Origin of the sequence: Mesorhizobium sp. B1-1-6, from assembly GCF_006443035.1 — a bacterium.
GTDB lineage: Bacteria > Pseudomonadota > Alphaproteobacteria > Rhizobiales > Rhizobiaceae > Mesorhizobium.
In genome coordinates this window covers 168459-278676 of sequence record NZ_VFWR01000007.1, presented here as the reverse complement: position 1 = coordinate 278676, position 110218 = coordinate 168459, and the positions used below count along the sequence as shown (strand labels likewise).

Below are 110218 nucleotides of genomic sequence, written 5' to 3'. Positions count from 1 at the left end.
CTGCTTGGGCGAGGAATCCATGTTCTGGTCTTAGACTGAGCGGTAAGGGATGCGAACCCCCGCTGCATCGAAAAGCGATCGCCTCAGATGTCTGTGCCGAACAGTTGCTCGATTTCTCCACCGCTCATGCGATCGAAACGGTCGGACACCGAAAACTGACCAGCCATAAAGCCAACCCGTCGCGATTGTACCGGCACCGATTGATCCATAGGAATGACCTTGACCAATGACTTGCCAGCCTTGGCGATAATGAAAGGTTCGCCGTTGGCGGCTCGCTGAACGAGACGTGAAAGATTGGCCTTCGCATCGCTAATGTTTACGATCTGCGTCGAGTCGTCCACCCGGATCAGCCCGTCTTGTCGTCAGCCAATCCAAAGCCGCCGACGGGGTTGGTTTCCACCTGGAACTCGAAGCCGGCGATGAAGGGCCTCGCCTTGGCGATGGCCGCCTGGACTTCGGGAAGCTGCAGCGAGGCTTTGTGGCTTGCCCGGTCAGTCCACACTTCTGTGACCCAGATGGCATCGGCATCGGCCGGGTCGGTGGCAACGATATAGCTCAGGCAGCCGGGCAGGGCGCCGGTGCTGGCGCGCAGGACGTCCATGACAGCGTCGCGCTGGCCGCGGGCCGCCCGCATCTTGCCGATCAGACCGTACATCCCTTCGTCTCCCTTCAGCGTTTTCGACAAGAGTATACCGTTCGTCAGTATGCAGGTCGCGGCTCAAGGCATCAACTGGCCACCATTCACCTCGATCACCTGGCCGGTGATGTAGCCGCTCAACAGATCGGAGGAGAGGAACAGATAAGCACCGACGCAATCTTCAGCCGTGCCGGCGCGCCCCTGCGGAATGGTGGCAACCATGCCCCTGATCTGCTCTTCGGTCGAGTAGCGTTCGTGGAACGGCGTGAGAATGGTGCCGGGTGCCACCGCGTTGACGCGAATGCCGAAGCCGATCAGTTCCTTGGCCATGCCGCGTGTGACGTTGGAGACGAAAGCCTTGGCCGAGCCGTAAAGCCCGGCGCCACCGCCGGCGCCGTTGCGGGCGGCGATCGAGGAGGTGTTGACGATGAAGCCGCCTTGTCTCTTCAGCCACGGCATCGCCTTGCGCGAGGCGGTCAGCACCGAACGCGCGTTGAGATCCATCACCGCGTCGTAATGCGCCTCTGTCTGCTCGGCGTAGGGCACGCGGCCGAGCATGCCGCCGGCATTGTTGACCAGCCCGTCGAGACGGCCGAAATGTTGCGCACTATCCTCGACGACACGCTCGACATCGGCGGCCAGGGAAAAATCGCCCTGGACGAGAAACACCTCGCCGCCATTGTCGCGGATGGCCTTGCCAAGCTTCTCGGCGGCGTCACGGCTGGAATTGTAGTGCAGCGCGACCAGACATTTCTGCGCCGCATAGGCCAAGGCGAGTGCCGCGCCGATGCCGGTCGAGGCGCCGGTGACCAGCACCGCCTTGCCGGCGAGATCGGGAATGACAAGCCCGAGGGGGGTGGTTGTCGCTGGCACTGTCGTTTCTCCGGGATTTTCGCGGTTCTTAGCGGGTCTTGCTACCCTTGCATTCAGTCCATGCAGCTTCAAGGCCTGAGATAGGCATAACCCTGGCTTTGCAGTTCAGCGAGCTTGACGACGCCGCCGCTGTCGGCCGCATGAAAACCGTCGAGCAGGTCGGCGAGCGAAAAATCCATGCCGTGCATGGTGTTGGCGCAGGCATGCGGATCGAGCCCTTGCTGGACGAGACCGGTGAAACGACCGGAGATCGCCGCCGATACCCCCTTTGACTTGAAACCGGCAAGAGCCGGACCATGGACGACCAGCGCGATATCGACATTGCCGCCGGTGCCTTCGTAATGGTTCTTGATGTTGCCGAGAACAAAATTGACCTTGTCGAGGTCGCTGAGATGGTAGGCGACCTTCAATCTCGTAGGCCCAGTGGCCGCGGCTTGCGCCACCCGCAGCCCAATCAGCGTGCCGGCTCCGGCGAGAATCGCGCGGAACATGTCGCGTCGACGCATTACAGTCGTCCCCGTTGAAAGATGGCCGCGAATTGCGTGGCCGCAGTGCCGAGTGTAGCATAAATTGATGTCGCGTCCTGCCGATGCGGAGGGGTCACATGGCGTTCGAACAGAGACTGGCAAGCGTCCTGTCCGGAGCGGCCTTGTTGAGCCTGCTGGGCGCGACAGCTTTCGCCGACGGGGCGACCAAGCTCACCGAACTCAGTCCCAACGGTCAGGACGCCTGTTTCGGCCGCATCTACGATGCCAACCACCTCAACACGCATCCGGAGCAGAAGGTGGCCCGGATCTTCTTCTACTACGGCCATGATCCGGTCAGCAGGCCGAACGAGGAACCGGCCGCGAATGCCGACACGTCCTACAATGGCTTCGTCACCACCACGGTGCGTGGCGCCAAGGCTCCGGAATGGGCCGGCGGCTGGTGTAATCATCCATCCGAGGATGGCGCATCAAACCCGATCCATTGCGGCATGGAATGCGACCGTACGCTGGCGTCGCTGAAAGTCGACGACAAGGGCCGGCTGATTCTTTCGGACCTGCAGCCCGATATCTATCTCGATGCCGGTTCCGAGGAGGAACTCGGCACGACTGAATACAATAGGCAGGCGCTGGGCTCGCAGGACGACAATTTCCGCCTCGACCCGATGCCGGCAGCGACCTGCAAGGCGGAGTTCGCCCGCATCGACCCGATTGACCCGGCGATGGGTCCGCCGCTGCGCGACCGGCTGAAGCCCGACCAGGCCTTCTGCTACGGACGCGACTACGATGCCGCGCATTTCGGTTCGCATCCCGACCAACTGACGCAGTCGATCCGCGTGTTCCGTGGGCCGGTCGAACTGGCTTCATTCGCGGCGGGCGGCGACCTTGCCAATTGGCCTGACGGCGCCGACATCGCCGTTTCGGTCACGACGCGACAAAAGTCGGGCAAGGCCACGCAGGTCTATTCCTGCCAGGGCGAGGCCGACCAGTGGCGCTGCGCGGCGAGCTCGAAGATGAGCGATTTCTTCTGCGATATCACGCAGAAGGAGATTTTCCTCAAGCGCGGCGCCAATGGCATGATGATGCTGGCCAATCCCAACAACAGCCTGGCGATCGTCGATTTCTGTTCACAGGCAGCCGACGGCAAGACGAAGTCGGACGATAAGATCTACCGGCTGGAACCGATGCCGCAATCGGCTTGCGCGCCTTGAGCGGAGCCCTGTTTAGGTCAGCGCGAAGGGATATATCTTTGCTATATCTCATTTGAGGATAGCACGATGGACAAAGCAAAAGTGTTCTGGTCAGGCAGGTCCCAAGCCGTGCGCCTGCCGAAGGAGTTCCGTTTCGACACAGAGGAGGTCTCGATACGCCGTCACGGGCAAACCGTCATCTTGGAACCGCTTGCGCAGGACTGGGCGTGGCTCGACCAAGTGATTGGACCGCTTGATAATGATTTCGCAGAGGCAGCGCTGGAACGTCAGGACGGGCAGGATCGAGCTGCCTTGGAAGACGTCTTCAAGTGATCTACCTGCTCGACACCAATGCCGTCATCGCGGTCATGAAGGGCGATGAGGGTCTGCTTGCCTGCTGAAACGGCATAGGCCGCAGGACTTTGCCGTCTCGGCGATCGTCGTGCACGAACTGTACTATGGTGCTGAAAAGAGCCAGCGACGGGTCGAAAATTTGGCGCGTATCGAGGCTCTGCAGTTTCCTGTGCTCGAATTCGATCGGGAAGACGCGAGACATGCCGGAGAAATTCGGGCAACGCTTGCCACATTGGGAACTCCAATTGGTCCCTACGATGCGTTGATTGGTGGGCAGGCGCGCGCGCGATCTTACGCTGATGACCCGCAATATCCAGGACTTCGAGCGGATCAAAGCTCTGTCAGTCGAGACGTGGTGAACTGCCTCACGCGAACGGCACCGCCGTCGTGCCCTTCGGCAGCTTGGCCTCATCATCGGGCTCGACATGGATGGTGACGCGCACGGAAGGGATTTCCGCCTGCAGCGCATCCTCGATGCGGTCGCAGATGACATGGCTGGCGCCGACCGACATGTCGGCATCGACGACGAGATGGAATTCGATGAAGGTGGCGCGGCCGGCGATGCGTGTCTTGAGGTCGTGCACTTCGAGCGCGCCTTTGCAATTGGCCGAAATGATGTCGCGGATGCGCATATGCTCCTGGGTGTCGACGGCGCGGTCCATCAGCCCGTTCATCGACGAGCCGATAACATGCCAGCCCTGCCAAAGAATGTTGAGCGCGACGATCACGGCCAGCGCCGGATCGAGGATCTGCCATCCGGTCAGCACCGCGCCGACAAGGCCGGCGAAGACGCCGACCGAGGTCACGACGTCGGTCATGATGTGTTGGCCGTCGGCGACCAGTGCCGGCGATCTTGCGTTGCGCCCTGTACGGATCAGCGCCCAGGCCCAGAAGGCGTTGATGACCGTTGCTACACCGTTGACGGCAAGGCCTTCCCATGGCTGCTGGAGCGGGACGGGGTTGAGCCAGGATTGCCAGACCTCGTTCAGGATCAGGAGTGCCGCGACCACGATCAGCACGCCTTCCAGGACGGCCGAGAAATACTCGGCCTTGTGGTGGCCGAACGGATGGTCCTGGTCGGCTGGCTTGTAGCTGACCTGGATCGCCCAGAACGCGGCGGCCGAGGCGATGACGTTGACGATCGATTCCAGCGCGTCCGAATAAAGTGCGACGGAACCGGTGATGTACCAGGCGGCAAGCTTGAGTGCGAGCACCACGCAAGCGACGACGATCGACCAGAAGGCAAGCCTTGCGACCTTGCGCCTGGTCGCGGCCTTCGCCGCGACCGCCATCGTGTCCCGCGTTTCGACCATCGTCTCTAGGCGGCCTTGTCCTTGGCCTTGCGCGGCAGGTGGGCGACGATGTTCTCGATGATGCGCATGCCGGCATTGTGGCCGAGCGTCATGATCGATTCCGGATGGAATTGTACCGCGGCGATCGGCTCCTTGCGGTGCTCGAAGGCCATGATGACGCCGTCTTCGGTCTCGGCGGTGACCACGAAATCGTCGGGTAGCCGCACCGGATCGGCGAAGATCGAATGGTAACGGCCGACGGTGACTTCCTTGGGCAGACCGGAGAAGATGATGCCGGGCTTGGAGACGCGAATGCGCGACGGCTTGCCGTGCATCGGCACATGCAGCTGCCGCAATTCGCCGCCATAGGCCTCGGCCAGCGCCTGCAGGCCGAGGCAGACGCCGAAGATCGGCAGCTCGCGGGCGCGCGCTCGTCCGATGGTGGCGGCGCAGTCGAAATCCTTGGGCGTGCCGGGACCAGGCGACAGCACGACGAGATCCGGCTTCAGCCGGTCGAAAACTTCTTCCGGCACGGGGGTGCGCACGGTCGAGACATTGGCGCCGGTCTGGCGGAAGTAGTTGGCCAGCGTGTGGACGAAGCTGTCTTCATGGTCGACGAGCAGGATGTTGACGCCGTCGCCGACGCGCGCGGTGGTGCGCTCGGTGCTGGCGGCATTGCCCGTCTTGGCGTCGCGGATGGCGGAGAGCATGGCGGAGGCCTTCAGTTCGGTTTCGGCTTCTTCTTCCTCGGGAATGCTGTCGAACAGTAATGTGGCGCCGGCACGCACCTCGGCAATGCCGTCCTTGATGCGGATGGTGCGCAGTGTCAGGCCGGTGTTCATGTCGCCGTTGAAATTGACCATGCCGATGGCGCCGCCATACCAGGCGCGCGGGCTCTTCTCGTTCTGCTCGATGAAGCGCATGGCCCATAGTTTCGGCGCACCGGTAACGGTCACCGCCCAGGCGTGCGAGAGAAACGCGTCGAAGGCGTCCATGCCTTCGCGCAGCCTGCCCTCGATATGGTCAACCGTGTGGATAAGCCGCGAATACATCTCGATCTGGCGGCGGCCGATGACGCGCACCGAACCCGGCTCGCAGACGCGCGACTTGTCGTTGCGGTCGACATCCGAGCACATTGTGAGCTCGGATTCGTCCTTCTTGGAATTGAGCAGCTTCAGGATCTGCTCTGAATCGGAAATGGCGTCGTCGCCACGCTTGATCGTGCCCGAAATCGGGCAGGTCTCGACACGGCGGCCGTTGACGCGCACGAACATTTCGGGCGAAGCGCCGATCAGGTATTCGCCTTCACCCAGATTGATGAAGAAGGAATAGGGCGAGGGGTTGATTGACTTCAGCTTGCGCGAAATCTCGGAGGGTTGGGTCTCGCAGCGTTCGTAGAACATCTGCCCGGGTACGACCTCGAACAGGTCACCGCGCTTGAAGCTGTCCATCGCGCGGCGCACAAGAGTGGCGTATTCGCCGGGTTCATGGTCACCGCGCGGCGGGATACGGTCGGCAGTCTTGAACGGCTCGGCGATCTCGTCGCGCGGCAGGCCTTCGGTCGAAAAACCCTTGCCGGCGTAGTCATATCGATCGGTCCAGGCCTTGGCCGAATAATGATCGACGACCAGGATCTCGTCGGGCAGGAACAGCACGAGATCGCGCTGGCTTGGCTTGCGTTCGAGCTTGTAGTCGACCGGATCGAACTGGAAGGCGAGGTCGTAGCCGAAGGCGCCGTAAAGGCCGAGATTGGCGTCTTCGGCGGTCTTGAACAAGGCGGTAATGGCGCGCAGAACCGTGAAGACGGAAGGAACGCGGCTGCGTTCTTCTTCGGTGAAGACGCGGCCCGGCTTGGCGACGTCGAGGCGGATCAGCTTTTTCGACGCCTCGGCGATCGTGATCTCGGCGATATCGCCGAGCGTCTTGACGATGACCGGCAGAAGCACCTCGCCCCGCCGGTTCAGCGCCTCGATGCGCATGGACCGGCCACGCGCCGAGATCACCAAAGGCGGGTCGATGATGGCGGTGTCCCAACGCGTATAGCGGCCGGGATATTCATAGTTCGAAGAAAACACCGCGCCCCGGCGCGCATTCAGCCCGTCAACATAGGCGTCGATGGCGCCTTCATAGGGCCGGTCGTGGCGCTCGCGGGTGATGGTGATGCCACCCCCGGTCACAAAACTCTCTGCGCCGTTGTCCAGAACCTTCATCGTCATTGCCGTCTCCATCAGCTTCTTGGGCAACGGACCCGGGAATGGCTTGGAAAAAACAAATGGCCGCCCGGACATTCCGCTGCGGCCACCCTCTCTTTTCACGCGCACGCGTTCGAACAGGCCGCTGTCAGCAGGCCCACCACCAAACGGTCTTGATCGAACGCATGTTCATGGCGATTCCCATAGCGGCGATTGAGCGACCGCGCAACTGGATTCGGTGGAGGCTCAATCTTCCAGGGTGCCGGACCTTGCGTCGGCGCTCTTCCTGTCGCCCACCAGTTTCAACAGATCCTCGCCGGCGCGGATGATGCGGCGCGAGCGCCGGGTCAGGACGATGCCGGCCTGCGGCGCGAACACCTCGGTGCGGCCATCGGCTTCGCCCGGTGCGTGGACGATGACGGCAAGCCGCGTGTCCTTGGCCACGCGGTCGCCGGGCTCCACGTCGTAAAGCACGGCACCTGCCCGGGGCGCCGGCATCATGTCGATGTTTTCGAGCGGTGCGACAACCCCGGTGAAGGCACCGGGTGAGGGCAGGGCCGGGTCGGCGACCACGCCGCGCGCCACCAGCAGCCGGTAGAGCCCCGCGGCGTCTGACGCCGCGAACGCGCCATCGACATCGAGGATGCCGCGATATTCGACCGTCGTGACGACGCGCCGGTCGAGCTTCGCCACATCGGCGGGAACGTTCTGATAGGGCATGATCGAGGCGCCCTCGAAAGTGCCGTCCGTGTCTTCACTCCACAGCACCACCGCCTCGACGCCCATGGCGGCGGCGCAGTCGGCCATTGCCGGCCACAGGCTGGTGTGGACATACAGGTAGGAAAGACCCTCGTCGTCGCAATGCAGGTCAAGCACGATGTCGTGGCCGAGCGAAAGCTGCACCAGTCTCGTCTTCAGCCGCTGGTCGGGCGTGCCATGCGCGGTGTCGGGCAGGAGTGCCGTGTCGGGCGCGGCGAGCAGCGGGAAACCGCGGTTGAAGTTGGTGCGCGTGCCCAGATGAAAACGGCCCTGATGTTCGCCGAAATGATACTGGGCGCGGCCGATCGGATTGGCCCAGGGCACGATGGTGATGTCGCCCTTGATGCGCCCCTCCGCCTCGGCCCTGGCCAGCATCGGCATCAGCGCGTCAATGGCGACTACTCCGGGCAGTTCGCCGGCATGGAGCGCTGCCTGCAGATAGGCCGAAGGCGCGGATTCGTCGGTTCCAGAGAAGCGAAACAGCGGGAATTCGTAGGAAACCCCTTCGCTGTCGCCGGCTATGCGTTCGATCGATTTCTGCATGGGGTCTTGCTCCGTCGAGAGGCGAGAAGACATGCCTCTTCGACTGTGCGCTTGTCGATTGGTCCAGGCTGTCGCGCTATGGGCGCAAGCAGCTACTGCGCGGCAGGTTGAAGAGTGACGACCGGAGCGCGCTGGTCCAGTGCCCGCGAGGCAACGGCTACGGCGACCGCCAGCAGAGCGAGTGCCGCGCCCACCAGCGGCAGGTTGGCATAGGAAACGCCCCAGGAGAGCGCCACGCCGCCGATCCAGGCGCCGCTGGCGTTGCCGACATTGAAGGCGCCCTGGTTCAGCGTGGCGGCAAGGTTCGGTCCCTCGGAAGCGGCTTCCACGACACGGATCTGCAACGGCGGCACGACGACGAAGACGAGCATGCCCCACAGGAAGACGATGCCTATGGCGACACTGGCGATAGCGCCGAACTGCATGAAGCCGACAAACAGGACCGCCAGCAGCAGCAGCGTGCCGATGACCGTCGGCATCAGCTTCCAGTCGGCCAGCCGGCCGCCGATGATGTTGCCGATGGTCATGCCGGCGCCGAACAGCAAGAGCACCCAGGTGACCGCTGAAGTCGAGAGGCCGGACACGTCGGTGAGATAGGGCTTAATGTAGGTGAAGACGGCAAACAGGCTGGCTGAGGCGAGCGCCGCGATCAGCATGGCCAGCCACACCTGCAGCTTGCCGAGCACGCGCAATTCGCCGCGCAAGCCGTCGCCGCTTGGTTCAGTGACATCCGGCGGCACTAGCCAAGCGATCGCCGCGACCGAGATCAGCCCGATGCCGACCACCGCCAGGAAGGTGGCGCGCCAGCCGAAGGCTTCGCCAAGCGCCGTTCCGGCGGGAACGCCGAGGATGTTAGCCAGCGTCAGGCCGGCGAACATCAGCGCGATGGCGCTGGCACGCTTGTTGCGGGGCACCAGGCTGGCGGCGACGACCGAACCGATGCCGAAGAAGGCGCCGTGGCCGAAGGCGGTGAAGACGCGCGCGCCCATCAGCATCCAGTAATTGGGCGCGATGGCGCAGAGCAGGTTGCCGACGACGAACAGTGCGGCCAGTCCGACCAGCACCGGCTTGCGCGGCAGATGCGCGGTGGCCATCGCCACGATTGGCGCGCCGAAGACCACGCCCAGCGCATAGCCCGTGACCAGCAGCCCGGCCGCGGGAATGGTCACGCTAAGGTCGGCGGCGACCTCCGGCAGCAGACCCATGATGACGAATTCGGTGGTGCCGATGCAGAAGGACGCAATGGCAAGCGCAAGGATCGGCAAAGGCATGGGAGGTCCAGACTGAATCGGTTCAAATGGAAACTGCGCGAGCGCCCCATGGCGCACAAGCGCCATTGCCGCAATGCAGCAATGCAGAAAGCGGAGAGCAAAGAGGCACTGGCAGCGGTGCTTGTGCCGTGCCCTGCCGGGCTAGACGACCCTGACCGAACCCGGCCGAGCGGCCGAACCGACCGGCTGAGCCGGAGTTCAGACCAGCGGCTTCAACTCCTGGGCGATGGTAGGCAGCAGTTCCGAGACATTGGGGTGGATGTGCATGGCGCGCGCCAGCGTGTCCACAGGCGCCTTGGCATACATCAGGTCAAGCACGCAATGCACGGCTTCATCGCCGCCGGGGCCAAGCACGCAGCAGCCGAGGATTTCCCTTGTGTCGGCGTCGACGAGGATCTTCATGAAGCCTTGCGTCTCGCCTTTCTCGACGGCGCGGCCGACGCGGGTCATCGGTCGCTGGCCGACCAGCGCGCGGCGTCCCGACTTCTTCACTGACGCCTCGGTCATGCCGCAGCGGCCGAGCGGCGGGTCGATGTAGAGAGCGTAGGCCTCGATGCGGTCGCTGACCTTGCGCGGATCATTGTCGAGCAAATTGGCCGCGACGATCTCGTAATCGTTGTAGGACGTGTGGGTGAAGGCGCCCTTGCCATTGCAGTCGCCCATCGCCCAGATGCCGGGCACGCTGGTGCGCAACTGGTCGTCGACGGTGATGAAGCCGCGTTTGTCGACTTCGATGCCGGCCTTGTCGAGGCCGAGATCGTCGGTATTGGGCGTTCGCCCCAGAGCCAGGAGCACATGCGAGCCGACGGCCGGCGGCTTGCCGGCGGAGAAGGCAACGGCAATATCCTCGCCCTGCCTAGCAAAGCTTATGGCGTCGGCGCCGAGATGGACCGCGATGCCTTCGTTTTCGAGGATCGACAGGATGGCGTCGGACACATCCTCGTCTTCGCGGCCGATCAGCCGCGAGCCCTTTTCGACAATCGTGACCTCCGCGCCGAAGCGGCGGAACATCTGCGCGAATTCGAGCGAGATGTAGCTGCCGCCGACCACCACGAGGTGGCGCGGCAACACGTCGAGGTCCATCATCGAAGAGTTGGTGAGAAAGTCGATGTCGTGAATGCCGGGCAGATCCGGTACCGATGCGCGGCCGCCGGTGTTGAGAAAGATCTTGCCGGCGGTCAGGAGATCATCGCCGACGCGCACCATGTTGGCGGATTCGAAACGCGCATGGCCGCGATAGAGCGTGCATTTATCCATGTCGGCGATCCAGGTTTCCAGATTGCCGCGGGCGTCGTTCGACACCTTGTCCTTGCGCGCCTTGACCTTGGCATAGTCGACGCCGACCGGGCCGGAGAGGGTCACGCCATAGTCCGCGGCGCGCCGCGCCAGATGCGCGGCATAGGCGCTGGCGACCATGGTCTTGGTCGGCATGCAGCCGGTGTTGACGCAGGTGCCGCCGACCAGCTTGCGCTCGATCAGCGCCACGCTCGTGCCGGCCGCGGTCAGCCGGCCGGCCAGCGAAGGGCCGGCCTGGCCGGCACCGATGACGATGGCATCGAAGGTTTTCGCCGTCATGCCACCGCCGCCACGATCAAGAGGCCGCCAACGATCGCGACCGCGTCCTCGATGAAGGCCGCGGGCTGGTCCTTGCCGAAGGCGGCCGCCAGCCGGCCGCGCGCCTCCGCGCCGCCGAGCGTGCCGATAACGGCCCCTATGGCGCCGGCGATCAGGCAGACGATGGTGGCGCCGCCAGTGGCGCCGATCACGGCGCCGCTGAAGGCACCGAGCAGGATACGGGCGCCGAATTGCTGCGGCACCTTGCGGCTCGGCGTCGACGGCAACTGGTCGGTGACCAGCTCGACGATGGCCAGGATAGTGAAAATGCCGACAGCGGCCCAGTGGCTCATGAAGCTTGCCCAGGTGCCGGCAACCGGCAGCCAGCCGAGCCAGGCGCCCCAGGCGACGGCGGCCGGCGCGGTCATGGCGCGCAGGCCGGCAATGACCCCGATCAGAAGTGCAAGAATGTAAAGCATGTTGATCCCCCTCGATCCCGGGCCGGGACAGCCCTGAAAAGGCAGGCTACCATAGGTCCGGTATTTGGCCAGTACTTGCATAGGCGCTCTCTTACGCCGCAACCGTGCGTGGCAATGATGACGGAGGCACCGCATGGCTGAGAGCGAACGCGCAAAAATGGCGGCGGGCGAGTGGTATACGTGCATGGATGACGAACTGGAGGCGCTGCGCGGCGTGGCTGCGGGCGCCGTATTCGAGCACAATTCGCTTGCGCCCCGTCAGCGCGGCAACATCGGGCCGACCTTGCGGGATCTGCTCGGCGGCGCGGGCGAGGGCGCCCGCATCGAGGCGCCGTTCCACTGTGCCTATGGCTTCAACGTCTTCCTCGGCGACGGCGTCTTTCTCAATGCCGGCTGCATCATTCTCGACACGGCAAGCGTGCGCATCGGCAAGGGAACGCTGCTCGGCCCCAATGTGCAGATCTATTGCGCCGAGCATCACAGGGAGGTCGCCGGGCGGCAAGCCGGACTCGAAGTCGCGCGGCCTGTCGAGATCGGCGCCAACGCCTGGATCGGCGGCAGTGCCGTCATCCTCGGCGGCGTCAGCATCGGCGAGGGCGCCATCGTCGGCGCCGGCGCCGTGGTGACGCGCGACGTGCCCGCGAACATGACGGTGGTCGGCAATCCGGCGCGGGCGGTCAAACGCGGTTGAGTGCCCGGCGGGCGCTCAGTGCGAAAGCGCGTGCGGCGACCGGTCGCCCTGGTCGGCCCGCCTGGAAAATTCACGCCGGTATTGCGCCGGGGAGGTCCTGAGACGCGCCGAAAAATGCTGGCGTAGCGAAGCGGCGCTGCCGAAGCCGGCCTCGAAGGCCACGACGTCCATCGATTTTTCCGTCGCCTCGAGCAGACGCTGCGCCAGTTCAAGCCGTTGCTCGATCAGCCAATCGCCGAAACTGGTGCCGATCGATTTCTGGAAGCGGCGGGTGAAGGTGCGCCGGGTCAGGCCGGCGGCTTCGGCGACGCGGTCCAGGCTGTGCGCTTCGCCGAGTGTCGCACGCACCGCGTCGAGTGCTTGTGTGAACCTGTCGGTATCGGCGCTCCTCGCCAGCGGACGCTCGATGAACTGCGCCTGTCCGCCTTGCCGGTGCGGGGAGAGCACGATCTGCCGTGCGAGCCGCAGTGCTGCCTCGGCGCCGTAGCGGGCGCGAACGATATGGAGGCAGCAGTCGAGCCCGGCCGCGACGCCGGCCGACGTCACCACGTCGCCATTGTCGACATAGAGCACCTCGGCGTCCACCGCGATGTCGGGATGAAGCTTCTGAAGCCGCTCGGCATAGGCCCAATGCGTGGCCGCACGCCGACCGCCAAGCAGTCCGGCAGCAGCGACTGCGAATGTTCCCAGGCAAAGGCCGACGATCAGGGCACCACTGCGGTGGGCCCGCCGCAATGCCTGGGTCAGCGGTTCCGGCAGCGGGTCTTCGAGATCCCGCCAACTCGGCACGATGACGATGTCGGCGCCGTCGAGCCCCTCAAGCCCATGCGGCGCGGCGACGCTCAGCCCGGCCTCGGTGTGGACGGGACCGGCCTCGATCGCGCAGATGCGGAAGTCGAAGCGCGGCAGGCCGAACGATGTGCGATCTTCGCCGAACACCAGGCAAGGCACGGAGAGATGGAACGGGCTGATGCCGTCGAAGGCGAGGACGGCGACGACGGCGACGATCTGGTGGGTCATGTCTTCCGGGGATTTCTGCGCGGGGTTATGCGGATTGTCCCAATTCTTTCGAATGATGTCAATCGGGCCACTTTCGTCCGATGGTGGCGGACCTATGCTCGGGCATCACATCAAGCCTGAAAGGAATGCATCATGTCCGAACCAGCCAGCAAGACGCCGCGCCGCGCGCTCGTCGTCGTGGACGTCCAGAATGACTATGACGGCGGCAATCTCGCCATCCAGCATCCGCCGTTCCGCGACAGCGTCGTCAACGTGGCGCGCGCCATGGACGCGGCAGCCGCGGCCGGCATCAAGGTGGTGGTCGTCAAGCAGATGGCGCCGGAGACGTCACCAATCTTCGCCAAGGGCAGCCATGGCGCGGAATTGCATCCCGAGATATCGAGGCGGCCACGCGACCACTATGTCGAGAAGACGCTGCCTTCCGCCTTCACCGGCACCGATCTCGAAGAGTGGCTGCGCGCCAACGCTGTCGATACGATCGTGGTGGTCGGCTACATGACGCATAATTGCGACCTGTCGACCATCATCCACGCCGTGCATATGGGCTTTGCCGTCGAGTTCCTGTCCGACGCGACCGGCTCGGTGCCTTACGCCAATAGCGCCGGCTATGCCTCGGCCGAGGAGATCCACCGCGTGGTGACAATCATCCTGCAGTCGCGCTTCGCCGCCGTGCTCAAGACCGCCGAATGGATCGAGTGCCTGAAGACCGGCACCTTGCCGGAACGCGATACGATCTTCGGCTCCAACCAGCGGGCGCTGGCTCGCAACGCTGCGTAGTCGTCTGCGGAAATACAAAGGGCGCCGCATCGCTGCGGCGCCCTTTGCACTTTTTGGAATTGAGGATTTCTAGAACAGGCCTTCGATCTGGCCGGCTTCGTTGAGGAAGATCTTTTCCGACGACGGCGCCCTGGGCAGGCCGGGCATGGTCATGACCTCGCCGCAGATGATGACGACGAAGCCGGCACCCGCCGAAAGCCTGACCTCGCGCACCGGTACGGTGTGGCCGGTTGGCGCACCGCGCAGGTTCGGGTCGGTCGAGAAGGAATACTGCGTCTTGGCCATGCACACCGGCAAGTGGCCGTAGCCGGCCTGCTCCCAGGCGTGCAACTGGTCGCGCACCGACTTGTCGGCGATCGCTTCCGAGCCGCGATAGATGCGCTGGACGATGGTGTTGATCTTCTCGAACAGCGGCATGGCGTCGGGATAGAGCGGCGCGAACTGCGAGGCACCGGATTCGGCCAGCGCCACCACTTTCTTGGCGAGATCCTCGATGCCGGCCGAGCCGTTGGCCCAGTGCTTGCACAGGATCGCCTCTTCGCCCATCGAGGCGACATAATCCTTCATCGCCTGGATTTCGCCATCCGTGTCGGAGTAGAAGTGGTTGATGGCAACTACCGCCGGCACGCCGAACTGCCTGATGTTCTCGATGTGGCGGCCAAGATTGGCGCAGCCCTTCTTCACCGCCTCGATGTTTTCCTTGCCGAGGTCTTCCTTCTTGACGCCGCCATTCATTTTCATGGCGCGTACGGTGGCGACGATGACCGCCGCCGCCGGCTTCAGCCCGGCCTTGCGGCACTTGATGTCGAAGAATTTTTCCGCGCCGAGGTCGGCGCCGAAGCCGGCTTCCGTCACGACGTAGTCGGCAAGCTTGAGCGCCGTCGTGGTGGCGACCACCGAGTTGCAGCCATGCGCGATGTTGGCGAACGGGCCGCCATGCACGAAGGCCGGATTGTTCTCCAGCGTCTGCACCAGATTCGGCTGCATGGCGTCCTTGAGCAGCACGGCCATGGCGCCGTCGGCCTTGAGGTCGCGGGCATAGACAGGCGACTTGTCGCGGCGATAGGCGACGATGATGTCGCCCAGGCGCTTCTCCAGGTCCTTCAGGTCGGTGGCGAGGCACAGGATGGCCATGACCTCCGAGGCGACGGTGATGTCGAACCCGGCCTCGCGCGGATAGCCGTTGGCGACGCCGCCGAGCGAGCAGATGATCTCGCGCAGCGCCCGGTCGTTCATGTCCATGACGCGGCGCCAGGCGACGCGGCGGGTGTCGATGCCGAGCTCATTGCCCCAGTAGATGTGGTTGTCGATCAACGCCGACAGGAGGTTGTGCGCGGTGGTGATGGCATGGAAGTCACCGGTGAAATGGAGATTCATGTCCTCCATCGGCACGACCTGCGCGTAGCCGCCGCCGGCCGCACCGCCCTTGACGCCGAAATTCGGACCGAGCGAGGCTTCGCGGATGCAGATGATCGCTTTCTTGCCGATGCGGTTCAAGCCGTCGCCGAGGCCGACGGTGGTGGTCGTCTTGCCTTCGCCGGCCGGGGTCGGGTTGATGGCGGTGACCAGGATCAGCTTGCCGTCCTTGTTGCCTTTCACCGATTTGATGAATTCGGCGGAGACCTTCGCCTTGTCATGGCCATAGGGCAAAAGATGTTCGGTCGGGATGCCGATCTTGGCGCCGATCTCCTGGATCTGTTTTTTCTTCGCACCGCGGGCGATCTCGATGTCGGACTTCACTTCTGCCATGACGGCTTTCCTCTGGATTGGACGGTGGAGGGGACGGGTTGATCACTGGTGCATGTTCGATACGCCGCGCGGGCAAGGGCATGTTCTAGCCCTCTCGCTGCCGTGGCGTCAACTTTCATGCAACTATGTTTCCTATGAAGAAAATTCCTCTGCGGCGGGCCGACCTGCCTCCGGTTCTTTCTGGCTCCGCTTGCCGCGCCGTATAGAAGCCAGAGCGGTGACGCGTCCGCCGTCTCAAAACAGCCGCGCAATGCACGGAATGCGACAGACACGGCGGCGCGAATCCGCCATCGCCGGCCTAAAGCGCATCGCGCTTCAGGCATTTGTTTCCATGCATATCGTTCTTCCCAGGCCGGACCACTTTTGGGTGACATGCATTGGGCCGACCGGCCCTACTGCGTCAGCACGTTGCTGATTTCGACCATGTTGGAACGCACCCTGAGCACATAGAAACCCATGGTCGTCAGATGCGTGGGCAGCAGCCAGCCGTCCTCGCGGCCATTGGCGATGATGAAGGGCTGGATGCGCAGCGCTGAGACGAACTGCGCGTCCATCGTATCCCACAGGCTCTGCAGGTGCTTTTCCTTGATGACGTCCTCGAAGTCGGCCTGCGCGCCCTTCATCAGTCCGTAATAGGCGTAGAGCTGGCCATAGGCGAACCAGTAGCGGTCGTCGGCGCGGAAATCGAACCAGCCATTGTTATGGTTTTCGGCGCGTTCCTTGAGGATGGCCGAGGTCGAGCCGATATCGCTGGCGATACGGTCGATATATTGCTTCAGATTGTCGGCGCGGGCATCGAAGGTGGCCTGGCAGGTGGCGAGGCGGGCGTTGAAGGAGCGCAGCTTGCGCACGGCGTCGCGATAATAGCTCGGGGTCGGCGTCTTCGGGCCGAACGGGCTTACACCGAAATACCAGGTGTACTCGTCGAACTGCAGATTGCCGCGCGCATCCTGCAGGTCGGCGTCGATCTGCGATGTCGTGCGCACACGGCCGAGATTGTCGGCGAGCTCGGTCGCGGTGCGGCGCACCGCCTGGTTGATGCCGCGCTGGAACGAGGCCTTGTTGTCCATCCACGGCGTGTTGTCCCAGCTGATGCCGAACAGGCCGAGCTTGTAGAGGATCATCGACGAGATCCAGGCATTCTGGTTGACGTTGAAGTCGGTCAAATCGGCGGCAATCTGGGCGATGCCGGAGTTGCCGCAGGTCCTGGCAGTGTCGGCACCGGCACCGGCGGCTACCTGTTCGCCCGCCGAGATGTTGCGCTTCTCGAACGTGTAGGTGTCGGGATAGTTCGGGTTGAAATTGTTCCACCACTGTGTGGCGTAGAAGAAATTGGCATAGAGGCCGAGCAGCACGAGCAAGGCGAGGCCGAGCACGGCCTTGAGGATCCAACCGCGCTGCGTATACCAGCGCCCGGCCCAGATGAACGGCCACAAGATGACGCCGATCAGAAGCCCGATGCCGCGGCCGATCCATTGGAAAATCCTGACGAAGAAGTTCACGATCGGATCGAGCATGCTGTGTCACCCCCTCAAAGCATAATGTCAAAAAGTTGCGGACTTTTTGGATAACATCATGCGCCAAAACAACAAGTTAGAACGAAATGACGGCCGGTTTCGTTCTAGTCAGTCAGGCCGTAAAGGCGCGTGCGGAACGCCACCTTGTCCTTCAGATATGTGGTTTTCAGAACGTCCACAACATGCGATCGCCAGGCGTCGCTGAAGCCCTCATAGTCCTTGTAGAAGCCCTGTTTGTTGAAGACGTAGCGCGAGACGAAGTCCGACGGCACGAAATCCGAGATCAGCCGGTTGGTCAGCCAGGCGTCGGGATGGTCGGGCTTGGCGCGGACCACCAGGAAGCGCTCCTGCGGGAACACATCCTCGATCTTGAGATGGCCGAGCTGGGCAATCTCGCGCTTGGCGGCATTGAGGAAGGGGAAGTTGCCGTCCTTGGCGATCACGTCGGCATGGCTCTGGATCCAGGTCTGCAGCCAGACCTTGTCGACATCGGTCAGATTGCGATCCGGCTCGGCGTCGCGGATCAGCGCACGCACCACCATCTCGGCGCGGTGCTCGAGATAGCCCGAGGCTTCGATCCAGGAGGCGCGCGGCAGTTCGATGCGGCCGGTGGCGGCGAGAAACTTGAACACCTTGTCGGCGTCCTTGATCGAGAGATAGCTTACCTGCCACGGCCGCGAGCGGCGGAAACCGGGGGCCGCCGGATCGCTGATGACGGTCGTCATGTCGGGGTCGACGAACACGTAAAGCCCGCCAAAATGACTGGTCCAGTAGGCGTTGTGGCGGAAGATTACCTGGTCGGGCACCAGCGCGTTCTCGCGGATGTCGCCGCAGATCTTGGCCAGTTCCACCATGCGGGTGAGCATGGCGTTGTCGCGCCAGGCGTCAGGCTCCTGTTTCAGGCGATCGACGAGCTTGCCGAGCTCGGCGGCCTTGCCCAGCACATCCTCGGCCGACAGCACCTTGAACTCGACCTGGTTGATCGACAGCAGATCCTCGATGTCGTTGACCTTGGGAATGGAATCCTCGATCTCGCCGTAGATGACGTCCTTGATGGTCAGCGCGTCTATGGCGCGCTGGTTCCTGGACATGAACTCGAACATCAGCTGCGAGGTGTTGGAGAAGGCGGTGTGCACCACCGGCAGATCGATCTGCGACGGCGTCAGGATGATGAAGCGGCGGTTGACCTCATTGGGATCGAGGTAGCCGTAGTCGCCGCATTCCTCCGCCACTTCCGGCGAAAAACCGGTGCGGTCGATCTGGAAGCTCTTCAGCTTGGTGGGCTCGAGGCCAAAGGCGGCAAGCGCCTTGTTGTAGCGCTCGATGAGATGCGGCTCGTCGACGACGAGCAGCCGGCCGTAAATGAGCTCGTTGTCGCGCAGGAGATCGGGTTTGCGGGCCATTATTCCTTCTCCCACAAGGGGAGAAGGAAAGGCCGGAGCGCATCACGCATTCCACAGCCCCTTTTTCTTCATCTCCTCCATCTCACGCGCTGCCCGTTCGCGCAGCCGCGCGTCACGCAGTAGCTTTTCCACGGCGGAGTCGTCGGACTTGTCGGAGTAGCGGAACTCGCTGTCGGCGTAGCGGTTGATCTCCTGCATGACCATGTCCATCGAGAACGGGCCGCGCAGTTGCTCGATCATCGCTTTCTTCTCGTCATAGCTCTTGTGCATGAAAACCTCTGGTTTTTCGAACCAGTCGTCGGGAAGCTCGATGTCCATGGCGCGCATCTTGATGGCGTCGGTGACGTTCTTGATGGCGCGGCCGGTGAAGCGCGGCTCGGCCTGCTTGATCAGGTGCAGATAGGTGCCGATGTCGGCCATGGTCTTGGGCGCGCCATTCTCCTTCATGTAGCGCTCATGGACCCGGATCAGCCCGTCCTCCTGCGGCTTCTTGTGCTCCTCATAGGCTTCGGCCACGGCGCGCTGGATCTCCTGCGCGGCGTAGAGTTCGTGGTCGCCGAGCGGGATCTTGTGGTTCTTGCCGGCGAGCAGCACGAAAATGTCGATGTAATCGTCACGCGTCTGCGGCCCGTCGACCAGCCAGCGGGCGCCGGCGCGCTGGCGCAGCGCATCGTCGACATTTTCGGGATAGTTGGAGAACATGCCGAACGAGCAGTTGCCGCGCACCACTGTGGCGGCACCGGCGAAGGCGTCCATCAGCACGCCGGTGATCTCCTGCTGGCCGGCCGAGGCGCGGTCGTCGGAACGGCGCGCCGCCACCTGGTCGATGTCGTCGATGGTGCCGAAGCCGATGACGCGCGGGTTCAACACATTGTTTATGAACTGGCGGCAGTTCTGGCCGGACTTGCCCTGATATGACGAGATCTGGTCGACGCCGAAATTTTCGTAGGCGAAGGGATAACCGGCGACCTGGCAGTAACCATTGACGAGACCGGCAATCATCTGGATCAGGGTCGTCTTGCCGGTGCCCGGCGCGCCGTCGCCGATGAAGGTGAACAGGAAGCCGCCGAGTTCGACGAACGGGTTCAGCTCGCGCTCGAAGTCATAGGCCATCAACATCTTGGCGAGCTTGACCGACTGATATTTGGCGATGTGGTTGCCGACGACCTCTTCCGGTTTCTTGAAGGTCATCACCAGCGGCCTGGAACGCTTGCCCGGCGCGACGTCGAAGCCGTCGAGCGTGAAATCGTCGGCATCGATGCGGACATGCGCGTTCTCGAACGGGCCGATGCCGTCGAAGCGGCCTTTTCGTGCCAGGAGGCCGTCGATGGCGACACGGGCGAAGGCGCGCGCCCTGGTCATCAGGTCGGCATCGTCGGATGCGCCCGAAATCGCCTTGTCGAGACCGGCCAGGATCGACTTCACCGCGTCCTGCGGCGTGTCGAAGAGGAAATCCGGCTCGGGAATGTCGTTGGGCGCCTCGCCGTCGCTGTCGATGAGCTGGAACAGATAGGAGGACAGGCTGAAGGCGGCAATGTAAGCCGAGGCCGACAGAAGCTTCTTGAACGTGGCGGCCTCGTCGCCTTCGAGGGGAGCGCGGGTGTTCCTGGCCTGCAGGCTTTCGAGATCCGAGCCTTCGGCGAAAACATCCGATATGGCGAGCGCGAGCGCCGTGCCGCGCCGGGCGCGAAACAAAAGTGTGTGCTGCGGGATGGTCAGCAACTGGTCGTCGGGGTGAACGGCGCCGACGGTCTTCGCCAGCTCGACCTCGCGCGTGCGGCGCACCGAACCGACAGAGACGGTGGAGACGAAGCGGCGATTGGTGCCGGCAAGCGCGGTGCCGGAGGAGCTAGACGGGTCTTCCAGCACGACGATGCGGGTGATGAAGCTCTGCGCGGTGGCGCGGTGCTTCTCGATCGCCGCTTCCGGGATGGTGGTCAGGCCGGTATCCATGAAGGTTGCTCCGTGGTGTGACGGTCAGACGTCCGAGATGACCTGTCCGTTGGACAGGATGTGGACCTTGTATCCGGAAAAGATCTTCTGCGCTTCGCCGGCGGCATAGAGTGCCTGGTATGCCTCGTGCGGGATCAACGCGTGGGTTTCGTAGCTCGACACGCCCTGGCGCGCGGCCTCGAGGTCGTCGGTGTTGATGAAGAACTCCTGCGTCGTCTTCTCGCTCGAAAACAGCCCCCTGCGGCCGGGTTTTTCGCCCTTGGAGTAGACCTCCTGGATGGTCCAGGTCAGCAGCCAGGCGTTCTCCGGCTTGCGCACCTTGGCCAGAACCTCGGTCACCGTAGAATTGTTGTCGGTGATCCCGGCCGAATAGAAGGGGCCGAGCACGACGCGCCGAAGCTGCTTGGGGTGCAGCGGCTCGAAATCCTTGTCGAGGTTGACGGCGATCGTTGCCGGCGACAGCGTATAGGCCGAGTTCTTCTCGGTGAAATCGTCGAAGCGATGGGCAAGCTCGGGATTGAGCAGGCCATCGACTGGCAATGGAATGTCGATCTGGTCGTTGAGCTTGCCATTGCGGTCGACGAGCTGGCGGATCATGTCTTCGGAGGAATCTTCCACCGTCACCATGTAGACCAGCGGCAGGTTGGCGCTGCCGTCGAAGGTCGCCCAATGGACGAGGTAGTAGGGCCGCGCCGTCTTCGGATTGACGGAAACCTTGGCCGTCTGCGCCAGGGTGAAGGGGCCGAAGGTCTGCTCGCTCTTGACGTCCTCGAGATAAAGCCTCTCGGCCATCGACTTCTGCAGCGCTTGGGGGAATTCCTTGTGGCGCAGGATGAAGTCGGCCATCTCCTCGCGCAATTCGTCGGCCAGCGGGATGTTGGCGAGCCGCGTGTCAGCCTGGCGGCGGTCGTTTTCGAGCTCAAGCAGGTTCTGGAACACCGGGAATCCGCTTTCGGCGCGCGAAATGCGGAACGTGTCCATGAAGCCCAGCCGGTTGCGCCAGCAGGAGAACGACTTGTCGAGCCGGGCGATGTATTCCGCGACGATCTTGGCGACGATGCCGTGCCGGTAGAGCGGCGAGCGATCGTCGCGCATGAACACTTCCAGCCCGCTGAGCGCTGCCGTGATTGCCGAGAAATACCGCGCCGCCGCGTCGTTTTCGGAGGTCATGCTATTGGCCATGGCATTGTCGCACCGGTGCGGGCGGCAATTACGACTGCACGTAATTGGCCGAATTGTGCTTCTTCAGCACTTCGTCGAAACGGCGGGCGAAGGCGTCGTCGGCCAGCTTCTTGCGGCGCTGGATGTCGGCGGTGGCCACCATGTTCTTCTCGTGCATCTCGAGCAGGTCGCCAATGTGCTTCTGCGAGGCGGCACCAATGCCGGCCATGGTCTCCTCGGCGGTGTTGTCGACCTGGCTGCCCAGCGTGTTGATCTTGTGGGCGACGTCCTGCTGGGCCGCGGTCTTCAGCGAATCCTCCAGCGCCTTGTAGAGAACGATGCGCTGCTCGGTGTCGATGGTCAGCTTGTTGATCAGGGTCGACTGTGCGGCGATCTGGTTGTTGAGCGAATCGACGAAGGTCTGGAACATCGAGGTGTAGCGCTCCAGCGTCTGGCTCTCGGCCAGCAACTCCTGTTCCTTGGCCTGCTTCTCATTGTATTCCGTGGCGAGCTTGGAACGTTCGCCCTCGAGTTGCGTGCGTTCCTTCTGGCTGGTGGAGGCCGCGATCTTGTTTTCGATGTCGAGCAGCATCGGATTGAGCTCCTCGATGCGCTTCTGCACGGTTTCCAGGTTGGACATGGTGGCCTTGCGGCGCTCGATAACCTGCGACAGGCTGGTCTCGGAGGTTTTGTAGCGCTGGTCGAGGACTTCTTTCTGCGCCTTCAATATGCCGACGATGGTGTCGGACTTGGCCAGCAATTCCTGCAGGTTGCCGGCCAGTGACATGTTGCGGACGCGGTCGGTGCGCAGACGCTGCTTGCGTTGGCTGGAGAAGATGCCGATGAAGTTTTCCCAGCCGGTGTAGTTCTTCATGCTCTCGAACTCGGCGCCGAAAACGTTGGTGGCGTCCTCCAGCCCGATGATCAGGTCGGCAATATTGCCTTCCATCACCTTCTGCTGCTTCAGCACGTCTTCGATGCGGGCGTTCTCGATATCGAAATTGGCGTCGCCGATCTTCTTGTCGGCGGTGGCAAGTTTGTCGAGCACGGCGCCGGACTGGTCTATCTTGGTGCGCATGTCCTGGACGACCTGCTTGGTCCTGGCAATTTCGGCATCGAAATTCTGCAATGTCGCCATAAGGGCCTCCCGCTCCGGCATCAGGTCGCTGATTGCGAACAGCGGCGAATATATGTGGGGCTTCAGGGGATTGAAAGACGTGAAGACAGGGGCGCTTCGAAAACAAAAACCTTGCCCACGCCCTTGAAACGCAATCGATCCGCGATCATGGCGAAAGGATCGTTTGGAATACGCGTGGTTCAACTGTCGTTGAACTTCAACGTCGGCGGATGTCGGCCAGGCATTCAGTCCCCCGCTGCCACGAATGCCTGAAATCCGACGGAGCATCGAGCGCGGTGAGGACGGTGGCAGCTCGGCGTCCATCGCGGGGACGGAATAATCCTGGCTCAGGGCTTGGGATCGGCCTTCAGATAAGCGATGACATTGGCGATGTCCTCGTCGTTGTTCAGGCCGGCAAAGGCCATCTTGTTGCCGGGCACTTTTTGCCGCGGCGCCTTCAGATACTCGGCGAGGTTGGCCTCGTCCCAGACGAGACCGGCGGCGCCTGCACTCTTCATCGCTTCGGAGTAATGGCCGAGGAAGCTCTCGGCACTGCCGGCGGCGCGGCCGACGACACCCATCAGATGCGGGCCGACCTTGTCGCGGTCGCTCGCTGCTTCATGGCAGGCCATGCATCGGTTGAAGACCCTCTTGCCCAGTGCCGGATCGCCGCCGGCATGGGCGGCAAGGACGCCGGCAAGCAGAAAGGCTGCGGCAGACGAAGCGGCTCGAAACATGGCTATCCCCGACGAGTTCTGGCTGGAACGAGAGGACGCAGAATAGGACCGGGGCCTTAACAAACGCTGCATCGTGGCGGGATCGCGAAAGCCGATCGATGGCGGCAAGTGTGGCGGCCGTGATGCCACAGCCCGGTCAAGGCGCGACAAAGCCGATGAAATCGTCGGGGGCGGCGCGACCCATTTCTTCTTCCCAATGGCGACGGCAGAGCGAGACATAGACGTCCTTGCCGATCGCCACCTGTTCGCCCTGCCGAGCGACCTTGCCGTCGGGGCCGAGGCGCACCACCATCGTCGCCTTGCGGCCGCAGCGGCAGATGGTGCGCACTTCGCGCAGCTCATCGGCTATGGCCAGCAAGGCGCGCGAGCCGGAAAACAGCTTGCCCTGGAAGTCCGTGCGCAGGCCATAGCACATGACCGGGATGTCGAGCCGGTCGGCGATCCGGGCGAGCTGCCAGACCTGTTCCTCCTCGAGGAACTGCGCCTCGTCGACGAAGACGCAATGCACGGCACCGTGCTGATGATGTTCGGCGACGCGGGCGAACAGGTCGTCGCCGTCACGAAACATCTCGGCTTCCGTTTCCAGTCCGATGCGTGACGAAATCAGGCCGGTGTCGCCCTTGCGGTAGTGGCCGGCGACGAACAGCATCGTCGTCATGCCGCGCTCGCGGTAATTGTACGACGCCTGCAGGAGCATCGTCGTCTTGCCCGCATTCATCGTCGCGTAGTGGAAATACAGTTTGGCCATGGCGCCCTTTTAAGCCCACTTGGCCGGGCCCGGGGAAGGCCCCTGGCAGGCCTTCCACCAAAAAAGCCGGCTCGCATGGAAAAAGCGGCTGACGTGTCGCTGATCGGCCAGCCAGCGCCGTTGATCGTGATTGCCTTAATGCTTGAAACCGCACGAGAATGGTGTTTGGCTGACGAAACAAGGCGGGCACAAAAACCGTGACTTCGCCTCGCCAAAGAATCGAAATGGGAGAAAGTTCATGTCGCGTATGAATTCCTTCGTCGCAGGCCTCGGCCTTGCGGCTTTCTTGTCGACGAGCGCTGCCTTCGCCGGGGATCCGGCTAGCTGCAAGGCGGTACGCCTTTCCGATGTCGGATGGACCGATATCCAGGCGACGACCGGCATCGCCTCGGTGCTGCTCACGGCGCTCGGCTACGAGCCGCAGGTAATCCAGCTGTCGGTGCCGGTGACGATGGCGTCGCTGAAGAACAAGGACCTCGATGTCTTCCTGGGCAACTGGATGCCGTCGATGACCAACGACATCAAGGACTACACGGCCGACGGTTCGGTGGAGACCATCAGCACGAACCTGACCGGCGCCGGCTACGGCATCGTCGTGCCGACCTATGTGGCGGATGCCGGCGTCAAGACACTCACCGACCTCGGCAAGTTCAAGGACAAGTTCGACGGCAAGATCTACGGCATCGAGGCCGGCAATGACGGCAACCGCATCATCCTCGACATGATCAAGAACCCGAAGGATAATCTCGAAGGCTTCGAACTGGTCGAATCCTCGGAGGCCGGCATGCTGACGCAGGCCGAGCAGTCGATGAAGAACAATGAGTGGATCGCCTTCCTCGGCTGGACGCCGCACCCGGTGATGGGCGCCATGAAGATCACCTATCTCGACGGCATGGGCGACAGCGGCTTCGGTGCCGCCACCGTCCACACCAATGTGCGCAAGGGCTACACCACCGAGTGCCCGAACGCCGGCAAGCTCATTGCCAACCTCAAGTTCAACCTGGACATGGAAGGCCAGTTGATGGACGCCATCCTCAAGGGCGGCGACGCCCAGACTGTCGCCACCGACTGGCTGAAGAAAAATCCGGATGCCGTGACACCCTGGATCGCCGGCGTGACCACCTTCGACGGCGGCGATGCGGCAGCGGCCATCAAGACCGCACTGGGGGGCTGAGCCGACTGACTTCGGCATGCACGCGTGAGAACAAAAGGGCAGCCACTGGAAAAGGCTGCCCTTTTTCATATGCTGTGAGAAGATGACGTGACGACAGCGGACACCGCGGCAAAGCGATGCCGGTAGGAGAGGGGGCAAGATGGATCCGATTTCCAAATTCCTGGTCAGCTACAAGATTCCCATCGGCCCATGGGGCAAGGCGTTCTTCGGGTTCCTCACCGACAATTTCGACAACGTCTTCAGGGCCTTTTCCAACGGCCTGAACTTCATCCTCGACGGCCTGGTCGACCTCCTGCTGGTGGTGCCGCCGGTGCTGCTGGCGCTCATCATCGCCATCATCGCCTGGCTGCTGCAGCGTTCGCGCCCGCTCGCGATCGGCGTCTTCCTCGGGCTGATCTTCATCATCAACCAGAACCTGTGGAAACAGACGGTGCAGACGCTGGTGCTGGTCGTGGCCGCCGCCGCCATGGCAATGGCCATCGGCGTGCCGCTCGGCATCTGGGCGGCGCACAAGCCGAAGGTCTACCGCTTCATGCTGCCGGTGCTCGACCTGATGCAGACGCTGCCGACCTTCGTCTACCTGATCCCGGTGCTGACCCTGTTCGGCCTTGGCAACGCGCCCGGCCTCATCGTCACCATCATCTTCGTCATCCCGACCGCGGTCCGGCTCACGCATCTCGGCGTCGTCTCGGTGCCCAAATCGATCATCGAGGCCGGCGAGGCCTTCGGCGCCACCAGGAGCCAGCTGCTGTGGAAGGTCGAGCTGCCCTCGGCGCTGCCCACCATCATGGCGGGCCTGACCCAGTCGATCATGCTGTCGCTGTCGATGGTGGTGTTCGCGGCGCTGATCGGCGCCGGCGGGCTCGGCACCGAGATCAACCGCGCGCTCGGTTCGCGCCGCATCGATCTCGGCCTCGAGGCCGGGCTCGCCATTGTCGTGCTCGCCATCGTGCTCGACCGCATGACCCGCATTGGCGTTGGAGGCAAGAAATGACCGTCGCCGTCGATTTCAGGAACGTCGATATCGTCTTCGGCGCCGACCAGGCGGGTTCGCTGGCGCTGATCGACAAGGGTGCGACGCGCGCCGAGATCCTCGAGCAGACCGGCAATGTGCTCGGTTGTGCCGGGGCCAGCCTTACCGTGCATGAGGGCGAGATTTCCGTCCTCATGGGTCTGTCCGGCTCGGGCAAGTCGACACTGCTGAGAGCGGTCAATCGCCTGAACGTCGTCTCGCGCGGCCAGGTTCTGGTCAAGGATGGCGACCGCACCGTCGATGTCGTCACCTGCGACGAGGCTACCTTGCGGCGCCTGCGGCAGAAGCAGGTTGCCATGGTGTTCCAGCAGTTCGGCCTGCTGCCGTGGCGGACGGTGGAAGAGAATGTCGGGCTTGGCCTCGAACTTGCCGGCGTGCCGGACGCCGAGCGCAAGGAGCGCGTGCACAGGCAGCTCAAGCTGGTCAATCTCGAGCAGTGGTCGAAGAAATACGCGCATGAGCTTTCGGGTGGCATGCAGCAGCGCGTCGGGTTGGCGCGCGCCTTCGCCACCGAGGCGCCGATCCTTCTGATGGACGAGCCGTTCTCGGCGCTCGACCCGCTGATCCGCACCAAGCTGCAAGACGAGTTGCTGCAGCTGCAGGCCGAACTGAAGAAGACCATCATCTTCGTCAGCCACGACCTCGAGGAAGCGCTGAAGATCGGCAGCCACATCACAATCATGGAGGGCGGACGCATCGTGCAGACCGGCGCGGCGGAGGACATCGTGCTCAAGCCCGCTAACGATTATGTCCGCGACTTCATCGCCAATGTGAATCCGCTGTCGGTGCTCACCGCCTGGAACGTGATGCGCGACCGCCGCGATCTCGAACAGGGCAAGGACGGCTGGGTGTGGCTCGACCGGCGCAAGACGACGCGCTTCAAGATCGACGACCATGGCCTCGTGGCGGCGGCTGAGCGTGACGGCAAGCCGGCGGTATGGGTGTCCTGCGCCGAGGTCGAAGGCCAGCCCGAGGAAGCGGCCCAGGTGTTCTGGGCCAATCCCGGAACGTCGCTGAAGACCGTGATGCTGGCCATGCACCGGTCGCAGACTGCGCCCGTGGCGCTGTTCGATGACCAGTCGCGCTTCGTCGGCGCGATCGGCATCAGGGACGTGCTGAGCGCGGTGCTGCGGCGGTAATCCCTCAGTCGCGTCTCAAGTCGCCAGCGGCAGGCGCAGCTCCGTCAGCAGGCCGCCGTCCGGATGGTTGGACAGGCGGATCTCGCCGCCGGCGGCACGCGCGATGTTGCGGGCGATGGTGAGGCCGAGGCCGAGGCCGCCGGTCTGGCGGTTGCGGGACTGTTCCAGGCGCACGAAAGATCCGAACACGGCGTCGATCTGGGCTTGCGGAATACCCGGCCCCTCGTCGCGTATGGCCAGCGTGATCATGTCGCCCGACCGGTACAGGCTGAGATGCGCCTTCTTGCCGTAGGTGACTGCATTTTGCACAAGATTGGTGACGCAGCGCTTGAGCGCGACCGGTCGCGCCATGCAGATCAGGCCGCGCGAGCGCGTATCATCATTGTCGAAGGAGACCTCGGCGTAGCCGTCGGCGATCGATTCCACCAGCGACCAAAAGTCAATGCGCTCGCTCTTTTCCTCGTTCACCTCGAAAGTGGCGAAGTCGATGACCGAACTGGCGATGCTCTCGACATCGGCGAGATCGTGCGCCAGCGCCTCGCGAACCGCCGACTTGCGCAACAGTTCCAGGCGCAGCCGCATCCTGGTCATCGGCGTGCGCAGGTCGTGCGCCAGCGCGGCGGCCAGGTGCTCACGGTCCTCGACATATTCACGCAATCTCGCCTGCATGGCGTTGATCGCCTTGGCGGCGGCACGCACCTCGCGGCTGCCGCTTTCGGCGATCGGCGGGCTCTTGAGGTCATTGCCGATCCGGTTCACGGCGGTTTCCATCATCCGGTAGGGCGCGGTCAGCCGGCGCAGCGACCAGATCGACATGATCACCACCAGCCCCGCTATCAGCGAATAGAGCGGCAGGCTGTCGAAGCTCAGGATCGGGCCGACCGGCGTGATCGGCTCGGTGAAGTTCAGCCATTGGCCGTCGGCGAAGCGCAGCGAGGCGGTCAGCTTGTCACTCTGGGCGAAATTCGCCGCCAGCACCAGGAGATCGCGTTCCACCTGGCCGACGTCCCTGTTCATGACCTCGCCACCGGGGCTGTCGGATTCCTGCGTCGCCGGATCGCGCCGGACGCGCGCGTCGGTGACGCCGAACTTCGACAGCCGTCCAACGAGAATGTCTTCCAGCTCGGCGAGTTCATCGTCGCCGGCGATCGACGAGGTGACCGCGGGGCTGTCTGAAACCGTGAGAGCGTAGGTGGCGTTGAACAGGCCGGATGCGGTCGCCTTGCGCTCCTCGGGCGTGGCGGCATGCATCAGCTGCACCAGCGAATAGGCGCGGTCGTTGAGGCGGTAGAGATCGACCACGTCATTGGCGGCCGCGCGGTCGCGCGACACGATGTAGAGCGTCGCGACCTGACTGATCAACAGGCCGGCAATGACGATCAGCAGCACCCAGACAGGCAGGGTCTGCGGCAGGAAACGTCTCATTCGGAATTCGTTTCGGGGAGGAACTGATAGCCGCCGCTGCGGACCGTCAGGATCAGCTTGGGCGTCTTGGGATCATCTTCCATCTTGCGCCGCAGCCGGCTGACCAGGATGTCGATGCTGCGGTCGAAGGAATAATCGCTGTCGCCGCCGGAGAGTTCGATGAGCTGGTCGCGGGTCAGCACGCGCTGTGCGCTCTTGACGAAGGTCTGCAACAGGTTGAACTCCGCCATGGTCAGTTCGACCCTGACATCGTCGGGCGCGGTCAGCCGGCGCCGCGAACAATCCATCGTCCAGCCGGCGAAGCGGTAGATCTGCTTCGATGTGGCGCGCTTGGGCTCGGGGGCGCCGTTGCGCCGCAGCACGGCGCGTATGCGGGCCAGCAATTCGCGGGGGTCGAAAGGTTTGGGCACATAGTCGTCGGCGCCCATCTCGAGGCCAACCACGCGGTCTGTCGTCTCGGTGACGGCGGTCAACATGATGATCGGCGTCGAATACTGGGCCCGGATGTCACGGCACAGTTCCAGCCCGCTCCTGCCGGGCAGCATGACGTCGAGCACGATGAGATCGACCTGTGCACGGCGCAGGATCGTTTCCATCTCGGTGCCGTCGGCGGCAACCGATGTGTGCAGACCGCGCTTTTGGAAGAACTCCTGCAGCAGGTCGCGAATGCCCTTGTCGTCGTCGACGATCAGTATGTGTGCGTCGGATTTCACGGGGATCCTGTCTTCGTTGACCTGCCAAGCCGGCAGGCGGCCACCCACACGATAGAATTCGGGCCATATGTTGGCCAGTGCCTTGGATTTCAAGGCAAGGTAAATCTGGCAATCTCCACACTGAATGCGCTGGAAGCCTCCCGCCGGGGCGCACAGACACAATCCAGAAACAAAATTCTACAATCGGGAAAAACTCCTGAAAAACTAGGCCGGCATAACGGTGCCGTGGCGGTCAGGTCATTTGGCCGCGACGCAAGTCTCCGGGTTCACGGATTAACCGATGCCAAGGTTGTCGATCAGTTTGTTGGGTGCGTTGATGGGCATTTCGCTCGTCACAGCCGCTGCTGGACAATCGGATGCAAAAGTGACGCCCACCACCCGGACCGAGCGGTGTGCCAATCTCAGCCACCAATTCGACGAAGCCCTCGAAACCCATGCCACGGCAACGCAGGTCACCGCGGCAAAGGCACTTCAGAGAAAGGGCAACCGGTACTGCGCCGCCAAGAAACAGGCACAGGGCATCCGGATGCTCGCCAACGCTTTGAAGTTGCTGGGGGTGACACCGAACGACCCGGTTCAGTGACACTCGAAACCCGACCCGCATGAAAAGGAAATGAAGCCATGAAAAAGTCCATCCTCTCCGCCACCGGTCTCGCCGTTGCTCTTGCCTTCGCCATGCCGGCTCTCGGCAACGCTGCTGCCACCACGACCGCCGCTCCGGCTGCTTCCTCGACGACCACCGCTCCGGCGACCACGACCGCCAAGCCTCCGGTGAAGAAGGTCGTTGCCAAGAAGCACAAGAAGGCGAAGAAGACTGTCAAGAAGACCGACAAGAAGGTCGCTCCGAAGGCTTAATCCAGATCGGGCACACTGCCTGCCTTATGACAAGGCCGCTCCAGTCGCGTTTTGCTGGAGCGGCCTTCTTCCTGTCCGAAAAAGCCGAAGGCCGTGTATCGGCAGTGAAGCGAACGGACAGGTCCGAACGATGTGGCCGAAGCCGGCGCCGGCGGCTTTGTCTCGATCGGCCTTAACCCGATTGCAAGGCCGGCGCCGTAGGACAATCCGCATGAAGAGGCGGCTTTCGTCCATTCTGCGCTCGATCGTGTTCGGCAGCCTGGTCGCCACCGGCGCCGCCCGGCTTATGATCCTGTTCACCGCCAGTCCCGTGCCGGATCCGGCCAGCGGCCGCACCGAGCCGTCACTGTTCGCGCCTGTGATTTCCACCGACTGGGATTACATCACGCCCGCGCAGACCTGGCTGCTCATCGCACTTGCCAGCGTGACGCTGATCTGCGTCGTCGCCTGGCCGGTCGCATCCTGGATGGAACGCCGGTCGGATGCTGCCGGAAACTTGCCCTCCCGGAGCGGCTTCGGCCGCCAGGGCCGTTGAACCGCGGGCCGCACTTCCCACATAGCTCTGTGATTGGACGCTCGCTTTCGCCCGTGCGAAAATAGGGGCGTAGCCGAGGCTCGCGCAATTGCCGGTTCCCATGCCTGAAATCACGACAAAACCCCGTACGCAGACCCTACCCAAGACCGAGCGGCCGAAGCTCTACAAGGTCATCCTGCTCAATGACGATTTCACGCCGCGTGAATTCGTGGTGACGGTGCTGAAGGGCGAGTTCAAGCTCAGCGAAGACCAGGCGCATCGGGTGATGATCACGGCGCATCGGCGCGGCGTCTGCGTCGTCGCCGTCTTCACCAAGGACGTCGCCGAGACAAAGGCGACACGGGCCACCGACGCCGGCAAGGCCAAGGGCTATCCGCTGATGTTCACGACGGAGCCGGAAGAGTAGAGCAGGTTTCTTCCCTTCTCCCACAAGGGGAGGAGGGAAAATGCTCCTATCGTCCTTCGCGGTACCACATCGAACCCATCGCCAGCAGCAGCAGGCCGAGGCCGAGAAAGCCGCCGAACAGCGGAACGCGCGAGACCGCCTTGAGCACGCTGTCGTCGGTGGTGCGCAGGCCGATCCAGTCGGCGCCGGACGCTTCTCCCGAGGACCGTACGGGGACGATCGAGGGCAAGGTCACGTCGCCGCCTCCAAGGGTCGATCCCGCAAGCCTGCGAACGCTGCCGCCGGTGGCTTCGGCGGGAGCCTTCAGCCGGTCCTGCGTGGAAACGACGTCGGCGAATTCGGGTGCGTTGACCGGCCCGACATGGGCGAGCGCGGTAAGGTCGCCATTGCCGACCTGGTAAAGGCCGATCTCGGAGGTCTGGGCGCTGCCCAGGAAGACACCGGGTTCGGATTTCTCGAGCTTGACGGTAATGGTCTTGCCGGAGGGCGTAATGATCTGGGCCGGGCCGGGGTCGTCGGCCATGGTCTGGCGGCGGATTTCCAGCACCATGCCGCGCCCGTCGGCGGTCAGCCGTTCCTCCTCGAGCTCTGGCTCCTTCATCAGCCAGTGGGCGATGCGGCGGTAGAGCTGGACATGCGGGCCGCCGCCTTCGAAGCCGCGCGCCCACAGCCAGCCCTGGTCGGACAGAAGCATGCCGACGCGGCCTTCTCCCTTGCGGTCGAGCAGGAGCAGCGGCCGGTTGTCGGCCCCCTTCATCACCACCTCGCCTTCGGGATTCTGCACGCCTATGGTGCGGAACCAGCGGCTCCAGTGCGGCGGCTCGCTGGCAGAACCGTCGAGACCGCGCGTCACCGGATGGCGCTGGCCGATGTCGGTGAGGCGTGGGTAGAACGCCTTGTCGACGACCTCGCCGGTCGGCATCGCCGGCAGCGCCGACATCAGCGGCGTGCGCGCGATCGAGCTTTCACCGGCATATTCGGGTCCGGCCGCAATCAGCAGCGCGCCGCCTTTTTCGACATATTCGGAGATGTAGTCGTAATAGAGGATCGGCAGCACGTCGCGGTGCTGGTAGCGGTCGAAGATGATCAGGTCGAAATCCTTGATCTTCTCGACGAACAGTTCCCGCGTCGGGAAGGCGATCAGCGACAATTCATTGATCGGCGTGCCGTCCTGCTTCTCCGGTGGCCGCAGGATGGTGAAATGGACGAGATCGACCGAGGCGTCGGATTTCAACAGATTGCGCCAGGTGCGCTCGCCCGCATGCGGCTCGCCGGAGACGAGCAGCACGCGCAGGTTCTCGCGAATGCCGTCGACCAGCGCGATGGCACGGTTGTTGGTGTCGGTGAGCTCGCCCGGCTCGCGATCGATGGCGAGTTCGATGATGTTGCGCCCGGCGCTGGGAATGGTCACGTGGAGCGGCATGGCCTGGCCGACGGTGGCATGCTCGACCGCGACCTGCTCGCCATTGACCGAAACGCGCACATCGACCGGCCCGGTCTCGTTGCTGGTTGAAATGACGCGATAGGTCATATCGAGCGGCTTGCCGACGAGGGCGAAGCGGGGCGCGTTCTCGAAACGTATGCGGCGATCCTTCTCGTGGTCGTTGCCGGTGATCAAGGCGTGCAGCGGGGCATTGAAATCAGGCGCGCCGGCGGGTGCGTCATGCACTTCGCCATCGGTGATCATGACGGCGCCGCCGATGCGCGAGGGCGGCACGTCGCGGAAGGCGTTTTCGAGCGCGCCGAACAGCCGCGTTTCCGTGCGTTCCTCGGCGGCTTCCGACTTGCCGGCCTCGACGACGCGGACGTCGAACTGCTTGAAGCGGCCGAGGCGCTGCTCAAGCCCAGCCAGCGCCTCGTCGGTCTGTTTGGTCCGTTCACCGATGTCCTGGCTCTGGCTGCGGTCGACGATCAGGGCAACCACGCTTTGCTGCGGCTCGCGCTCCTCGTTGAGGAACACCGGATTGAAGAGAGCGGCGGCGAGCGCCAGCAATGCGACGAGGCGCAGGACCGCGCCGCGCTGGCGAAACCACAGGCCCACGGCCGCGAGCAGGGCCAGCGGCACCAGCACAAGGGCCAGCAGCGGCCAGGAGATCAGCGGTTCGAAGGAGATCGACCAGTTCACGTCTTACCCTCCCCCTTGCAGGGAGGGCCGATCCGCGGGGCGGGCGCAAGAAGGAGCGTCATCTTACTGGCCCAACCGTTCAAGCAATATGGGCACGTGCACCTGGTCGGATTTGTAGTTGCCGGTCAGCATGTACATCATGATGTTGACCCCGGCGCGCAACGCATAGATGCGCTGCATCGGGTCGTTGGGCACGGTCGGCAGCAGCGGGTCGCCATTCTCGTCGACGGCCCAGGCGCCAGCAAAATCATTGGCGGTGATCATGATCGGCGAGACGCCGTCACCGGTACGCACCGGCCGGTTTTCGGCATTGCTGGCGTCGAGCGATGCCTCGACCCAGAGCGGGCTGCCGGCGAAGCGGCCAGGGAATTCGGGCAGGATGAAGAAGGATTTGGTCAGAACATGATCCGACGGCACCGGCTCCAGCGGCGGCACGTTGAGGTTGCCGAGGATGTCGCGCAGCCGCTCGGTGGCGGGGCTGGTCGAGTCGGCGCCGATGCCGTTGGCGAACTGGTCGCGCGTGTCGAACAGCACGGTGCCGCCCTGCTGCATATAGGCATCGATACGGGCAATCGCGGCCTGGCTGGGCATGGCTGCGGCCGGATCGATCGGCCAATAGATGAGGGGAAAGAACGAAAGCTCGTCCTTGGAGATGTCGACGCCGGCCGGCGCGCCCGGCTCGAGCGCGGTCTTCTCGATGAGGAAGCGGGTCAGGCCCTCGAGCCCGGCGCGACTGATCGAATCGTCGCCGGGCACGCCAGTCAGCACATAGGCTATCCGGGTCTTGGAGATGTCCTCTATCGCGGCGGTGTCGCCAGGCTTGGCATCGTCGGCGCGCGCGGGGCCGACATGGCCGAACAGCGCGCCGAGCCCGATCAGAATGGCCGCCATGGTGGTTACGGCCGCAGCGCGGCGCGGCCTGCGCGTCAACAGGCCGCCCATCCAGAACACCGCCAGCGTATCGAGCACCATCAGCGCCAGCGCAGCGGCCACCAGCGCGCCCTTCAAATTACGCGATTCGTCAAAGGCATACTGAATTGTGGTGACCGGGACAGTGATTTGCGGGCGCGCCAGCGGCGCAAGCGTGCTTGTCGCATCGAGCAAATTGTGGGCGAAAACGCCGGCTTCCGAGCCATAGAGGCCGGGCGGGTTTTCGAAGGTCACCGGCAGTGTACCGGCGCCCGGCACCAGCGGGCGCGCATCCGGCGTCGGCGGCACCAGCATTCCGTCGGCCGCTATCATGCGGTAGGGCGCCAGCGAGGTGGCGGCGGCTTCGGCATTGGCGATGGCGGCTCCCTGGTTGCGCGACAGCTGCACGATGCGGCGCAGCATCTCGACGAAGCTGCCGGAGATCGGCAGGTTCGACCAGGTTGCTTCGGGCGTGACGTGGAACAGCACGAGCGTGCCCTTGCCCTTCTTCAGGCCGGTGACCAGAGGCGTGCCGTCGGCAAGCGCTGCCCAGGTGCGCTCGACGATATCGGGCGTCGGTTCGGCCAGCACCTGCCTGGAAACGGTCACCTCGGTCGGCGGCGCCAGATCGGCGAAGGGGCCAGCCTTGGGGAATTCGGTGACCGGCTGCGGCGTGGTCCAGGACAATGCGCCGCCGAGCGAGCGTTCGCCGGTGCGCAGACGCACCGGCAGCAGGTCGTCGTCATTGCCGGCGGCGGCCAGCCGCGACCCGGCGAAACGCACCAGGGTGCCGCCCTTTTCAACCCAGTCGACGAGCCTTGGCCTGATCTGTGCGGGAATGGTACCGATATCGGCCATGACGATCATCGCCGGCTTCTGGTCGAGTATCTGCGGAATGGCGTCGGCCAGGTCGGCGCTGGAAGGTTCGACCAGGTCGGCGAAGGGCTGGAGCGCGCGCCTGATATAGTAGAGCGGCGACAGCAGCGGCTGCGCCTGGTCGGCCTCGGCCTGCGACAGGAGTCCGACGCGGCGGCGCTTGGAGCTTTCGTCCAGCACGCGCACCGCGCCCGCCTGACGCTCGCCGTCGAGCGCGATCGAGGCGAAATCGTTGCGCAGCTCGAACGGCACCGCCATGGTGCCGGTGGCGGTGGATTGACCGGGTGCGAAAGTCAGCGTCGCATCGGCGATGCGGCGGCCCTTGTCGTCGAAGGCGCCAGCGGTGACTTGCGCCGGGGCCGCATCGCCGGGCGCGCGGATGGCGGTGAGGGCAAAACCGTCGACGTCGTTCTCGGCGCCTGTCAGGCCGGTCAGCGACATCCGGTCGGCAACGGCCCACACGACGCGGGCGGCGTTTTTGGACAGGAGAGTGTTGAAGGCGGCCTCGTCGCCCTTCGCCGCCAGTCCGTCGGCCAGCACGGCGACGCTGGCGCCCGGCAGGCGCTCCAGGGCGGCGGCGACGCGGGCGTAGACCGCCGGTCGGTCGGTCGGGATCGGCCGCGGCTTTGCCGCGCGCAGGCGGTCGAGCGCCGCGGCCGCATCGAAGGGGCCGATCTCGGCATTAGGTTTTTCGGCGGTGAAGGCGATGATGACCGGCACGCCGTTCGAACCGGCGTCGGCGATCAGCCGCTCGGCGGTTGCGATGCGCTTGTTCCAGTCGGCGGCGCTTGCCCAGCCATTGTCGACGACCAGCGCCAGGGCCGCGCCCTCGGCCGGCAGTTTCTCGCGCGGATTGAAGACCGGTTCGGCAAGGGCGGCGACGATGAGCGCCGCCATCAGCAGCCTGAGCAGCGTCAGCCACCAGGGGCTCTGCTGCGGGGTTTCCTCGCGCTTCAGCACGCGCGCCAGGATCTTCAGCGGCGGAAACACCTCGGTCTGCGGCCTGGGCGGGGTCAGCCTGAGCAGCCACCAGATCACCGGCAGCGCCAAAAGACCCCACAGCAGCATGGGCGCGCCAAAGGAAAGCGGCAGCCAGCTCATGCGACGGCCTTTCCTGGCTGATCGCCACCAGCGATCATGCCGCCACGATCGCCAGCGATGGGCCTGGGCTGATCGCCACCGGCGATCATGCCGACGTGGCCAATAGCGGTCAGCCCGGGCTGACCGCCATCCGTCATCGCCATGTGCAGGCGTACCAGGGCGTCGGAAGCCAGCCGATCGGTGTGGTTGACGGTGAAGCTCCAGCCGAGCCGTTTGCACCAGCTGGCCAGTTCCTGGCGTCGGGCGCCATAGAGCAGGCGATACTCATCGGCCAGCATCTCGGCGCGGCCGGCGGTCAGCTTGTCGCCGCTCTCCGGGTCGGTGAATTCGGTGCGGCCGGCATAGGGGAATGTCTCCTCGGCCGGGTCGGCGACCTCAATCAAATGCGCGCGCACGCCATGGCGGGCGAGCACGTCGAGCCAGGCCATGGTTTCCTCGACCGGGTCGAGGAAATCACTGGCGATGACGATGTCGCAGAAGCGGCGGATGCCGGAGAGATCGGGCTTGGCCGGCAAGTCGCCGGCATGCATGAGCTGGGCGGCGATGCGCTCGGCGCCGTTGCGGGCGGTGAACGGATCGGTAAGGCCGGGCCAGGCGATGCGCTCTCCGCTGCGCGACAGCAGCTCGGCCATGGCCAGCGCCAGCACCAGGCCGCGCGATTGCTTGGAAACGGCGGCACCGGTCGATTTGTAGAGCATGGACGGCGAGGGATCGGCCCACAGCCACACCGTATGGGCCGCCTCCCACTCGCGGTCGCGTACATAGGTGTGGTCGTCGCGGGCCGAGCGGCGCCAGTCGATGCGGGAGGAATCGCCTTCGACATAGGGCCGGAACTGCCAGAAATTCTCGCCGATGCCGCGCTTGCGGCGGCCATGCCAGCCGGCGATCACGGTGTTGACGATGCGGCGCGCCTCGACCAGCAAGTCGGGCACGAGCGAAGCCCGCAACCGGCCGCGGGCGAGCGCATCGCGCGTCGCTGCCGGAGCCTGGAGCTCGCCGATGCGCGCCATCAAATCCCTTTCACGAGCTTGGCCACCACGTCGCGCACGCTGGTGCCTTCGGCGCGGGCGGCGAAGGTCAGCGCCATGCGGTGCTGGAGCACCGGCTCGGCCAGAGCACGCACATCGTCGACCGACGGCGCCAGCCGCCCATCATAGAGCGCGCGCGCCCTCGTGCACAGCATCAGTGCCTGGCTGGCGCGGGGACCCGGGCCCCAGGCGACATGCCTGTCGGTTTCGGCATTGCCCTGGCCGGGGCGCGCCGAGCGCACCAGGGCCAGGATCGCCTCGACCACGCTTTCAGGCACCGGCATGCGGCGGATCAGCGTCTGGATATCCCTCAGCCGCGCCGGCTGCAGCACATTCTGTGCCTTCGCGTCCTCGACGCCGGTGGTTTCCAAAAGGATGCGGCGCTCGGCCTCGAGTTCGGGATAGAGGATGTCGACCTGCATCAAAAAACGGTCGAGCTGTGCCTCGGGCAGCGGATAGGTGCCTTCCTGTTCCAGCGGGTTTTGCGTCGCGAGCACATGGAAAGGCGAGGGCAGGTCGTGGCGGGCACCGGCAATGGTGACGTGATACTCCTGCATGGCCTGCAGCAGCGCCGACTGGGTGCGCGGCGAGGCGCGGTTGATCTCGTCGGCCATCAGCAACTGCGCGAAGATCGGCCCGGAAATGAAGCGGAAGGAGCGCTTGCCGAATTCGTCCTGCTCCATCACCTCGGAGCCGAGAATGTCCGAGGGCATCAGGTCGGGGGTGAATTGGATGCGGCGCGAATCGAGGCCGAGCACGATGCCCAGCGTCTCGACCAGCTTGGTCTTGGCGAGGCCCGGCACGCCGACCAGCAGCGCGTGGCCGCCGGCCAGAAGCGCCACCAGAGCGCGTTCGACGACACTTTCCTGGCCGAAGATGATGCGACCGACCCCGTCGCGGACCCTAGAAATGTCGGCCAGCGCCTTCTCGGCCTCGGCGATCATGTCTTTTTCGCTGATCGGGCTTTCCTTGACCATCACGCTCATGCAGCATCGATCCTTGTGGTTGGAAATACCAGCTTGACGCAGAATGCCGCGATTCGGCTCCGTCTGGCGCCTGCCTTCAAATTTAAATCACAGAGTTAGGCTGACAAGCGCAACAACAGTGACTATTTCGTGACGATGGCAGAGGGCTCCGAACAAAGACAGCAAAGCCTGGCGGCCGCGACCGAGGCGCGCGGCCTCGAGGCGCTGATCTCGCGTGCGGCCCGCGCCGGCAAGGGGCCGGCCCCGGTGGAGCGCTGGAATCCCGACTTCTGCGGCGATTTGGATATGGAAATCAAGGCTGACGGCACCTGGTTCTATCTCGGCACGCCGATCGGCCGCATGCCGCTGGTACAGCTTTTTTCCTCGGTGCTGCGCAAGGACGCGGACGGCAGGACCTATCTGGTGACGCCGGTGGAAAAGGTCGGCATCCGCGTCGCCGACGCACCCTTCATCGCCGTCGAGATGGATGTCTCGGGCAGCGGCGAGGGCCAGATCATCACGTTCCGCACCAATGTCGGCGACGTCGTCGAGGCCGGACCGGAGCGGCCGCTGCGCTTCGTCGACGAGCACGAGACCGGCGGGCTGAAGCCTTATGTGCTGGTGCGCGGGCGGCTGGAGGCGCTGGTGGCGCGGCCGGTGATGTACGAACTGGTCGAGCATGGCGAGGAGATCGAGATCGGCGGCAGGTTGATGTTTGCCGTTCGTTCGAAAGGCCAGGCCTATCCGATCATGCCGGCCGACAGGCTGAGGCAGCTGAGCGCGTGACGGACAGTTCATGATGGACCAGGTGACGCCGACGCCCTTTTCCATTGCCGATTTGCGCGCGCGCTTTGCCGCGCAGCCGCAGGCGCATGCCGGCGACGACTATGGCGATCATCGCTTCAATCCAGGCCATCCGCGCCTCCACCGGGCGAAACCGCTGCGCGAAGCGGCGGTGCTGATCCCGATCGTCGATCACCAGGACGATGCCACGGTTCTTTTGACCAAGCGGGCCGAGACGCTGCGCAACCATTCCGGGCAGGTGGCCTTTCCCGGCGGGACGATCGATCCGACCGACGCCAGTCCGGAAGCGGCGGCGCTGCGCGAGGCTTTCGAGGAAATCGGCCTTGGCCGGGACCATATCGAGGTCATCGGCCGCATGCCCGATTATGTCGCGGGCAGCGGTTACAGGATCGCGCCGGTGCTGGGCATCGTGCGGCCGCCTTTCCAGTTGACACTCAATGCCGAGGAGGTCGACTTGGCCTTCGAAGTGCCGCTGCGCTTCCTCATGGATCCGGCCAACCACATCAGGGACAGCCGCATTTGGAACGATCTCGAATGGTTCTTCTACGATATGCCCTATGGCGACCGGCGCATCTGGGGCGTCACCGCCGGCATCATCCGCACGCTCTATGAAAGGCTCTATGGGTGAAGGTCTCGATCGCTGACAGGGCCGACTGGCTCGGCGACAAGCATCTGCAGCGCCTGCTTGCCATTCTGGCGAGCGGCGGCGAGGCAGCGCGGGTCGCCGGCGGCGCGGTGCGTAACACGCTGATCGGCCAGCCCGTCGCCGACATCGACATCGCCACCACCTGCCTACCGCAGGAGACAATCCGCCGCGCCGAGGCGGCGAGGTTCAAGACGGTTCCGACCGGCATCGAGCACGGCACGATCACCGTGATTGCCGGCGGCAAGCCTTATGAAATCACCACGCTGCGCGCGGATATCGAGACCGACGGCCGCCGCGCCAAGGTGTCGTTCGGGCGAGACTGGAAGCTTGATGCCGAACGGCGCGACTTCACCATCAATGCGCTCTACGCGGAAGCCGACGGCACGGTCGTCGATCTGGTCGGCGGCGTCGCCGACATAGAGGGGCGCCGGCTGCGCTTCATCGGCGATCCGGAAGCGCGTATCCGCGAGGACTATCTGCGTATCCTGCGCTTTTTCCGCTTCTTCGCCTGGTATGGCGAAGGCCGGCCGGACGCCGAGGGGCTGAAGGCTTGCGCCCGGCTGAAGGGAGGGCTCGTGCAGCTCTCGGCCGAGCGCGTCTGGTCCGAACTCAAGAAACTGTTGTCGGCGGCCGATCCGTCCCGCGCGCTGTTGTGGATGCGGCAGGCGAGCGTTTTGACCAGCGTGCTGCCGGAAAGCGAGAAATGGGGCATCGACGCGATCCACGGCCTGGCCAGAGCCGAGAAGGATCTGGGCTGGACCGCGGACCCGCTGCTCAGGCTGGAGGCGATCGTGCCGCCGGATGCGGCGCGCATGAAGACGCTGGTCGAGCGGCTGAGACTGTCGACGGCGGAAGCAAACCGTTTGCGCGACTGGGCGCTTACGCCGGGGATCGCGCCGAAAACGACCGAAGGCGAACTGGCCAAGACGCTCTACCGCGGCGACCGGCAGGGGGTCGTCGACCGGCTTCGCCTGTCACTCGCAGCGGCACGGGTGCGCGCGGTGGACCAGACCGATGCGCTCATCGAGGCAGGCGGCTTTTCCCGACTTCTCGCCTTCGCATTGAGATGGGAAAGGCCCGTGTTTCCGCTCAAGGGCGCCGATCTGACGGCGATCGGGGGGATGCCCGGGCCAAAACTCGGCGCGATCCTCAGGAATCTCGAAGCGGAATGGGTCGATGCCGGGTTTGGGCCCGATCGCGACGCGCTGCTCAAGCGCGCCGCGCAGGCCCTGAAGGCCGGATAAAGCATCAGTCAACGCAATCCGGGCGGAAATCGCCGCGATTTCCGGAACTTGCTCCAAATCAGGCCGCGTCGCGGACCTTCTCGATGCGCGAGCGGATCGCTTCGATCATCGTTTCGCGGATGATCGTCTCGCCATGCGTCTCGCGCATATGTTCGACGGCACGGCGCATGACCTCGGCTTCCTCCTCGGCGCGCGTGTGCCATTCACAACCTGGAACGAGCGAGCCGCAGTGGAATTCCTTCATGGGATTTCTCCTTTTCCTCCATGGAGTCCGGTCGACCGTCCTGCAAAAGGCGGCAGGGACTCCGCATCTTCTTGGCGCGTTGTCCGACCTTGAGACTGGTTGGACCACGAGCGGGTGAAACCATAACACAGATGGGGTGGCATTGATTGCCGTCAACGACAAAAAGGCGGAGCAGCGCTGCTCCGCCCTCTTACGCCAGCCCTATGGGCAGGTCATCACTTCATGATCTTGACTGCCTCGGCAACCTTATCCTTGCCGCTCATGTCCCATGAAACTCTGACCTTCTCGCCGACCTTCAGGCCAGGATCCTTGAAGGTCCGGGGAAGCGTAAAAGACGATCCATTGTCGAGAACCAGGCTTTTGGACGCCGTATCAAAGGTCTTGATCGTGCCGGTGGTGTGCTTGACGGCGGCGAATGCCACCGAACCGGAAGCAAGAATGGCAGCCGCTGCGGCCGAAACAATGATCTTGCGCATTGCGAAGTACTCCTGGAAAGCGCGGGCACCCTTTTGGCAGAGGTGTCCCGCATCGTCCTGGGCCGTCCGGTTGCGTCGAGTCGCGATCCGCTTCGTTCTGACGCAATTCCGAACGGAGAACCGCTCTGCACTCCTGGAATTGCGCAGGCGAACCGCCGGCGCTTCCCGACCCGTCCCGACAAATAGCCTAGTCTTTTCCGATGCCTATTAGACGAAAAAGAAACTTTGCGACGGCTCCCGCGCCACATTCGGTGCCCATTTCGCAGCGAATGGGACATCAATGCGGCTCACGGCGCGCTCACCATCTTTTTACGGCCAGCGAGCCTCCGGCGGCAGGCTGGAGAGGATCGAGGCGACGTTTCCGCCGGTTTTCAGGCCGAAGATGGTGCCGCGATCGTGAAGCAGGTTGAACTCGACGTAACGGCCGCGACGGATGAGCTGTTCGTCGCGGTCGCCATCGGTCCAGTTCTCGTTAAAATTACCCCGCACCAGATGGCCGTAGACCACGAGAAAAGCGCGCCCGACATCCTGGACGAAGTTGAAATCGGCATTCCAGCCGCCTTTGTCCTCGCCCGAATGCAGCCAGTCGAAAAAGATGCCGCCGGTGCCGCGCGGCTCGTTGCGATGCGGAAGGAAGAAATACTCGTCGCACCAGGCCTTGAATTTCGCATGGTCGGCGATGCCGGCGTTCTTCTCGCAGGCGAACTGCATGGCGCGGTGGAAGGCCATTGTGTCAGGGTCGTCCTGTGTGCGGCGTCGGTCGAGCACCGGGGTGAGGTCGGCGCCGCCGCCGAACCAGTGGCGCGAGGTGACGACCATGCGCGTATTCATGTGCACGGCCGGAACGTTGGGGTTCCAAGGGTGCGCGATCAGCGAAATGCCGGATGCCCAGAAGCGCGGGTCCTCCTCGGCGCCGGGCATCTGCTTCCTGAATTCGGGCGAGAATTCGCCGTAAACCGTCGAGGTGTGGACGCCAACCTTCTCGAAGACTCGGCCGTGCATCATCGACATGGTTCCGCCACCGCCCTTGCCGGAGTCACGCTCCCACGGCGTCCTTTCGAACCGGCCCGGCGACCATGAAGCGAGCGGGCCCTGGAGATCCTGCTCGATCTGCTCGAAGGCGCCGCAGATGCGTTCTCGCAGCGCCTCGAACCACAGCCGTGCCTTCATCTTCTTTTCTTCGATGTCGGCGGGCAGGCCAACCGGTATTTCAGGTCGTTCCAAGTGCTGTCTCCGGTTTCGGGGCGGCCGGCCCCTACAAATGACTCGTCTTTTGCCGGCGCGATCCCTAATCTCTTAGGGGAAAGGGTCAAGTCTGATCTGATCGGAGCAAGGAGACCTTCGTGCGCACCCCGGCAAGACCGCCGTTGGATGGCCTGAAGAAAAGGCTCGATCAAAGCCGGGCTGAACGCGCGCGCATGCCGCGCGACGGATTTTTGCGCGAAACCTTCGTCCTGCCGCGTTCGGACGCTCGCCTCAAGGCAAAGGAATGGTTCGAGCGCTTCCCCAAGCAGGCTTACTGGACCGAGATCGAAAGCTGGTTCGAACGGCCGGGCGATTTGATCGAATTCACCATAAGGCGCCTGCCGGCGGCGGATTAGAATTCCTCGCCCTGTTTACGGGGACAACCCAATACAGGCGTCGCCCCTTGTATCCGCCTTCACTACGCTCAGGCACCTTCTCTCCGTGAACCGAGAGAAGGAAGAACCAGTCTTCTCGCCCCTGTTCCTTCCCTGGCCAGCCGGTCATCCTTGTTGCGGAGCGGACATTTGTCGATCGACATGCAGCCGCAGCCGATGCAGTCGGTCAGCCCGTCGCGCAATTTCTTCAATTGACCGATCTTGCGGTCGAGCCCGTCGCGCCAGGCGGTCGACAGCAGGCTCCAGTCGTCGCGCGTCGGGGTGCGGCCCTCGGGCAGGGATTGAAGCGCCGTCGCTATCTCGGCCAGCGAAATGCCGACCTCCTGCGCGATCTTGATGATGGCCACGCGCCTTAGTACGTCGCGGCCGTAGCGGCGCTGGTTGCCTGCCGTGCGGTGGCTGCGGATCAGGCCGCGAGCTTCGTAGAAATGCAGCGCCGACACCGCGACACCGCTGCGCGCGGCCACTTGGCCAACCGTTAATTCCGCTGCTGGCGCCATCTCGCACTTTTCCGCTTGACCTCAAGTTAAGTTGAGCTTGTAGCGAAGAAGCCATCGACATGCAAACGACAGGAGATGGCGATGTGCGCCTGGGTGAGAATGACGGGCGAGGGCCGTGTCGCGGGCGCCGGCGGGACCGTGGCCGCCGCTTCAGCGGATGGCATTCTGGCCCAGTTGTCGCGTGGCTTCGCCGGCCACCATGGCGGCGGAGAGCGCCACATTGATGCTGCGCGCGCTGGCCTGCATCGGGATCGTCAGCCGCGCGTCCGCCGCCTGATGGACCGGATCCGGCACGCCTGCGGATTCACGGCCGAACAAAAGGATATCGCCAGTGGCGAAGTTGAAGCTGGTGTATGGGGTCGCGGCCTTGGTCGACAGCAGCACCAGCCGGCGCGCGCGGGCCTTGCGCCACTCCTCGAAGGCGTGCCAGTCGACATGCCGGGTCAGGGCAGCCATTTCGAGGTAATCCATGCCGGCGCGCCTGAGCGCTTTATCGGAGAGCGGAAAGCCAGTCGGTTCGATGATGTCGACGCCGATCCCGAGGCAGGCGGCGAAGCGCAGGATTGTGCCGGTGTTGCCGGCGATGTCAGGCTGGTACAGGGCGATGCGGAGACGGTCGTTCATTTCCGCATCCTTCTATTAAGTGGCAAATCGGCCACAGCGGCTTCGCGGTTTTGGAAATTGCTGGACCTGCGGGTGGCCATTTTCTGCGAAGTCGGGTATACAGCGTACATTGTCAACCCGAACCGAAGGAGGGGTAATTCATGATGACCATGCACATCCAGCACCCTCTCCGTGGGCTTACATGCCCGCTGGCGGTTTCGGTACGACGGTTCTCCTGATCTCTTAGACGCTTCCGCACCGATTTCCGCCGAAACCATTCCCTGGTCTTCGAAGGAATCCTGCGATGTTTTTCAAGCTGCCGAAGGGGCCGATGGCCCCGCCCCAACGCGTCTCGACTGATCAGCCGCCGATCCCGCGGCAGGACGTCGAACACCCTTTTTATCTCTATTTTCACACGGAGGACGGACCGATGTTCGATCCCTACAGAATACCGGGCTCGAGGAGCCTGCATATCCACCGGCTGCCGACCTGGGCGCTGCTGATCGGCGAAACGTATTCGTCGGCGGTCCACGCCGAGGTTCGCCGGCGTCCGCATCGCGGCATGCTGCCCGATGTCGATTTCTCGCGCGCGGTTCCCGACCCGAGCCGGCCCTCGTTGGTGCGCCGTATCATCCGGGCGATCCGGCCGGGCGCGAAGATCCGCCTTGTCGACACCGCACCGTCAGGATCAACAAAAGAGCCTGTCGGCGAAAAGCCCGCGAACCCCTATATAGCGCGAAGCAAGGCCGACGGTCCGGATGATTCCGGACCGTCGGCCCTCGGCGCCATGCGGTCCGAGGACTTCGTACGTTCACGCGCCGCGTGAGCGGAAACAGATTTCATGAGCATGACCTATGTTGTTGTTTAGCTGGTTTGAAAAAAGGCTCGATCCGTTCCCGGGCGCGGAGCCGGTCGAGCCGCCCAAGACGCTGGTTGCCTTCTGCCTGCATTACACGCGCGGCGCATGGCCCTATATCCTGGTCGATGCGGTGCTGGTGGCGGCAATCGCCATCGCGGAAGTGTGGATGTTCGGCTTCCTCGGCCGCATCGTCGACTGGCTTTCGGCGCAGAACCGCGAAACCTTCCTGCAGACGGAGGGCTGGAAGCTCGCCAGCATGGCCTTCATCGTGCTGTTCGCGCTGCCTGGCACGGTATGGCTGCATTCGCTGCTCAACCAGCAGACGCTGATGGGCAACTATCCCATGCGCATCCGCTGGCAGGTGCACCGCTACCTGCTGAAGCAATCGATGAGCTTCTACCAGGACGAATTCGCCGGCCGCATCGCCACCAAGCTGATGCAGACGGCGCTCGCCGTGCGCGAATGCGTGATCAAGGTGATCGACGTCCTGAACTACGTCATCGTCTATTTCCTCGGCATGCTGCTCATCGTCGGCTCGGCCGACTGGCGGCTGGCCGCACCGCTCGGCGTGTGGATGGTCGGCTACATCCTTCTGCTGCGCTATTTCATTCCTCGGCTGGGCAAGGTCGGCGAGGAACAGGCCAATGCGCGCTCGGTCATGACCGGCCGCGTTGTCGACAGCTACTCCAACATCCAGACGGTCAAGCTGTTCAGCCATGCCCGCCGCGAGGCCTCCTTCGCCAAGGAGGGCATGATGGGCTTCCTCGACACGGTCTACCGGTCGATGCGGCTGGTGACGGTGCTGTTCGGCTCGCTCTACATCCTGAATGCGCTTCTCCTGTTCTCGGTTACCGCCATCTCGTTGTGGCTGTGGCTGGGCCAGGCGGTGACGATCGGCGCGGTCGCCGTGGTCATCGGCCTGGTTCTGCGGATGTGGGGCATGTCGCAGTGGATCATGTGGGAAATGTCGGGCCTGTTCGAGAATATCGGCACGGTGCAGGACGGCATCGCCTCGATTTCGCTGCCGCGCCTTGTCGAGGACAGGCCCGGTGCGAAGGAGATCACGGTCTCCAAAGGCGAGATACGCTTCGAGGACATCCGCTTCCACTATGGCAAGCAGAAGGGCGTCATCGAGAACCTGTCGCTGGCGGTGAAGCCGGGCGAGAAGGTTGGCATTGTCGGCCGCTCCGGCGCCGGCAAGTCGACGCTGGTCAATCTTCTGCTGCGGTTCTACGACCTCGAAGCCGGCCGTATCCTGATCGACGGCCAGGAGATCGCAGCGGTGAAACAGGATTCGCTGCGCGCCCAGATCGGCATGGTCACGCAGGACACCTCGTTGCTGCATCGTTCGGTGCGCGAAAACATCCTCTATGGCCGGCCCGACGCCAGCGACGACATGCTTGTCGAGGCTGCGCGGCGCGCCGAGGCGCTGGACTTCATCGCCGGGCTTTCGGACCATAGCGGCCGCAAGGGATTCGACGCCTATGTCGGCGACCGCGGCGTCAAACTGTCCGGCGGCCAGCGGCAACGCATCGCCATCGCTCGCGTTATGTTGAAGGACGCGCCCATACTTATCCTTGACGAGGCGACGTCAGCGCTGGATTCCGAGGCGGAAGCGGCCATCCAGGAGAACCTCTACAAGCTCATGCAAGGCAAGACCGTCATCGCCATCGCCCACCGGCTGTCGACCATCGCGGCGATGGACAGGCTTGTGGTGATGGACCAGGGACGCGTCATCGAGGAAGGTTCGCACGAGGAATTGGTGGCCAGGGGCGGGCTCTACGCGCAGCTCTGGCAGCGCCAGTCGGGCGGTTTCCTGCTGGATGACGGCCCGATCGGTGCCGCAAGCGACGTTGTTGCCAATGACGTTGGCGCAAAGGGACAAGCCGCTGAATGATGGCCGCCGCCGCATGATGACAGCCGTCTATCGCTGGTTCGAGAACTGGGTCTATCCGTTCAGGGAGCCCACGAATCTTCGGCCGCCGTCCGGCGTCGCCGGTTTTCTCTGGCACTATGTCGGCCAGGCCAAGTTCGCCTTCTTCGCCATGCTGGTCATCGGCGGCATCGCGCCGCTGGTCGAGGCCGGGCTGTTCTACTTTGTCGGGCGGCTGGTCGACATCCTCGACCAGCTTCCCGGCGAACGCAGCTGGCATGCGTTGTGGACGGCCGCCGGGCCGGAACTTGTGTTCATGATCGTCGTGGTGCTGGTCGTCCGCACCATCGTCGTCGGCCTGTCGGCCCTGGTCGACGAGCAGACAATCACGCCCGGCTTCTACAATCTGGTGCGTTGGCAGGCGCACCGGCACGTGTCGCGCCAGTCCTACTCCTTCTTCCAGAACGATTTCGCCGGCCGCATCGCGACAAAAGTCTGGCAGGCTGGGCAAGCGACCGGCGACCTGATGGAAAGCTTCATCGAGGTCGTCTGGTTCATGATCGTCTATACGGTGACGACGCTGGCGCTGGTCGCGGGGCTCGATATCAGGCTCGCAGTGCTGGTGGTGATCTGGATCGCGGCCTTCGCCTGGCTGGCCAGGCTCTATCTGCCGGCAATCCGCAAACATGCCGAGGCGACCGCCGAGGCGGGGTCGATGATCACCGGCCGCATCGTCGATTCCTACTCCAACGTACAGACGCTGAAACTGTTCTCCGCCGATGGCGACGACCGCTACATCAGGAGCGGCTTCGACATCTATCTCGACGCGTTGCGCCCGTTCACGCGCCGGCTGACCGGCGTGCGCATGGCGCTGACGACGCTGTCGGGCATCATGATCACGGCGATCGGCTGCTTTGCCGTCTATCTCTGGGTCGAGGGCTCGATCACCGTCGGGGCGGTCGCCTTCACACTGTCGCTGGTGCTGCGGCTCAACATGCTGCTTGGCCGGCTGATGATGCAGCTCAACAGCATCCTGCGCAATCTCGGCGTGCTGGAGAATTCCAAGGCGCTGATCTCGCAGCCGCTCGGTCTGGTCGACGCACCCGACGCCCGGGAACTGGTCGTGGCCGGCGGGCGCATCGAGGTGAAGAATGTCGAGTTCCACTACGGCAAGGGGTTCGGCGTGCTCAACGGCATCGATCTCGTGGTGCGGCCGGGCGAGAAGGTCGGGCTGGTCGGGCCGTCCGGCGCCGGCAAGACCACGCTCGCCAACCTTATCCTGCGGCTGTACGAACTCGAAGGCGGAAAGATCGCCATCGACGGCCAGGATGTCTCGCAGGTGACGCAAAATTCGCTGCGCGCCAATATCGGCGTCGTCAGTCAGGACACGGCACTTTTCCACCGTTCGCTGCGCGACAATATCAAACTCGGCATGCCCGACGCCACCGACGCGCAGGTGATCGCGGCGGCCAGGAAAGCCGAGGCGCATGATTTCATCCTGACCTTGCGCGACAATCGCGACCGACAGGGCTACGAGGCCTATGTCGGCGAGCGCGGCGTCAAACTGTCGGGCGGCCAGCGCCAGCGCGTGGCGATCGCGCGTGTCTTCCTCAAGGATGCGCCGATCCTGATATTGGACGAGGCGACCTCGGCACTTGATTCCGACATCGAGGCGGCGATCCAGGAAAACCTGACGCGGCTGATGGAAGGCAAGACGGTCATAGCCATCGCCCACCGGCTGTCGACGATCGCCGCGCTTGACCGCCTCGTCGTGCTCGACGGCGGCCGCATTGTCGAACAAGGCACGCATGACGAACTGGTGGCGCTCGACGGGCTCTACGCGCGGCTGTGGAAGCGTCAGTCCGGCGGCTTCCTCTATCATGAGGAAGCCGTGCTGGAAGAGACGCGGCCGGCGGAGTAGCGGCATGGGCGCGACGCATGAGACCGACTATCTGCTGAAACGGCTGCGGCCGACGACACCGGCCTTCGATGCGCTGATGGAAGAGAGCCGGCGGGAAGGCTACTGGATGCTGGTGCGGCTCCGCGACGGCTGGGCAGGCGGCCGCAACAAGTTCCTGAAACAGGGGGAGGCACTGTTCGGAGCATGGCACGGCGTCGAACTCGCCGGCGTGTGCGGGCTGAACATCGATCCCTATTTCGAGGGCAGGGACCATGGCCGGGTCCGGCATTTGTTCGTCGGCGCGCGCCATCGGCGCACGGGCCTTGGCCGCATGCTGGTCGAGACCGTTGTCGACAGGGCACGCCGCTATTTCGCCGTGCTCAACACCCGTGCGCCGCAGGAAGCCTTCGGCTTCTATGAGCGGCTTGGCTTCGCGCCGGTGGCGGGCGAAGAATTCGTCACGCACCGGATGATCTTCGAGAAAGGAGGTTGAAAATGTCCCTGCGCCCGCCGTCCCGTCTGACCAGTGCCTCGGCCGCCGAAGCCGCCTTCGACGCGCTCGGCCATGAAGTCCTTGCCGAGAAGGCGGCGGCACTCGGCCGCGCCGGACAACGCGTCGAAGAAACGCTGGCCCGACTGCGCAACAATGGCGACGAGCAGTTGCGTCCCCGGCTGCTCAAGGAGGCGGCGGTGGCGGTGCATGGCTACTTCATCCAGCGCGAACTGTGCGGCCTTCGAAAGCACGATGCCGTCATCCGCGAATACAACATCCCGAAGGCGGTGCTGGTCAGGCTCGGCGCCATGTAGGGTTGGCGCTTGCCGCGCCGATCTCCCTGTGGAATCTCGCCAGGCGGCTGGCGAGCGCTTCGGGGTTCTCATCGGGGACGAAGTGCCCGCTGTCGGCAATGATGTCGCCCTCGACATTCGACAGCCCGGCGGCCCTGAGGCCCTCGACATAGTCGCCGATGTCGCCGGACTCGGCCGAGCCCCTGAGATACAGCACCGGAATCGCTGTCGGCGTCGCGGGCCGCGCGGCATTGGCTTTGGCATCTTCGGGGAAGGCGCGATACCAATCGAAACCGGCCTGGAGGCTTTCAGGCCGGGAATAGGCTCTCGCATAGATTTCCCTGGCCTGCGCCGGGATCGATGTCCGATCCTTCGAAAGCACATTGAAGAAGAAGTCGAAATAGGTGCTTTGGTGGCCGCTCACCAGCGTTTCCGGCAGCGCCGGGACGGCATGGAAGGCAAAGTGCCAGATCCGCGGATTGCGAATGACCTCTTCCCATGGCGCGACACCCGGAACAGCGACATCCATGATCGCCGCGCCGGAAAGGATCTCGGGATGGTCGCGCAGCAGGGCGAACACGATCTGGCCGCCGACATCATGACCGGCCGCCAAGAGGTGCCGCAGCCCGCAGGCCTCGGCAACGCCTCTCATCAGCCTCGCCAGAGTTCTCTTGTCGCCGGCCTCAGGCATGCCTTGCGAGCCGCCGATGCAGGGCAGGTCAGGTGCGACGAAACGGTAGTCGGCAGCCAGCCGGCCGATCACCCCTTCGAACGCATAGGAGCTTTGCGGCCAGCCGTGCAGCAGCAGGAATGCAGGCGCTTCAGCCGGGCCCGCCTCGCGGATCGCTATGCTAAGCTCTTCGATTTCGATGTTCGAGGTTTGCATGTCCTGACCCTGCCGGCTGCCTATGCCATAGATCTAGGCGGCGATCGGAAGACCGACAGGGCTGGATTGTTTGACCCGTTTGCGGACGGAAACCGTTTCATACTTTTCCAGGAATTGCGCTTTTCCAGGAATCACCTGGTCCTGGATCACTCCAGCCACTGGGTAATGAAAGTGCCGTTCTCGTGGATGTCGGTCGTCTCCAGCGGGCCGGGGCCGAGATTGGTGAATTTGTGCGGCGTGCCGGGCGGCACGATGACGATCTGGCCGGCAGAGGCCTCGATCTCCTCACCGCCGACCGTGAACAGGCCGATGCCCTGGCGGATGATGAAGATCTCGGCGTAGGGATGGGAATGCAGGCGCGGTCCGCCGCCGGTCTCCGGCAGGTAGTTGAAGATCAGGCAGGAGTTGGAACCGTAGGGGGCACATTGCAACTCGCCCTTCCAGCGGTCGGGGCGAACAGCCCATTCTTCGCGGTCTAAGACATGCGCCATGGGGGCAGGATAGACCCCCCGGAGCCAGGTGTCGAGGCGAAGCTGGCCCCCGGATTCGCTACTGTTTCCCGGCTGTTTGGCGGTGTTTCACGGTCATCCGCCGCCTTGTCGCGCGGTGCCGGATTTCGTCCCCGCGACAATCTGCCCTTGTGCCTTCACCCGTCTGGACAAAAACGGGCTTCACGCATAAACCGAAGTCCAAATGCCGGAGGAATTCGCTAGCCTGTTCGCCATGCGCTGTCGGGTTGGCGTGAATGAGCGGGGAACAAGGCTCGCCCACCGGCACGGAAGAGGCGAAAGGATCAGGCACCCGTGAGCGCAACCGACACCCAGGATCCCAACCGTCGAGATTTTCTCTACGTCGCCACCGGCATGGCCGCCGTGGTCGGCGCGGGCGCCGTCGCGTGGCCGTTCATCGACCAGATGCGCCCCGATGCCTCGACGCTGGCGCTCGCCTCGGTCGAGGTCGACGTCTCCTCGCTGACGCCGGGCATGTCGCTGATCGTCAAGTGGCGCGGCAAGCCGGTCGTGGTGCGCAACCGCACCGAAAAGGAGATGAAGGACGGCGAGGCCGTCAATCTCGCCGATCTCAAGGATCCGATCGCCCGCAACGCCAACCTGCCGGCCGACGCGCCGGCGACCGACGCCAACCGCACCACGCCCGGCAAGGAAGCCTGGATGGTGATGGTTCAGGTCTGCACGCATCTGGGCTGCATTCCGCTCGGCCAGGAAGGCGATTTCGGCGGCTGGTTCTGCCCGTGCCACGGTTCGCAATACGATACCGCCGGCCGCATCCGCAAAGGCCCGGCGCCCGAGAACATGGCTGTGCCGGTATTCAAGTTCATTTCCGATACCAAGATCCTTATCGGTTGAGGCAGGGGATATTTCGATGAGCGAGGGACACTCGACCTATACGCCCAAGACCGGTATCGAGCGCTGGTTCGATGCGCGCATGCCTCTGCCGCGGCTGATCTATGACAGCTTCGTCGCCTATCCGGTGCCGCGCAACCTCAACTATGCCTGGACCTTCGGCGGCATCCTGTCGATCATGCTGGTGGCGCAGATACTGACCGGCATCGTGCTGGCCATGCACTACACATCCGACACCAATCTCGCTTTCGATTCGGTCGAAAAGATCATGCGCGACGTGAATTCCGGCTGGCTGCTGCGCTACATGCATGCCAACGGCGCCTCGTTCTTCTTCGTCGCGGTCTACATCCATATCTTCCGCGGGCTCTATTACGGCTCCTACAAGGCGCCGCGCGAGCTGCTGTGGATCCTTGGCTGCATCATCTACCTCCTGATGATGGCGACCGGCTTCATGGGCTACGTGCTGCCGTGGGGCCAGATGAGTTTCTGGGGCGCCACCGTCATCACCGGCTTCTTCAGCGCCATTCCACTGGTCGGCGACTGGATCCAGCAGCTTCTGCTCGGCGGTTTCGCGGTCGACAATCCGACCCTCAATCGCTTCTTCGCGCTGCATTACCTGCTGCCGTTCATGATCGCCGGCGTGGTCGTGCTGCACATCTGGGCGCTGCATGTCGTGGGCCAGTCGAACCCGACCGGCATCGAGGTGAAGTCGAAGACCGACACCGTCGCCTTCACCCCTTACGCGACCATCAAGGACGCGTTCGGCATGATCGTGTTCCTGTTCTTCTTCGCCTATTTCGTCTTCTACCTGCCGAACTATCTCGGCCACCCCGACAACTACACGGTCGCCAACCCGCTGAAGACGCCGGCCCACATCGTTCCGGAATGGTACTTCCTGCCGTTCTACGCGATCCTGCGCGCCATTACCTTCAACATCGGGCCGATCAACTCCAAGCTCGGCGGCGTGCTGTGCATGTTCGGCGCCATCGCCATGCTGTTCCTGGTGCCGTGGCTAGACACCTCCAAGGTGCGCTCGGCGGTCTACCGGCCCTGGTACAAGCTGTTCTTCTGGCTGTTCGTGGCCGATGCCATCCTGCTTGGCTGGCTGGGCTCGCAGCCGGCGGAAGGCAGCTACGTGTTCATGGCGCAGATGGCGACGCTGTTCTACTTCGCCTTCTTCCTGATCATCATGCCGGTGCTCGGCCTGATCGAGACGCCACGCAGGCTGCCGAACTCGATCACCGAGGCGGTGCTCGAGAAGAACAAGGGCGGCAGCGGGCATCCGGCGGGCGCCACGGCCGCACCTGAGACCAAGGGCTGAGCGGTAGAGAATCTAAGGGGATTTGGCATGAAAAAGATTCTCACCTCGCTTGCGCTGATCGGCCTTGTGGCCGCCGGCCTTGGGGCCACGGGCACCTGGGCGATCGCGGCCGAAGAGGCGCATAACGCGGCGGCGCCGACGCATTTCCCGATCAACGAACCGAAGGAAATGGACTGGAGCTTCACCGGCCCGTTCGGCACCTACGACAAGGCGCAGCTGCAGCGCGGCCTCAAGGTCTACAAGGAAGTCTGCTCGGCCTGCCATTCGATGAACCTGGTGGCATTCCGCACGCTTTCGGACCTCGGCTATTCCGACGCACAGATCAAGACGCTGGCGGCCGAGTACACCATCCATGACGGCCCCAACGACGCCGGCGACATGTTCGACCGTCCCGGCAAGCCGTCGGACCATTTCCCGGCGCCGTTCGCCAATGAGGAAGCCGCGGCAGCCTCGAATGGCGGCGCAGCCCCGCCCGACATGTCGCTGCTGGCCAAGGCGCGGGGCGTGGAGCGCGGCTTTCCGCAGTTCGTCTTCGACATCTTCACCCAGTATGATGCCGGCGGCCCTGACTACATCCACTCGCTGCTGACCGGCTACGACCAGACGCCTCCGGCTGGAATGGTCATCCCGGAAGGCACGCACTACAATCCGTACTTCATGTCCGGCGTGTCGCTGAAGATGCCCAAGCCGCTTTCCGACGGCCAGGTGACTTATGACGACGGCGCGCCGCAGACCGTCGACCAGTACTCCCGCGACGTCGCCGCTTTCCTGGCGTGGGCGGCTGAACCGCATATGGAAGCCCGCAAGAAAACCGGCTTCCGGGTGCTGGTGTTCCTGCTCCTGTTCGGCGCACTGGTCTACATGACCAAGCGCAAGGTTTGGGAAGCAGTCGCGCACTAAGCCGCGCGGCCGGAGATTGAAGAAAGGGCGCCCGCGAAGCGCCCTTTTTGCTTGCCGAAGAGGCTGGCGCGTGAGGTGATCGCTTTGTTGTCGAACAAGCCGGTTGGCAGCGCGGCAGGCGATTGCTATTCGACGCCCCGACGGCGGCGAAGGCTTTGCCGCCTATAGGGCGTTTGGGGTTCCATGATGCGGCTCAGCGACTGCCACAACTTCTCCGATTTCCGCCGCATGGCGCAGCGGCGGCTGCCGGGGCCGATCTTCAACTACATCGACGGCGCGGCGGACGACGAGGTCACCTATCGCCGCAACACCGAGAGCTTCGAAACCTGCGATCTCGTTCCCAACGTGCTGCGCGGGGTGAGCGAGGTCGACATGTCGGTGACCGTCATGGGCCAGAAGCTGGCGATGCCGTTCTACTGTTCGCCGACCGCTCTCCAGCGGCTGTTCCACCATCACGGCGAACGGGCGGTCGCCAGGGCCGCTGCAAAATACGGCACCATGTTCGGAGTTTCCTCGCTCGGCACGGTCAGCCTCGAGGAAGTCCGAAAAATCAGCAGCGGCCCGCAGGTCTATCAGTTCTACTTCCATCGCGATCGCGGCCTCAACCGGGCGATGATGCAGCGGGCGCGGGAGATCGGCGTCGAAGTGATGATGCTGACCGTCGACAGCATCACCGGGGGAAACCGCGAGCGCGACAAGCGCACCGGTTTTGCGATTCCCTTCAAGCTCAACCTGGCGGGAATGGCGCAGTTCGCGATGAAGCCTGCCTGGGCGATCAACTATTTCACGCATGAGGCGTTCAAGCTGCCGCAGCTGGACGAGCATATCGACATGGGCGGCGGCACGATGTCGATCAGCCGCTACTTCACCGAAATGCTCGATCCGTCGATGACGTGGGACGACGTCGCCGAGATGGTGAGGCTTTGGCCGGGACCGTTCTGCCTCAAGGGCGTCATGTCGGTGGAGGATGCCAGACGCGCCGTCGAGATCGGCTGCAAGGGCATCGTGCTGTCGAACCATGGCGGCCGGCAACTGGACGGTTCGCGCGCGGCTTTCGACCAGCTCGCCGAGATCGTCGATGCGGTCGGCGACCAGATCGACGTCATCATGGATGGCGGCGTGCAGCGCGGCACGCATGTGCTAAAGGCGCTGTCGCTCGGCGCCAAGGCCGTCGGCGTCGGACGCTACTATCTGTTTCCGCTGGCGGCGGCGGGCCAGCCTGGCGTCGAACGCGCACTCGAACAGATGCGCATCGAGATCGAACGCGGCATGAAGCTGATGGGGTGCAGCTCGATCGAACAGTTGACCCGCCAGAATTTGCGTTTTCGGTGATGGCCATTGCTTCGATGCGAAAGATCGCAGCGCCGGCAGAGGCAAGCCCTTGGACGTATGTGCTCCTTTCGCCGGATGCGCTTGTCTCGGCCGCCACATCGCGCTAGCCGTTGTCGGTCGCGCCGGGATAGGATTTGGCGCTGCGCCATTTCACGCCCTTCCGCCGAAACTGGACCACCCGGAGCCGCCTCATGAAACCTTCGCTCGAAGACACGCTGCTGGCGGCGATCCGCACCATCCCGGACTATCCCAAGCCCGGCATATTGTTCCGCGACATCACCACGCTGCTTGGCAACGCGCGCGCTTTCCGCCGCGCGATCGATGAGCTGGTGCATCCCTATGCCGGCGAGAAGATCGACAAGATCGCCGGCATCGAAGCGCGCGGCTTCATCCTCGGCGGCGCCGTCGCCCATCAGCTCTCCGCCGGCTTCGTGCCGATCCGCAAGAAAGGCAAGCTGCCTTATGAGACAGTGCGCGTCGCCTACAGCCTGGAATACGGGCTGGACGAGATGGAGATGCACAAGGACGGCGTGTCGCCGGGCGAGAAAGTGATCCTGGTCGACGATCTGATCGCCACCGGCGGCACGGCGGAAGCGGCGGTGAATCTCCTGCGCCAGATCGGCGCCGATATCCTTGCCGCCTGCTTCGTCATCGACCTGCCGGATCTCGGCGGCCGCGCCAAGCTGGAAGCGCTCGGCGTGCCGGTGCGGACGCTGATCGGGTTCGAGGGGCATTGAGAGAGCAGTTCCTCCTTCTCTCCCTGGGAGAAGGAAGAGGCGCCATTACTCCACCTTGACCAGCACGGCGCTTTCGAACTCCAGTACCTTGTCGCCGGTCGAATCGAAGGCTTCCGAGCGCAAGGTCAGCACCCGCCAGCCCGGACGTGAGGCGATCGGGCGGTGGGAAAGGGCGGTGCGGGTGAAGGTCACGGTCTGCCCGGCATAGACCGGCTTCAGCCATTTCAGGTTCTTGAAGCCGGGCGAGGGGCCAAATTCGGGCGTCGGGCCAGGGCCGCTCCACTCGGCGTCCATGCGGGTTTCGAGGTTGAGTTTCATCCAGGTGGCGGCGGTATGCCAGCCGGACGCACACAGCCCGCCCAGCACGCTCTTCTTCGCGGCATCCTCATCGATGTGGAAGACCTGGGGGTCGTATTTGCGGGCGAAGGCCTTGATCGCCTCGGCTTCGAACGTATGAGAGCCCAGCGTGACGGTGGTGCCGACGCGGAAGAATTCGTCGAGCATCATGCAAGGCTCCCCGCGGCATTGCGCGTGAGGAACATGACGGAATTCTCGAGCTCGAAGACGCTTTCGCCGCGTTGGTTGACCAGCTCGCTGCGCATGGTCACGAAGCCGAGCTGCGGCTTCGATTTCGAAGGACGCTTGGCCAGGACGACGAGGCTGCCCTTGAGCGTGTCGCCGGCCAGCACCGGCTTCTTCCATTTGACCTGATCGACGCCGGGCGCGCCCTGGCAGGTCGAGTCCAGCAGGAAGGCATCGCATAGCATGCGCATGAACATGGCGCAGGTATGCCAGCCCGAGGCCGAGAGGCCGCCCAGGATGCTTGCCTTGCCGGCCTCCTCGTCGAGATGCATCGGCTGGGCATCGAATTCGCTGGCGAACTCGATGATCTCGGCCGCGCTCACCTGTTTGGTGCCGAGGTCGAACGAGGCTCCTTCGACGAAGTCCTCATAGGCCCATGTCTTTCCAGTCATGGCGTGGAATCCGGTTGCAGAACGCGCGATCCACATGGATCGGCAAACCCGGATGCAGGCCGGACGGCGTTTGGTCAAGCCCTTTCTGGTGAGCCAGCCGCGGGCGCCCGGCCGGCCGTTGCGATCATAACCAGCCGCGGCGGCGGAAATACCAGAAGGGCAGGATCGCCGACAGAACCATCATGGCGATCGCGAACGGATAGCCGAGCTCCCATTTGAGCTCGGGGATGACATCGAAATTCATGCCGTAGATCGAGGCGACCAGCGTTGGCGGCAGGAAGATGACGGCGGCGACCGAGAAGATCTTGATGATGGCGTTCTGCTCGATAGAGATCATGCCGAGCGTGGCGTCGAGCAGGAAGGAGATCTTCTGCGACAGGAAGGTGGCGTGGTCGGCAAGAGAAAGCACGTCGCGCGACAAGGTCTTGATGCGGGCGCGGACGTCCTTGCTCATCTTGGCCTGGGTCGCGACATGGGCGAGGAAGCCGGCCAGCCGCTGCAAGGAGATCAGGCTGTCGCGCACGGAGGAAGCGATGTCCTCCTTGCGGCCGATGCCCTTCAAGAGCTCCTGGAAATCACGGTTGCGCTTCGACACCTTGGTCGATCGCGCCTCGAAAATGTCGCGCGAGATCGCTTCGACGTCGCGGCCGGCGCGCTCGAGGATGTCGGCGAGCCGGTCGACGATCGCTTCCAGCAGGCCGATCAGGATGGTGTCGCCGCTGGTGCAGCCGGTCGCCACCTTCTCGGCGCGCAAAGGGAAGGTCTTGAACGCTTTCGGTTCGTGATAGCGCACGGTGACCAGCCTGTTGCCGGCGAGCGCGAAGGTGACCGGCGAGATCAGGGGATCGTCGACGTCGGTCTGGGCGGGCAAGGTGGCGGTCATGAAGTAGGCGCCGTCCTCGATATAGAGGCGGCTGGAAATCTCGATCTCCTCCATCTCCTCGCGGGTCGGAATGGCGATGCCGAGCCAATTCTCGATTGTAGCCTCTTCGTCCTTGGTCGGATTGAAGAGATCGGCCCAGACGACCTTGTCGCCATTGGCCAGGAGATCGTCCGTGAGACGCAGGCGATCATTGTCCACGACGAAAGCCTTGATCATCGCCAGATCTCCTTGCCGGAAAGCGCGTTCGGATTGCTGCGTCGTATCGGATCGCACTAGCCTTCGTGCGCCGAGCCTGTGCCCGCCGCTTAGACTTGCGGCATGACAAAATCAAGACAAGCCGGACTTGGGGCCGACACCAGGGGCGCTCAGAAAAATTCGTCGAGCAGCCGGCAGCATGAAAGCTTCGACGGGTCGGGTCATCGACCGCGCTTCGGGCTTATCGAGGAGAGCAGGCCGGACCCGCGGGGGCCGGCCTGCGAATGCCCCTATCGGGCGCTCGGCAGGATCTGGTGCAGCACGATGGCCCAGACGGCGCCAAAGGCGATGGACGAGCCCAGAATGTACTGCACGATATCGGGAAGCGTCTTGACGAAATCCGGCGGCGCAAGCGTAGCAAATAGGGCCATCAGGATCGGCAGGCCGACGACCAGCATGTTCCTTTCCGTCAGCGGCGTGCCGCGCACGACGCGGAACCCGTTCATGGCGATGACGACGCAGAGCACGCCGAACACGCCGCCGATGACCGGGCCCGGGATCGAGGCGATCACCGCCGACAGTTTGCCGATCAGTCCGAACAGGATCAGGAAGATGCCTGCCGCGGCGAAGGCGGCGCGGCTGGCGATACCGGTGATGGCGATGATGCCGGCATTCGACGAATAGCCGGTGACCGGCGTGCTGCAAAGCAGTGCGCTGACCAGGCAGCCGAGGCCTTCGCCGGTGGCGCCCCTGTCGAGCTGTTCGTTCGACAGGGGCTTGTCGATGACGGCGCCGACCGCGAACCAGGTGCCGGTGGTTTCGGCGAGGACCACGATATAGACGATGAGCATCGTGAGCGTCGCCGAGAGCGAGAACGTCACGTCAAGATTGAGGAAGGCGATGCGCGGCATCGAAAACCAGGTCGCCTCGGAGACCGCTCCCATGTTGAGTTGGCTCATGGAGGCGGCGGCCACGCAGCCGGCCACAAGTGCGATGATTACGGAGAGCAGGCGCAGCCAGGCGCCCTTTGCACCGAGTGCCATGCCGGTCAGCATGCAGCCGACGAGCACCGCCGCCGCAACAAAGGCAAGGATGATATTGCCGCCGACGGTGGCAGTGCCGTGGACCGCGAACACGCTTTCGCGGAGTGCGACCGGCATCAGCGCGATGCCGACGACGATGATGATGGCGCCGCCGACGATGGGCGGAACAAAGCGGTCCACCAAGCGATGGAAGATTCCCGTGGGCGAACCGAGCAGCATGACCAGTATGGCGCCGGGAATGAGCGCTCCGATCACCGCGGAAAGACCGGCAATGCCGCCGCCGGCGCCGAAGGCGATAGCCAGCACCGCGCCGATCGGCACAAAAGACGGCCCCTGCACCACCGGCAGGCGCATCAGAAGCTGCGACTGGATCAGGGTGGCGATGCCCGCCGCGACGAAGGCCGACTGGATGAAGGCGCCGGCATCGCCCGCGCTGAAGGCCAGGACCGATGCGATGATGAACGGCACGATGTAAACATCCATCGCCAGCACGTGCTGGAGGCCGAGCAGGGCGGCCTTGCCCAGTGGCAGCGGATCGTCCGGCTGAGCAATCAAAGTGATTTCCGGTGCAGTGCGTTCCATGATGTCCCCTCTGGAATTTCCCGGCCGATCATGGGATCAGTCGGCGCCAAAGGACAGCGGCGCAAAGGTTTGCCAACTGTTTTCTTGCGCGCCATGCAATAACGGCCACACGCGCCAGCGCAACCGGAGCGATCCATGACAAGAGAGGCCTTCACGCTGCTTGGCACCGCCTTCCACACGCCGGAGCGCGGCCGGCTGGAGGTGCTGAAGGACCATCTGATCAGCATCGATGCACAGGGACGGATCGCGGAGATTCTCGCACCCGGCCATCCCGAATACGCGGCGAGGAAGACCGATGCCCGCCAGGCGGGCAGCCTAGTGGAGCTCGGCGAAGGCCAGTTCCTGCTGCCCGGCCTGATCGACCTGCACATCCACGCGCCGCAATGGCCCCAAATGGGCAAGGCACTGGACGTGCCGCTCGAGGTCTGGCTGCAAAAATATACGTTTCCGCTCGAGGCGCGCTATGCCGACACCGGCTACGCCCGCGAGGTCTATGCCGACCTGGTCGACAATCTTCTCGCCAACGGCACCACCACGGCGCTCTATTTTGCCACCGTCCATGTCGAGGCCAGCTTGGCGCTTGCCGAGATATGCCTCGAAAAGGGCCAGCGCGCTTTGGTCGGCAAGGTGGCGATGGACGATCCCGAGCAGTGCCCGTCTTTCTATCGCGATGCCGACGCGGCAAGCGCGGTGTCGGACACCAGGCGGTTCATCGAGGCGGTGAGGGCGATGGCTTCGGGCGAAAGGCCGCTGGTCCGGCCGGTGATCACGCCGCGCTTCATCCCAAGCTGCACGGATGCGGCGCTGCAAGGCCTGGGCGAACTCGCTTCCGAGTTCGGCTGCCACGTGCAGACACATTGCTCAGAGAGCGATTGGGCGAAAAAATTCGTCGAGACGCGCTTCGGCCGCACCGACGCGGCTAGCCTGGACGATTTCGGCCTGCTGACGCGCCGCACCATTCTGGCGCATTCAAACTTCATCGACGGGCAGGATATGGACCTCATCAAGGGGAAGGGGGCTGGCGTCGCGCATTGCCCGCTTTCCAATTTCTATTTCGCCAATGCGGTGTTTCCGCTGCGCGACGCGCTTGACCGGCACATGCATGTCGGGCTCGGGACGGACATTTCCGGCGGCTACAGCCCGTCGCTCTTCGACGGCTGCCGGCATGCGCTGTCAGCCTCGAGGACGCTGCAGAGCGGTGTCCATGCCGGCCTGGACGCAGCGCAGCGCGGCGCGCCCGGCGCGCCGATCACGCATCAGGAGGCGTTCTGGCTGGCCACCGCCGGCGGTGCCGAAGCGCTCGACCTGCCGACGGGCAGCTTTCGCGTCGGCCATGAATTCGACGCGCTGCTGATCGACACGACGGCGAAGGCCTCGAACATTCATGTCAGCATGGCGGACGACACGCTCGACGATGTCTTCCAGAAGATCGTGCTCAACGCGGCACGCGCCAACATCGCTGCTGTCTGGGTGAGTGGACGGGCGGTGGTGGGGCAGTAGCCACGTCGCAGTCTCAGATCGGGCCCTATGCGCGCGATGGTTCCTCGGTAAGAGGTTGTTTTTGCGACTTCAGCAACACGTCCTTGGCGGCGATCACCGCGCCGACCGTGATCAGGACGCAAGCGAGCGCAACGGACCAGTGGAAGACGCCGAACCCGGCCAGCAGCAGCACGATCACCGAGAACAGCGGCGCGGCATAGGAAAGCGCGCCCAGGATCATGATGTCTCCACGCTTGCAGCCATGGTCCCATGCGTAGAAGCCGGCGCCGAGCGGTATCATGCCTAGAATGACGATAGCGCTCCATTGCGTCATCGTCTGCGGCCAGACAGTGATCTCGAGCGCGAGATGGAGAGTGAAGGCCACGGCCGCGGTGATCAGGCAGTACACCGCCACCACATCGGTCGGCACCTGGCCGAAACGGCGCGACAGGACGGAATAACCGGACCAGACGAAGGCGCAGAACAGGGCAATGACGTGGCCCGGCTTCACGCCGTCAGCAAGCCCCACGCTGCTGCCCTTGGTGATGACGACGATGGCACCCGCCAGGCCGAGCATCACACCGGCTATGTGGTGAGACCTCAGCCGCTCTCCCGGCAGGAAGGCGGCGAAGACGACGATCAGCAATGGCCAGAGATAAGCAATCAGGCTCACCTCGACCGGCGGGGCGGACTGGATGGCGAAAAAGTACGCGCAGTGATAGATGCACAGCCCTGCCGTGCCGATTGCCCAGACCTGCCATGGCTGCCGCAGCGACTTGAGCGCCGACGGGCGGACAATCCAGCTGGCCGCCCCGACTGAGCCTCCCAGCAGAAACGTCATTGCCGCCAATTGAAAGGGCGGGATCGGCCCCGCGGCGGTCGAAAGCAGCGCGAGGAACGACCAGGTCAGAATGGCCGAGAAACCGATCAGGGTCGGGATGGTCCTTTTCATATGGTCCCCTTCCGCGTTCACTGAGCCAATAGCGGAAAGGCCTAGCGAGGGCAGCCCGTGCACGGCCTTACCCTGTCGGGAATGCGACCCGGCCTGGTCTGTTCACACTCTGGCCTGTGGTCCCTGCGGAGATGACCGAAGGATCACGTATTAAACTTGAACAGCATGATGTCGCCGTCCTGGACGACATACTCCTTGCCTTCGTCGCGCGCCTTGCCGGCTTCCTTGGCCGCTACTTCGCCGCCCAGCGTGACGAAATCATTGTAGGCGATGGTCTGGGCGCGGATGAAGCCGCGCTCGAAATCGGTGTGGATGACGCCGGCGGCCTGCGGCGCCTTGGCGCCCTTGTGCACAGTCCAGGCGCGCGTCTCCTTCGGCCCGACGGTGAAATAGGTGATGAGCTGCAACAATTCGTAGCCGGCGCGGATCACCTTGTTCAGGCCGGGCTCGTCGAGGCCGAGCGAGGACAGGAATTCCATCTCTTCCTCGTCGGAGAGCTGCGCAACCTCGGCTTCGATCGCGGCCGAAATAACGACGGTGCGTGCGCCCTGCGCGGCGGCCATCTGCTCCACGGCCCTGGTGTGCTCGTTGCCGGTGGCCGCGTCAGCCTCGGCGACGTTGCAGACGTAGAGCACGGGATGTGAGGTCAGAAGGTTCAAGCCTTGCAGAATGCGCAGGTCTTCCGCCGAGATGCCGTCGAGCAGGATGCGGGTCGGCTTGCCTGCCTGCAGAAGCTCAAGCGCTGCCTCCATCATCGGCAGCACGGTCAAGGCTTCCTTGTCCTTGCCGGACGCGCGCTTGCGGAATTGCGCGATGCGGCGTTCGAGGCTCTCGAGGTCGGCGAGCATCAGCTCGGTCTCGACCGTCTCGGCGTCGGCGACCGGGTCGATGCGGCCCTCGACATGGGTGATGTCGTCATCCTCGAAGCAGCGCAGCACATGCACGATGGCATCGACCTCGCGGATGTTGGCGAGGAACTGGTTGCCCAGGCCTTCGCCCTTCGAGGCGCCGCGCACCAGGCCGGCGATGTCGACAAAGGAGATGCGGGTCGGGATGATCTCCTTCGACTTGCCGATCGCGGCGATCTTCTGCAGGCGCGGATCGGGCACCGCCACCTCGCCGGTGTTCGGTTCGATGGTGCAGAACGGGTAGTTGGCGGCCTGCGCGGCGGCCGTCCTCGTCAGCGCGTTGAAAAGCGTCGACTTGCCGACATTGGGCAAGCCAACGATGCCGCATTTGAAACCCATTTTGTCCGGTCCTATCGGGAATTTGAGATTTGGTGAGGGCTATGGGCGATAGGGGTGATGAACGTCAAGCCCTGTAACGCCGTATGGACCCGAGCTCAGTCCTTGTTGCCGAACAGCTTCTTCAGCATGGCGGCCATCGGGCCGCTCTCCGGCAGCTTGGCGGGCGCCTGTTGCGGCCGTGCCTGGCGGATGTGGCTTTGCTGCTTGGGCGCCGGCTTTTCCGGTTCCACGCCGGCCTTGCCCTGAACGGCGAGGGCGGCCTTGTTCATGAAGCCGGATTCGTCGCCCTTGACGATCATCGCCGCGTTGTCGGCGACCGCGTCGAGCAGCGGGTCCAGCCAGTCGCGGTCGGTCTTGCCGAAATCGCCGAGTACATGATGCTGCACCATCTCCTTGACGCCGGGATGGCCGACACCGATGCGCACACGCCGATACGCGTTGCCGACATGGCCGTCGATCGAGCGGATGCCGTTGTGGCCGCCGGCGCCGCCGCCGGTCTTGATGCGCAGCTTACCTTCGGCAAGGTCGATCTCGTCGTAGAAGACGGTCAGCGCCCCGGGGCCGAGCTTGTAGAAGCGCAGCGCTTCGCCGACCGACTGGCCGGACAGGTTCATGAAGGTCTGCGGCTTGATCAGGATGATCTTTTCACCGCCGAGCGTGCCATCGGCGATCAATCCCTGGAATTTCTTAGACCAGGGCGAAAAGGAGTGGCGGCGGGCGATCGCGTCCACCGCCATGAAGCCGACATTGTGCCGGTTGGCGGCATATTTCGCGCCCGGATTGCCGAGGCCTGCAAAGACAAGCGGCATCGTCAGCTCCGGGCGTGAAAAAGTTACTTCTCTTCGGCGGCGGGAGCCGCCTCAGGTGCAGCCTCGACCGTCTCTTCCGTCTCCGGCTTCATCGCCGACGAACCGGCGACGGTCGCGATGGTGAAGTCGCGGTCGGAGATGACGGGCTTGACGCCGGCCGGCAGCTTGACCGACGAGATATGGATCGAATCGCCAATGTCGGCGCCGGTGAGATCGACGGTAATGAATTCCGGGATCGCATTGGCCGGGCAGTGGAACTCGACCTCGTGACGCACGATGTTGAGCACGCCGCCGCGCTTGATGCCGGGCGACTTGTCCTCGTTGATGAAGTGGACAGGCACGTCGACATTGACCTCGGTGTCCTTGCCGATGCGCAGGAAGTCGACATGGACAGGGAAATCCTTGACCGGGTCGAGCTGTAAGTCCTTCGGCAGGACCTGGATCTTCTTGCCGTCGACATCGATCGTGGCGATCGTGGTCAGGAACCCGCCGCCGTGGATCTTGTAGTAGATGTCCTTGTAGGTGAGAGCGATCGCCAGGGGAGGCTGCTTGTCACCGTAAATTACTGCAGGCACTTTACCGTTGCGGCGAACTGCACGGGCGGACCCCTTACCGACCTGTTCGCGCGCTTCGGCCTTGAGCTCGTAAGTATCGTGGCTCATGGCACTTCCTTTCGCGTTGTTCTGGAGCGTTTGCGGTTGGCAATGGGCCTGGACCGTAAACGTCGAAAGCCGCCGGGTGAGGCGGCCTTCCGCCGCGTTGCCTCCAAGGGTGTCTACGCGGGTGGCGGCTCTATAGCGGAAGGCGGCCGGAGGTGCAAGCCAAAGGCAGTCATCCAAAGGCAATGGTCCGGGACGGGACGCCTCGCCCGGCCGAAAGCGCTCGAGGCTTCACGCCGGCGCCGGTCCAAGGTTGTCACTGGAGCGGTTCAGCGTGATAGGATCGCCGACCCGCTCCAGTTCTTTGTCTTAGGCAATTGCCCGGGAAGGCGCTACGCACTTTCTCCGGGAAAACCGCTGCACATTTTTCCTGGAATTGCCCTATCCGCGCTTTTCGATGACGCCATACAGCACGTTGCGGTTTTCGCCAAAGAACACCTGCGCCTCGACGGTGTTGCGGTCGACGCTGGCATTGATGATGTTCCACATGTCGGCCTCGGAGCGCAGCAGCAGCACCCAGTCCATGAACGTTTCCCGATAGCCGGCGTCGGGATTGCCCTCGGCGTAGTTGGCAAAAAGGAACCTGCCGTTCGGCTTGAGCATCTGCAGGCAAGTCTTCGTGAGTTTCACGGCGACGTTGTGCTGGAGGTAGTCGTAAAGGCCGGAGGCGTAGATGAGGTCGAACTTGCCCAGCTTGTGGCCCCTGGTGAGCACGGTCCGCACCGAGCCGTCGACGGCCTCGACCGCGGTGCCCTGGAAGTCTCGCGCGATCAATCCAACGCTCTGGGGATCCTGATCGAGCGCAACCCAACGCTTGAGGCGGCCCTCAGCCAAGGCGGTCGAACGATTGGCCTCGCGCAGATGACCGGCGGCGATCGCCAGGACCTCGGCTTGCGGTCCGCTCTTGTCCGCCGTCTCGTCGACATACCGGGTCAAGAGATCGCGCCGTTCCCGCGCCGCCACGCAGGACGGTACGTCCTTGGTATGGCTGTAGAGTGCCTTCCCTGTGTCCGAGGCACCGGCCACGCTTTCGGCCACGTGCGGATCACAATAGATGTAGTCAAGCAACTGCGCGTCGCCGGAATAGCCCCTGGGCTTGGTGAATGACCACCGGGTGAGCGGGTCCTGGAGAAAGTAGTCAAGGATCGGATGGTTTTGCGCCACCGGTATCAACGACTGCCAAACGTCGGGGTGAACCTTGGCCCGCAGGGCGTTGAGATAGGACAGCAGGCGACGAACGATCTCGGCAGGGTCTTTCTCTTCCTCGACCTGCTGGTGTGTCGCGTGGAGAATGAGCGCGAGTTCCGCGCGGGCGGTTTCGAACGCCTCGCCGTGATGCTCGGGCTTTCTTCGAGGAAAACTGCCGGCAATCATCTCGGCAGTAATCAGGCTTTTGCCATCAAAGACACTTTGCACTCGAGCACTCCATAGTTAACAGTCAGTTAACTTATTGCGTACAATGCTCGATTTGCCAATGTCGTCCCGAACGCATTTTAACGGTATGCTTAATTTCCCGCCAACCATGTTCGCGCGTTAAAACCCACCGCATTGGATTCACGGCCTGAATTAACCGAAATTTGTTTCGCGCCGTTGCATTGTCGTGCGAGGTGCGCAGTCGCCGTCGCGTCCAAGGAGTTGGCCCGCGTGGGGGCAGAAGCCAAAAAAGAACTTGGAACGCAAAATCCCCTTCAACCAGGATTTGTCGAGAGCGAACGCGTGTCATCCAGACTGGCCGACATGGCGCATGTAGAGCCGTACGAAGCCCGCTACGAGCCGGGGCCCGACGAGCTTCGCGTCCTTTACCGGAGGGAAGCCCAGGCGAAGCGAAGACTGGAAGCCCGGCCTGGGCTTTGGATCGCCGTGGCCATCTATCTCCTGTTTTCGGCAACGGATCTGCTGCTGATCCCGGACGTGGCGGCCTATACGATCATGGCGCGCTTCGCCGTCGGCGTGACCGCGCTGTCGATCCTGGAGGCGCAACTTCGCCGGGGAGTGGCCACGGAATGGCTCGACGTGACTTGCGCCGGGGCCATCATTTTCGGCTATATCGGCTGGTTGTTCCCGGCCTTTATGAGCGCGGACAAGGAAAGCGTCGCCTACTATATGGTATTCGGCACCATTTTCATGATGAGTGCGAATCTATTCTTTACATTCAGTTTTAATTTATCGATCGTGACATCAACCATCATTATGTGTGTCTTGTATGCCGTGAATTACTTTGTGCCTGCCACGGTAACATACAAGATGGTATTTGGCGCCTTCTACGTTTCGTGCTTCACATTCACGTCCTATGTGAACTGGAAGCTGAACGAGGAGCGCTACAACGTCTTCCTGAACGCGCTGGAGGCCAAAATCCAGCACAAGGAAGCCACCGAACGCGGCAAGGCCCTGCTGCGGCTGTCGCGGACCGATCCGCTTACGGGTCTGGAGAATCGACGGGCGATCGACGAAAAGCTCAGGGACTACTGGGGGGAGTGGCAAAGGGTCGGCACCAGTTTCGTGGCGATGCTCATCGACGTGGACTTCTTCAAGAAGTTCAATGACTGCTACGGCCACCAGGAAGGCGACCGTTGCCTTATCCATGTCGCCAATGCCCTCCGGGATATGATCAGGGAATACAATGGCTCGATCGGCCGCTACGGCGGTGAAGAATTCATCGTCCTGGCCCGCATGGAGAACAAGGATCAGATCATAGATATCGCGGAAGCCATCTGCCGCACCGTCGAGAATCTGGCGCTTACCCACGAACTGCGGCGCGACGGTATCTCGGTTGTGACGGTAAGCGTTGGCGCCGCATTCACCAGGAGGCAGACCGGTGCCAAGCTGGAGAAGATCATCCACGAGGCCGATCGCGCACTCTATCTGGCAAAGGCAGGCGGTCGAAACTGTGCCCGGCTGTTCGACCCAACCGATCCCCAGAGCAGCGACGAGAGCGAGAACATTGCGGCTTTGCTGAAGATCGCGATCGGCCAGGATCTCGTTTCACTCGTCTATCAACCGATCCAGGATGTCGCGACGGACCGGGTTGAAGCGGTGGAGGCCCTGATGCGCCTCAAAATGCTGGACGGCACATCGGTTCCGCCGAGCCTGTTCATCCCTGTAGCGGAGCGAACCGGCGCCATCCTGGAACTCGGGCGCTGGGCCATCAGGACTGTGTGCGCCGAGCTCCTGGCGCACGATCATGTGCGCGTGGTCAGCGTCAACGTCTCTCCGATCCAGCTCAAGACGCCCGGCTTCGCGGCGTCGGTCGCGACCATCCTGGGCGAGACCGGCGTAACCGGCAACAGGCTGGCCTTCGAGATCACCGAGGGGCTGGAGATGGAGATGCATTCGGACATTCTTCGCTGCATCAGCGACCTGAAGCTGCTGGGGATCAAGATCTGGCTTGATGATTTCGGCACCGGCTTCGCTGGCCTCTCGTGGCTTCGCCTGATCGATTTCGATACGGTGAAGATCGACCGCTCCTTCCTTCACGACTGCGCCACCCCGAACGGCAAGGCAATGCTCCAGGACATTGTCGCCCTGGTCCGAAACCGCGGCCACAAAATCCTGGTCGAAGGGGTGGAAACGGACGAGCAGATGGCTCTCATGCGCGAATTCGGCATCGACAAGGTCCAGGGTTTTCATGTCGGCCGTCCCGCTCCGGCCGGGAGTTTCCAGGCCAAGCGGACCGTCAAGCGCCCATTCACCGTGCTGAAATCCGCCTGATCAGGCTTGGCTCAGGTCCCGCCGACCCGCACGGCGGGCCGTCGATTTGATCCTCGCCCCGCACAATCCATCCTTCGGGACGGCTGCCAGGCGCGGGTGTGGCTAACGATCGCTCGTCAACGCCGCGCACAGCGGCTGGATCTCTCGGTTCAGGCATCGAGTTCGGCCAGCGTCCGGTCGGGGTCTCATTCGAGCGTTGCAGTGGACGGGCAGCTTGCGGCGGCGGTCGGGTCGACCTGGATCTGTCGCTCGTCGGCCTGGCGTCCGAGAATGGCGACGTCCTTGGCCGGAACCGCGCATCTGCCGAACCACTGAAGGGCGCTGCGGCGCAAACTCAATCTCCCTATTCCGCCAGTTTTGAAATCTTCTCGCTCATTTAATTCTACAAAATCGATAGTCTTAATGAATAAGGACCGCGAGGAGAGCCCGATGACGAACAAGCTGGTGGTGGGAATATCCGGCAACCTGACCCGCCCATCGAAGACCAAGGCCTTTATCAGCCACATCGCCGGCGAGACGGCGAACCGCATCGGGGCGACCTCGGCTATATACGACATTGAAAATCTCGGTCCGTCGTTGCCGGCGGCTCGGCGCCTCGGCGATCTCGATCCTGCGGCCCGCGCCATCATCGAACAACTGGTCGGCGCCGACGTGCTGGTCGCGGGGTCGCCGACCTTCAAAGGCAGCTATACCGGGCTCTTCAAGCATCTGTTCGATCTGCTCGATCCGTCGTCGTTGCGCGGGAAACCGGTCATCCTTGCCGCGACGGGCGGCGGCGAACGCCACTCGCTGATCGTCGAACATCAGCTGCGGCCGCTGTTCGGTTTTTTCGAGGCGCTGACCGTGCCGACCGCAATCTACGCATCGGACAAGGATTTCGCCGACGGCGTCCTGGTGTCGGAGGCCATCCATGCCCGCGCCCGGCAGGCGGTTGCCGAGGTTTCCCGCGTCGTCGGGACGGCACGCAGCGTCGGCCTCGCCGCCTGAACTCCAAATGGTTTTCGAACAAAGGGACCCAGCCATGACCATCAAATCAAGACAGATCAAGCTCGGCGCCTTTCTACCCGGTGGCGGCCAGCATGTCGCCGCCTGGCGCCATCCCGACGCTCCGGCCGACGGCGCGACCAATTTCGAGTTTCACAAGCAGCTCGCGCTGACCGCCGAACGCGGCTTGTTCGATGCCTATTTCCTCGCCGACAACCTGACGGTCGGGCTTGGCGCCCGTGAAGGCGGCAACGCCAAGATCGCGGGTTTCGAACCGGTGACGTTGTTTGCGGCGCTGGCGCCGCTGACGACGCATCTCGGATTCATCGCCACGGCCTCGACCACCTATGAGGAGCCCTACACGCTTGCCCGCAAATTCGCCTCGCTCGACCTCTTGTCGAATGGCCGGGCCGGCTGGAACGTCGTCACCTCGGCGGGCGACGACACGGCGCGCAACTTCAACCGCGACATCCAGCCCAACCATGCCGAGCGCTACGCACGAGCGCATGAGCATGTCGAGACGGTCAAGGCGCTGTGGGACAGCTGGGAGGACGACGCCTTTATCCGCGACAAGAAAACGGGCCGCTTCTACGACAAGGACAAGCTTCACGACATCGACCACAAGGGTGAGCATTTCAGTGTCAAAGGGCCGCTCAACGTGCCCCGCCCGGTGCAGGGCCACCCCGTGGTCGTGCAGGCGGGCCAGTCCGAGGATGGGCGCAAGCTCGCGGCCGCCTCGGCCGAGGTCATCTTCACCGCGCATCAGAACCTTGCCTCCGCGCAGGAATTCTATCGCGACATCAAGGCCCGCGTGGCGGCGGCCGGCCGCGATCCCGAACAGGTGCTGATCATGCCCGGCGTGGCGCCCTTTGTCGGCCGCACCGAAGAAGAGGCGCGAACCAAGTATCAGCAATTGAACGACCTGATCCTGCCCGAGGACGGCGTCGCACTGCTCAACGGGCTTGCCGGGCAGACGCTCGATCTCAGGGGCTATCCGCTCGACGGACCGCTGCCGCCGAGCCGCGAAACCGAAGGCATGAAGAGCCGCCAGGCGCTGATCCGCCAGATCGCCGACGAGCACAACTTCTCCATCCGCCAGCTCTATCAATGGGTCGCGACCGCACGAGGCCACTACACCGTGATCGGCAGCGCCATTCAGGTCGCCGACCAGCTGGAGGAATGGTTCAGCAACGAAGCCGCCGACGGGTTCAACGTCCTGCCGCCATGGCTGCCCGGCGCGCTAGACGATTTCGTCGACCTGGTGGTCCCCGAATTACAGCGGCGCGGCCTGTTTCGTACAGCTTACGAGGGCAGGACGCTGCGCGAGAATCTTGGCCTCAAGCGGCCGCAGAACCCCTGGACGGTTGCCCGTTCGACCGTGCTCGCCGCCGAATGATGCGTTGAAGCGAAAGGCATGACGATGACTTTGCAGCACATTGAACGGCCGACCGGCGTCGGCGCGCATGAAAACGGCAACGGGCTCGGCGCCGATATTCTGAGCCTGGCTGGCCGAACCCTCACGCGTCTGCTGTCGCGCTATGGCGTGCTTTTGGGGTTCCTGGCGCTCTGGCAGGCGGCGGCGAGTGGCGGCTGGGTCAATGCCGCGGTATTGCCGCCGATCGACATGATCGTCGTAGCGCTCTGGAAGGGCCTCGCCGGGGGCAGCCTGCTCGGCGACATCGCCATCAGCCTGCAGCGCGCCGGCCTCGCCTTCGCCGCGGCGGCTACGGTCGCCATCCCGCTCGGCCTCGTCATGGGTCAGACCCGCAGCGTCGAGACGGCGCTCGATCCGATCCTGCAACTGTTCCGGCAGACCTCGGCCCTGGCGCTCTATCCCGTCTTCATCCTGCTTCTGGGGCTAGGCGAAGCCTCCAAAGTGTTCGTCATCTTCTGGGCAACGCTGTTTCCGCTGCTGCTCAACACGATCAGCGGCGTCAAGGAGGTCGATCCGAAGCTGCTCGAAATGGCGCGCGTCTACGGCGCCCGGCGGCTGACCATATTCCGGCGCGTCGTGCTGCCGGGCGCCGTGCCTTCGATCTTCGTCGGGTTGAGGCTCGGCGCGACCACCGCGCTGCTGCTGCTGATTGCCTCGGAAATGATCGGCGCCAACAAAGGCATCGGCTTCCAGGTGATGAACGCGCAGTACAATTTCCAGATCCCGCTGATGTTCGCGTCGATCGTCATCCTGGCCGCGCTCGGCCTGATCGCGAACCAGGTGCTGGTCAGCCTGCAGCGGCGGCTTTGCCGCTGGAGCAGTTCCGCCGGCTGAACAGCCGCCCCCATCATCGTCATTTTTGAAAAGTGAAAGGCCGGATCATGACCATCACACGCCGCTCGCTGCTTCTGCGCGCCCCTCTTGCCGCCGGCATCATCGCCGTCGGGCTACCATCGATCGCGCGCTCGCAGGCCGCTTCCGTCAAGATACGCTATCTCGCCAGCCGCGGCAGCATCTCGCCGCATGAGCTTGCCGACCAACTCGGCTACTTCAAGGGCCTCGGCATCGAGCTCGAGAATGTCGGCTATGCCGGCGGCGGCCCGGAATCGCTGTTTGCGCTCGCCTCCGGCAGCGTCGACCTGGGTTCGGCCGCCACGCCGGCCGTGATCAACTCGATCGCCGGCGGCAACGACTTCGTCGCCGCCTATCCGAGCAACGGCATCAACAGCCAGGTCAAAAGCGTCTTCTATGTGCTGGAGGACAGCCCGATCAGGTCGATCGCGGACATCGCCGGCAAGACGATCTCCGTCAACACGCTCGGCGCCCATCTCGACTACGCGGTGCGTGAGGCGCTGCACAGCGTCGGCCTGCCGCCGGACGCCGCGAAGCTCGTCGTGGTGCCGGGGCCGCAACTCGAGCAGACGTTGCGCTCGCATCAGGTCGATGTCGCCGGGCTCGGCTACTGGCAGGCGACTTTCGCGGGCGCCCTGGTGGCCAATGGCGGTGTGCGCGGCGTGTTCAACGACGCCGACGTGCTGGGCGAGATCGCGGGCGGCTTCATCGTGCTGCGGCGGGATTTCATCGCCGCCAATCGCGACGCCGCCAAGAACTTCGTCGAACAGTCCGCGCGTGCGGCCGACTGGTCGCGGCAGAATCCCGACGAGGCCCGCAAGGTGCTGGCCGAAATCCTCGACAAACGCGGCGAGAACGGCGAACTGGCGCGCTACTGGACGGGCTTCGGCCTGCGCGAAAAGGCGGTGGCGACCGACCGCGACATCGACTTCTGGGTGGCCGTGCTCGAGCGCGACGGTCGCCTGCCGAGAGGCAAACTCAAGGCTGCCGACATCCTCTACCGGCCAGGCGAAAGCAAGACCAATTGAGCAAGGAGGCACCCAGCATGGCCACAGCACGCGGCGAGGTCACGATCCGCGACCTGTCGAAGTCCTTTGCGCTCGGCGGGCGCTCGCTCGCCGTGCTGCGTTCGCTCAATCTCGACATCCGCTCCGGCGAGTGCCTGGTCATTGTCGGCGCCAGCGGATCGGGCAAGACGACATTGCTGCGCATCCTTGCCGGCTTAGAGATCGCCGATGAAGGCGCCGTTGCGATCGACGGCAAGCAAATAAAAGGCGTCAGCGCGGAGCGGGCGGTGATCTTCCAGGAACCGCGCCTGCTGCCGTGGCTGAGCGTACTTAGCAATGTCGCCTTCGGCCTCGAAGTTCGCGGCGTGCCCAAGGCGCAGGCCGAGCAGAGGGCGCGCTTCTACATAGCATTGGTCGGTCTTGCCGAGTTCAGCGATGCTTACCCGCGGCAGCTTTCGGGCGGCATGGCGCAACGCGTCGGCATCGCCCGGGCGCTGACGGTGCAGCCCGAAATCCTGCTGCTCGACGAGCCGCTCGGCGCCCTCGACGCCATGACCAAGATCTCCATGCAGGAGGAACTGGCGCGCATCTGGAGCGAGGAAAACGTCACCATGGTTATGGTCACCCACGACCTGGAGGAGGCGATCTATCTCGCCGACAGAGTGCTGATTCTGCCCAAGGAGAAAGGCGGCGCGGCGCGGCTGATCACCGTCGACCTGCCGCGTCCCCGTGACCGCAGCGAAAGCCGCTTCGTGCGCCACCGTGAGGAGTTGCTGCGCGAATTCGGCCTGCACTAACGCCTCGACGCGCTCGCACGTGTCGAGGCGCTTTCCCAGGTTAGGCCTTCCGCGCTTCCTTCATATTGGGCAGGAACACCGTCAGCAGGCCCAGGAACGGCAGGTACGAGCAGATCTGGAAGACGAAGTCGATGCCCTTCATGTCGGCCACGATGCCGAGCACGGCCGCCGCTATGCCGCCGACGCCGAAGGCGAAGCCGAAGAAGATGCCGGCGATCATGCCGACGCGGCCCGGCACCAGTTCCTGCGCGAAGACGACGATGTTGGAGAAGGCCGACGACAGGATCAGGCCGATCAGCACCGTCAGCACCATCGTCCATTCCATGTTGGCGTAGGGCAGCGCCAGCGTGAAGGGCAGCACGCCGACAATGGAGAACCAGATCATCGCCTTCTGTCCGTAGCGGTCGCCGAACGGGCCGCCGAGCAGAATGCCCAGCGCCGAGGCGCCGAGGAAGAGGAACAGCATGACCTGCGACATCTGCACCGAAACGCCGAACTTATGGATGGCGTAGAAGGTGTAGTAGCTGGATAGGCTGGCGATGTAGGCGTTCTTGGTCAGCACCAGCAGCGTCAGCACGGCCAGGGCCCCCATCACCTTGCGGCGCGGGAAGGGCGAGACGAAACTGGACGTCTTGCGGTTCGCCTGTGTGGCGCGCAAGCGGCTGTACCACCCGCCGACCTGCCACAACACGACGATGCCGATAAGCGAGCCGACGGCGAACCATGAAATGCTGGTCTGGCCGAAAGGCACGACGATAAATGCCGCCAGCAGCGGTCCCATGGACTGGCCGAAATTGCCACCGACCTGGAACAGCGACTGCGCCAGGCCGAAGCGGCCGCCTGAGGCGAAGCGGGCGATGCGCGAGGATTCCGGATGGAAGATCGCCGAGCCGATACCGATCAGCGAAGCGCCGATCAGGAGCAGCGTGTAGTGGCCGGCATAGGCAAGCACGATCAGGCCGATCAGCGAGGAGGCCATGCCGTAGGGCAGGGAATAGGGCATTGGCCGCTTGTCGGTGATCATGCCGATCACCGGCTGCAGCAGCGACGCGGTCACCTGGAAGGTGAAGGTGAGAAGGCCGATCTGCCAGAAATCGAGGCCGTAATTCTCCTTCAACAGGGGATAGATGGCCGATAGCAGCGACTGCATGATGTCGTTGATGCAATGGCAAAAACTCACCGCCAGGATGACGGTGAAGGCCGTCGCCTGGGCTGAAGCATGGCTGGCGGTCGCGGGAGGGGCGACGGCTGTCGTATCGGTCAAGGTAGGCTCCGTAGTCTTTTTGGCGGGCATACCCGCGGGCAAGCTGGCGGACGCTCCTGCGGCCGCCTTGGGAACGGATGGCTTATAGGCTGCTTGCGGGACGACTTCTTTCGTGGTTTGGTCCAATAGTTTCGCAAGTGGGCCATAGCTTATGCCGCACGGCAGGGAAATTTTTCACGCTGGTAGTGCCGACCTCGAGCAGTTGCACGAGCGCCGCTGGCTATGGCTGGAGCAAGTGGCCGGGCCGGCGGTGGCGTTGCCGACCGAATATCCCGACGGCTACCATGTGCCGCGGCACCGCCACAGCCGCAGCCAGTTGCTGCATGCGCTGGTCGGTGTCGTGCTGGTGACGACGCGGCACGGGCGCTGGATGGTGCCGCCCGATCACGCCATGTGGATTCCCGCGGGCACCGAGCATTCCGTCGAGATGCTGGGCGATGTCTCGATGCGCTCGGTCTATGTCATGCCGGGAGCGATCCCCGGACTGCCGGAAGGCCTGCGCGTCGTCGGCGTCACCGACCTGATGCACAGCCTGATCGTGGAATCGGAAAAACTGCCGCAAGGCGGCGTGCTGGAAGGGCGCGGCGGGCTGATCATGAATCTTCTGCTGCACGAAATCCCGACTTTGCCGGAGCGGCCGCTTGGCCTGCCGTTTCCGTCCGATCCCAGGCTGGCGGCGCTGTGCCGGCGTTTTGTGGCGGCACCGTCGCCGCGCGCGACGATCGACGAGTGGGCGGATGCCGCCGGCATGAGCCGACGCTCCTTCACGCGCGCCTTTCATCGCCAGACCGGACTGTCGCTATCGACATGGCGCCAGCAAGCATGCCTGTTCGCGGCGCTGCCAAGGCTCGCCGATGGCGAGCCGATCACCCGGGTGGCGCTCGATCTCGGCTATGACAGCGTGCCGGCCTTCATCACCATGTTCAAGCGCATGCTGGGTGCCTCGCCGCGCGGCTATATGCGCGGCGCGCGAGATGCCGGCGAAAACCCGCGGCGCATAGGCGGTCCGATCGCCGCTTGAGGCATGCCGAGGGCATCAAGCTGATGCGGCAACCCTCGGTCTAAGGTCCATTGCAGGAGCACTGATTGCACGTTGTAATCTGTTTTGCTGCGCTACGCGCCCGCCGGGATCGACAATTAGTCGAACAGGCTCGACACCGATTCCTCGGTTGCCGTGCGCGAGATGGCTTCGCCCATCAGGTCGGCGATCGAGATGACGCGGATATTGGGGGCGTCGAGCACGCCCTGGGTCGGCTGGATGGAGTCGGTGATCACCAGTTCCTGCAGCTTGGAGCCGCTGATGCGGGCGACCGCGCCGCCCGACAGCACGCCATGAGTGATATAGGCGGTGACGCTGGTGGCGCCGTTGGCCAGCAGCGCATCGGCGGCGTTGCACAGCGTGCCGCCGGAATCGACGATGTCGTCGATCAGCAGGCAGTCCTTGCCGGCGACCGCGCCGATGATGTTCATGACCTCCGATTCGCCGGGACGCTCGCGGCGTTTGTCGACGATGGCGAGCTGTGCGTCGAAGCGCTTGGCCAGCGCGCGTGCACGCACCACGCCACCAATGTCGGGCGACACCACGACGACGTTGCCGAGCTGCTTGTATTTCGCCTTCACATCGCGGGCCATGACCGGCACCGAGAACAGATTGTCGGTCGGAATATCGAAGAAGCCCTGGATCTGGCCGGCGTGGAGGTCGAGCGTGAGCACGCGGTCGACCCCGGCGCGGGTGATCATGTTGGCGACCAGCTTGGCCGAGATCGGCGTGCGGCCGGAGGCGCGGCGGTCCTGCCTGGCATAGCCGAAATAGGGGATCACCGCCGTAATGCGCTTGGCCGACGAGCGCATGAAGGCGTCGATCATGATGAGCAGTTCCATCAGGTGATCGTTGGTCGGAAAGGAAGTCGACTGCAGGATGAAGACATCCTCGCCGCGCACGTTTTCCTGGATCTCGACGAAGATTTCCTGGTCGGCGAAGCGCCTGACACTGGCTTTGCCCAGCGGGATGTTGAGATAGCGGGCGACCGCCTCGGCCAGCACCCTGTTGGAATTGCCCGCGAAGAGTTTCATGCACCGTTCCTGGTGGAGGATGGAGAGCCCCAACAGACTCGCCTACGCCCTTTAACCGGGCTTTTAGCGGCCCGCGCGGCTATTGCAAGCACCGTGATTGGAAATCCGCCGGCTAATCCTGGGAAATGTTCGCGCCATCGCGTATGGGCAACACCGGGCAGCGGACCCGGCGCCGCTGCTCCTTCCCCTTATTCGAGCATCGGATTTCCCCGCGACCGTTTCCATTCGGGTCCGATGGTCTAGCCCGCCTTGCCGCCGAGCCATGCCGCGAACTGGTCGATGGTCTGGTCGGCGATCGCCTGCATGGTGGCTGGCGCCACCGCTTTCCAGCTGTCGCCGCCCCCGCTGGCGCCGGAACTGGCCGAAGCCGCCTTCTGCTGGCCGTTGATGCGATGCAGGCGGTTGCCCGAGGGATCGTAGACGTCCCACACATAGATGACGGTGGTGTCCTTGCCTTCGGAGATCACCGAGAAATAGCCTTTGAGCACATGGGTCGCCGTCTGGTCGGCGCTGCCGGCCAGCGTGATGCCGCGCTGCCTGGCGCGCGTCTGCAATTCCGCCGTCAGCGGCGTCGCCGCTTCCACCGAAGCGCCGACGATCGGCGCGATCTGCAGGCGCGTCCTGGCAAGGATTGCGGCGGTCTGGGCCGGCGTTGCTGACGTCGTGGTCGTTGCAGAAGCGCCCGCCGTGGTCGTGGCAGGGCCAGCAGGCGCCGGGGTGGCGGCGCTGCCCTGGGTTGCCGGCATGGCCGGCGCCGCGGCCGTGGGCGGGGTGATGGCGGAGGGTTCGAGGACGTCTTTTGCGTTGGTGCAGGCGGCGAGCGCCAAGACCACGAGCAATGACACGGTCGTCAGTTGCGATCGTCTCATTTGCCTTCTAACTCCTTGGCGAAGAACGCCTCCCATCGTGGATTCACTGTACGATCAAGTCGAGATCATGGCGGGAAAGCGGCTTCGGCTGTGATTCGGTCGTGAGATAGGTGCGGCCAAGCGTCATCGCCGTCTCGGTTTCGGAATCCATGATGATCATGTGGGCGAACAGCGTCATGTTCGGCGCGATCGGCTCGGGATTGCCCTGGTAGAACATCGGCATGTCCATCCAGGACGGGGTGAAGCGGGCGCCGACCGAATAGCCGCAGGCATTCAGCCGATGCTTGGTCAGTCCACGTGCCTCCATGACACGGGCATGCGCGTCGAACACGTCGCCGAAACTGTTGCCCGGCGTCATCGCCTTCTCGACCGCCAGCAGCGCGGCACGGGCCGCGTCGAACAAGTCCTGGTGACGCTTCGAGGCCTTGCCGGTCAGCACCGTGCGCATCATCGGCGCATGATAGTGATGAAAGACTCCCGCCCATTCGAGCGTCAACTGGTCGTTCTTGGTGAGCTTGCGGCGACCGGCCTTGTAGCGGCACAGCAGCGCGTCGACGCCGGAGCCGATGATGAATTCGTTGGCCGGATAGTCGCCGCCACCGGCAAAGATCGCGCCTTGCATGGCGGCAAGGATCAGCGCCTCGTCACCGCCCTGCTTGATCAGCGGCAAGGCCGCATCCAGCGCGTCGTCGGCCAGGTTCGCCGCCTTCTCGGCCTTGGCGATCTCGGCCGGGCTCTTGAACAGGCGCAGCCGACCGACGATGCCGGATGCATCGGCGATCTGGCCGAAGGTCTGCAGCTGCTCGTCGAGGCGGCGGCCATTATAGGCGGTCAGCCCATGAGTGTCGTATTCGACCCCGATGCGGGCGCCGAGCAGGTCGAGCTCGTTCAGCAGATTGCGCAGGTCGACGGCCGGATTGGCGCCATCGCGATCGGTCCACAGCACGATGTTGTCGATGATCGAGGTGTGGCGCGCCTGACGCAGGTCGGCCGAGCGGGTCAGCAACACCATGGACCCGTCGGCTTTCACCACCAGGCACTGGAAGAAGCAGAAACCGAACGTGTCGTAGCCGGTCAGCCAATACATGCTTTCCTGCGCGAAGAGCAGGATGGCGTCGAGCTTCTTCTCGGCCATCTCGATCACCAGCCGGTCGCGGCGCGCGTCGAATTCGGATCGTTCAAAATGCAGCGCCATTATTCACTCTCCAAAACGATTGCCGATATCTGCCGGCCGTAATCGGGTTCCTTGCGGTGCGTCGTGCGCCGGTAGGAGTAAAACAGATCTTCCTCGGCATAGGTGCAGCGGCCGAGACCTTGCGCGGTCACACCCGCCCTGTCGAGCCGGTCCACCGTGTAGCGGTTGAGGTCGAACATCGAATGACCGGGATTCGCCGAAGGCGCGAAATATCTGTCATTTTCGCCATCGGCCTCGACGAAGCGGGCGACGAATTCAGGCCCGACCTCGTAGTTTTCCGGGCCGATCGAGGGGCCGAGCACGGCGACGATGTTTTCACGCCTGGCGCCGAGACTTTCCATGGCGGCAATGGTGTTCTCGAGCACCCCCGTGAAGGCGCCTTTCCAGCCGGCATGCGCCGCGCCGATGATACGCGCCGCGGCATCCGCGAACAGCACAGGGCCGCAATCGGCGGTCGAGGCGCCGATGGCGATGCCCGGCCGGTCGGTGACGATGGCGTCGGCCTTGGGACGCTCGCCTGCAAAGGGTCCCCTGGCGACGACGACATCAGGCGAATGGATTTGCCAGGCGGTCAGGAGATGGTCCGCCGGCACGCCCATCCAGGCGGCGACACGGCGGCGGTTCTCGGCGACCAGCGCCTGGTCGTCATCCGAGCCGGTGCCGATGTTGAGGCCCTGATAGATGCCGGTCGAGACGCCGCCGACGCGGGTGAAATAACCGTGGCGGATGCCTTGTGCCTGCGCCAGGTCCAGCAGCGGCGACCGCACGGGATCCAGTTTGGTCTGATTCAGCATGTGGGCGTTGTTGTCCGTGTGGGCGGTTTCGTCAAGAAAAAGTCCGAAGCGAGACGGCCGGCGTTCAGCCGCTCTTTTACCGGACGGGAGATTGGGAGGGGTGACGGTGAAAAGTCAATCCGGCGTGGCGAAGGGGCAACGCAACCAATCCGGGGTAACGGTTCCTTCGCCGCTGCGCGGTGAGGGAGCATTGAACGGAAAAACCCGCCTGTGCGGCGGGTCCCTAGCGCAACTCAGCACCATAACCAAATATCTACCATAGTTGCCTTCACCTTGTCAAGAAAAAATTCCTATCATGAGAAGTTGCCGGCCATGAACAGCTACCGACACAACCGGACTGGCCGTCGTCACGCCTTGTCAATCCGAGCTCGGTGCCTGGGCAAACGGGCGAACGGCAACGCCGCGCGGCACTATGGCAAGCACCTTGAACAGGTCGCCCATGGCCTGCGGCCCGGCGAGGCGTTCGACATCGCCAGCGATCTTGTCGCGTGCCGCCTGGCTGGCATCGGCGCCAAGCCGGCCGGCGCGCTCCAGAATGCCCAGGCCGAGCAGGAAATCGCCCTGCGTCGACAGATGGGCGTCGAGACCATGCGCGCGCACCACCCCGGCAAGGGCGGCGAAATCGACATGGGAGGTGAGATCGGCTTCGCCGGGATTGGCCAGCACATCTTCGTGATCATGACGGCGCAAGGCCTGCAACGTGTCGCCGACACCCGGCCGCAGGTGGCCATAGTCGACAAACAGGCCGGAGCCGCCATGAGCGGCCATGCGCTCGGCGATGGTCGCCATCAGGGCGCTGCGCGCCGGCGCCACTTCGACGATCGCGCCTTGCGGCGCCTCGCCGGCATCGGCGGGCAGCAGCGTCGGGTCGAGCGAGCCGGCGCCGGCGAAGAAGGTAAGATTGTCAGCGCCGTCGAGACCGACCACGCGCTCGCGCCAGCCGGTGCCGGTGCGGACGAACTGGCGGATGGGGATGGCGTCGAACAATTCGTTGCCGACGATGAGGAGCGGCTGTGGCGGCAGCGTGTCGATGGTCTCGTGCCAGCGAATCGAGAACGGTGTGGCGCCGAGCGTCTGTTTCTGCACCTCGGTCAGGCGAGGGCTGGTCTCGATCATGGCGAAGGCAGCGTCGTTGGCCAGTGCCGGTTCGAGCCGTGACAGGGTGCGAAGCATGTCCTTCATCAGCGTGCCGCGGCCGGGGCCGATCTCGGCGATGGTGACCGGCGTCGGCCGGCCGACCGCCAGCCAGGCCTGGTAGAGCCAGACGGCGACGAGCTCGCCGAACATCTGGCTGATCTCCGGCGCGGTGACGAAATCCCCGGCGGCGCCGAACGGTTCGCGCGTGGTGTAGTAGCCCGCTTCGGGATCGAACAGGCACAATGCCATGTATTCGTTGACGGGGATCGGCCCTGTTGCCTCGATCAGATCGACGATGCGTGCCTTCAGCCGCGTCATGTCGCCTGCGGCCGTGACTGCGGCACCGGCTTGGCTGTCGTCATCGCCCAAATGCCGGCCAGCACCATCGGCGAGGACAGGATCATGCCCATCGTCAGCCAGTTGGTGCCGAGGAGATAACCGAGCTGCTGGTCGGGCTCGCGGAAGAATTCGACTGCTATGCGCGACACGCCATAGCCGCAGATGAAGGCGCCGCCGACGAAGCGCGGCGTCTTCAGCTTGAGGCGCGAATGGGTGAGGAAGCGCAGCACGAGAAAGAGCACCAGGCCTTCAAGCAGGGCCTCGTAAAGCTGGCTCGGATGGCGGGTAAACGGCCCGCCATTGGGAAACTCGATCGCCCACGGCACGTCGGTTGGCCGGCCCCAGAGCTCGGAGTTGATGAAGTTGGCGACGCGCACGAGGCCAAGACCGACCGGCACGCCGGCGGCCACGACGTCGAACAGCGACCAGGTGCGGATGCCGCGCTTGATCGAAAACAGCGTCATGGCGAGGATGACGCCGAGCAGGCCGCCATGGAACGACATGCCGCCCTGCCAGACGGCGAAGATGTCGAGCGGATGCGCGATATAGCGCGGCAGGTCATAGAACAGCACGTAGCCGGTGCGCCCGCCCAGCACGACGCCGATGGCCGCCCAGATGATGAAATCATCGAGGTCCTCCGGCTTCATCGGCAGGATGCCGTCGGGCCAGAGTTTCGGATTGGCGGCGAGCCGCTTGGCGTACCACCAGGCGAACAGGATGCCGACGATGTAGCCGACGCCGTACCAGTGCACCGCCAGCGGCCCGATCTGAATCAGCACCGGGTCGATGTTGGGAAAGGGCAACGAGGCCAGCGGCAGCAGGAAATATTCGTTCAACGGGAGCTCTCGGTTGCGTTTGGCGCGGACCATGCGGCAGGGTTTTGGCGGGGTCAAGGCAAAGTGGTCGGCCTCAAAGATCGGATCGGATCACCGCTTGCAGGCCCATCGCGCCGTGCGGGCGGTGAGCTCAGTCCCTTGGCTTGGCGGCCACCAACTGCCGCAACGCGTCGTTGATCCTGTCCTGCCAGCCGGGGCCATCTTCCTGGAAATGATCGAGCACGGCCCGGTCGATCCGGATCGAAACAAGCTCGCGGACGTTCGGCGCGGCCGAAGCTTCGCGAATTGGCGGTGCCGGCTTCTTCACCGGTTTGAAGGCAGCTTCGGCGGCTGCCATCGGATTGGTCGGTCGGCGCGGAGGGGTTGCCATTGGTGACCTGACTGAAGTGTGCTTGAGGCAATACGAGACGAGAACACAATAGGCGAGCTTGCGCCCTCAAGTACAGCTCTGGCGTCGTCCGGGAGCTTCTTACAGGAATGGCACCGCCATGCGCCACAGCAACGCAGATGGAACGGCAACCCTCAACGTTCTTGCATTCGGCGCGCGGCACTACTAACTCAATTCCAGCAACCGAGGATTTGCCATGTCGACCGGACCGAACCGCATTCTCGACGAATTCGCCAAGCTGATGACCGATGCCGCGGGCGCCGCGCAGGGCGTGCGGCGCGAGGTGGAGACCGCCTTCAAGGGACAGGCCGAACGCATCCTGAATTCGATGGACGTGGTGCAGCGCGAGGAGTTCGAGGCCGCGCGCGAGATGGCCGCCAAGGCCAGGGAAGAGAATGCTCGCCTTGCCGACCGCATCGAGGCGCTTGAGGCCAGGCTTGCCGAACTGACCGGGCAGGCCACACCTGCGGCTTCCGCAAAGCCCAGGCCGAAAAAATAATTCGTTAAACTTTTCCACAAAGCACCAGCCTGAAAAGCGCTTTGCCGTGAATCGCTTACCGGCATTGCGTGACTCTGTGTGACAGCGCCTTTCCACATGCGAATGACGCAGCGCGAAAAATTGGGCTGTTCACGCGACTCCCGATCAATAGACTGAATTTGTTGCATGATTCGGAGCAGGGTCATGCGCCGGGCGGTGGGGTCCGGTCTGGGGTCTTTGCGTCGAGAAGTCCTGGCCGTCCGAGTTCTAGATCAGATTGTTCGTCGTGTGTGCCCCGCGGAGCGTGTGGCGCTCCCCTGAACACAGGAAGCATTCCATGGAACTTCTCGAACTCGAATTCTCCCGCGAAATCCATCCGGTGGATGTCATTGAGCAGGTGGCCCACAACAATGACTGGTCCTTCGAACGGGCCGGCGACGACGAAATCTCGATCTCGGTCGCCGGAAGCTGGACCGACTATCACGTCTCCTTCTCGTGGATGGAGGATTTCGAGGCGCTGCATCTGGCCTGCGCCTTCGACATCAAGGTGCCGGAGGCGCGCGCGCTGGAAGTGATGCGGCTGTTGTCGCTGATCAACGAACAGATGTTGTTCGGCCATTTCGACCTGTGGGAGCAGGAAGGCGCGATCATGTTCCGCCAGTCGCTGCTTCTGGCCGGCGGGGTCGAGCCTTCGAGCCAGCAGGTCGAGGTGCTGCTGTCGTCGGCGCTGGAGGCCTGCGAATGCTACTTCCAGGCGTTCCAGTTCGTCGTCTGGTCCGGCACATCGGCCAAGGACGCGCTGGCCGGGGTGCTGTTCGAGACTTTCGGCAACGCCTGACCAAGATGCCTTCGACATGAGTTCAAGCAGCGAGCGCAAGCCCGAGATCAGTTTCGCCGATTTCGATCGTGTCGACATCCGTGCCGGCACGATCATCGAGGCCGAACCGTTTCCGCAGGCGCGCAAGCCGGCGTTCAAGCTCAAGATCGATTTCGGCCCCGAGATCGGGGTGAAGAAATCGTCGGCGCAGATCACCAAATATTATACGCCCGAGACGCTGATCGGCCGGCAGGTGTTCGCGGTGGTCAATTTTCCGCCGCGCCAGATCGGGCCATTCATGTCGGAAGTGCTGACGCTCGGCTTTCCCGACGAGGAGGGCGCCGTGGTGCTCGGCGCCATCGAGCGCAAGGTGCCGGACGGCGGGCGGCTGTTTTAGCCGAGAGGGAGCGTCAGGCGGCCAGCTTCCGCGTCGTGCCCAGCGCCTCCTGGACCGTATCGAGAAACATTTCCGCACAGGCTTTCCAGCTGTAGCGCATGGCGCGTTCGCGCGCCTGGGCGCGGTCGACATCGAGGGCGGCGAGCGAGGCTTCGCGCAGGTCGCTGGAGACCGCGCCGCCGAAGCCGTCGCCGACGATGTCGATCGGTCCCGTGACCGGAAAGGCGGCGACCGGCGTACCGCTGGCCAGCGCTTCGATGATGACGTTGCCGAAAGTGTCGGTGCGGCTCGGAAAGACGAAGACGTCGGCCGAGGCGTAGATTTCGGCCAGTTCGTCGTTGGGGCGGTGGCCAAGGAAATGGGCGGCGGGGTAGCGCGCCTTGAGCTTCGCCAGTTCCGGGCCCTCGCCGACAATCACCTTGCTGCCGGGCAGGTCGAGATCGAGGAAGGCGGAGAGGTTCTTCTCGATGGCGACGCGGCCGACACAGAGGAACAACGGGCCGGGGAAGCCGAGATCCTTCCTCTTGTCGGGCCGGAAATGATCGGTGTCGACGCCGCGCGTCCATGGCCTCAGCTTGTTGAAGCCGCGCGCTGCAAGATCATCCGCCAGAGACTGCGTCGCGACCAGCGTGCCTTGGCCGGAATTGTGGAAATCGCGCAGCCAGCGATAGGCCCAGCTTTCCGGCACCGGCAGCCGGGCGCTGAGATATTCAGGAAAGCGTGTGTGGTAGCTGGTGGTAAACGGCCGGCCGGCATTGCGGCAGTAGCGCCGCGCCATGATGCCGAGCGGACCTTCGGTGACGATGTGGATGTGGTCTGCCTTGTAGGCCTCGATCAGGCGCGCGACATGACCTGGCGTGGTCAACGCCAGGCGGATATCGGGATAGGTCGGCAAGGGCAAAGTGCGAAAGATGTTGGGCGTCAGGAAATCCACCGCGACATCGAACGATTTCAGTGTTTCGGTGAGCCGCTCCAGCGTGTGGACGACGCCATTGACCTGTGGGCGCCAGGCGTCGGTGACCATCAATATGCGCATGACGGGCCTTTGCTCGAAAGGTCGGCGGTTGCCTCGGCCCGATGCCCGGACGGCGACCAGCCTGCTGCCCTCGCTTCGCTCCAGCACACCCGGGCGGGCACGGGATCGAAGTGAGACGGGGGGCTCGAATCAAGTGAGGTCGCGCGCTTCATGCGCGCTCTTCAGCATGGTTTCATGACGCGCCAATGAAATCGGCCGAACATGACCTCGTCCGGAACCGGTTTCCGCTTCCCGCGATTAAGTCCCTGTCAGGCCGGAACCTTGATCACGGCGCGCAAGCCGCCGAGCGGGCTGACATCGAGCGTGATGTCGCCGCCATGGCTGCGGGCGATGTCGCGGGCGATCGACAGGCCGAGGCCAGTGCCGCTGGCATCGAGATTGCGGGCCTCGTCGAGCCGCATGAAGGGTTTGAACACCTCTTCGCGCTTTTCGGCCGGAATGCCTGGACCGTCATCGTCGATGGTGACGACGAGCGAGCCGCGGCCATGATTGGCGGCCACTTCCACCGTCTTGGCGTAGCGGAAGGCGTTGCCGATGACATTCGACATCAGCCTGGCGAAGGCGTTCGGCCGCACATGCACGGTCGGATCGCCGGAAAGCGTCGTCGACAATTTGCATTTGCGCAACCGAGCTTCCTCGCTCAGCTTCTGGAAATAGGCTTCGAGATCGAAGCGCCCGGTGTCTTCCGAGGCCTCGCCGCGGGCGAAGGCAAGATAGCCTTCGAGCATCGACTGCATGTCGTCGATGTCCTGGTTGAGCGCGGCCTTGGTCTCGGCCTTGCCGCCCGCCAGCGCCAGCTGCAGCTTGAAGCGGGTGAGGATGGTCCTGAGGTCATGGCTGACGCCGGTGAGCATGGCGGTGCGCTGTTCGATCTGGCGCTCGATGCGCTCGCGCATCTGGATGAAGGCAAAGCCGGCGCGGCGGACCTCCTCCGCGCCGCGCGGGCGGAAATCACGCGGCATCGGCCGGCCCTTGCCGAAGCTTTCGGCGGCTTCGGCCAGCGTCAGGATCGGCCGGATCTGGTTGCGCAGGAAGGGAATGGCGATCATCAGCAGCACCAGCGAGGTACCGACCATCCAGATCAGGAAGATGTGCGTGTTCGAAGCATAGGCCTGGCTGCGGCGCACGAAGACGCGCAACACCTTGCCTTCGAGCTGGACGCGCACCTCGATGATGTTGGAATTGCCGACCGTGTCGATCCAGAACGGCCGGTTGATCTGGCGGGTGATCTCGGCGGAGAGAACGTCGTCGAGGATGGAGAAGAACGGCTTTGGCCCAGGCGGCGGCAGCGGGTCGGGCGGCAGGAGGTCGACCTTCAACTGCATACGGTCCTGGGCGATGCGGATGATGTTGGCGTAGTCGGCGTCGTGCGGATAGGTCTCGATAAGGTCGATGATGGCGGCGATGTCGCGCACGGTCGCCTGCGATAGGCGCTGCGTCACGGTCGCCCAATGCCGCTCCATGAAGACGAAAGCGACCACCGATTGCAGCAGGATCATCGGCGCGATGACGATGATCAGCGAGCGCGCGTAGAGGCGCTTGGGCATATAGAGCGAAACGAGGCGCCAGAACCGGTTCCAGACGCGCGGAACCCTTTTGAGCAGCCGGGTGGAGCGCGTGCTCAAGCCGTCAGATTCCGGCTGTTCCAGTTCCGTGGTCGCCATTCACCTTTCGCTCGCTCCGTGGCCGTCAGGCAGGCCGAAGGCGGTAGTCTATTCGACGCTGAGCCGATACCCAATACCGCGGACCGTCTGCAGCCAGACCGGATTGGAGGGATCGCGCTCGATCTTGCGGCGCAGCCGATTGATCTGGACGTCGATGGTGCGTTCGCCGACATCCGATTCGTCGCCGACCAGTTCGTGGCGTGGAATGGTTTCGCCGGCGCGCGCGGCGAATATCGCCAGGATCTCCTGCTCGCGATCGGTCAGCTTCAGCGCCTCGCCGCCACGCTTCAATTCGCGCCTGGCGATCTGGAACGTGTAGGGGCCGAAGACGAGCTGCTCCACCTTGGGCGTGGTCGCAGGGCCGCCGCGGCGCAAGATGTTGTTTATGCGCAGGATCAATTCGCGCGGATCGAAAGGCTTTGGCAGGTAATCGTCGGCGCCGGCCTCCAGGCCGGTGATGCGGCTGTCGGTTTCCGATAGCGCCGTCAGCATCAGGATCGGCACGTTCTTCTCGGCCCGCAGTGCCTTGGTCAGATCGACGCCGTTTTCGCCGGGCATCATCACGTCCAGCACAAGAAGATCGAAGTCGAGGCCGGCGAGCTTGCGCCGGGCTTCGCCCGAATTGCCGGCGACGGTGACGCGAAAACCGTTTTCGGTCAGATATTGCTTGAGCAGGTTGCGGATGCGGGTGTCGTCATCGACCACAAGCAAATGCGGCGCATCGTCGTCCGGTGCGGCCGCGTGATCAGCGCGTTCAGTGCTCTCCATGGCTTTTCCCTGACATTTTTGCGGACCCAACGTCGATCTGGGCTCTCAGTTCCGGATTGACCATTGCTTCGAGGAAGCGTTCCACCTGGGTCCGTTCGGCGGCTCCGGAATCTTCCAATGCAGCATGGATGCGGCGCGACTGTGGCCGTGCCAGTGCCAGCGCCAGCGCGCGGCCCTTGGCGGTCGGATACAGTTCGCGCTGGCGACGATCGCGCGGCCCTTGCAACTGCACGACATGGTCGGTGTCGATCAGCTGCTTCAGCACGCGCGCCAGGCTCTGCTTGGTGATCTTCAAGACATCGAGCAGTTCGGCGACTGTCAGGCCCGGCCTGCGGTTGACGAAATGCAGCACCCTGTGGTGGGCGCGGCCGAAGCCATAGTCGGCCAGGATCTGATCGGGATCCGAGGTGAAATCGCGATAGGCGAAGAAAAACAGCTCGATGAGGGCGAAATCAATGCCATCCTCGATTGACATCGCGGTCCTGATCGGTGTCCCGGCTGCTCGGCTTCGATCCGTCATCTTTTCTCCATGGGTAGGGAAGATTATGTCAGTACTATTGACGTAATTTCCCTGCAATGGTAATTTTTGACAAGGTTTTGGGCGGATTGCGAACGAAAAGGCAAGACAGGCCGGGTTTTCCGGAACTTCCTGAGTTTGCCAGAGCACGATTATCCGCCTACCTTTCCAGACAGCGGCAGGCGCCCCAACCAGTTGGCGCGGCCGACAAGAGCACGCAACGAACAACGATATGCGGGCTGCCGCCCGCGGGAGGTTACCATGGCATCCGTTCCCTTTGATCAACTGGACGGCTTCATCTGGATGAATGGCGAGTTCGTGCAATGGGGCGAGGCCAAGATCCATGTGCTGACCCACGGCCTGCACTATGCCAGCGCGGTGTTCGAGGGCGAGCGCGCCTATGGCGGCGAGATCTTCAAGCTCAACGAGCATACCGAGCGCCTGCATGAATCGGCGCGGCTGCTCGGCTTCAAGATCCCCTATTCGGTGGCCGAGCTCAACGACGCCTCCAGCACCCTGCTGAAGAAGCAGGGCTTCAAGGATGCCTATGTCAGGCCGATCGCCTGGCGCGGCAGCGAGCAGATGGGCGTTTCGGCGCAGAACAACCGCATCAATTGCGCCATCGCCATCTGGCAGTGGCCTAGCTACTTCGATCCGGCGCAGAAGCTGAAAGGCATACGTCTCGATATGGCTGAGTGGCGCCGGCCCGACCCGCGCACGGCGCCGTCCAAATCGAAGGCTGCAGGCCTCTATATGATCTGCACCATGTCCAAGCATGCCGCCGAGGCCAAGGGCTATGCCGACGCCATGATGCTCGACTGGCGCGGCCAGGTCGCGGAAGCCACCGGCGCCAACATCTTCTTCGTCAAGGACGGCAGGATCCACACGCCAAAGCCGGACTGCTTCCTCGACGGCATCACCCGCCGCACGGTCATCGGCCTCGCCAAGGACCGCGGCCTGGAGGTGGTGGAGCGCGCCATCATGCCGGAAGAACTCGAGGGCTTCGAGCAGTGCTTCCTGACTGGAACGGCAGCGGAAGTGACCCCGGTTTCGGAGATCGGGCCGTACCGATTCGAGGTCGGCGAGATCGCCAAGACTCTGATGAATGACTATTCTGCGGCCGTTCAGCCGAAGCACGCGATCGCCGCAGAATAACGAAAGTCACAGCTTTTCATGCAAGCAGGGGCGGTTTTCGGGGCGCCCCTTTTATTTCAGCGTTTCTGCATTTGACTTTCGCCGAATTCAGCGTCTCCATGATGGTGTCGGCCCGGGAGGCTGGCAGCTATGGAGGGACTGGTAAGATGGACATGAATACGCTTCTTCCGATCATCGTTCAGATCATTACAGGCATCATCGGTGGTCAGGCGGTCGGCGCGGCGATCAAGACGGCGGCGCTGGGGCAGCTTCCCAAGATCCTGGGCGGCGCCATTGGCGGCGTCGGCGGCGCGGCGATCCTCGGCAGCCTGCTCGGCGGCACAGTCGATCCGGCAGCGGCTGCGGCAGCGACGAGTGGTCTGGGCAGCGCGCTCAACCTGCAGAACATCGTCGGCGGCGCCGGCGGCGGCGCGATCCTGACCGGCATTATCGGCGCGGTCATGGGCGCCATGAAGAAGTAAGCCTGCGATCTCGGGCTGGCCAAATGGGCGGCTTCGGCCGCCCATTTCTGTTTCCAGAGCGCGCCGCATGAATGCGTTTCGACGCGACGCGCTTTGGAACGACCGATCCCAAGGGTGGACGCCCTTCGCTCGCGCCTCTACATCACGGCGAGAACATCGAAAGGACGATCATGGGTCAGCTCAATGCCGGCATCGTGCCGGTCACGCCTTTCCAGCAGAATTGCACGATCCTGTTCGACATGGACGACAAGCACGGTGTCGTCGTCGATCCGGGCGGCGATATCGACAAGGTGCTGGCGGCGCTGAAGGACAATGCGATATCGGCCGGCGCGATCTGGATCACGCATGGTCATATCGACCATGCCGGCGGCGCGATGGAGTTGAAGGAAGCGCTCGGTGTCGAGATCATCGGCCCGCACGAGGCCGACAGGATGTTGCTCGACAATCTTGAGAACCAGGGCGAGCGCTATGGCATTGCCGGCGTGCGCAACTGCGTGCCCGACCGGTTTCTCACCGAAGGCGAGACGGTCTCGTTCGGCTCGCATCTCTTCGAGGTGCTGCATTGCCCCGGCCACGCGCCCGGCCATGTCGTCTATTACAACCGCGCGGCCAAATTCGCCCATGTCGGGGACGTGCTGTTTCGCGGCTCGATCGGGCGCACCGACCTGCCGGGCGGCGATCATGCGGCACTCATCGCCTCGATCAAGGACAAGCTTTTGCCGCTCGGCGACGACATCGGCTTCATCTGCGGCCACGGTCCGGGCGGGCGTTTCGGCGAGGAGCGGCGGAGCAATCCGTTTTTGACGTGAAGCGCGTCGCGCCGAAGCCGGTGCCGGCTTGACAAAAAAGCGCCGGCCTTGCGGTCAGCGCTTTTGTTGAGGCAGGGGAGCCCTTGATCAGTTAGCGGTGCAGAAATGCTGCTCGCCGTCATTGCCGGTGAAGGTGCCTGTGCGGGCGTTGAAGGTGCGGTACCGGTCGGAGCAATAGTCGTACCAGCCGCGCGTCCACGGTTCGGCATAGCGGTCGGCGTAGACCACTTGCGGTTCGGCATAGTAGCGGCGGACCGGCGCCGGGCGAATCCGCACATCGCGATCGTAATAGCCATCATCGTAGTAGTCGCGGGGCGGCGGCTGCTGGTTGGCCAACGCACCGCCGATCAGCGCGCCGGCCGCGAGGCCGAGGACGCCGGCGGCAATGGCATCGCCATGGTCATGATGGTGGCGGTGACGCCAATCGCCCGCATTGGCCGCGGGCAAGGCCGCGAACGTGGTGGCAACCACTGCGGCGGACAGCACGGCTGTCTTGAAAATTCGGTTCATGTCGATCTCCTTCGTGCCGGCCCGTAAGAATTCCGGGGATGCGGTCCGGCTTTACGAAAGATTAATATGAGACCGTGGCTGAACGGGGGCTGAACGAATTTTTGCCTGACCGGAGGGCACGGGCATCAACTATCGAACGCTCCAGGGAGCGAAGCTGTCCTGCCAGAACAGCCGCCGTTCCGGAGCAGGCTCAGCCGATCGACAGGTTGACGGCCTTGGGACCCTTGCCGCGCTTGTCAGGCTCGGTGTCGAATGTCACTTTCTGCCCATCCTCAAGACCGGGAAGACCCGACGCCTGCACGGCCGAAATATGAACGAAGACATCCTTCGCGCCATCATCCGGTGTGATGAAGCCGAACCCTTTGGCATGGTTGAAGAATTTGACGGTGCCGGTCTGCGGCATGGGAAGCTCCTTTGATCCCATAAACTCCAGTCTCGGGCCGGCAAATGCCCGAATGGAAATTTGTCCTTTATTTTAGCGTCATCGGCAAGAGAAAGTTTTGCGGGCACTTAAAGCGCGTCGCGCTTTAAGTTTTCATTATGATGCATGTCGTTGACCCGACACCGGATCCACTTTGGGGCGACAGCATTTTTGCTGCGCTGCGACATGAAAAAGGCGCGGCGAAAATCGCCGCGCCTTCAAAATTCGTTTGCCTCTTCCGAAGTCATTCAAGCTTCGGAGCCTCAGTCGCACGGCCAGGAAGGGCGTGCTGCTGGCCGATGGCTCAGGCGGCGCGGAGGTTGACGGCCTTGGGGCCTTTGCCCATCCGATCCGGCTCGACGTCGAAGGTGACCTTCTGGCCGTCGACGAGCGTGCGCAGGCCCGAGGCCTCGATCGCGGAAATGTGGACGAATACGTCCTTGGCGCCACCGTCGGGCGTGATGAAACCGAAGCCTTTGGTCGCGTTGAAGAATTTAACGGTGCCGGTCTGGGCCATTGGGGAAACTCCTTCACCCGTTCAGTCTTGATGGTCCTGCCCGCCACCTCGCGTCGAGGGCAGTTCCCGGTGGTAGCTTTCGGCAGTCATGCATTGGCGCATGGTCAAACCCCCCGCCGAAAAACGGGGCCGTCAGAGATTCACAGTATCGGGGAAAGGTCGTCCAAAACGTTCCGCTCTCCGGGTCGCAAATGCCCGAACACGGAATTTATCGCACGGAAAAGTGAAGGTTGCAAGATAGCGCCGCGGGCCGCCCCCGATGGGCGCGTCCCGACGCATGAATCGACCAATCCGAGCATCGACGCGCCGCAAATAGGCCTCGTTGCCTGAGGGGTCATCGGCCACAGCCCCGTCACGCATGGGCCAGCGGCGGCGACGGCTGGCGGTGCGAGGCGCCGGGATAATCCAGGCGACGTTCTTTTTAGCAGCCGGCTGCAAACGAGGGTTGCAATCGGCGATGGAATGCGGAGGATCGCAACAGCGCGACTGGTTTGAGCCTTTGCTTCGTGAATATCATTGTCCCGAACAGCTGCGTATTTGGAGCGGCACGCAGCGAGGCGAGGATCGAGGGAGAGACGATCATGAGGTTTCTTGCGGCAATCTTCTCGCGACAGGGTTTTGTCGTCCTGTTCCTGTCGGCTGTTCTTGCCGCCTGTACAGTGGTCGTCGACGACGGCCCGGGACCGCGGCCACGGCCGCCGCGGCCGGGACCGCAATTCTGCACCAAACAGTACGAGCCCGTCTGCGCCCGGCGCGGTGGCGACCGCCAGACCTTCGCCAATGCCTGTCTTGCCGACCGGGCGGGTTATCGCATCGTGCGCGACGGTCCCTGCCGTGACGGCGGCGAGGGTGGCGGCGAGCAGACTTTCTGCACCCGCGAATACGCGCCGGTCTGCGCCCGGCGCGGCGGAGAGTTGCGAACCTTCCCCAACGCCTGCGAGGCACGCGCCGCCGACTACCGCATCGTTGGCGGGGGCCGCTGCTGAAAGGCCGGGTGTTCGTCTTTTCCGCACCTTGGGAAAACGCGGATGCCGTCTAAAACAAATTTCGGGGACGTGTGACGGTCACAACGCGGATGGATAGGCGCCGTCGGCCGGCCCGGAGTAAAGCTCGCTGCCGTGCTCATCGCAGATGCGCACGCGGTCGGGGATTTGCGGCATTGCGAGCGTATGGAAGAGCGCGGTGGCGCCCTGCCAGGCTGCGCGCAGGGTAGGGGCTTCCAGCGACACCTTGTCGAGCGTCGCTTCCTCGGCTTCGCGCGATCGGTAAAACTCGATGACGAAATTCAAGGACGCCTCCATGATGCGTTGTTCCGCCAGGGAGATTCTCCGGCAGGAGATTCTGCGGCAGGGATGGGCGCGGAAGAAGTCGTCCGCGATCAGCTCTTCGATTTAGGCTTCAGGCCGCTCTCGGCCTGCTTGACCGACGAGCCGAACGGGGAGGCGGGCTTGGCCACCACCTTGTCCTTCTTGGGCTTTCGTGTTTCGCGGTTGCTGCGCTGTTGACCCTTGGCCATCTTGTCTGCTCCTCGTGCTGGTGGTCTGGCGGCGCCGGGGTCTCAGACCGCCGGATTGTTGCCAACAGTCGGATTGTCACCAATCGGATTGTCGGCTGGTTCGAGATTGTCTTCCGTGGTGACCCGCTCGTGGGTCTCCTGCTCGCTGCGGATGCGGTACTGCGGGGAGCCGTCCTTGACCGGCAGCCTGCTCTTGATCTCGAACAGCTCCGCAGTCTTGTTGAGGAGCCCTGTGCGGCTCTTCATGCGCACGGTCTGGCCGACGGCGAAGAGATGCGAGGGCGTGTCGGTGCGCGGACGCGCATTCTGCTGGAAACGGATCATGCTGCATTCTCCCTGTCGCGCTTCAGCGCTGTTTCGAGGTCCAGGTAATCGATGGCGACGAGTTGACTGGTGGTCGGGTTTTTCACCGCCCTTGCCGGCAAATGGATGAAGGTGGCGACGCGGCGCCAGGCAAGCCGCGACATGCCCTCGATCAGCTCTTCGTCGTGATCGATGTCGTAGTCGCCCGCCGGCAGTTGCCCTTCCAGCCCGCCGAGTACGAAAGGAGCCATGAAATGTGCGACGGAATGGGTCGTGCGGTCCGGCATTGTCCTGCCTTGATGTTTTAAGCCCTGTGGCGACATGCGAGGCGGAGAGCCTCAAAGCAAAAAAGCGGGGACGAGCCCCGCTTTCCTATTTCCGGCAATCGCTGGAAATAAGCCATTTTCGAGAGCTGCCAGTACATCCGTGGTCAGCGGTCATCGAATTCGGCCGGATCAGATCAGTTGCAAATTGGCGGCCGACTCGCGGCCCTTGGCATCACGCTCCAACTCGAATTGCAGCTTCTGGCCTTCGGCGAGGCCAGGAAAGCCCGCGCGTTCCAATGCGCTGACATGGACGAAAACGTCCTTACCGCCGTCGGTTGGTTGAATGAAGCCAAAACCCTTCTGGCCATTGTAGAATTTCACGGTTCCGGTGTTCATGGGTGTCTTTCGAAGAATGAGAACGGTCGCGGAGCAAATGCGCCGCGTTGCCGATATCGATGATTTGGAATGAGATTGGCGGGTCGAGAACCTCTGACGCCGCGAAATGCCAATTCTGGCCCAAACGCTCATATATATGTAGCTCGACTTTGCATAGTTTTCAAGAAGATTTGGAAAAATAAGTAAGCCAAAGGAAAAAGATTGCTGCGTTAATTTGAAAAACTCTGCTATGGTTTGATGATATTTTCCAAAAATTCTCAAAAAATCATTTTGGGGTCCGCTCCCGAAATTTGCGTTTTATTTCTCCAAAAAAAGGACAAAAACCATGGTTTCTGCGAGAAGCTCACGAGGCAATACCACAGCGATCAACCCGCCCATCAGGCCGGCCACTGCATATGCCGTCGCCATCGGGCGTACCGGCAAACCTATGATCGTCAAGTCGGCGCGGCTGACCGTCAGGAGCGACGAGGCGGAAAGGCGGACGATCGCCGATACTGACGGAACGGTTCGGCGCGCCAGGCAGACGGCCGAGACCAACCGGCTGATTTGATCTTGTCCGCGCCGATGGCAAGCGCAAGAAACCAAGCAAAGCCTTGAACCCGCCGCGCCAATGGCCTAGATCGCGGCAGGCGGACAAACACGGCAGGTTTCCCATTAACAGAGATCAGAGACGAGCGGCGGGTGCTGGCGCCAACTCCGGCTCGGGCGGACAGCCGCCGTCGAGTCTCGACCGGCATGTGCAGAGGGCGCTGCAACTGCATCAGGCGGGGCGGCGGCAAGAGGCCGAGGCGCTCTATCGGCAAGTGCTGACGCACAAGGTCAACCATGCGGCGGCTGCGCATTTTCTCGGTCTTTTGCTGCACCAGACCGGGCGCAGCGCCGAGGGGCTCGGTCTCCTCGAGCAATCAGTGCGCTTGCAGCCGAAGAATCCGGATTTCCTCAACAACCTCGGCACGGTGATGCGCGATCTCGGCCGTGTCGCGGCGGCCGCCGACTTCTTCCGCGGCGCGGTGGCGCTGCGGCCGGACCAACTCGCGGCGCGCGACAATCTCGGCTCGTCACTGAAACAGCTTGGCCAGTTCGAGGGCGCCGAGGAGATCTATCGCGGCACGGTCGCGCGCAATCCCTTCCATTTCCGCGCCCGCATCGGGCTTGCCGAAACCTTGCAGGAAGCGGGGCGCCTGGACGAGGCGCTGGCCGTCTTCCGCGAGGCGCTGTCGATCCGTCCGAAGGACGCCGAACTGCTGCACGGGCTGGGCGTCGGGTTGATGGAAAAAGGCGAGCTCGACGAGGCGGCCGACCTGTTCCGGCAGGCGCTGGCGGCCGATCCCGGCATGGCGCGCGCCTGGCTGATGCTGACGCAGGTCAAGCGCCAGAAGGAGCGCGATCCCGAATTGACCGGGATGGAGGCCCAGCACGCCAAGGCGCTGCCGGACAGCCTGGCGCGCATGCAGCTTGCCTTCGGCCTCGGCAAGGTCAACGACGATCTGAAGGATTATAACAGAGCCTTCGACTATTTCGCCGAAGGCAATGCCATCCGCCGCAAAGGCATCGACTACGACGCGGAAAAGACACGCGCCGAATTCGAGGCTATGAAAACGGTGTTCGACAGGGATTTCTTCCAGAAGCACAGGCCGAGCCCGATCTCCGACGATACGCCGATCTTCGTCGTCGGCCTGCCTCGTTCCGGCACGACGCTGGTCGAGCAGATCATCGCCAGCCATCCGCAGGTCTACGGGGCCGGCGAGCTCGGTATCCTGAAGACGGCGGTCGGCAGGCAGTTCCCGGCGACCATGCCCGGCGGCTTCCCCTGGGGCGTTTCGGATATACCCGATACGGATTTTGCCGAGGCGGGACGTGCCTATCTCGACATGCTGCATGCCCGCTATCCGCACATGCGTCACGTTACCGACAAGATGCCGGGCAACTTCCTGCTTGTCGGCTTCATCCACATGATGATGCCAAAGGCCAGGATCATCCATTGCGCCCGCGATGCGGCGGCAACCTGCCTTTCGATCTACAAGGTACATTTCCGCGGCGACAGCCACCGCTACGGCTATGATCTGGGCGAACTCGCCGATTTCCACAATCTCTACACGGACATCATGGCGCATTGGCACAAGGTGCTGCCCGGCGTCGTGCACGATGTGCGCTACGAGGATTTCGTCGCCGACCAGGAAGGCCAGAGCCGGGCGCTGATCAACTATCTCGGGCTGCCATGGGACGATGCCGTGCTGTCGTTCCACCAGACCGACCGGCCGGTGCGCACGGCTTCCGCCGCGCAGGTGCGCCAGCCGATGTATCAAGGCTCGGTCGACCTGTGGAAGCGCTACGGCGACAGGCTGAAGCCCCTGCTGGACAGACTGGCTTAATGCGGCTCGGCATTTCCGGCGGAGCGCTCCCGCTCCGCCCAAGTGCGTTGCCTACAATTCCATGAACGTCTGGAATCCGCCGAAGATCATGCGCTTGCCGTCGAACGGCATTGTCGACATATCCGGCTGCAATCGTGGATCGGCCATCACCTTGGCCATGACCGCGTCGCGGTCCTGCCTGGATTTGTAGACGATCCAGGAAAAGATGACGACTTCGTCGTCCTTGGCCTGCACGGCGCGTGGAAACGACGTGACCTCGCCATAAGGCACATCGTCGCCGACGCACTCGACATAGGCGAGCGCGCCGTGTTCCTTCCAGACGGCGCCGGCGGTGTTGGCCAGCTTCTTGTAATCGTCGAGTTTTGCCTTTGGCACGGCAAGCACGAAACCGTCGACATAGGACATGGCAATCTCCTTGTTTGCTGCATCCGGCGCCGGGCCGGCAGGGATGCGACCCGCGGCAGGTGGGCGCGCACTTCTCGCCGAGAGTGCTGACGCCCGCTATCGAATTGCGACGGTTATTGCTCCACTGGAGCGTTCATCGCCCATGCGACTCCGAAAGGGTCCTTCACCTGGCCCCAGCGGTCGCCCCAGAACATCACCTGCAGCGGCGTCACGATCTCGCAGCCGGCGTCGACCGCGCGCTGCCACCAGCCGTCGATCTCGTCGCTACCGAGATGAAGCTGGAGCGTATAGCCCTGCGGCGCCTGGTGCGGGTGGCCGTGCTCGGGATAGGCGTCACCCAACATCAGCGTCGAGCCGTTGATGTGGAGGTGGACATGCATCGTGCGGCCTTTTTCGTCCGCGGGGTAGGCAAAGACCTGTTCGGCGCCGAACGCCTTCTGGTAGAATTCGGCAGCCTTGAAGGCGCCGTCCACCTGCAGATAGGGGGTCAATCCGCCGAGCACTTTCGCCTTGGGCTGAACAGGGGTCTGGTCGGTCATTGCGTGTTCCTCTTCACGTTTGATTTGGCCTTGCGGACATAGGACGCGTGAGGTGACGGCGGTCCTACATGGGCTTGAAATTTTTCTCGTGGGCCGGGCCCGGACTGGCCGGGCGACCGGCGAACTCCAGCAATAGACGCATGGCTCGGCCGTTCATATGACCCTGGCCGGGACGGCGGCTGAGCGGCGGCTGTTCTGCGCGTCGAAGAGTTCTGGAAAGCCGATGTCCTTGCGCAGTTCGACGGGCAGCGAAAGCAGGATGCGCTCGCTGCGATGGCGGGCACGCGCCGCCGCATATCGGGTTGCGATGCGGCCGATGGAGGAAAGGACGGACATGATGCATTCTCCCTGGGTTGGCGCCGGCATCATCGTGTCGGCATCCCAAGGACGAGGCAGGTTCAGGCGATCCGACAGGTCGTCGATTTTTCTCGCAGCGTTTAATTTCTCATTCGAGCGCCACCGCCTACGCGACCTTGAGCGTCGGAATAGCCGAAACATCCACCTCACGTTCGGCATGCCAGGCATCGAAAGCTGCCTGCATGCGAAGCCAGATCGCGGCTCCATCGCCGAACAGCTTCCCAAGGCGGGCGGCCACAGCCGGTGAAACCGGCTTCTTTTCGCGGATGATATCATAGAGCTGCTGCCGGGAGATGCCGAGCAGGTTTGCAATTTCCACCTTGGTCTTTCCAGTTGCCGGGATAATGTCCCCAAGCAGCGCTCCCGGGTGGGAGGGACAGCGCTCGATAGGACGCGTCGGCTCGTGCACGCTCATTGGTCGAACTTCTCCAATCTGGCCGCCTCAGTGGTATTGCTCGAAATCGACGCGGGCGGCGTCCTTGCCGTCGAATTCAAACGTGATGCACCACGGGCCGTTGACGTGGACCGTGTAACGGATGGGATCGAAGCCTCTCAGCGCATGGAAGGCAAAGCCAGGAAGGTTCATCTCCTCCGGCTTTTCTGAAGCTTCCAGGCGGTCAAGCCGGACAAGAACGCGCTTGTGCATCTTGGTGTCGATCTTGCCGGTTTTCCCGGCTTGAAAGAGCTCTGACAGGGCCTTGTTCCTGAAAGACTTGATCATGACGTATGTAAACAGATCGCTTACAAGACTCAAGGACCTGTAAGCGGATAACTTACAATCCGATCTATCCCGCCCCTTCAGCCACTGAGCGGAAGAACTCCTCGGGATCGTCGACTTCGGTCAGCCGCCGCCTCTCGATCAGCCAGAAGCGGTTGCCGATGGCACGGATGAAGGAGCGATCGTGCGAGGCGAGCACGCAACTTGCCTGGTGCTTGAGCAATTCCTCCTCCAGCGCTTCCTGGCCGTCGATGTCGAGATGGTTGGTCGGCTCGTCGAGCAGATAAAAATTCGGATTGGCGAGCCTCAGCGCCAGCATCATCAGCCGCGCCTTCTGGCCGCCGGACAGCACACTGATCCTGCGCTCCTGCATCTCGATGCCGACGCCGGCGCCGGCAAGCAGAGAGCGGGCGCGCTGTTCGCCGACATCGTAACGGCGCGACACCATCGCCAGTGGCGTATCGTCGCCGATGCCGGACAGCGCCTGGTCGCTGTAGCCGAGCACCGTCGACGGCGTCACCTTCACGTTCTGAACCGTGTCGGGTTCGATAATGGCGTTGCGGATCAGCGTGACGAAGCGCGACTTGCCGACGCCGTTGCGGCCAAGCAGCACGATGCGGTCGCCCTGGCAGATGTGGCGCTTGCCGGTCCTGAACAAGAGCGTGCCGTCGGGCGTTTCCACCGCCGCGTCGTCGAGCGTGATCAGCACCTTGGCGTGCGTGCCGCGATTGGCCAGCCGGATCGCCCCCGCCGACTTCTCGTGATGCGCCGGGGCCGCCGCGTCCTCAAGTCGCTCCGCGCGCTGCTTGAGCTGCTTGGTCTTGACCGTGAGAAGGTCGCTGCCCGAATTGATGCCGATATTGTTGAGCTTGGCGGCCTGGCGTCGCAATTGCTGCGCCACCTTCATGTCGCGCTGGAATTTTCGCTCGGTCGAGGCATCGACCTCATCGAGGGCCTGCCGGGCGCGGGAATAGGGAAGGGAAAACACCGGCGACTGGTCCGGGCGCAGGAACAACGTGCGGTTGGTGGCGGCGTCGAGAAAGGCGCGGTCGTGGCTGGCGATCACCACCGGCACCTCTCGCGGTAGCGCGTTCAGCCAAGTTTCGAGCTGGCTGATGCGGGCAAGGTCGAGATGGTTAGTCGGTTCGTCGAGCAGCAGCATGTCGGGATCGGTGACCCAGACACGCGCGATCAGTGCCAGCCTCTGCCAGCCGCCGCTCAGCGCCTGCATCTCTCGCTCGCGCATCGCCTCAGGAACGTCGAGCGAATCCAGCACCACATCGACACGCCATAGTTCGCTTTCGGCTTGCTCGGGCGGCAAAGCGTCAGCCACCACCTGATGAAAGCTGCGGCCAAGCAGGGCAGCAGGAACGGACTGCTCGACATGGCCGACGCGCAAGCCGCGCGTGCGGGTAATGTCGCCGGAGGTCGGCTCCATCTCGCCGGTCAGGCATTTGAGCAAGGTCGACTTGCCGCGACCGTTGGCGGCAACGATGCCGAGCCGGTCGCCGCTGCCGATGGTGAGGTCGAGATTGGAAAAGAGCGGCGCACTCATCGTGACGCCGAGGGATTTGAGGCTGATCAGGGCCATGTCGATTTCTCTGGTCTATCCGGAAAGTCCGGCTCAATGCACTTTGTCAGTGCGCAAGCGGCCATCAGGCTCGGCAATGCGCACCACGAAGGGCAGACCAAAAAATCGAAGCGGGAAAAACCCGGACCGTCCCTGGTCAGCCCTGCAAGCAAGCTCGCAGGGCGGAAATCGGGCCACGCTGACGATGGTGATCGATAAACACGCAGCCCTCCTTTCAAGACGTTTGGGTGTGGGGACTGAGTACACCAAAGGTCATGCGCTGGGCAAGAGGAGGGTAGTGTCGAGCGGGGCGCTGAAGCTGCCAATCTCCCCACTCGTGGGGGAGATGTCCGGTCCACCCTCCGCAGCTGCAGCGCAGCTGCTGCGGAGGACGGGCAGGACAGAGGGGGCGCCGTCCCGCCGGCATTTCGAACGAACTACTTTCCGGGCCGTCCTGTCTTCGCGGGCCGGCGCTTTTCGCGGCGGGCGTCGCCGGGGTCTTCATAAGAACCAATGCCGGCGCGTTGGCGCACGATTGGTTTGTCCTCGCGTTCCTTCGCGCCCCCGTCTGTCCTGCCGGCCCCAACAACGGGAGAGATCGGCTGAGGCTTCGCCGGCACTTTTCCCTCGACCGGTTTCTCGGTGCGGCGCACGGTCATCTCGTCGAGAGAGTTTTTCTTGAACAGCGGTTTGGTCGGCTCGCCGGGAATGCCGAAATCCGAGCCGTGTGCTTCGGACGCCGATTGTTTCTTGAACAGCGAGCGCGACACCGCACCGGCCGGCGTCGGCATGTCGGTGCCTGGGCCCATGTCGTCGATCGATGGTTTGGCGAAGAGGGGCTTCTTCACCGGCACCGCGCCGTCGGCACCCATCTCGTCGAGATCGGGCTTGCGGAAGAGATTGGGCCGGGCAGCCTTGGCTGCCTCTTCGGCTGCGCGTGCTTCGTCGAGCCTGCGGAAACGCTCCTGTTCCTCCGATGTACGATGCCTGGCCACGCCCTTGTTGTGCTTGCCTTTTTCGCGGCCCGAGACCGGGCTTTCCATATCGGCGTATTTGGCCAGCGGATCGTCGGAGATCGACATCTCCATCTCACGCAGCCGCTTGATCTCGTCGCGAATGCGGGCCGCCTTCTCGAAATCGAGGTTGGCGGCGGCGTCGCGCATCTGCTTCTCCAGCGCGTCCAGATGGGCCTTGAGGTTGTTGCCCATCATGGCGCCGGCGCTGTCGGTGAACTGTGAGATGTCGGCGCGGACATGGTCCTTCTCGTAGACCGAATCCAGAATGTCGGAGATGCGCGACTTGACCGATTCCGGCGTGATGCCGTTGGCGGCGTTCCACTCCATCTGCTTTTCGCGACGGCGATTGGTCTCGGCCATGGCGCGTTCCATCGAGCCGGTGACCTGGTCGGCATAGAGGATGACCTTGCCATCGACATTGCGAGCGGCGCGGCCGATGGTCTGGATCAGCGACGTCTCCGAGCGCAAAAACCCTTCCTTGTCGGCGTCGAGTATGGCGACGAAGCCGCATTCGGGGATGTCGAGGCCTTCGCGCAAAAGGTTGATGCCGACCAGCACGTCGAAGGCGCCGAGGCGCAAATCGCGCAGGATTTCGATACGCTCCAGCGTGTCGATGTCGGAGTGCATGTAGCGCACGCGCACGCCTTGCTCGTGCAGATATTCGGTGAGGTCCTCGGCCATGCGCTTGGTCAGCACGGTGACCAGCGTGCGGTAGCCGGCCTTGGTCGTCTCCCGGATCTCCCCGACGACGTCGTCGACCTGGGTCTTGGCCGGGCGCACCTCGACCGGCGGGTCGATCAGGCCGGTCGGTCGGATGACCTGCTCGGCGAACACGCCGCCGGACTGCTCCATCTCCCAGCCGCCGGGGGTTGCCGAGACAGCGACCGAGAGCGGGCGCATGGCGTCCCATTCCTCGAAGCGCAGGGGCCGGTTGTCCATGCAGGAAGGCAGGCGGAAGCCGTATTCGGCAAGCGTCGCCTTGCGCCTGAAGTCGCCGCGATACATGCCGCCGATCTGCGGCACGGTGACGTGGCTTTCGTCGATGAACACCAGCGCGTTGTCGGGAATATATTCGAACAGGGTCGGCGGCGGATCGCCCGGCTGGCGGCCGGTGAGATAGCGCGAATAGTTCTCGATGCCGGCGCAGGAGCCGGTGGCTTCCAGCATCTCCAGGTCGAAGCGGGTGCGCTGTTCCAGACGCTGCGCCTCCAGCAGGCGGCCGGCGCGCTCGAGCTCGACCAGACGGTGCTTGAGCTCTTCCTTAATCGACTTGATGGCCTGGTTCAGCGTCGGGCGCGGCGTCACATAATGCGAATTGGCGTAGATCTTGACGCTTTTCAGCTCGCCCGTCTTCTGGCCGGTCAGCGGGTCGAATTCGGTGATCGCCTCGATTTCGTCGCCGAACATGGAGATGCGCCAGGCGCGATCCTCAAGGTGGGCCGGGAAGATCTCGATCGTGTCGCCGCGCACGCGGAACGAGCCGCGCACGAAATTGATGTCCTGGCGCTTGTATTGCTGGGCGACGAGGTCGGCGAGCAGAGCGCGCTGGTCGAGCCGGTCGCCGATCTGCATCTGGAAGGTCATAGCCGTATAGGTTTCGACCGAGCCGATACCGTAGATGCAGGAGACCGAAGCGACGATGATGACGTCGTCGCGTTCGAGCAGCGAGCGCGTCGCCGAGTGGCGCATGCGGTCGATCTGCTCGTTGATGGAGGATTCCTTCTCGATGAAGGTGTCGGTGCGCGGAACGTAGGCTTCCGGCTGGTAATAGTCGTAGTAGGAGACGAAATACTCCACCGCATTGTCCGGGAAGAATTTCTTGAACTCGGAATAAAGCTGCGCCGCCAGCGTCTTGTTCGGCGCCAGGATCAAGGCGGGACGCTGCGTCTCCTCGATCACCTTGGCCATGGTGAAGGTCTTGCCCGAACCGGTGACGCCGAGCAGCACCTGCGTGCGATCGTTGTTTTGGACGCCCTCGACCAAGTCCTTGATGGCGGTCGGCTGGTCGCCGGCCGGCTCGAAATCCGACACCATCTTGATGGTGATCCCGCCCTCGGACTTTTCCGGCCGGGCCGGCCGGTGCGGCGTCCACAGCACGCCGTCCTTGTGCAGCGGATTGCCGGATTCGATCAATGCCGAGAGAGCCGCCACCGTCGCGGTGACGCCGCTCGACGTCATCGTCTCGGCTTCCTCGAGCGAGACGTCGAGGCCGGCGACGGGATTGAGGCCGGCCGCCGCGCGCTCGCGGGCTGTCGCCGCGCCGCCCATCGAGGTGCCACGCGCCGTGCGCCCGGGCGCCGCGGAGCGCTCGGGGATCTTCTTCGACGGCTTCGGCGACTTGCCGCCGTCCTTGCCGGCCTGGCGCCCTTCGCGTTCGGCTTCCTGCTCGATCTGCTCGGCCCAGTCCGCGACCGAACCGGTGAGCGGTGTGCCGGACAGTTCGGGCTGCGGCATCTCGGCGAAGCCGCCTTTGTGCAGCGGTTCCGAGGCGTCGAGGAAATCGGTCAGCGGGCTGCGCCGCTTAGGCGCGGCGCGGTCGTCATTCGCCGTCGACGGCGTTCTCTTTTCGGTGGATTTGGCCATGGCCGGAATATGGGAGGTCTTGGCGAAAATGGAAAGAGCGCGATCAGCCGAGGCGCACCACCAGATGCGGCTCCTGACAGAAGGCTGTCAGGAGGAGGCAAGTGCCGGTGATGCCTGCCTATTGCGGTCAGGCGCCGCGTGCGTTGTCCGCCACGCGTGTCGGCGATCCGTTCAGGCGCGGCACCACGACGAGGCGCTTGATTTTGCCCTTCTTGAAGGCGGCGAGGAAGCGCGCATAGTCCTTGAAGGCGACGCATCCACTGGACTGTGCGTAGCGGCCCCGAAGCAGGTAGGTGTGGGCCAGCAGCCCGTCGCGGTTGTATTTATTGCGGCCATCGACGGGTGTCAGACGCAAAGCCTCGACACCATGAAAGCGCGACTCGCGCAAGGACAGATTGTAGGTGTTGGGCGGTGTCGGTCCGCGGTTCTTCTGATCGGCATAGCGCGGCTGGTCCGCCATGGCGCCGATGCCCGAATGCGCTTCGAGCCTCGAACCGTCGGGCATGTAGACGGTCTTGGCGCTGATGTCATAGATGGCGACACCGCTGCCGGCTCCGCTCCTGGAGCCGCCCGGCGCGTTGAACAGGTTCCTGAACGCCTGACCGAGGCCGCCCGAAGGCGTGTCTGGCTTTGCATAGGCCAACGCGTCGCCGCCATCCGCCGGCCGGCCCTGCCGGGCCGGCTTTGCCGGCTGGGCTTGCTGGATCGGCTTTGCCGGCTGGGCTTGCTGGACCGGCTTTGTCTGAGGTGCCGGCTTCTGCTGCACGACCTTGGGCTGTTGAGTCGGCTTTTCCTGCTCCACGGACTTCAACGGCTCCGGCGCGTCGAATTGCGGCCGACGGGTCGGCAGCGGCACGTCATCGGTGAGCGCGTCGGGCAAGGCCGCGGCGTCGCCCGGCTGTTCCTGCTGGGTTTCAACAGGCGAAACCGCGACATCGGCCGAAGACTCCGTCATCGGCAATGGCGAGGCGAATGCCTCGTCCTCGACCGGCAGCGAGCGGGCGAGCGCGAGGGCCAGTTGCGAATTGTCCGGCGTGCCGGTATCCGGCTGGGCAAAATGCATCGGCTGCGGCGCTGTCTGAACAACCACCGAGCCGGTGTCGATCCGGGCGAAGCGCTCCGCCGCGGGTGCCGGCAAGTCTTCAGACAGGCTGGCGATGAGCTTGGCGCCCGGCACCAGCGATGCTTTGGCGACCTGTGGAGCGGAGGTCGAGATGATAGGACGGGCGGGTGCGCCGGCCGTGGCCACGGGCTTGGCCGCGTTGGCGAAGGCGGCGGCGAGCTTGCTTGGCGAGAGAGATGCTTCCATGCGCTCGAAGCGCTCCTGCGAGGTCGTCTTGGCGACCGGGACAGGGTGTGCCGTGGACGCGGCCACGAGGCGCGCCGACTTTTCCGCCCGAGGAGCGAGCGCGGCCAGCCTGAAGCATCCGGAGCCGCATTGCACGGCGTGGTTCTGCAGCGCCTGCGTGCCGCCATCGGCGTTGGCCAGTGCGAATGGCGCAGCGGGCATCAGGAAATGCTGTTTCAGCGGATCGGCAAGAGCGAGCGAGCCCGGCATGGCCAGCCTCTGCGGCAGGACACTCGACGTCGACGACAGCGAAGCGCCGACTGAGCTCAGACCAGCCATTGTCCCGACCAGCCACAGGCCAACGGCAGCGCTGACGCCGGGCACGGCGACCCAGCGGACGATCCGCTTAGAGTTGAAGGATGAGGCACGTGACGCGTTGTCGGCAGCTTCGCCGTCCCAACGCCTGTCCCCGACAATTTTCTTACTCAAGAACGCCATTCAACCAATCTTGCTCCAATCGGCTCCCACGTCCGCGGCTGTGATAGCCGCGACGACCATTCTGTGAGTGATCCCAGGTGGTCCCCGACGCGTTTGCCGCGCCTGTCTTTGGTTGCCGATTGCTTCAAAATATGGACAAAGTTGGTTAACCAATCCCTCTCAAAACCAACCGAGAGACGTGGACTTTGTGCCAAAAAAGGCTCGTCCACGACCATGAACGCGGTATTGCAGCCCTTCCAAGAGTATTTTGCTGCCTGCTTTTAACGGCCGAGTCAAGCAAAACAGCTCTTGCTAATTGAAGCGAATGGCCGCTTCAGCGGGGCCGCGACGGTGGCGCGTGTCATTCCGTACTCCCGAGAAGGCCCAGCGCGTCGCCCCAAAACTGCTATCCGCCCGCAGCAGATAACCGGCCCGTACCGCGGTTTCGCGGCGACCATTGATCGGCCACCGTGTTGGCGCGGCGGTTCGCGCCGGAGGAGGCGGAAGCGGTGCTGTACCAGGGCGCGATTTTCTAGGGTTTGCAATGGAGCTTCTACCTCCCCCTTGTGGGGAGGTCGGAGCGCAGGTCCGGGTGGGGGGCTGGCGCCGACCGCCCAGGAACGCAGCCCTGTTAGGCCGTTAATTGAACCACAGCGCAAACGTCAGGAAACCACCGCCGCCGAATTCGCTCTGGATCTGGTCGAAATCGTCGCTGGTCAGGATTGTGCCGCTTTCGAGATACGGCGCGATGGCCGGGCCGGTGATCGACAGCACCAGGTCGAACGGTTTCGGCTCGTCGAAGAAGCGCTTCATATTAATGCCCTTGCCGGTGATGCGGAAATGCGGCAGCAGCACGCGGCCTTGGAGCAGGTCCTCGGCCATGGTCAAGGTGGCGAGCCAGGCCGCGACCTGCTGCTCTCCGACTTCGAGGCCGGTGAGCGGGTTTTCGCCCTTCTGTTGCGGTCCCGGCAGCCATTCGCGGTCATTGTCGGTCTCGGCGCGGATCGCCTTCCAGTCCTCGCGCGACAGCCGGATCATCTCCAGCAGGTGACGGCGCGCCGCCTGCCGCCGCTCGGGCTCGACCACCGGCCAGTTGACGAGATGCACCAGCGAGATAAAATCGGCGATGCGCCATTCCGAGGAGAAGATGCTGCTGCCCATGTCGCCAGCCGGCGGAACGAGGATGTCCTGCAACGGCAGTTTTGCGCGCGGGAAGAGCATGTGGAAGGAACCGTCGAACGTGCTCCTGAAATCATGCGCCAGCCAGAAATCGGCCTGCGCCATCAGGAACTCGGCATAGCCCTGCAGCCAATAACCGTCGGCGCGGTCGAAGCGGAAGGTGAGCGCAGGCGCGGCATCGTCGGGAGCCACGCCGCCGCGCGACAGCGAGGCCATTATGGCGGCCATGCTTTCGTCCGGCGCGATCGTGCCGTCCTCGTCGAGGTCGATACCGACCTGGGTGAGGTCGATGACAATGCCGATATCGGCATCGGCAGGCACCGAGCCCAGCGTGGCTGCGGATTTCTCGAGCCGGTTGCGGAAGGCGACCAATATGGCGCGGAACTGTTCGTAGGTCAGCGGTTCGGGGTTCGGGTTTTCCGGCACAGGCAGCCGCATCAGCGGCAGCATGAAGGATCGCGGGCTCTCGAAGCCGTGGCGGTGCAGGCCGCTGGCCAGCAATTCCAGCGCGGTGAAGAATTCGCCGGCGCCGGCGGCATAGGCGGATGCCGGGTCGGTGGATGCGGCTGCCTCCAGCGTCGAGAGCGCCGTGTCGCGCGCGACCACGGTTTTGGCCTCGAACAGAGCGGCCGCGGTTTCGGGCATGGCGGCCTGCGCCGAAGACATCGGCAGAACCAGAGCAAGTGCCAATGCCAGCAGACTTGCCAGTGGTGTCATTTTCCCCCTCCCATGCGCGTCGTGCCGGCAATCATACACGCATTTGCAATGCCGCGTCTGCCGGGCGCTGATGCATGATTGCCATTGGCTGGCTTCAACGCGCCCGGCAGACGGTCTACACAGGGCAAACGATTGGACATCGCGTGTCGAACTATCCGCTCTCCTACAAACTGTCGTGGCTGCCGCGATTCCTGAAACCGTCGCTGTCCGGTGGTGTGCAAGGCTTCGCGCCCGTGGCCGGAACGATGGTGGATCGGGCGCCGAAACGGACGGTGCGGCTCGCCTTCGTCGGCGACATTTCGGCGGTGGCCAACCGCAGCGCGCCCGACTGTGATCCGGTGATCAAAACGCTGCTTGGCGCGGCCGACCTGGTGATCGGCAATTGCGAAAGCCCGATCGTGGACAAGCCAAGCGCCGTGCTCGGCACCAGGCTCGGCACCCATCACGCGATGAGCGAGCGCTTTCTCGGCGACGCGTTGGCGGCAGTCGGCATCTCGCGTGAAAGACTGGTGCTGTCGCTGGCCAACAACCATGTGCTCGACCAGGGCGTCGCCGGTTTCGATGAGACCGTGGCGGCGCTGAAGCGGCTCGGTATCGGCACTATTGGCCTCGCCGGCAACAGCCCGGTGCAGCCTGTCGAAGTCGGGCCGCTGACTGTCGGGTTCGCCGCCTTCACGCTGTGGCGCAATGCGGGCGAGGACCTGTTCGCCGGCCGCGTTTCGATGGCCGGCGATATTGCCCACCTGCGAGGTGACGGGTTCGATCTCCTCTGCGCCGTGCCGCATTGGGATTGGGAGTTCCGCCACTTTCCGCGCGCCGAAACGCGGAGACTGGCGAGGCGCCTGGCAGGGCAGGGCGTCGGGCTGATCGCCGGCCACCACGCCCATGTCGTGCAGCCGGTGGAGTGGATCGGCGATACGATTGTCGCCTATGGACTTGGCGATTTCCTCGGAACCGCCCTTATCCGCCAGCCTTGGCCGGGACGCATTGGCGGGATTCTTGTCGCCGACGTCAGCGCCGATGCGGGAACGCGGGGGTCAGTCATTTCCTACCGGATGCATCCCTTTGTGCGGCTGCGCGCCGGGGATCATGAGCGGCTGGCGCCGGTGGAAGGATTGGAGGGCCGCATGCGTGACAAGGTGGAGAGGCGGTTGAGCGCGGTCTTTCCGTAACTACAGGTGGTGGACATTGGCCAAGATCGCCATGTCGGCGCTTTTCCAAGCGCTGATGATTGGCGAATGGAGAGGCGGCGCAAGCATCTGTTGAAGAGGCGCTACAGTCGATACTTCAGACAAAACCGGCTATCATGAACCGGTCCAGGCAAGCGGGGGTGGCGGTGGAAACAGCGGATTTCATGCCTGGCGACGCCGTGGTTGCCGGCATCCGGAAAAACATCGAGGCTTATGAAGCGGCGCGGGCCTCCGTGGTGCGGCAGGTACGCTGGCGGGTGCCGCTGTTCGTCGGTTTGGTGCTGGCGACGGTGGTGCTGATCGCCTGGCTGTTCAACAAGGTCGCCGATCCCAACGAGCAATGGTTCTCGACGCCGCATGTGTTCCTCTATGTCGTC

Annotated in this window: 117 protein-coding genes and 1 pseudogene (2 of these 118 only partly in view); 46 read left to right on the top strand and 72 right to left on the bottom strand. The window is 63.7% G+C overall.

Annotated elements, in window-relative coordinates:
- The 5 genes from FJ979_RS16520 to FJ979_RS16500 form a co-directional block, all read right to left on the bottom strand.
- A protein-coding gene (locus FJ979_RS16520) for an AbrB family transcriptional regulator (protein ID WP_140582196.1) crosses the window boundary here: on the bottom strand, positions 1-21 show its 5' end (the start). It extends 1083 nt beyond the left edge of the window; the window shows 21 of its 1104 coding nt (coding positions 1-21); its start codon is at positions 19-21; the stop codon falls past the left edge of the window.
- Positions 22-83: 62 nt separating this feature from the next.
- Entirely contained in the window at positions 84-341 is a 258-nt protein-coding gene (locus tag FJ979_RS16515; protein WP_140496084.1) for a type II toxin-antitoxin system prevent-host-death family antitoxin, read from the bottom strand.
- A gap of 5 nt (positions 342-346) precedes the next feature.
- Complete coding sequence (locus tag FJ979_RS16510) at positions 347-655, bottom strand: putative quinol monooxygenase (RefSeq protein ID WP_140582193.1); 309 nt, start codon at positions 653-655, stop codon at positions 347-349.
- 63 nt (positions 656-718) lie between these two features.
- Complete coding sequence (locus FJ979_RS16505) at positions 719-1510, bottom strand: SDR family oxidoreductase (protein WP_140516976.1); 792 nt, start codon at positions 1508-1510, stop codon at positions 719-721.
- Between the two features lie 68 nt (positions 1511-1578).
- Positions 1579-2016 carry a DsrE family protein gene (locus FJ979_RS16500; protein WP_140516974.1) on the bottom strand — a complete coding sequence of 146 codons (438 nt, stop codon included), beginning with the start codon at positions 2014-2016 and terminating at the stop codon, positions 1579-1581.
- 98 nt (positions 2017-2114) lie between these two features.
- On the opposite strand from FJ979_RS16500, the gene FJ979_RS16495 reads away from it, so the two are divergent.
- The 3 genes and pseudogenes from FJ979_RS16495 (at position 2115) to FJ979_RS16485 (ending at position 3898) form a co-directional block, all read left to right on the top strand.
- Positions 2115-3206 carry a hypothetical protein gene (locus FJ979_RS16495; protein ID WP_140516972.1) on the top strand — a complete coding sequence of 364 codons (1092 nt, stop codon included), beginning with the start codon at positions 2115-2117 and terminating at the stop codon, positions 3204-3206.
- A 66-nt stretch (positions 3207-3272) separates the two neighbouring features.
- Entirely contained in the window at positions 3273-3518 is a 246-nt protein-coding gene (gene vapB / locus FJ979_RS16490) for a type II toxin-antitoxin system VapB family antitoxin (protein WP_140516970.1), read from the top strand.
- Positions 3515-3898 (top strand): annotated as a pseudogene (locus FJ979_RS16485) (type II toxin-antitoxin system VapC family toxin). The gene vapB and the pseudogene FJ979_RS16485 overlap by 4 nt, the downstream one beginning before the upstream one ends.
- 6 nt (positions 3899-3904) lie before the next feature.
- Here FJ979_RS16485 and FJ979_RS16480 read toward each other — a convergent pair.
- From FJ979_RS16480 to FJ979_RS16455, 6 genes are all read right to left on the bottom strand, one after another.
- A complete protein-coding gene (locus FJ979_RS16480) occupies positions 3905-4852 on the bottom strand; it encodes a cation diffusion facilitator family transporter (protein ID WP_140556132.1) in 948 nt (315 codons plus the stop codon).
- 5 nt (positions 4853-4857) lie between these two features.
- Positions 4858-7047 carry an anthranilate synthase gene (locus tag FJ979_RS16475; protein WP_140582191.1) on the bottom strand — a complete coding sequence of 730 codons (2190 nt, stop codon included), beginning with the start codon at positions 7045-7047 and terminating at the stop codon, positions 4858-4860.
- Between the two features lie 222 nt (positions 7048-7269).
- Complete coding sequence (locus tag FJ979_RS16470) at positions 7270-8325, bottom strand: succinylglutamate desuccinylase/aspartoacylase family protein (protein WP_140582188.1); 1056 nt, start codon at positions 8323-8325, stop codon at positions 7270-7272.
- Between the two features lie 92 nt (positions 8326-8417).
- A complete protein-coding gene (locus FJ979_RS16465) occupies positions 8418-9596 on the bottom strand; it encodes an MFS transporter (protein WP_140582186.1) in 1179 nt (392 codons plus the stop codon).
- A 198-nt stretch (positions 9597-9794) separates the two neighbouring features.
- Positions 9795-11171 (bottom strand): FAD-containing oxidoreductase, encoded by a 1377-nt coding sequence (locus FJ979_RS16460; RefSeq protein ID WP_140582183.1) that lies wholly within the window; start codon positions 11169-11171, stop codon positions 9795-9797.
- On the bottom strand, positions 11168-11629 hold the full coding sequence (locus tag FJ979_RS16455; RefSeq protein ID WP_140516958.1) for a DUF4126 domain-containing protein: 462 nt from the start codon (positions 11627-11629) through the stop codon (positions 11168-11170). The genes FJ979_RS16460 and FJ979_RS16455 overlap by 4 nt, the downstream gene beginning before the upstream one ends.
- Positions 11630-11762: 133 nt before the next feature.
- Here FJ979_RS16455 and FJ979_RS16450 point away from each other — a divergent pair, with 133 nt between their 5' ends.
- Positions 11763-12320, top strand: coding sequence for a sugar O-acetyltransferase (locus FJ979_RS16450; protein WP_140582180.1), 558 nt, complete (start codon positions 11763-11765; stop codon positions 12318-12320).
- A gap of 15 nt (positions 12321-12335) precedes the next feature.
- On the opposite strand, the gene FJ979_RS16445 is transcribed toward FJ979_RS16450, so the two are convergent.
- Entirely contained in the window at positions 12336-13340 is a 1005-nt protein-coding gene (locus FJ979_RS16445) for a helix-turn-helix domain-containing protein (protein WP_140582177.1), read from the bottom strand.
- A 132-nt stretch (positions 13341-13472) separates the two neighbouring features.
- Here FJ979_RS16445 and FJ979_RS16440 point away from each other — a divergent pair, with 132 nt between their 5' ends.
- Entirely contained in the window at positions 13473-14117 is a 645-nt protein-coding gene (locus tag FJ979_RS16440) for a cysteine hydrolase family protein (RefSeq protein WP_140524928.1), read from the top strand.
- 69 nt (positions 14118-14186) lie between these two features.
- Here FJ979_RS16440 and FJ979_RS16435 read toward each other — a convergent pair whose 3' ends face one another.
- The 8 genes from FJ979_RS16435 to FJ979_RS16400 form a co-directional block, all read right to left on the bottom strand.
- Positions 14187-15866: a formate--tetrahydrofolate ligase gene (locus tag FJ979_RS16435; RefSeq protein WP_140496069.1), complete on the bottom strand. Its 1680-nt coding sequence runs from the start codon at positions 15864-15866 to the stop codon at positions 14187-14189.
- Positions 15867-16258: 392 nt separating this feature from the next.
- A complete protein-coding gene (locus FJ979_RS16430) occupies positions 16259-17383 on the bottom strand; it encodes a DUF2333 family protein (protein ID WP_140582174.1) in 1125 nt (374 codons plus the stop codon).
- A gap of 104 nt (positions 17384-17487) precedes the next feature.
- The gene (locus FJ979_RS16425; RefSeq protein WP_140582171.1) at positions 17488-18786 is read right to left on the bottom strand and encodes a DUF6638 family protein; all 1299 of its coding nucleotides are present in this window, start codon (positions 18784-18786) and stop codon (positions 17488-17490) included.
- Positions 18787-18828: 42 nt separating this feature from the next.
- Positions 18829-20739 (bottom strand): ATP-binding protein, encoded by a 1911-nt coding sequence (locus tag FJ979_RS16420; RefSeq protein WP_140561416.1) that lies wholly within the window; start codon positions 20737-20739, stop codon positions 18829-18831.
- Positions 20740-20763: 24 nt separating this feature from the next.
- Entirely contained in the window at positions 20764-21909 is a 1146-nt protein-coding gene (locus FJ979_RS16415) for a hypothetical protein (RefSeq protein ID WP_140561414.1), read from the bottom strand.
- Between the two features lie 40 nt (positions 21910-21949).
- Positions 21950-23038 (bottom strand): hypothetical protein, encoded by a 1089-nt coding sequence (locus FJ979_RS16410; RefSeq protein WP_140496064.1) that lies wholly within the window; start codon positions 23036-23038, stop codon positions 21950-21952.
- Positions 23039-23364: 326 nt separating this feature from the next.
- A complete protein-coding gene (locus FJ979_RS16405; protein WP_140496063.1) occupies positions 23365-23754 on the bottom strand; it encodes a cytochrome c family protein in 390 nt (129 codons plus the stop codon).
- A 136-nt stretch (positions 23755-23890) separates the two neighbouring features.
- On the bottom strand, positions 23891-24502 hold the full coding sequence (locus tag FJ979_RS16400; RefSeq protein ID WP_140516940.1) for a thymidine kinase: 612 nt from the start codon (positions 24500-24502) through the stop codon (positions 23891-23893).
- A 75-nt stretch (positions 24503-24577) separates the two neighbouring features.
- On the opposite strand from FJ979_RS16400, the gene FJ979_RS33345 reads away from it, so the two are divergent.
- The 4 genes from FJ979_RS33345 to choV all read left to right on the top strand — a co-directional run bounded on the left by FJ979_RS33345 (position 24578) and on the right by choV (position 27848).
- Entirely contained in the window at positions 24578-24703 is a 126-nt protein-coding gene (locus FJ979_RS33345; RefSeq protein WP_263483040.1) for a hypothetical protein, read from the top strand.
- A 37-nt stretch (positions 24704-24740) separates the two neighbouring features.
- Positions 24741-25676: a choline ABC transporter substrate-binding protein gene (locus tag FJ979_RS16395; protein WP_140582168.1), complete on the top strand. Its 936-nt coding sequence runs from the start codon at positions 24741-24743 to the stop codon at positions 25674-25676.
- Positions 25677-25815: 139 nt separating this feature from the next.
- The gene (gene choW / locus FJ979_RS16390) at positions 25816-26670 is read left to right on the top strand and encodes a choline ABC transporter permease subunit (protein ID WP_140516938.1); all 855 of its coding nucleotides are present in this window, start codon (positions 25816-25818) and stop codon (positions 26668-26670) included.
- Positions 26667-27848, top strand: coding sequence for a choline ABC transporter ATP-binding protein (choV, locus tag FJ979_RS16385; RefSeq protein ID WP_140496059.1), 1182 nt, complete (start codon positions 26667-26669; stop codon positions 27846-27848). Before choW ends, choV begins: the two co-directional genes overlap by 4 nt.
- Positions 27849-27863: 15 nt before the next feature.
- On the opposite strand, the gene FJ979_RS16380 is transcribed toward choV, so the two are convergent.
- Positions 27864-29273 carry an ATP-binding protein gene (locus FJ979_RS16380; RefSeq protein WP_140561410.1) on the bottom strand — a complete coding sequence of 470 codons (1410 nt, stop codon included), beginning with the start codon at positions 29271-29273 and terminating at the stop codon, positions 27864-27866.
- Positions 29270-29986, bottom strand: coding sequence for a response regulator transcription factor (locus tag FJ979_RS16375; RefSeq protein ID WP_140582166.1), 717 nt, complete (start codon positions 29984-29986; stop codon positions 29270-29272). Before FJ979_RS16375 ends, FJ979_RS16380 begins: the two co-directional genes overlap by 4 nt.
- Positions 29987-30266: 280 nt before the next feature.
- On the opposite strand from FJ979_RS16375, the gene FJ979_RS16370 reads away from it, so the two are divergent.
- The 4 genes from FJ979_RS16370 to clpS all read left to right on the top strand — a co-directional run bounded on the left by FJ979_RS16370 (position 30267) and on the right by clpS (position 31782).
- Complete coding sequence (locus FJ979_RS16370; protein ID WP_140556114.1) at positions 30267-30569, top strand: hypothetical protein; 303 nt, start codon at positions 30267-30269, stop codon at positions 30567-30569.
- Between the two features lie 38 nt (positions 30570-30607).
- Positions 30608-30841, top strand: coding sequence for a hypothetical protein (locus tag FJ979_RS16365; protein ID WP_140496055.1), 234 nt, complete (start codon positions 30608-30610; stop codon positions 30839-30841).
- A 211-nt stretch (positions 30842-31052) separates the two neighbouring features.
- Positions 31053-31376, top strand: coding sequence for a hypothetical protein (locus FJ979_RS16360; RefSeq protein WP_140496054.1), 324 nt, complete (start codon positions 31053-31055; stop codon positions 31374-31376).
- A 100-nt stretch (positions 31377-31476) separates the two neighbouring features.
- A complete protein-coding gene (clpS, locus tag FJ979_RS16355) occupies positions 31477-31782 on the top strand; it encodes an ATP-dependent Clp protease adapter ClpS (protein ID WP_140496053.1) in 306 nt (101 codons plus the stop codon).
- A 46-nt stretch (positions 31783-31828) separates the two neighbouring features.
- Here clpS and FJ979_RS16350 read toward each other — a convergent pair whose 3' ends face one another.
- The 4 genes from FJ979_RS16350 to FJ979_RS16335 all read right to left on the bottom strand — a co-directional run bounded on the left by FJ979_RS16350 (position 31829) and on the right by FJ979_RS16335 (position 38807).
- A complete protein-coding gene (locus FJ979_RS16350; RefSeq protein ID WP_140582163.1) occupies positions 31829-33907 on the bottom strand; it encodes a hypothetical protein in 2079 nt (692 codons plus the stop codon).
- A gap of 63 nt (positions 33908-33970) precedes the next feature.
- Positions 33971-36793 (bottom strand): DUF4159 domain-containing protein, encoded by a 2823-nt coding sequence (locus tag FJ979_RS16345; RefSeq protein WP_140496051.1) that lies wholly within the window; start codon positions 36791-36793, stop codon positions 33971-33973.
- The gene (locus FJ979_RS16340) at positions 36790-37803 is read right to left on the bottom strand and encodes a DUF58 domain-containing protein (protein WP_140516930.1); all 1014 of its coding nucleotides are present in this window, start codon (positions 37801-37803) and stop codon (positions 36790-36792) included. Before FJ979_RS16340 ends, FJ979_RS16345 begins: the two co-directional genes overlap by 4 nt.
- Positions 37803-38807, bottom strand: coding sequence for a MoxR family ATPase (locus tag FJ979_RS16335; protein WP_140496049.1), 1005 nt, complete (start codon positions 38805-38807; stop codon positions 37803-37805). The genes FJ979_RS16340 and FJ979_RS16335 overlap by 1 nt, the downstream gene beginning before the upstream one ends.
- A gap of 135 nt (positions 38808-38942) precedes the next feature.
- On the opposite strand from FJ979_RS16335, the gene FJ979_RS16330 reads away from it, so the two are divergent.
- From FJ979_RS16330 to FJ979_RS16320, 3 genes are read left to right on the top strand one after another with little or no spacing between them, the layout of a single operon-like run.
- Positions 38943-39572 (top strand): DUF1285 domain-containing protein, encoded by a 630-nt coding sequence (locus tag FJ979_RS16330; RefSeq protein ID WP_140517010.1) that lies wholly within the window; start codon positions 38943-38945, stop codon positions 39570-39572.
- Positions 39573-39585: 13 nt separating this feature from the next.
- A complete protein-coding gene (locus FJ979_RS16325) occupies positions 39586-40218 on the top strand; it encodes a CoA pyrophosphatase (protein WP_140524963.1) in 633 nt (210 codons plus the stop codon).
- Positions 40215-41480 (top strand): CCA tRNA nucleotidyltransferase, encoded by a 1266-nt coding sequence (locus FJ979_RS16320; protein ID WP_140567097.1) that lies wholly within the window; start codon positions 40215-40217, stop codon positions 41478-41480. The genes FJ979_RS16325 and FJ979_RS16320 overlap by 4 nt, the downstream gene beginning before the upstream one ends.
- Before the next feature lie 58 nt (positions 41481-41538).
- Here FJ979_RS16320 and FJ979_RS16315 read toward each other — a convergent pair whose 3' ends face one another.
- The 3 genes from FJ979_RS16315 to hemF form a co-directional block, all read right to left on the bottom strand.
- Entirely contained in the window at positions 41539-41724 is a 186-nt protein-coding gene (locus tag FJ979_RS16315; RefSeq protein WP_140496047.1) for a DUF1059 domain-containing protein, read from the bottom strand.
- A gap of 215 nt (positions 41725-41939) precedes the next feature.
- Positions 41940-42200 carry a DUF1344 domain-containing protein gene (locus FJ979_RS16310; RefSeq protein WP_140567094.1) on the bottom strand — a complete coding sequence of 87 codons (261 nt, stop codon included), beginning with the start codon at positions 42198-42200 and terminating at the stop codon, positions 41940-41942.
- Positions 42201-42509: 309 nt separating this feature from the next.
- Positions 42510-43424 carry an oxygen-dependent coproporphyrinogen oxidase gene (gene hemF, locus FJ979_RS16305; protein ID WP_140556107.1) on the bottom strand — a complete coding sequence of 305 codons (915 nt, stop codon included), beginning with the start codon at positions 43422-43424 and terminating at the stop codon, positions 42510-42512.
- A 119-nt stretch (positions 43425-43543) separates the two neighbouring features.
- Between hemF and FJ979_RS16300 the strand changes: the two genes are divergently transcribed.
- Entirely contained in the window at positions 43544-43801 is a 258-nt protein-coding gene (locus tag FJ979_RS16300) for a hypothetical protein (RefSeq protein WP_023770299.1), read from the top strand.
- Positions 43802-43869: 68 nt separating this feature from the next.
- Here the strand turns inward: FJ979_RS16300 and soxR are convergent, their stop codons facing one another.
- Positions 43870-44340 (bottom strand): redox-sensitive transcriptional activator SoxR, encoded by a 471-nt coding sequence (soxR, locus tag FJ979_RS16295; protein ID WP_140567091.1) that lies wholly within the window; start codon positions 44338-44340, stop codon positions 43870-43872.
- 150 nt (positions 44341-44490) lie between these two features.
- The gene (locus tag FJ979_RS16290) at positions 44491-44964 is read right to left on the bottom strand and encodes a tRNA (cytidine(34)-2'-O)-methyltransferase (RefSeq protein WP_140582161.1); all 474 of its coding nucleotides are present in this window, start codon (positions 44962-44964) and stop codon (positions 44491-44493) included.
- Between the two features lie 283 nt (positions 44965-45247).
- Here FJ979_RS16290 and FJ979_RS16285 point away from each other — a divergent pair, with 283 nt between their 5' ends.
- The 5 genes from FJ979_RS16285 to FJ979_RS16265 are packed head-to-tail and all read left to right on the top strand — an operon-like array spanning position 45248 to position 50382.
- The gene (locus tag FJ979_RS16285) at positions 45248-45769 is read left to right on the top strand and encodes a hypothetical protein (RefSeq protein ID WP_181168391.1); all 522 of its coding nucleotides are present in this window, start codon (positions 45248-45250) and stop codon (positions 45767-45769) included.
- Positions 45770-45797: 28 nt separating this feature from the next.
- Positions 45798-47699 (top strand): ABC transporter ATP-binding protein, encoded by a 1902-nt coding sequence (locus FJ979_RS16280; RefSeq protein ID WP_140582158.1) that lies wholly within the window; start codon positions 45798-45800, stop codon positions 47697-47699.
- Between the two features lie 13 nt (positions 47700-47712).
- Complete coding sequence (locus tag FJ979_RS16275; RefSeq protein WP_140561396.1) at positions 47713-49596, top strand: ABC transporter ATP-binding protein; 1884 nt, start codon at positions 47713-47715, stop codon at positions 49594-49596.
- A gap of 4 nt (positions 49597-49600) precedes the next feature.
- A complete protein-coding gene (locus FJ979_RS16270) occupies positions 49601-50068 on the top strand; it encodes a GNAT family N-acetyltransferase (protein ID WP_140561394.1) in 468 nt (155 codons plus the stop codon).
- A 2-nt stretch (positions 50069-50070) separates the two neighbouring features.
- Complete coding sequence (locus FJ979_RS16265; RefSeq protein WP_140496039.1) at positions 50071-50382, top strand: DUF6665 family protein; 312 nt, start codon at positions 50071-50073, stop codon at positions 50380-50382.
- Here the strand turns inward: FJ979_RS16265 and FJ979_RS16260 are convergent.
- Both FJ979_RS16260 and FJ979_RS16255 read right to left on the bottom strand, forming a co-directional pair.
- Positions 50363-51247: an alpha/beta hydrolase gene (locus FJ979_RS16260; RefSeq protein WP_140582156.1), complete on the bottom strand. Its 885-nt coding sequence runs from the start codon at positions 51245-51247 to the stop codon at positions 50363-50365. The two genes, FJ979_RS16265 and FJ979_RS16260, sit on opposite strands and share 20 nt — an antisense overlap.
- Before the next feature lie 146 nt (positions 51248-51393).
- The gene (locus FJ979_RS16255) at positions 51394-51738 is read right to left on the bottom strand and encodes a cupin domain-containing protein (RefSeq protein ID WP_140582153.1); all 345 of its coding nucleotides are present in this window, start codon (positions 51736-51738) and stop codon (positions 51394-51396) included.
- 312 nt (positions 51739-52050) lie between these two features.
- Here FJ979_RS16255 and petA point away from each other — a divergent pair, with 312 nt between their 5' ends.
- The 5 genes from petA to FJ979_RS16230 all read left to right on the top strand — a co-directional run bounded on the left by petA (position 52051) and on the right by FJ979_RS16230 (position 56898).
- Positions 52051-52611 carry a ubiquinol-cytochrome c reductase iron-sulfur subunit gene (gene petA / locus FJ979_RS16250; RefSeq protein WP_140496036.1) on the top strand — a complete coding sequence of 187 codons (561 nt, stop codon included), beginning with the start codon at positions 52051-52053 and terminating at the stop codon, positions 52609-52611.
- A gap of 16 nt (positions 52612-52627) precedes the next feature.
- The gene (locus FJ979_RS16245; RefSeq protein ID WP_140496035.1) at positions 52628-53929 is read left to right on the top strand and encodes a cytochrome b N-terminal domain-containing protein; all 1302 of its coding nucleotides are present in this window, start codon (positions 52628-52630) and stop codon (positions 53927-53929) included.
- Between the two features lie 27 nt (positions 53930-53956).
- Positions 53957-54829, top strand: coding sequence for a cytochrome c1 (locus FJ979_RS16240; RefSeq protein ID WP_140496034.1), 873 nt, complete (start codon positions 53957-53959; stop codon positions 54827-54829).
- 186 nt (positions 54830-55015) lie between these two features.
- Complete coding sequence (locus FJ979_RS16235; RefSeq protein WP_140496428.1) at positions 55016-56161, top strand: alpha-hydroxy acid oxidase; 1146 nt, start codon at positions 55016-55018, stop codon at positions 56159-56161.
- Between the two features lie 191 nt (positions 56162-56352).
- The gene (locus FJ979_RS16230) at positions 56353-56898 is read left to right on the top strand and encodes an adenine phosphoribosyltransferase (RefSeq protein WP_140496033.1); all 546 of its coding nucleotides are present in this window, start codon (positions 56353-56355) and stop codon (positions 56896-56898) included.
- A gap of 45 nt (positions 56899-56943) precedes the next feature.
- On the opposite strand, the gene FJ979_RS16225 is transcribed toward FJ979_RS16230, so the two are convergent.
- The 4 genes from FJ979_RS16225 to FJ979_RS16210 all read right to left on the bottom strand — a co-directional run bounded on the left by FJ979_RS16225 (position 56944) and on the right by FJ979_RS16210 (position 60575).
- The gene (locus tag FJ979_RS16225; protein ID WP_140582151.1) at positions 56944-57405 is read right to left on the bottom strand and encodes a MaoC family dehydratase; all 462 of its coding nucleotides are present in this window, start codon (positions 57403-57405) and stop codon (positions 56944-56946) included.
- A complete protein-coding gene (locus FJ979_RS16220) occupies positions 57402-57872 on the bottom strand; it encodes a MaoC family dehydratase (RefSeq protein WP_140496031.1) in 471 nt (156 codons plus the stop codon). The genes FJ979_RS16225 and FJ979_RS16220 overlap by 4 nt, the downstream gene beginning before the upstream one ends.
- A 124-nt stretch (positions 57873-57996) precedes the next feature.
- Complete coding sequence (corA, locus tag FJ979_RS16215; protein ID WP_140516906.1) at positions 57997-58971, bottom strand: magnesium/cobalt transporter CorA; 975 nt, start codon at positions 58969-58971, stop codon at positions 57997-57999.
- Positions 58972-59240: 269 nt separating this feature from the next.
- The gene (locus FJ979_RS16210; protein ID WP_140582148.1) at positions 59241-60575 is read right to left on the bottom strand and encodes a solute carrier family 23 protein; all 1335 of its coding nucleotides are present in this window, start codon (positions 60573-60575) and stop codon (positions 59241-59243) included.
- A 135-nt stretch (positions 60576-60710) separates the two neighbouring features.
- Between FJ979_RS16210 and guaD the strand changes: the two genes are divergently transcribed.
- Complete coding sequence (guaD, locus tag FJ979_RS16205) at positions 60711-62075, top strand: guanine deaminase (RefSeq protein ID WP_140582145.1); 1365 nt, start codon at positions 60711-60713, stop codon at positions 62073-62075.
- A gap of 25 nt (positions 62076-62100) precedes the next feature.
- Here the strand turns inward: guaD and FJ979_RS16200 are convergent, their stop codons facing one another.
- From FJ979_RS16200 to FJ979_RS16180, 5 genes are all read right to left on the bottom strand, one after another.
- A complete protein-coding gene (locus FJ979_RS16200; protein WP_140582143.1) occupies positions 62101-63006 on the bottom strand; it encodes an EamA family transporter in 906 nt (301 codons plus the stop codon).
- Between the two features lie 143 nt (positions 63007-63149).
- Positions 63150-64253 (bottom strand): redox-regulated ATPase YchF, encoded by a 1104-nt coding sequence (ychF, locus tag FJ979_RS16195; protein WP_140524909.1) that lies wholly within the window; start codon positions 64251-64253, stop codon positions 63150-63152.
- A gap of 95 nt (positions 64254-64348) precedes the next feature.
- A complete protein-coding gene (gene pth, locus FJ979_RS16190) occupies positions 64349-65062 on the bottom strand; it encodes an aminoacyl-tRNA hydrolase (RefSeq protein ID WP_140524908.1) in 714 nt (237 codons plus the stop codon).
- A gap of 23 nt (positions 65063-65085) precedes the next feature.
- Positions 65086-65724: a 50S ribosomal protein L25/general stress protein Ctc gene (locus FJ979_RS16185; RefSeq protein ID WP_140582140.1), complete on the bottom strand. Its 639-nt coding sequence runs from the start codon at positions 65722-65724 to the stop codon at positions 65086-65088.
- A gap of 378 nt (positions 65725-66102) precedes the next feature.
- Positions 66103-67137 carry a class I SAM-dependent methyltransferase gene (locus tag FJ979_RS16180; protein WP_140567070.1) on the bottom strand — a complete coding sequence of 345 codons (1035 nt, stop codon included), beginning with the start codon at positions 67135-67137 and terminating at the stop codon, positions 66103-66105.
- A gap of 321 nt (positions 67138-67458) precedes the next feature.
- On the opposite strand from FJ979_RS16180, the gene FJ979_RS16175 reads away from it, so the two are divergent.
- Complete coding sequence (locus FJ979_RS16175; RefSeq protein WP_140524959.1) at positions 67459-69429, top strand: EAL domain-containing protein; 1971 nt, start codon at positions 67459-67461, stop codon at positions 69427-69429.
- A gap of 185 nt (positions 69430-69614) precedes the next feature.
- Here the strand turns inward: FJ979_RS16175 and FJ979_RS32565 are convergent, their stop codons facing one another.
- Positions 69615-69761, bottom strand: a complete 147-nt coding sequence (locus FJ979_RS32565; protein WP_181181783.1) for a hypothetical protein — start codon at positions 69759-69761, stop codon at positions 69615-69617.
- Between the two features lie 97 nt (positions 69762-69858).
- On the opposite strand from FJ979_RS32565, the gene msuE reads away from it, so the two are divergent.
- Genes msuE through FJ979_RS16150 form a run of 5 tightly spaced genes read left to right on the top strand, consistent with a single transcriptional unit; the run spans position 69859 to position 74504 of the window.
- Positions 69859-70416: an FMN reductase gene (gene msuE, locus FJ979_RS16170; protein WP_140556085.1), complete on the top strand. Its 558-nt coding sequence runs from the start codon at positions 69859-69861 to the stop codon at positions 70414-70416.
- 34 nt (positions 70417-70450) lie between these two features.
- The gene (locus FJ979_RS16165) at positions 70451-71809 is read left to right on the top strand and encodes an LLM class flavin-dependent oxidoreductase (protein ID WP_140582138.1); all 1359 of its coding nucleotides are present in this window, start codon (positions 70451-70453) and stop codon (positions 71807-71809) included.
- Positions 71810-71833: 24 nt separating this feature from the next.
- The gene (locus tag FJ979_RS16160) at positions 71834-72682 is read left to right on the top strand and encodes an ABC transporter permease (protein WP_140582277.1); all 849 of its coding nucleotides are present in this window, start codon (positions 71834-71836) and stop codon (positions 72680-72682) included.
- Positions 72683-72729: 47 nt separating this feature from the next.
- Complete coding sequence (locus FJ979_RS16155) at positions 72730-73728, top strand: ABC transporter substrate-binding protein (protein ID WP_140582135.1); 999 nt, start codon at positions 72730-72732, stop codon at positions 73726-73728.
- 17 nt (positions 73729-73745) lie between these two features.
- Positions 73746-74504 carry an ABC transporter ATP-binding protein gene (locus tag FJ979_RS16150; RefSeq protein WP_140556083.1) on the top strand — a complete coding sequence of 253 codons (759 nt, stop codon included), beginning with the start codon at positions 73746-73748 and terminating at the stop codon, positions 74502-74504.
- A 40-nt stretch (positions 74505-74544) separates the two neighbouring features.
- On the opposite strand, the gene FJ979_RS16145 is transcribed toward FJ979_RS16150, so the two are convergent.
- Positions 74545-75768 (bottom strand): MFS transporter, encoded by a 1224-nt coding sequence (locus tag FJ979_RS16145; RefSeq protein WP_140666080.1) that lies wholly within the window; start codon positions 75766-75768, stop codon positions 74545-74547.
- Between the two features lie 151 nt (positions 75769-75919).
- Between FJ979_RS16145 and FJ979_RS16140 the strand changes: the two genes are divergently transcribed.
- Complete coding sequence (locus tag FJ979_RS16140) at positions 75920-76789, top strand: helix-turn-helix transcriptional regulator (protein WP_140556082.1); 870 nt, start codon at positions 75920-75922, stop codon at positions 76787-76789.
- A 116-nt stretch (positions 76790-76905) separates the two neighbouring features.
- Here FJ979_RS16140 and FJ979_RS16135 read toward each other — a convergent pair whose 3' ends face one another.
- The 7 genes from FJ979_RS16135 to FJ979_RS16105 all read right to left on the bottom strand — a co-directional run bounded on the left by FJ979_RS16135 (position 76906) and on the right by FJ979_RS16105 (position 83381).
- Positions 76906-77841: a ribose-phosphate pyrophosphokinase gene (locus FJ979_RS16135; protein ID WP_019860650.1), complete on the bottom strand. Its 936-nt coding sequence runs from the start codon at positions 77839-77841 to the stop codon at positions 76906-76908.
- A 239-nt stretch (positions 77842-78080) separates the two neighbouring features.
- Positions 78081-78710 (bottom strand): hypothetical protein, encoded by a 630-nt coding sequence (locus tag FJ979_RS16130; RefSeq protein ID WP_140582133.1) that lies wholly within the window; start codon positions 78708-78710, stop codon positions 78081-78083.
- Positions 78711-78753: 43 nt separating this feature from the next.
- The gene (locus FJ979_RS16125) at positions 78754-79905 is read right to left on the bottom strand and encodes a Xaa-Pro peptidase family protein (RefSeq protein WP_140516886.1); all 1152 of its coding nucleotides are present in this window, start codon (positions 79903-79905) and stop codon (positions 78754-78756) included.
- Positions 79905-80699 (bottom strand): peptidoglycan editing factor PgeF, encoded by a 795-nt coding sequence (gene pgeF / locus FJ979_RS16120; RefSeq protein WP_140496014.1) that lies wholly within the window; start codon positions 80697-80699, stop codon positions 79905-79907. The genes FJ979_RS16125 and pgeF overlap by 1 nt, the downstream gene beginning before the upstream one ends.
- 357 nt (positions 80700-81056) lie before the next feature.
- A complete protein-coding gene (locus FJ979_RS16115) occupies positions 81057-82154 on the bottom strand; it encodes a class I SAM-dependent methyltransferase (protein WP_140582130.1) in 1098 nt (365 codons plus the stop codon).
- Positions 82151-83011, bottom strand: coding sequence for a prolipoprotein diacylglyceryl transferase (gene lgt / locus FJ979_RS16110; protein WP_140582128.1), 861 nt, complete (start codon positions 83009-83011; stop codon positions 82151-82153). Before lgt ends, FJ979_RS16115 begins: the two co-directional genes overlap by 4 nt.
- A gap of 130 nt (positions 83012-83141) precedes the next feature.
- Positions 83142-83381 (bottom strand): BrnA antitoxin family protein, encoded by a 240-nt coding sequence (locus FJ979_RS16105; protein ID WP_031250360.1) that lies wholly within the window; start codon positions 83379-83381, stop codon positions 83142-83144.
- 214 nt (positions 83382-83595) lie between these two features.
- Here FJ979_RS16105 and FJ979_RS16100 point away from each other — a divergent pair, with 214 nt between their 5' ends.
- From FJ979_RS16100 to FJ979_RS16090, 3 genes are all read left to right on the top strand, one after another.
- Entirely contained in the window at positions 83596-83898 is a 303-nt protein-coding gene (locus FJ979_RS16100) for an accessory factor UbiK family protein (RefSeq protein ID WP_140496011.1), read from the top strand.
- A gap of 316 nt (positions 83899-84214) precedes the next feature.
- Positions 84215-84715, top strand: a complete 501-nt coding sequence (locus FJ979_RS16095; protein WP_127855850.1) for a YbjN domain-containing protein — start codon at positions 84215-84217, stop codon at positions 84713-84715.
- Between the two features lie 16 nt (positions 84716-84731).
- Entirely contained in the window at positions 84732-85091 is a 360-nt protein-coding gene (locus tag FJ979_RS16090) for a tRNA-binding protein (protein WP_140496010.1), read from the top strand.
- A gap of 13 nt (positions 85092-85104) precedes the next feature.
- Here the strand turns inward: FJ979_RS16090 and FJ979_RS16085 are convergent, their stop codons facing one another.
- From FJ979_RS16085 to FJ979_RS16070, 4 genes are all read right to left on the bottom strand, one after another.
- A complete protein-coding gene (locus tag FJ979_RS16085) occupies positions 85105-86127 on the bottom strand; it encodes a glycosyltransferase family 1 protein (RefSeq protein ID WP_140516878.1) in 1023 nt (340 codons plus the stop codon).
- 248 nt (positions 86128-86375) lie between these two features.
- The gene (locus FJ979_RS16080) at positions 86376-87791 is read right to left on the bottom strand and encodes an ATP-binding protein (protein WP_140567059.1); all 1416 of its coding nucleotides are present in this window, start codon (positions 87789-87791) and stop codon (positions 86376-86378) included.
- 48 nt (positions 87792-87839) lie between these two features.
- Positions 87840-88559 carry a response regulator transcription factor gene (locus tag FJ979_RS16075; protein WP_140496007.1) on the bottom strand — a complete coding sequence of 240 codons (720 nt, stop codon included), beginning with the start codon at positions 88557-88559 and terminating at the stop codon, positions 87840-87842.
- Positions 88546-89079 carry a MarR family transcriptional regulator gene (locus tag FJ979_RS16070; protein WP_181165219.1) on the bottom strand — a complete coding sequence of 178 codons (534 nt, stop codon included), beginning with the start codon at positions 89077-89079 and terminating at the stop codon, positions 88546-88548. Before FJ979_RS16070 ends, FJ979_RS16075 begins: the two co-directional genes overlap by 14 nt.
- 258 nt (positions 89080-89337) lie before the next feature.
- Here FJ979_RS16070 and FJ979_RS16065 point away from each other — a divergent pair, with 258 nt between their 5' ends.
- From FJ979_RS16065 to FJ979_RS16055, 3 genes are all read left to right on the top strand, one after another.
- Positions 89338-90231, top strand: coding sequence for a branched-chain amino acid aminotransferase (locus tag FJ979_RS16065; protein WP_140496006.1), 894 nt, complete (start codon positions 89338-89340; stop codon positions 90229-90231).
- 146 nt (positions 90232-90377) lie between these two features.
- Positions 90378-90692 carry a hypothetical protein gene (locus FJ979_RS16060; protein WP_140496005.1) on the top strand — a complete coding sequence of 105 codons (315 nt, stop codon included), beginning with the start codon at positions 90378-90380 and terminating at the stop codon, positions 90690-90692.
- 170 nt (positions 90693-90862) lie between these two features.
- Positions 90863-91501, top strand: a complete 639-nt coding sequence (locus FJ979_RS16055) for an MBL fold metallo-hydrolase (RefSeq protein ID WP_140496004.1) — start codon at positions 90863-90865, stop codon at positions 91499-91501.
- Between the two features lie 87 nt (positions 91502-91588).
- On the opposite strand, the gene FJ979_RS16050 is transcribed toward FJ979_RS16055, so the two are convergent.
- From FJ979_RS16050 to FJ979_RS16040, 3 genes are all read right to left on the bottom strand, one after another.
- Positions 91589-92011: a BA14K family protein gene (locus FJ979_RS16050; protein ID WP_140516874.1), complete on the bottom strand. Its 423-nt coding sequence runs from the start codon at positions 92009-92011 to the stop codon at positions 91589-91591.
- 190 nt (positions 92012-92201) lie between these two features.
- Positions 92202-92414, bottom strand: coding sequence for a cold-shock protein (locus FJ979_RS16045; RefSeq protein WP_006202521.1), 213 nt, complete (start codon positions 92412-92414; stop codon positions 92202-92204).
- Positions 92415-92736: 322 nt separating this feature from the next.
- Positions 92737-92949 carry a cold-shock protein gene (locus tag FJ979_RS16040; RefSeq protein ID WP_006202520.1) on the bottom strand — a complete coding sequence of 71 codons (213 nt, stop codon included), beginning with the start codon at positions 92947-92949 and terminating at the stop codon, positions 92737-92739.
- 581 nt (positions 92950-93530) lie between these two features.
- On the opposite strand from FJ979_RS16040, the gene FJ979_RS16035 reads away from it, so the two are divergent.
- Positions 93531-93935 (top strand): Kazal-type serine protease inhibitor, encoded by a 405-nt coding sequence (locus FJ979_RS16035; protein WP_140516872.1) that lies wholly within the window; start codon positions 93531-93533, stop codon positions 93933-93935.
- A 78-nt stretch (positions 93936-94013) separates the two neighbouring features.
- Here FJ979_RS16035 and FJ979_RS16030 read toward each other — a convergent pair whose 3' ends face one another.
- From FJ979_RS16030 to FJ979_RS16015, 5 genes are all read right to left on the bottom strand, one after another.
- A complete protein-coding gene (locus FJ979_RS16030) occupies positions 94014-94238 on the bottom strand; it encodes a hypothetical protein (RefSeq protein ID WP_140496001.1) in 225 nt (74 codons plus the stop codon).
- An 89-nt stretch (positions 94239-94327) separates the two neighbouring features.
- Complete coding sequence (locus FJ979_RS32560; protein WP_181165218.1) at positions 94328-94465, bottom strand: hypothetical protein; 138 nt, start codon at positions 94463-94465, stop codon at positions 94328-94330.
- A 42-nt stretch (positions 94466-94507) separates the two neighbouring features.
- On the bottom strand, positions 94508-94789 hold the full coding sequence (locus FJ979_RS16025; protein ID WP_140556070.1) for a hypothetical protein: 282 nt from the start codon (positions 94787-94789) through the stop codon (positions 94508-94510).
- Entirely contained in the window at positions 94786-95055 is a 270-nt protein-coding gene (locus FJ979_RS16020) for a hypothetical protein (protein WP_140516870.1), read from the bottom strand. The genes FJ979_RS16025 and FJ979_RS16020 overlap by 4 nt, the downstream gene beginning before the upstream one ends.
- Before the next feature lie 168 nt (positions 95056-95223).
- Complete coding sequence (locus tag FJ979_RS16015; RefSeq protein WP_140495998.1) at positions 95224-95430, bottom strand: cold-shock protein; 207 nt, start codon at positions 95428-95430, stop codon at positions 95224-95226.
- A 325-nt stretch (positions 95431-95755) separates the two neighbouring features.
- Between FJ979_RS16015 and FJ979_RS16010 the strand changes: the two genes are divergently transcribed.
- Both FJ979_RS16010 and FJ979_RS16005 read left to right on the top strand, forming a co-directional pair.
- Positions 95756-95980 (top strand): hypothetical protein, encoded by a 225-nt coding sequence (locus FJ979_RS16010; RefSeq protein WP_140516868.1) that lies wholly within the window; start codon positions 95756-95758, stop codon positions 95978-95980.
- Between the two features lie 187 nt (positions 95981-96167).
- Entirely contained in the window at positions 96168-97802 is a 1635-nt protein-coding gene (locus tag FJ979_RS16005; protein ID WP_140582125.1) for a tetratricopeptide repeat-containing sulfotransferase family protein, read from the top strand.
- A gap of 51 nt (positions 97803-97853) precedes the next feature.
- On the opposite strand, the gene FJ979_RS16000 is transcribed toward FJ979_RS16005, so the two are convergent.
- The 9 genes from FJ979_RS16000 to FJ979_RS15960 form a co-directional block, all read right to left on the bottom strand.
- The gene (locus tag FJ979_RS16000) at positions 97854-98207 is read right to left on the bottom strand and encodes a DUF1428 domain-containing protein (protein ID WP_140495995.1); all 354 of its coding nucleotides are present in this window, start codon (positions 98205-98207) and stop codon (positions 97854-97856) included.
- Positions 98208-98320: 113 nt separating this feature from the next.
- Positions 98321-98746, bottom strand: coding sequence for a glyoxalase/bleomycin resistance/extradiol dioxygenase family protein (locus tag FJ979_RS15995; protein ID WP_140495994.1), 426 nt, complete (start codon positions 98744-98746; stop codon positions 98321-98323).
- Positions 98747-98899: 153 nt separating this feature from the next.
- Positions 98900-99082 carry a hypothetical protein gene (locus FJ979_RS15990; protein WP_140495993.1) on the bottom strand — a complete coding sequence of 61 codons (183 nt, stop codon included), beginning with the start codon at positions 99080-99082 and terminating at the stop codon, positions 98900-98902.
- A gap of 127 nt (positions 99083-99209) precedes the next feature.
- Entirely contained in the window at positions 99210-99518 is a 309-nt protein-coding gene (locus tag FJ979_RS15985; RefSeq protein ID WP_140556065.1) for a HigA family addiction module antitoxin, read from the bottom strand.
- A 27-nt stretch (positions 99519-99545) separates the two neighbouring features.
- A complete protein-coding gene (locus FJ979_RS15980) occupies positions 99546-99824 on the bottom strand; it encodes a type II toxin-antitoxin system RelE/ParE family toxin (protein WP_140524899.1) in 279 nt (92 codons plus the stop codon).
- 64 nt (positions 99825-99888) lie between these two features.
- Positions 99889-101412 carry an ABC-F family ATP-binding cassette domain-containing protein gene (locus tag FJ979_RS15975; RefSeq protein WP_140582123.1) on the bottom strand — a complete coding sequence of 508 codons (1524 nt, stop codon included), beginning with the start codon at positions 101410-101412 and terminating at the stop codon, positions 99889-99891.
- 416 nt (positions 101413-101828) lie between these two features.
- Positions 101829-104990 (bottom strand): excinuclease ABC subunit UvrB, encoded by a 3162-nt coding sequence (uvrB, locus tag FJ979_RS15970; RefSeq protein WP_140582121.1) that lies wholly within the window; start codon positions 104988-104990, stop codon positions 101829-101831.
- Positions 104991-105117: 127 nt separating this feature from the next.
- Entirely contained in the window at positions 105118-106776 is a 1659-nt protein-coding gene (locus FJ979_RS15965) for a DUF2778 domain-containing protein (protein ID WP_140582118.1), read from the bottom strand.
- A gap of 618 nt (positions 106777-107394) precedes the next feature.
- The gene (locus FJ979_RS15960) at positions 107395-108651 is read right to left on the bottom strand and encodes a hypothetical protein (protein ID WP_140582116.1); all 1257 of its coding nucleotides are present in this window, start codon (positions 108649-108651) and stop codon (positions 107395-107397) included.
- Between the two features lie 143 nt (positions 108652-108794).
- Between FJ979_RS15960 and FJ979_RS15955 the strand changes: the two genes are divergently transcribed.
- Entirely contained in the window at positions 108795-109823 is a 1029-nt protein-coding gene (locus FJ979_RS15955; RefSeq protein WP_140495987.1) for a CapA family protein, read from the top strand.
- 182 nt (positions 109824-110005) lie between these two features.
- On the top strand, positions 110006-110218 hold the 5' portion of the coding sequence (locus FJ979_RS15950) for a DUF3137 domain-containing protein (RefSeq protein WP_181168553.1). Its footprint extends 738 nt past the window's final position; 213 of the gene's 951 nt are visible here — the first part of the coding sequence; it begins with the start codon at positions 110006-110008; the stop codon falls past the right edge of the window.

What these genes read in the sequence shown, in the direction of transcription:
- FJ979_RS16185 (WP_140582140.1), bottom strand. Translation starts at nt 65,724, where the DNA reads ATGAGCCACGATACTTACGAGCTCAAGGCCGAAGCGCGCGAACAGGTC.
- FJ979_RS15965 (WP_140582118.1), bottom strand. Translation starts at nt 106,776, where the DNA reads ATGGCGTTCTTGAGTAAGAAAATTGTCGGGGACAGGCGTTGGGACGGC.
- FJ979_RS16015 (WP_140495998.1), bottom strand. Translation starts at nt 95,430, where the DNA reads ATGAACACCGGAACCGTGAAATTCTACAATGGCCAGAAGGGTTTTGGC.
- FJ979_RS16495 (WP_140516972.1), top strand. Translation starts at nt 2,115, where the DNA reads ATGGCGTTCGAACAGAGACTGGCAAGCGTCCTGTCCGGAGCGGCCTTG.
- FJ979_RS16380 (WP_140561410.1), bottom strand. Translation starts at nt 29,273, where the DNA reads ATGAGACGTTTCCTGCCGCAGACCCTGCCTGTCTGGGTGCTGCTGATC.
- pth (WP_140524908.1), bottom strand. Translation starts at nt 65,062, where the DNA reads ATGCCGCTTGTCTTTGCAGGCCTCGGCAATCCGGGCGCGAAATATGCC.
- FJ979_RS16450 (WP_140582180.1), top strand. Translation starts at nt 11,763, where the DNA reads ATGGCTGAGAGCGAACGCGCAAAAATGGCGGCGGGCGAGTGGTATACG.
- FJ979_RS16365 (WP_140496055.1), top strand. Translation starts at nt 30,608, where the DNA reads ATGAAAAAGTCCATCCTCTCCGCCACCGGTCTCGCCGTTGCTCTTGCC.
- FJ979_RS16500 (WP_140516974.1), bottom strand. Translation starts at nt 2,016, where the DNA reads ATGCGTCGACGCGACATGTTCCGCGCGATTCTCGCCGGAGCCGGCACG.
- FJ979_RS16075 (WP_140496007.1), bottom strand. Translation starts at nt 88,559, where the DNA reads ATGGAGAGCACTGAACGCGCTGATCACGCGGCCGCACCGGACGACGAT.
- FJ979_RS16135 (WP_019860650.1), bottom strand. Translation starts at nt 77,841, where the DNA reads ATGAAACTCTTCGCGGGCAATTCCAACAGGGTGCTGGCCGAGGCGGTC.
- FJ979_RS16510 (WP_140582193.1), bottom strand. Translation starts at nt 655, where the DNA reads ATGTACGGTCTGATCGGCAAGATGCGGGCGGCCCGCGGCCAGCGCGAC.
- FJ979_RS16265 (WP_140496039.1), top strand. Translation starts at nt 50,071, where the DNA reads ATGTCCCTGCGCCCGCCGTCCCGTCTGACCAGTGCCTCGGCCGCCGAA.
- FJ979_RS15995 (WP_140495994.1), bottom strand. Translation starts at nt 98,746, where the DNA reads ATGACCGACCAGACCCCTGTTCAGCCCAAGGCGAAAGTGCTCGGCGGA.
- FJ979_RS16255 (WP_140582153.1), bottom strand. Translation starts at nt 51,738, where the DNA reads ATGGCGCATGTCTTAGACCGCGAAGAATGGGCTGTTCGCCCCGACCGC.
- FJ979_RS16035 (WP_140516872.1), top strand. Translation starts at nt 93,531, where the DNA reads ATGAGGTTTCTTGCGGCAATCTTCTCGCGACAGGGTTTTGTCGTCCTG.
- FJ979_RS16290 (WP_140582161.1), bottom strand. Translation starts at nt 44,964, where the DNA reads ATGAACGACCGTCTCCGCATCGCCCTGTACCAGCCTGACATCGCCGGC.
- FJ979_RS16210 (WP_140582148.1), bottom strand. Translation starts at nt 60,575, where the DNA reads ATGGAACGCACTGCACCGGAAATCACTTTGATTGCTCAGCCGGACGAT.
- FJ979_RS33345 (WP_263483040.1), top strand. Translation starts at nt 24,578, where the DNA reads ATGGAAAAAGCGGCTGACGTGTCGCTGATCGGCCAGCCAGCGCCGTTG.
- FJ979_RS16125 (WP_140516886.1), bottom strand. Translation starts at nt 79,905, where the DNA reads ATGGCGCTGCATTTTGAACGATCCGAATTCGACGCGCGCCGCGACCGG.
- FJ979_RS16245 (WP_140496035.1), top strand. Translation starts at nt 52,628, where the DNA reads ATGAGCGAGGGACACTCGACCTATACGCCCAAGACCGGTATCGAGCGC.
- FJ979_RS16165 (WP_140582138.1), top strand. Translation starts at nt 70,451, where the DNA reads ATGACCATCAAATCAAGACAGATCAAGCTCGGCGCCTTTCTACCCGGT.
- FJ979_RS16260 (WP_140582156.1), bottom strand. Translation starts at nt 51,247, where the DNA reads ATGCAAACCTCGAACATCGAAATCGAAGAGCTTAGCATAGCGATCCGC.
- FJ979_RS16440 (WP_140524928.1), top strand. Translation starts at nt 13,473, where the DNA reads ATGTCCGAACCAGCCAGCAAGACGCCGCGCCGCGCGCTCGTCGTCGTG.
- vapB (WP_140516970.1), top strand. Translation starts at nt 3,273, where the DNA reads ATGGACAAAGCAAAAGTGTTCTGGTCAGGCAGGTCCCAAGCCGTGCGC.
- FJ979_RS16270 (WP_140561394.1), top strand. Translation starts at nt 49,601, where the DNA reads ATGGGCGCGACGCATGAGACCGACTATCTGCTGAAACGGCTGCGGCCG.
- FJ979_RS16040 (WP_006202520.1), bottom strand. Translation starts at nt 92,949, where the DNA reads ATGGCCCAGACCGGCACCGTTAAATTCTTCAACGCGACCAAAGGCTTC.
- FJ979_RS15980 (WP_140524899.1), bottom strand. Translation starts at nt 99,824, where the DNA reads ATGATCAAGTCTTTCAGGAACAAGGCCCTGTCAGAGCTCTTTCAAGCC.
- FJ979_RS16325 (WP_140524963.1), top strand. Translation starts at nt 39,586, where the DNA reads ATGGACCAGGTGACGCCGACGCCCTTTTCCATTGCCGATTTGCGCGCG.
- FJ979_RS16065 (WP_140496006.1), top strand. Translation starts at nt 89,338, where the DNA reads ATGGCATCCGTTCCCTTTGATCAACTGGACGGCTTCATCTGGATGAAT.
- FJ979_RS16220 (WP_140496031.1), bottom strand. Translation starts at nt 57,872, where the DNA reads ATGACTGGAAAGACATGGGCCTATGAGGACTTCGTCGAAGGAGCCTCG.
- FJ979_RS16330 (WP_140517010.1), top strand. Translation starts at nt 38,943, where the DNA reads ATGGCAGAGGGCTCCGAACAAAGACAGCAAAGCCTGGCGGCCGCGACC.
- pgeF (WP_140496014.1), bottom strand. Translation starts at nt 80,699, where the DNA reads ATGCTGAATCAGACCAAACTGGATCCCGTGCGGTCGCCGCTGCTGGAC.
- FJ979_RS16285 (WP_181168391.1), top strand. Translation starts at nt 45,248, where the DNA reads ATGTTTTTCAAGCTGCCGAAGGGGCCGATGGCCCCGCCCCAACGCGTC.
- FJ979_RS16200 (WP_140582143.1), bottom strand. Translation starts at nt 63,006, where the DNA reads ATGAAAAGGACCATCCCGACCCTGATCGGTTTCTCGGCCATTCTGACC.
- FJ979_RS16045 (WP_006202521.1), bottom strand. Translation starts at nt 92,414, where the DNA reads ATGCCGCAGACCGGCACCGTCAAATTCTTCAACCATGCCAAAGGGTTC.
- FJ979_RS16395 (WP_140582168.1), top strand. Translation starts at nt 24,741, where the DNA reads ATGTCGCGTATGAATTCCTTCGTCGCAGGCCTCGGCCTTGCGGCTTTC.
- FJ979_RS16405 (WP_140496063.1), bottom strand. Translation starts at nt 23,754, where the DNA reads ATGTTTCGAGCCGCTTCGTCTGCCGCAGCCTTTCTGCTTGCCGGCGTC.
- ychF (WP_140524909.1), bottom strand. Translation starts at nt 64,253, where the DNA reads ATGGGTTTCAAATGCGGCATCGTTGGCTTGCCCAATGTCGGCAAGTCG.
- FJ979_RS16060 (WP_140496005.1), top strand. Translation starts at nt 90,378, where the DNA reads ATGGACATGAATACGCTTCTTCCGATCATCGTTCAGATCATTACAGGC.
- FJ979_RS16010 (WP_140516868.1), top strand. Translation starts at nt 95,756, where the DNA reads ATGGTTTCTGCGAGAAGCTCACGAGGCAATACCACAGCGATCAACCCG.
- FJ979_RS16445 (WP_140582177.1), bottom strand. Translation starts at nt 13,340, where the DNA reads ATGACCCACCAGATCGTCGCCGTCGTCGCCGTCCTCGCCTTCGACGGC.
- FJ979_RS16050 (WP_140516874.1), bottom strand. Translation starts at nt 92,011, where the DNA reads ATGAACCGAATTTTCAAGACAGCCGTGCTGTCCGCCGCAGTGGTTGCC.
- FJ979_RS16140 (WP_140556082.1), top strand. Translation starts at nt 75,920, where the DNA reads ATGCCGCACGGCAGGGAAATTTTTCACGCTGGTAGTGCCGACCTCGAG.
- choV (WP_140496059.1), top strand. Translation starts at nt 26,667, where the DNA reads ATGACCGTCGCCGTCGATTTCAGGAACGTCGATATCGTCTTCGGCGCC.
- FJ979_RS16080 (WP_140567059.1), bottom strand. Translation starts at nt 87,791, where the DNA reads ATGGCGACCACGGAACTGGAACAGCCGGAATCTGACGGCTTGAGCACG.
- FJ979_RS16090 (WP_140496010.1), top strand. Translation starts at nt 84,732, where the DNA reads ATGAGTTCAAGCAGCGAGCGCAAGCCCGAGATCAGTTTCGCCGATTTC.
- FJ979_RS16225 (WP_140582151.1), bottom strand. Translation starts at nt 57,405, where the DNA reads ATGATGCTCGACGAATTCTTCCGCGTCGGCACCACCGTCACGCTGGGC.
- FJ979_RS16000 (WP_140495995.1), bottom strand. Translation starts at nt 98,207, where the DNA reads ATGTCCTATGTCGACGGTTTCGTGCTTGCCGTGCCAAAGGCAAAACTC.
- FJ979_RS16465 (WP_140582186.1), bottom strand. Translation starts at nt 9,596, where the DNA reads ATGCCTTTGCCGATCCTTGCGCTTGCCATTGCGTCCTTCTGCATCGGC.
- FJ979_RS16415 (WP_140561414.1), bottom strand. Translation starts at nt 21,909, where the DNA reads ATGACCTCCGAAAACGACGCGGCGGCGCGGTATTTCTCGGCAATCACG.
- FJ979_RS16235 (WP_140496428.1), top strand. Translation starts at nt 55,016, where the DNA reads ATGCGGCTCAGCGACTGCCACAACTTCTCCGATTTCCGCCGCATGGCG.
- FJ979_RS16130 (WP_140582133.1), bottom strand. Translation starts at nt 78,710, where the DNA reads ATGAGACGATCGCAACTGACGACCGTGTCATTGCTCGTGGTCTTGGCG.
- FJ979_RS16425 (WP_140582171.1), bottom strand. Translation starts at nt 18,786, where the DNA reads ATGGCCCGCAAACCCGATCTCCTGCGCGACAACGAGCTCATTTACGGC.
- FJ979_RS16340 (WP_140516930.1), bottom strand. Translation starts at nt 37,803, where the DNA reads ATGGCGCGCATCGGCGAGCTCCAGGCTCCGGCAGCGACGCGCGATGCG.
- FJ979_RS16460 (WP_140582183.1), bottom strand. Translation starts at nt 11,171, where the DNA reads ATGACGGCGAAAACCTTCGATGCCATCGTCATCGGTGCCGGCCAGGCC.
- FJ979_RS16160 (WP_140582277.1), top strand. Translation starts at nt 71,834, where the DNA reads ATGACTTTGCAGCACATTGAACGGCCGACCGGCGTCGGCGCGCATGAA.
- msuE (WP_140556085.1), top strand. Translation starts at nt 69,859, where the DNA reads ATGACGAACAAGCTGGTGGTGGGAATATCCGGCAACCTGACCCGCCCA.
- FJ979_RS16410 (WP_140496064.1), bottom strand. Translation starts at nt 23,038, where the DNA reads ATGGCGACATTGCAGAATTTCGATGCCGAAATTGCCAGGACCAAGCAG.
- FJ979_RS16095 (WP_127855850.1), top strand. Translation starts at nt 84,215, where the DNA reads ATGGAACTTCTCGAACTCGAATTCTCCCGCGAAATCCATCCGGTGGAT.
- FJ979_RS16310 (WP_140567094.1), bottom strand. Translation starts at nt 42,200, where the DNA reads ATGCGCAAGATCATTGTTTCGGCCGCAGCGGCTGCCATTCTTGCTTCC.
- FJ979_RS16475 (WP_140582191.1), bottom strand. Translation starts at nt 7,047, where the DNA reads ATGACGATGAAGGTTCTGGACAACGGCGCAGAGAGTTTTGTGACCGGG.
- FJ979_RS15985 (WP_140556065.1), bottom strand. Translation starts at nt 99,518, where the DNA reads ATGAGCGTGCACGAGCCGACGCGTCCTATCGAGCGCTGTCCCTCCCAC.
- FJ979_RS16315 (WP_140496047.1), bottom strand. Translation starts at nt 41,724, where the DNA reads ATGAAGGAATTCCACTGCGGCTCGCTCGTTCCAGGTTGTGAATGGCAC.
- FJ979_RS16085 (WP_140516878.1), bottom strand. Translation starts at nt 86,127, where the DNA reads ATGCGCATATTGATGGTCACCGACGCCTGGCGCCCACAGGTCAATGGC.
- FJ979_RS16335 (WP_140496049.1), bottom strand. Translation starts at nt 38,807, where the DNA reads ATGAGCGTGATGGTCAAGGAAAGCCCGATCAGCGAAAAAGACATGATC.
- FJ979_RS16100 (WP_140496011.1), top strand. Translation starts at nt 83,596, where the DNA reads ATGTCGACCGGACCGAACCGCATTCTCGACGAATTCGCCAAGCTGATG.
- FJ979_RS16240 (WP_140496034.1), top strand. Translation starts at nt 53,957, where the DNA reads ATGAAAAAGATTCTCACCTCGCTTGCGCTGATCGGCCTTGTGGCCGCC.
- soxR (WP_140567091.1), bottom strand. Translation starts at nt 44,340, where the DNA reads ATGGCGCCAGCAGCGGAATTAACGGTTGGCCAAGTGGCCGCGCGCAGC.
- FJ979_RS15975 (WP_140582123.1), bottom strand. Translation starts at nt 101,412, where the DNA reads ATGGCCCTGATCAGCCTCAAATCCCTCGGCGTCACGATGAGTGCGCCG.
- FJ979_RS16155 (WP_140582135.1), top strand. Translation starts at nt 72,730, where the DNA reads ATGACCATCACACGCCGCTCGCTGCTTCTGCGCGCCCCTCTTGCCGCC.
- FJ979_RS15990 (WP_140495993.1), bottom strand. Translation starts at nt 99,082, where the DNA reads ATGTCCGTCCTTTCCTCCATCGGCCGCATCGCAACCCGATATGCGGCG.
- FJ979_RS16400 (WP_140516940.1), bottom strand. Translation starts at nt 24,502, where the DNA reads ATGGCCAAACTGTATTTCCACTACGCGACGATGAATGCGGGCAAGACG.
- FJ979_RS16345 (WP_140496051.1), bottom strand. Translation starts at nt 36,793, where the DNA reads ATGAGCTGGCTGCCGCTTTCCTTTGGCGCGCCCATGCTGCTGTGGGGT.
- corA (WP_140516906.1), bottom strand. Translation starts at nt 58,971, where the DNA reads ATGATCAAGGCTTTCGTCGTGGACAATGATCGCCTGCGTCTCACGGAC.
- FJ979_RS16020 (WP_140516870.1), bottom strand. Translation starts at nt 95,055, where the DNA reads ATGCCGGACCGCACGACCCATTCCGTCGCACATTTCATGGCTCCTTTC.
- FJ979_RS16480 (WP_140556132.1), bottom strand. Translation starts at nt 4,852, where the DNA reads ATGGTCGAAACGCGGGACACGATGGCGGTCGCGGCGAAGGCCGCGACC.
- FJ979_RS16370 (WP_140556114.1), top strand. Translation starts at nt 30,267, where the DNA reads ATGCCAAGGTTGTCGATCAGTTTGTTGGGTGCGTTGATGGGCATTTCG.
- choW (WP_140516938.1), top strand. Translation starts at nt 25,816, where the DNA reads ATGGATCCGATTTCCAAATTCCTGGTCAGCTACAAGATTCCCATCGGC.
- FJ979_RS16150 (WP_140556083.1), top strand. Translation starts at nt 73,746, where the DNA reads ATGGCCACAGCACGCGGCGAGGTCACGATCCGCGACCTGTCGAAGTCC.
- FJ979_RS16025 (WP_140556070.1), bottom strand. Translation starts at nt 94,789, where the DNA reads ATGATCCGTTTCCAGCAGAATGCGCGTCCGCGCACCGACACGCCCTCG.
- FJ979_RS16430 (WP_140582174.1), bottom strand. Translation starts at nt 17,383, where the DNA reads ATGCTCGATCCGATCGTGAACTTCTTCGTCAGGATTTTCCAATGGATC.
- FJ979_RS16115 (WP_140582130.1), bottom strand. Translation starts at nt 82,154, where the DNA reads ATGACGCGGCTGAAGGCACGCATCGTCGATCTGATCGAGGCAACAGGG.
- FJ979_RS16105 (WP_031250360.1), bottom strand. Translation starts at nt 83,381, where the DNA reads ATGGCAACCCCTCCGCGCCGACCGACCAATCCGATGGCAGCCGCCGAA.
- FJ979_RS16175 (WP_140524959.1), top strand. Translation starts at nt 67,459, where the DNA reads ATGGCGCATGTAGAGCCGTACGAAGCCCGCTACGAGCCGGGGCCCGAC.
- uvrB (WP_140582121.1), bottom strand. Translation starts at nt 104,990, where the DNA reads ATGGCCAAATCCACCGAAAAGAGAACGCCGTCGACGGCGAATGACGAC.
- FJ979_RS16070 (WP_181165219.1), bottom strand. Translation starts at nt 89,079, where the DNA reads ATGACGGATCGAAGCCGAGCAGCCGGGACACCGATCAGGACCGCGATG.
- FJ979_RS16275 (WP_140561396.1), top strand. Translation starts at nt 47,713, where the DNA reads ATGATGACAGCCGTCTATCGCTGGTTCGAGAACTGGGTCTATCCGTTC.
- guaD (WP_140582145.1), top strand. Translation starts at nt 60,711, where the DNA reads ATGACAAGAGAGGCCTTCACGCTGCTTGGCACCGCCTTCCACACGCCG.
- FJ979_RS16280 (WP_140582158.1), top strand. Translation starts at nt 45,798, where the DNA reads ATGTTGTTGTTTAGCTGGTTTGAAAAAAGGCTCGATCCGTTCCCGGGC.
- FJ979_RS16055 (WP_140496004.1), top strand. Translation starts at nt 90,863, where the DNA reads ATGGGTCAGCTCAATGCCGGCATCGTGCCGGTCACGCCTTTCCAGCAG.
- FJ979_RS16420 (WP_140561416.1), bottom strand. Translation starts at nt 20,739, where the DNA reads ATGGATACCGGCCTGACCACCATCCCGGAAGCGGCGATCGAGAAGCAC.
- FJ979_RS16360 (WP_140496054.1), top strand. Translation starts at nt 31,053, where the DNA reads ATGAAGAGGCGGCTTTCGTCCATTCTGCGCTCGATCGTGTTCGGCAGC.
- FJ979_RS16470 (WP_140582188.1), bottom strand. Translation starts at nt 8,325, where the DNA reads ATGCAGAAATCGATCGAACGCATAGCCGGCGACAGCGAAGGGGTTTCC.
- clpS (WP_140496053.1), top strand. Translation starts at nt 31,477, where the DNA reads ATGCCTGAAATCACGACAAAACCCCGTACGCAGACCCTACCCAAGACC.
- FJ979_RS16455 (WP_140516958.1), bottom strand. Translation starts at nt 11,629, where the DNA reads ATGCTTTACATTCTTGCACTTCTGATCGGGGTCATTGCCGGCCTGCGC.
- FJ979_RS32560 (WP_181165218.1), bottom strand. Translation starts at nt 94,465, where the DNA reads ATGGCCAAGGGTCAACAGCGCAGCAACCGCGAAACACGAAAGCCCAAG.
- FJ979_RS16230 (WP_140496033.1), top strand. Translation starts at nt 56,353, where the DNA reads ATGAAACCTTCGCTCGAAGACACGCTGCTGGCGGCGATCCGCACCATC.
- FJ979_RS16435 (WP_140496069.1), bottom strand. Translation starts at nt 15,866, where the DNA reads ATGGCAGAAGTGAAGTCCGACATCGAGATCGCCCGCGGTGCGAAGAAA.
- FJ979_RS15960 (WP_140582116.1), bottom strand. Translation starts at nt 108,651, where the DNA reads ATGACACCACTGGCAAGTCTGCTGGCATTGGCACTTGCTCTGGTTCTG.